At 59.3% G+C, this 104163-nt stretch carries 90 protein-coding genes, 1 pseudogene and 3 riboswitches (1 of these 94 cut by a window edge); of the genes and pseudogenes, 30 read left to right on the top strand and 61 right to left on the bottom strand.

The annotated features are described in order from the left end of the window. Positions 1 to 242 precede the first annotated feature (242 nt). Genes UM93_RS18095 through UM93_RS16885 form a run of 7 tightly spaced genes read right to left on the bottom strand, consistent with a single transcriptional unit; the run spans position 243 to position 7378 of the window. On the bottom strand, positions 243 to 728 hold the full coding sequence (locus UM93_RS18095) for a hypothetical protein (RefSeq protein ID WP_324606753.1): 486 nt from the start codon (positions 726 to 728) through the stop codon (positions 243 to 245). Positions 729 to 742: 14 nt separating this feature from the next. After that, positions 743 to 1156 (bottom strand): hypothetical protein, encoded by a 414-nt coding sequence (locus UM93_RS18015; RefSeq protein WP_234399341.1) that lies wholly within the window; start codon positions 1154 to 1156, stop codon positions 743 to 745. After that, on the bottom strand, positions 1156 to 2346 hold the full coding sequence (gene drmB / locus UM93_RS18010) for a DrmB family protein (protein ID WP_082057216.1): 1191 nt from the start codon (positions 2344 to 2346) through the stop codon (positions 1156 to 1158). The genes UM93_RS18015 and drmB overlap by 1 nt, the downstream gene beginning before the upstream one ends. Further along, positions 2343 to 2705 (bottom strand): hypothetical protein, encoded by a 363-nt coding sequence (locus UM93_RS18005; RefSeq protein ID WP_234399340.1) that lies wholly within the window; start codon positions 2703 to 2705, stop codon positions 2343 to 2345. Before UM93_RS18005 ends, drmB begins: the two co-directional genes overlap by 4 nt. A gap of 38 nt (positions 2706 to 2743) precedes the next feature. Beyond that, on the bottom strand, positions 2744 to 3094 hold the full coding sequence (locus tag UM93_RS18000; protein ID WP_234399434.1) for a hypothetical protein: 351 nt from the start codon (positions 3092 to 3094) through the stop codon (positions 2744 to 2746). A 50-nt stretch (positions 3095 to 3144) separates the two neighbouring features. Next, positions 3145 to 6054, bottom strand: a complete 2910-nt coding sequence (gene drmA / locus UM93_RS16890) for a DISARM system helicase DrmA (protein ID WP_234399339.1) — start codon at positions 6052 to 6054, stop codon at positions 3145 to 3147. Between the two features lie 46 nt (positions 6055 to 6100). Next, complete coding sequence (locus UM93_RS16885) at positions 6101 to 7378, bottom strand: recombinase family protein (RefSeq protein WP_045072897.1); 1278 nt, start codon at positions 7376 to 7378, stop codon at positions 6101 to 6103. Between the two features lie 67 nt (positions 7379 to 7445). Here UM93_RS16885 and UM93_RS16880 point away from each other — a divergent pair, with 67 nt between their 5' ends. Beyond that, positions 7446 to 8699: a type IIL restriction-modification enzyme MmeI gene (locus tag UM93_RS16880; RefSeq protein WP_157874188.1), complete on the top strand. Its 1254-nt coding sequence runs from the start codon at positions 7446 to 7448 to the stop codon at positions 8697 to 8699. Between the two features lie 17 nt (positions 8700 to 8716). On the opposite strand, the gene UM93_RS16875 is transcribed toward UM93_RS16880, so the two are convergent. The 8 genes from UM93_RS16875 to glyA form a co-directional block, all read right to left on the bottom strand. Then, entirely contained in the window at positions 8717 to 12766 is a 4050-nt protein-coding gene (locus UM93_RS16875; protein ID WP_045076613.1) for a DNA methyltransferase, read from the bottom strand. Next, positions 12766 to 13830, bottom strand: coding sequence for a hypothetical protein (locus UM93_RS17995; protein ID WP_234399338.1), 1065 nt, complete (start codon positions 13828 to 13830; stop codon positions 12766 to 12768). The genes UM93_RS16875 and UM93_RS17995 overlap by 1 nt, the downstream gene beginning before the upstream one ends. Further along, positions 13827 to 15233: a helicase-related protein gene (locus UM93_RS17990; RefSeq protein WP_234399337.1), complete on the bottom strand. Its 1407-nt coding sequence runs from the start codon at positions 15231 to 15233 to the stop codon at positions 13827 to 13829. Before UM93_RS17990 ends, UM93_RS17995 begins: the two co-directional genes overlap by 4 nt. Then, on the bottom strand, positions 15230 to 15928 hold the full coding sequence (locus UM93_RS17985) for an SNF2-related protein (protein WP_234399336.1): 699 nt from the start codon (positions 15926 to 15928) through the stop codon (positions 15230 to 15232). The genes UM93_RS17990 and UM93_RS17985 overlap by 4 nt, the downstream gene beginning before the upstream one ends. Before the next feature lie 233 nt (positions 15929 to 16161). Then, positions 16162 to 16830 (bottom strand): response regulator transcription factor, encoded by a 669-nt coding sequence (locus UM93_RS16865; protein WP_045072890.1) that lies wholly within the window; start codon positions 16828 to 16830, stop codon positions 16162 to 16164. Positions 16831 to 16845: 15 nt separating this feature from the next. Next, positions 16846 to 17952 carry a sensor histidine kinase gene (locus UM93_RS16860; RefSeq protein ID WP_045072889.1) on the bottom strand — a complete coding sequence of 369 codons (1107 nt, stop codon included), beginning with the start codon at positions 17950 to 17952 and terminating at the stop codon, positions 16846 to 16848. 110 nt (positions 17953 to 18062) lie between these two features. After that, positions 18063 to 18950, bottom strand: coding sequence for a bifunctional methylenetetrahydrofolate dehydrogenase/methenyltetrahydrofolate cyclohydrolase (locus tag UM93_RS16855; protein ID WP_045072887.1), 888 nt, complete (start codon positions 18948 to 18950; stop codon positions 18063 to 18065). A 1-nt stretch (position 18951) separates the two neighbouring features. Further along, positions 18952 to 20229, bottom strand: a complete 1278-nt coding sequence (gene glyA, locus UM93_RS16850) for a serine hydroxymethyltransferase (RefSeq protein ID WP_045076612.1) — start codon at positions 20227 to 20229, stop codon at positions 18952 to 18954. A gap of 75 nt (positions 20230 to 20304) precedes the next feature. After that, a riboswitch (ZMP/ZTP riboswitch) is annotated at positions 20305 to 20405 on the bottom strand. Between the two features lie 67 nt (positions 20406 to 20472). Between glyA and UM93_RS16845 the strand changes: the two genes are divergently transcribed. Beyond that, positions 20473 to 20802 (top strand): putative quinol monooxygenase, encoded by a 330-nt coding sequence (locus UM93_RS16845; RefSeq protein WP_324606737.1) that lies wholly within the window; start codon positions 20473 to 20475, stop codon positions 20800 to 20802. 73 nt (positions 20803 to 20875) lie between these two features. Here the strand turns inward: UM93_RS16845 and UM93_RS16840 are convergent, their stop codons facing one another. Then, the gene (locus tag UM93_RS16840) at positions 20876 to 21622 is read right to left on the bottom strand and encodes a S1 family peptidase (protein WP_052663871.1); all 747 of its coding nucleotides are present in this window, start codon (positions 21620 to 21622) and stop codon (positions 20876 to 20878) included. 172 nt (positions 21623 to 21794) lie between these two features. On the opposite strand from UM93_RS16840, the gene UM93_RS16835 reads away from it, so the two are divergent. The 8 genes from UM93_RS16835 to UM93_RS16800 all read left to right on the top strand — a co-directional run bounded on the left by UM93_RS16835 (position 21795) and on the right by UM93_RS16800 (position 31135). After that, positions 21795 to 22949: an FAD-dependent oxidoreductase gene (locus UM93_RS16835; protein WP_045076611.1), complete on the top strand. Its 1155-nt coding sequence runs from the start codon at positions 21795 to 21797 to the stop codon at positions 22947 to 22949. 9 nt (positions 22950 to 22958) lie between these two features. Continuing rightward, positions 22959 to 23822 (top strand): formyltetrahydrofolate deformylase, encoded by an 864-nt coding sequence (gene purU / locus UM93_RS16830; protein ID WP_045076610.1) that lies wholly within the window; start codon positions 22959 to 22961, stop codon positions 23820 to 23822. A 98-nt stretch (positions 23823 to 23920) separates the two neighbouring features. Continuing rightward, positions 23921 to 24439: a gamma carbonic anhydrase family protein gene (locus tag UM93_RS16825; RefSeq protein ID WP_045076609.1), complete on the top strand. Its 519-nt coding sequence runs from the start codon at positions 23921 to 23923 to the stop codon at positions 24437 to 24439. Between the two features lie 5 nt (positions 24440 to 24444). Further along, positions 24445 to 25563 carry a PQQ-dependent sugar dehydrogenase gene (locus tag UM93_RS16820; protein WP_045076608.1) on the top strand — a complete coding sequence of 373 codons (1119 nt, stop codon included), beginning with the start codon at positions 24445 to 24447 and terminating at the stop codon, positions 25561 to 25563. A 213-nt stretch (positions 25564 to 25776) separates the two neighbouring features. Continuing rightward, positions 25777 to 26973 carry an ROK family transcriptional regulator gene (locus tag UM93_RS16815; protein ID WP_045077699.1) on the top strand — a complete coding sequence of 399 codons (1197 nt, stop codon included), beginning with the start codon at positions 25777 to 25779 and terminating at the stop codon, positions 26971 to 26973. Positions 26974 to 27135: 162 nt separating this feature from the next. After that, the gene (mmsA, locus tag UM93_RS16810) at positions 27136 to 28692 is read left to right on the top strand and encodes a multiple monosaccharide ABC transporter ATP-binding protein (protein ID WP_045076607.1); all 1557 of its coding nucleotides are present in this window, start codon (positions 27136 to 27138) and stop codon (positions 28690 to 28692) included. Between the two features lie 27 nt (positions 28693 to 28719). Continuing rightward, positions 28720 to 30000 carry a multiple monosaccharide ABC transporter permease gene (gene mmsB / locus UM93_RS16805; protein ID WP_045076606.1) on the top strand — a complete coding sequence of 427 codons (1281 nt, stop codon included), beginning with the start codon at positions 28720 to 28722 and terminating at the stop codon, positions 29998 to 30000. 37 nt (positions 30001 to 30037) lie between these two features. Then, on the top strand, positions 30038 to 31135 hold the full coding sequence (locus UM93_RS16800) for a substrate-binding domain-containing protein (RefSeq protein ID WP_082057215.1): 1098 nt from the start codon (positions 30038 to 30040) through the stop codon (positions 31133 to 31135). A 109-nt stretch (positions 31136 to 31244) separates the two neighbouring features. Here UM93_RS16800 and UM93_RS16795 read toward each other — a convergent pair whose 3' ends face one another. Further along, positions 31245 to 32426, bottom strand: a complete 1182-nt coding sequence (locus tag UM93_RS16795) for an AI-2E family transporter (protein WP_082057214.1) — start codon at positions 32424 to 32426, stop codon at positions 31245 to 31247. Positions 32427 to 32502: 76 nt separating this feature from the next. Between UM93_RS16795 and UM93_RS16790 the strand changes: the two genes are divergently transcribed. Then, complete coding sequence (locus UM93_RS16790) at positions 32503 to 33609, top strand: Gfo/Idh/MocA family protein (RefSeq protein ID WP_082057213.1); 1107 nt, start codon at positions 32503 to 32505, stop codon at positions 33607 to 33609. 85 nt (positions 33610 to 33694) lie between these two features. Here the strand turns inward: UM93_RS16790 and UM93_RS16785 are convergent, their stop codons facing one another. From UM93_RS16785 to purH, 9 genes are all read right to left on the bottom strand, one after another. Beyond that, positions 33695 to 34408, bottom strand: a complete 714-nt coding sequence (locus UM93_RS16785; RefSeq protein WP_045076604.1) for an ABC transporter ATP-binding protein — start codon at positions 34406 to 34408, stop codon at positions 33695 to 33697. Continuing rightward, positions 34395 to 35273 carry an ABC transporter ATP-binding protein gene (locus tag UM93_RS16780; RefSeq protein WP_045076603.1) on the bottom strand — a complete coding sequence of 293 codons (879 nt, stop codon included), beginning with the start codon at positions 35271 to 35273 and terminating at the stop codon, positions 34395 to 34397. The genes UM93_RS16785 and UM93_RS16780 overlap by 14 nt, the downstream gene beginning before the upstream one ends. After that, on the bottom strand, positions 35270 to 36385 hold the full coding sequence (locus UM93_RS16775) for a branched-chain amino acid ABC transporter permease (protein ID WP_045076602.1): 1116 nt from the start codon (positions 36383 to 36385) through the stop codon (positions 35270 to 35272). Before UM93_RS16775 ends, UM93_RS16780 begins: the two co-directional genes overlap by 4 nt. Beyond that, entirely contained in the window at positions 36382 to 37401 is a 1020-nt protein-coding gene (locus tag UM93_RS16770) for a branched-chain amino acid ABC transporter permease (protein WP_045076601.1), read from the bottom strand. Before UM93_RS16770 ends, UM93_RS16775 begins: the two co-directional genes overlap by 4 nt. 86 nt (positions 37402 to 37487) lie before the next feature. Further along, complete coding sequence (locus UM93_RS16765; RefSeq protein ID WP_045076600.1) at positions 37488 to 38720, bottom strand: branched-chain amino acid ABC transporter substrate-binding protein; 1233 nt, start codon at positions 38718 to 38720, stop codon at positions 37488 to 37490. Positions 38721 to 39053: 333 nt separating this feature from the next. Next, the gene (locus tag UM93_RS16760; protein ID WP_082057212.1) at positions 39054 to 40283 is read right to left on the bottom strand and encodes an NADP-dependent isocitrate dehydrogenase; all 1230 of its coding nucleotides are present in this window, start codon (positions 40281 to 40283) and stop codon (positions 39054 to 39056) included. A gap of 202 nt (positions 40284 to 40485) precedes the next feature. Further along, positions 40486 to 41100: a hypothetical protein gene (locus tag UM93_RS16755; RefSeq protein ID WP_157874187.1), complete on the bottom strand. Its 615-nt coding sequence runs from the start codon at positions 41098 to 41100 to the stop codon at positions 40486 to 40488. Positions 41101 to 41274: 174 nt separating this feature from the next. Continuing rightward, entirely contained in the window at positions 41275 to 41976 is a 702-nt protein-coding gene (locus tag UM93_RS16750) for an alpha/beta fold hydrolase (protein ID WP_045076598.1), read from the bottom strand. A 132-nt stretch (positions 41977 to 42108) separates the two neighbouring features. Next, complete coding sequence (gene purH / locus UM93_RS16745) at positions 42109 to 43734, bottom strand: bifunctional phosphoribosylaminoimidazolecarboxamide formyltransferase/IMP cyclohydrolase (RefSeq protein ID WP_045076597.1); 1626 nt, start codon at positions 43732 to 43734, stop codon at positions 42109 to 42111. A gap of 153 nt (positions 43735 to 43887) precedes the next feature. On the opposite strand from purH, the gene UM93_RS16740 reads away from it, so the two are divergent. Then, positions 43888 to 45408: a glycoside hydrolase family 3 protein gene (locus tag UM93_RS16740; protein WP_045076596.1), complete on the top strand. Its 1521-nt coding sequence runs from the start codon at positions 43888 to 43890 to the stop codon at positions 45406 to 45408. Here the strand turns inward: UM93_RS16740 and UM93_RS16735 are convergent. After that, positions 45371 to 46231, bottom strand: a complete 861-nt coding sequence (locus tag UM93_RS16735; protein WP_045076595.1) for a MurR/RpiR family transcriptional regulator — start codon at positions 46229 to 46231, stop codon at positions 45371 to 45373. The genes UM93_RS16740 and UM93_RS16735 overlap by 38 nt on opposite strands. Before the next feature lie 75 nt (positions 46232 to 46306). On the opposite strand from UM93_RS16735, the gene murQ reads away from it, so the two are divergent. Then, positions 46307 to 47239, top strand: a complete 933-nt coding sequence (gene murQ / locus UM93_RS16730; protein ID WP_045076594.1) for an N-acetylmuramic acid 6-phosphate etherase — start codon at positions 46307 to 46309, stop codon at positions 47237 to 47239. Here the strand turns inward: murQ and UM93_RS17360 are convergent. Continuing rightward, positions 47214 to 48677, bottom strand: a complete 1464-nt coding sequence (locus UM93_RS17360) for a serine hydrolase domain-containing protein (RefSeq protein WP_052663869.1) — start codon at positions 48675 to 48677, stop codon at positions 47214 to 47216. The two genes, murQ and UM93_RS17360, sit on opposite strands and share 26 nt — an antisense overlap. Beyond that, entirely contained in the window at positions 48670 to 49983 is a 1314-nt protein-coding gene (locus UM93_RS16720) for a M20/M25/M40 family metallo-hydrolase (RefSeq protein WP_045076593.1), read from the bottom strand. The genes UM93_RS17360 and UM93_RS16720 overlap by 8 nt, the downstream gene beginning before the upstream one ends. Positions 49984 to 50133: 150 nt before the next feature. Between UM93_RS16720 and UM93_RS16715 the strand changes: the two genes are divergently transcribed. From UM93_RS16715 to UM93_RS16685, 7 genes are read left to right on the top strand one after another with little or no spacing between them, the layout of a single operon-like run. Continuing rightward, complete coding sequence (locus UM93_RS16715) at positions 50134 to 51933, top strand: ABC transporter substrate-binding protein (protein WP_045076592.1); 1800 nt, start codon at positions 50134 to 50136, stop codon at positions 51931 to 51933. A gap of 3 nt (positions 51934 to 51936) precedes the next feature. Continuing rightward, a complete protein-coding gene (locus tag UM93_RS16710) occupies positions 51937 to 52977 on the top strand; it encodes an ABC transporter permease (RefSeq protein ID WP_199921782.1) in 1041 nt (346 codons plus the stop codon). After that, the gene (locus UM93_RS16705; protein WP_045076591.1) at positions 52974 to 53870 is read left to right on the top strand and encodes an ABC transporter permease; all 897 of its coding nucleotides are present in this window, start codon (positions 52974 to 52976) and stop codon (positions 53868 to 53870) included. Before UM93_RS16710 ends, UM93_RS16705 begins: the two co-directional genes overlap by 4 nt. Next, complete coding sequence (locus UM93_RS16700; RefSeq protein ID WP_045076590.1) at positions 53870 to 55519, top strand: dipeptide ABC transporter ATP-binding protein; 1650 nt, start codon at positions 53870 to 53872, stop codon at positions 55517 to 55519. Before UM93_RS16705 ends, UM93_RS16700 begins: the two co-directional genes overlap by 1 nt. Beyond that, positions 55516 to 56424: a S66 peptidase family protein gene (locus tag UM93_RS16695; protein ID WP_045076589.1), complete on the top strand. Its 909-nt coding sequence runs from the start codon at positions 55516 to 55518 to the stop codon at positions 56422 to 56424. Before UM93_RS16700 ends, UM93_RS16695 begins: the two co-directional genes overlap by 4 nt. Next, positions 56424 to 57578, top strand: coding sequence for a serine hydrolase domain-containing protein (locus UM93_RS16690; RefSeq protein WP_052663866.1), 1155 nt, complete (start codon positions 56424 to 56426; stop codon positions 57576 to 57578). The genes UM93_RS16695 and UM93_RS16690 overlap by 1 nt, the downstream gene beginning before the upstream one ends. Next, entirely contained in the window at positions 57562 to 58368 is an 807-nt protein-coding gene (locus UM93_RS16685; protein ID WP_045076588.1) for a serine hydrolase, read from the top strand. The genes UM93_RS16690 and UM93_RS16685 overlap by 17 nt, the downstream gene beginning before the upstream one ends. Here UM93_RS16685 and UM93_RS16680 read toward each other — a convergent pair. Together UM93_RS16680 and UM93_RS16675 are read right to left on the bottom strand one after the other, a co-directional pair. Further along, positions 58345 to 59382 (bottom strand): mandelate racemase/muconate lactonizing enzyme family protein, encoded by a 1038-nt coding sequence (locus tag UM93_RS16680; protein ID WP_267884347.1) that lies wholly within the window; start codon positions 59380 to 59382, stop codon positions 58345 to 58347. The genes UM93_RS16685 and UM93_RS16680 overlap by 24 nt on opposite strands. 53 nt (positions 59383 to 59435) lie before the next feature. After that, positions 59436 to 60062 carry a C39 family peptidase gene (locus tag UM93_RS16675; RefSeq protein WP_045076586.1) on the bottom strand — a complete coding sequence of 209 codons (627 nt, stop codon included), beginning with the start codon at positions 60060 to 60062 and terminating at the stop codon, positions 59436 to 59438. Between the two features lie 243 nt (positions 60063 to 60305). Here UM93_RS16675 and UM93_RS16670 point away from each other — a divergent pair, with 243 nt between their 5' ends. Together UM93_RS16670 and UM93_RS16665 are read left to right on the top strand one after the other, a co-directional pair. Then, positions 60306 to 61181, top strand: coding sequence for a MurR/RpiR family transcriptional regulator (locus tag UM93_RS16670; protein ID WP_045076585.1), 876 nt, complete (start codon positions 60306 to 60308; stop codon positions 61179 to 61181). 164 nt (positions 61182 to 61345) lie between these two features. Next, positions 61346 to 62083 carry a lysozyme gene (locus UM93_RS16665; protein WP_045076584.1) on the top strand — a complete coding sequence of 246 codons (738 nt, stop codon included), beginning with the start codon at positions 61346 to 61348 and terminating at the stop codon, positions 62081 to 62083. A 130-nt stretch (positions 62084 to 62213) separates the two neighbouring features. Here the strand turns inward: UM93_RS16665 and purN are convergent, their stop codons facing one another. Then, positions 62214 to 62771, bottom strand: a complete 558-nt coding sequence (gene purN, locus UM93_RS16660) for a phosphoribosylglycinamide formyltransferase (protein ID WP_045076583.1) — start codon at positions 62769 to 62771, stop codon at positions 62214 to 62216. Positions 62772 to 62777: 6 nt separating this feature from the next. Continuing rightward, positions 62778 to 64106, bottom strand: a complete 1329-nt coding sequence (locus tag UM93_RS16655) for a cell division protein PerM (protein WP_045076582.1) — start codon at positions 64104 to 64106, stop codon at positions 62778 to 62780. Positions 64107 to 64252: 146 nt separating this feature from the next. Here UM93_RS16655 and UM93_RS16650 point away from each other — a divergent pair, with 146 nt between their 5' ends. After that, positions 64253 to 64678 carry a hypothetical protein gene (locus tag UM93_RS16650; RefSeq protein WP_045076581.1) on the top strand — a complete coding sequence of 142 codons (426 nt, stop codon included), beginning with the start codon at positions 64253 to 64255 and terminating at the stop codon, positions 64676 to 64678. A 127-nt stretch (positions 64679 to 64805) separates the two neighbouring features. Here the strand turns inward: UM93_RS16650 and UM93_RS16645 are convergent, their stop codons facing one another. From UM93_RS16645 to UM93_RS16615, 7 genes are all read right to left on the bottom strand, one after another. Continuing rightward, positions 64806 to 65075, bottom strand: coding sequence for a GlsB/YeaQ/YmgE family stress response membrane protein (locus tag UM93_RS16645; protein ID WP_045076580.1), 270 nt, complete (start codon positions 65073 to 65075; stop codon positions 64806 to 64808). Positions 65076 to 65200: 125 nt separating this feature from the next. Then, positions 65201 to 65809, bottom strand: a complete 609-nt coding sequence (locus UM93_RS16640; protein WP_045076579.1) for an FMN reductase — start codon at positions 65807 to 65809, stop codon at positions 65201 to 65203. A gap of 125 nt (positions 65810 to 65934) precedes the next feature. Then, positions 65935 to 67803, bottom strand: coding sequence for a DUF5107 domain-containing protein (locus tag UM93_RS16635; protein ID WP_052663863.1), 1869 nt, complete (start codon positions 67801 to 67803; stop codon positions 65935 to 65937). 80 nt (positions 67804 to 67883) lie between these two features. Then, positions 67884 to 69569 (bottom strand): thiamine pyrophosphate-binding protein, encoded by a 1686-nt coding sequence (locus tag UM93_RS16630; protein ID WP_045076578.1) that lies wholly within the window; start codon positions 69567 to 69569, stop codon positions 67884 to 67886. Beyond that, positions 69566 to 70591, bottom strand: coding sequence for an agmatinase (speB, locus tag UM93_RS16625; protein ID WP_045076577.1), 1026 nt, complete (start codon positions 70589 to 70591; stop codon positions 69566 to 69568). The genes UM93_RS16630 and speB overlap by 4 nt, the downstream gene beginning before the upstream one ends. A gap of 155 nt (positions 70592 to 70746) precedes the next feature. Then, complete coding sequence (gene mgtA / locus UM93_RS16620; RefSeq protein WP_082057209.1) at positions 70747 to 73476, bottom strand: magnesium-translocating P-type ATPase; 2730 nt, start codon at positions 73474 to 73476, stop codon at positions 70747 to 70749. A 271-nt stretch (positions 73477 to 73747) separates the two neighbouring features. Continuing rightward, positions 73748 to 73917, bottom strand: a riboswitch (M-box (ykoK) riboswitch). 93 nt (positions 73918 to 74010) lie between these two features. Beyond that, entirely contained in the window at positions 74011 to 74589 is a 579-nt protein-coding gene (locus UM93_RS16615; RefSeq protein WP_045076576.1) for a cupin domain-containing protein, read from the bottom strand. Positions 74590 to 74760: 171 nt separating this feature from the next. Between UM93_RS16615 and UM93_RS16610 the strand changes: the two genes are divergently transcribed. The 3 genes from UM93_RS16610 (at position 74761) to UM93_RS16600 (ending at position 78040) form a co-directional block, all read left to right on the top strand. Further along, entirely contained in the window at positions 74761 to 76245 is a 1485-nt protein-coding gene (locus UM93_RS16610) for a sodium:solute symporter family protein (protein ID WP_082057307.1), read from the top strand. A 42-nt stretch (positions 76246 to 76287) separates the two neighbouring features. Next, a riboswitch (SAM riboswitch) is annotated at positions 76288 to 76420 on the top strand. Positions 76421 to 76437: 17 nt separating this feature from the next. Further along, positions 76438 to 76755, top strand: coding sequence for a hypothetical protein (locus UM93_RS17785; protein WP_045076574.1), 318 nt, complete (start codon positions 76438 to 76440; stop codon positions 76753 to 76755). Between the two features lie 172 nt (positions 76756 to 76927). After that, a complete protein-coding gene (locus UM93_RS16600; RefSeq protein ID WP_045076573.1) occupies positions 76928 to 78040 on the top strand; it encodes a VIT1/CCC1 transporter family protein in 1113 nt (370 codons plus the stop codon). Positions 78041 to 78056: 16 nt separating this feature from the next. Here the strand turns inward: UM93_RS16600 and UM93_RS16595 are convergent, their stop codons facing one another. The 7 genes and pseudogenes from UM93_RS16595 to UM93_RS16565 all read right to left on the bottom strand — a co-directional run bounded on the left by UM93_RS16595 (position 78057) and on the right by UM93_RS16565 (position 84640). Further along, positions 78057 to 79154 carry an LOG family protein gene (locus tag UM93_RS16595; RefSeq protein WP_045076572.1) on the bottom strand — a complete coding sequence of 366 codons (1098 nt, stop codon included), beginning with the start codon at positions 79152 to 79154 and terminating at the stop codon, positions 78057 to 78059. Next, positions 79151 to 79612 carry an SRPBCC family protein gene (locus tag UM93_RS16590; RefSeq protein WP_045076571.1) on the bottom strand — a complete coding sequence of 154 codons (462 nt, stop codon included), beginning with the start codon at positions 79610 to 79612 and terminating at the stop codon, positions 79151 to 79153. Before UM93_RS16590 ends, UM93_RS16595 begins: the two co-directional genes overlap by 4 nt. A gap of 45 nt (positions 79613 to 79657) precedes the next feature. After that, positions 79658 to 81226 (bottom strand): annotated as a pseudogene (locus UM93_RS16585) (MDR family MFS transporter); the annotation flags it as partial. Between the two features lie 31 nt (positions 81227 to 81257). After that, the gene (locus UM93_RS16580; protein WP_045076569.1) at positions 81258 to 81695 is read right to left on the bottom strand and encodes a MarR family winged helix-turn-helix transcriptional regulator; all 438 of its coding nucleotides are present in this window, start codon (positions 81693 to 81695) and stop codon (positions 81258 to 81260) included. A gap of 160 nt (positions 81696 to 81855) precedes the next feature. Next, entirely contained in the window at positions 81856 to 82671 is an 816-nt protein-coding gene (locus UM93_RS16575) for an ATP-binding cassette domain-containing protein (RefSeq protein ID WP_045076568.1), read from the bottom strand. Further along, on the bottom strand, positions 82671 to 83708 hold the full coding sequence (locus UM93_RS16570; RefSeq protein WP_045076567.1) for an ABC transporter permease: 1038 nt from the start codon (positions 83706 to 83708) through the stop codon (positions 82671 to 82673). Before UM93_RS16570 ends, UM93_RS16575 begins: the two co-directional genes overlap by 1 nt. Beyond that, the gene (locus UM93_RS16565) at positions 83705 to 84640 is read right to left on the bottom strand and encodes a substrate-binding domain-containing protein (protein WP_045077682.1); all 936 of its coding nucleotides are present in this window, start codon (positions 84638 to 84640) and stop codon (positions 83705 to 83707) included. The genes UM93_RS16570 and UM93_RS16565 overlap by 4 nt, the downstream gene beginning before the upstream one ends. A 190-nt stretch (positions 84641 to 84830) precedes the next feature. Between UM93_RS16565 and UM93_RS16560 the strand changes: the two genes are divergently transcribed. From UM93_RS16560 to iolB, 3 genes are all read left to right on the top strand, one after another. After that, positions 84831 to 85832, top strand: a complete 1002-nt coding sequence (locus UM93_RS16560) for a Gfo/Idh/MocA family protein (RefSeq protein WP_045076566.1) — start codon at positions 84831 to 84833, stop codon at positions 85830 to 85832. 47 nt (positions 85833 to 85879) lie between these two features. Beyond that, positions 85880 to 86620 (top strand): GntR family transcriptional regulator, encoded by a 741-nt coding sequence (locus tag UM93_RS16555; protein ID WP_045076565.1) that lies wholly within the window; start codon positions 85880 to 85882, stop codon positions 86618 to 86620. Positions 86621 to 86696: 76 nt separating this feature from the next. Then, the gene (iolB, locus tag UM93_RS16550) at positions 86697 to 87596 is read left to right on the top strand and encodes a 5-deoxy-glucuronate isomerase (protein WP_045076564.1); all 900 of its coding nucleotides are present in this window, start codon (positions 86697 to 86699) and stop codon (positions 87594 to 87596) included. A 43-nt stretch (positions 87597 to 87639) separates the two neighbouring features. Here iolB and UM93_RS16545 read toward each other — a convergent pair whose 3' ends face one another. The 8 genes from UM93_RS16545 to iolC form a co-directional block, all read right to left on the bottom strand. Beyond that, positions 87640 to 88662 (bottom strand): Abi family protein, encoded by a 1023-nt coding sequence (locus UM93_RS16545; protein ID WP_052664003.1) that lies wholly within the window; start codon positions 88660 to 88662, stop codon positions 87640 to 87642. 94 nt (positions 88663 to 88756) lie between these two features. Continuing rightward, positions 88757 to 89260 (bottom strand): DinB family protein, encoded by a 504-nt coding sequence (locus UM93_RS16540; protein WP_045076562.1) that lies wholly within the window; start codon positions 89258 to 89260, stop codon positions 88757 to 88759. A gap of 123 nt (positions 89261 to 89383) precedes the next feature. Then, a complete protein-coding gene (locus tag UM93_RS16535) occupies positions 89384 to 89656 on the bottom strand; it encodes a WXG100 family type VII secretion target (RefSeq protein WP_045073117.1) in 273 nt (90 codons plus the stop codon). 177 nt (positions 89657 to 89833) lie between these two features. After that, the gene (locus UM93_RS16530) at positions 89834 to 90829 is read right to left on the bottom strand and encodes a Gfo/Idh/MocA family protein (protein ID WP_045076561.1); all 996 of its coding nucleotides are present in this window, start codon (positions 90827 to 90829) and stop codon (positions 89834 to 89836) included. A gap of 28 nt (positions 90830 to 90857) precedes the next feature. Beyond that, positions 90858 to 91769, bottom strand: a complete 912-nt coding sequence (locus tag UM93_RS16525; RefSeq protein WP_045076560.1) for a sugar phosphate isomerase/epimerase family protein — start codon at positions 91767 to 91769, stop codon at positions 90858 to 90860. Beyond that, positions 91762 to 93732 (bottom strand): 3D-(3,5/4)-trihydroxycyclohexane-1,2-dione acylhydrolase (decyclizing), encoded by a 1971-nt coding sequence (gene iolD, locus UM93_RS16520; RefSeq protein WP_045076559.1) that lies wholly within the window; start codon positions 93730 to 93732, stop codon positions 91762 to 91764. The genes UM93_RS16525 and iolD overlap by 8 nt, the downstream gene beginning before the upstream one ends. Positions 93733 to 93734: 2 nt before the next feature. Next, a complete protein-coding gene (locus UM93_RS16515) occupies positions 93735 to 94652 on the bottom strand; it encodes a Cgl0159 family (beta/alpha)8-fold protein (protein WP_045076558.1) in 918 nt (305 codons plus the stop codon). Next, on the bottom strand, positions 94645 to 95634 hold the full coding sequence (gene iolC, locus UM93_RS16510; RefSeq protein WP_045076557.1) for a 5-dehydro-2-deoxygluconokinase: 990 nt from the start codon (positions 95632 to 95634) through the stop codon (positions 94645 to 94647). The genes UM93_RS16515 and iolC overlap by 8 nt, the downstream gene beginning before the upstream one ends. Positions 95635 to 95794: 160 nt before the next feature. Between iolC and UM93_RS16505 the strand changes: the two genes are divergently transcribed. Next, positions 95795 to 96694: a hypothetical protein gene (locus tag UM93_RS16505; protein WP_045076556.1), complete on the top strand. Its 900-nt coding sequence runs from the start codon at positions 95795 to 95797 to the stop codon at positions 96692 to 96694. A 115-nt stretch (positions 96695 to 96809) separates the two neighbouring features. On the opposite strand, the gene UM93_RS16500 is transcribed toward UM93_RS16505, so the two are convergent. The 6 genes from UM93_RS16500 to pcrA all read right to left on the bottom strand — a co-directional run. Next, entirely contained in the window at positions 96810 to 98873 is a 2064-nt protein-coding gene (locus UM93_RS16500; protein ID WP_045076555.1) for an ABC transporter ATP-binding protein, read from the bottom strand. Beyond that, entirely contained in the window at positions 98870 to 100603 is a 1734-nt protein-coding gene (locus tag UM93_RS16495) for an ABC transporter ATP-binding protein (protein WP_045076554.1), read from the bottom strand. Before UM93_RS16495 ends, UM93_RS16500 begins: the two co-directional genes overlap by 4 nt. A 236-nt stretch (positions 100604 to 100839) precedes the next feature. Continuing rightward, positions 100840 to 101757 (bottom strand): succinate--CoA ligase subunit alpha, encoded by a 918-nt coding sequence (sucD, locus tag UM93_RS16490; protein WP_045076553.1) that lies wholly within the window; start codon positions 101755 to 101757, stop codon positions 100840 to 100842. Positions 101758 to 101769: 12 nt separating this feature from the next. Beyond that, positions 101770 to 102954, bottom strand: coding sequence for an ADP-forming succinate--CoA ligase subunit beta (sucC, locus tag UM93_RS16485; RefSeq protein WP_045076552.1), 1185 nt, complete (start codon positions 102952 to 102954; stop codon positions 101770 to 101772). A 180-nt stretch (positions 102955 to 103134) separates the two neighbouring features. After that, a complete protein-coding gene (locus UM93_RS16480) occupies positions 103135 to 103818 on the bottom strand; it encodes a hypothetical protein (protein ID WP_045077681.1) in 684 nt (227 codons plus the stop codon). 85 nt (positions 103819 to 103903) lie between these two features. Next, positions 103904 to 104163: the 3' end of a DNA helicase PcrA gene (gene pcrA, locus UM93_RS16475; RefSeq protein ID WP_045076551.1), read on the bottom strand. 2110 nt of this gene lie beyond the right edge of the window; the window shows 260 of its 2370 coding nt (coding positions 2111-2370); its start codon lies off the right edge, out of view — the gene reads right to left on this strand; the stop codon is at positions 103904 to 103906.

Genomic DNA, 104163 nt, shown 5'->3' with positions numbered 1-104163 from the left:
GGCGTGCTTCTCCGACGATCCGATGAAACTCTGCGGTGAGTCGACCCGTGTTCGCCTCGTGGCCGGGCATCGTCCATACGGGAGTCACGTCTCGGAGCACGGACTTCGCTCCAGCAACGCGCGCAGCACACTGACGGCCCGCCCACAATCCCGAGGTGTGAGACCCGCTGCTATTAGTAGCAACTTTGCCTGCTCGCGACGAGCACTCGCTATCTCACGTATGGCGACACTGAGTGGCGCGCCTATCTCGAACTGCAGGGCAAGGCGTGCCGCCTCGGTCGCGCGTTTAGGAAGCTGCCGAGTTCAACAAACGGATCGGAGTCAGTGGCCATAGATGCTTCCGAAGAACCCGGGCGCAGTGAAACGGTTCTGGGCCGGAAGGTCGAGGATAAAGCGGCGGTCGAGGAACCGATTAGCCTTCTCACACGAAGTCTCTGAGACGAAGCAGCAAGTGTGGCACGCCGCACCGGGAGGAAATCCTCCGGGTCCGACGGCGTGCGTTGTGCGCACATCGGGTCTGAGGAACATCTTGCGGCTCTGCGTAACGCGGCGCGGACGATACCTTGAAGCTTATCCGGCTCGGAGAGCGCAACGAGACCGCCGAGCGTTCCATCGCTATCCGATGCAGTCGTGCAGATCAGCAGGCCAGCAGCTGCCTCGCGTTCCGGAGTAGCCTTCCAGGCGTAAATACGTTCGGTCAGACTGGCGGCACCATAGCCCGAGCGCATCGCCATCTCTCGAATCAGGATGTGCGAAAAGGTATGAAGCAGCCAATACCGCGGATCAGGCAGCCGGTCATCGGCTCTATCTCGGCGGCGGTCTCGGAGAAGCGGCGCGCAAAGTTGCGGCGATGCGCTTCTTTATGCGCTGTCCAGAGCGATATGGGCTGATCGTCGATTCTGCGTTCCCATTCGTCGACGGCGTCGAGGTCGAGTTGCCAGAAAAATGCCCTCGCCTCGGTCTTCCGTGGCCGGCACCCAGGTTGGCCTGTTACTGCGGGTAAGAGGTACGACGCGCGAGGGAGATCGCTAATGCGGTCCATCTCGTCGAGGCGAGTGAAGCCGAGAACAGCATTGGCCTTCTTCATCTTATTCACGCCGACGACGCGGTTAATCAGGGGATTCAATTCCCTTCCGCGTGGCATCTCTGTGACCATCAATCCTGCGCTGTCCTGCTGCTCGGGAAATGAAATGGGCTGCTGGAGATATAACCACTCAGGACCAGCAACTCGATCGGGTCCCGGCCCGCATGGCTATCTTCCGAGGCTTCTTCGGCAGTTGGAGGGACGAGGGCCTTCGCAACAATCGTCGCAATATCCTCGTCGTCAAGCTCGGTGACGTCGATGTTGCGTGCTCCGGCGAGCGCACGGATAACCGGGATCTGATCACCAAACGTCCTTAGGTCATCGACATTGAGTTCGACACGTAGTCGGTCGGCAAGCACTTCCTTCTGCTCCGCATCCGATCTCGGCATGACGATAATGCTCTGGGTTACCGGAAACCAAAGGTTTGAGGCACCCATCATGATCAGCGCAGGTTTCGCTTCGCACCCTGGAAGAACTCGCCCAGATGCGGATGACGCCCGCGACAGACTTGCGGGATCTTTTTCTCGTCCGGCTGCTCCCATCGCCTCCGCCATGCCGCGGCGAGCATCACAGGCTTGGCATTTGATGCTGGACCCAACGCTTTTGCCGACGTTGGCATCAAACATCTTCAAGTCCGGTTCGCGCTCAGTATTTGGGCATTTCTTCCCACGGTGCACCCACAGCGTGTAAGGGAATTCGTCAAGGTGCCCATTGGTGCAGGTGAGCAAGTGCTGAGCCGGCACTGCTGGCCAGCCGCCCCTTTTACCGCTGGCCGCACACTTGTGGGTGAACTGCGCGAGGTCGGGTCGAAACGGATGGGTGTTCTTGTAATCGAAGCGCGACAATGGGCCAAGGTAATGGCAGTGGGTACAGCGCAGCCACTGCGGAAACACTCGCGCAGGGACCCCGAGGTCGGATCCTTCCGTCGATGTCGGGCCTTTCTTCGGCTGCCAAGGGAAAGGTCGTAACTCTCTGACTTGATTACCGCGATATTTACGAACGACGTTCAGCAGTCGTGGTTCGAATATCCGATCGATTTCTTCACGGCGTTTCCAGATCGACTCCCAATCATCGAGCCCAGCTGGCATCACTGAAAAGCTCGGCAAGTCCATAATCGAACCAGGGCCGTAGGTATACAACAATGAAGACGGCCGAGCCGATCCGACCTTGGCACGATTCTTCGATTTGCCTTTCTCGACATCGCCAAGTGGGTCAAGAGAATCCGTTGCGCTCGGTAACACCCCGGTGACTTGGTCGGTCATTCTTCGTCCTCCCCAAGGGGTAGTGCCCAGCCTTCGATGTCCGCCCTCGGGCTCGCATAAAGCCTCTCCTCGATCGGCGACACCAGAATGTTGATTTCCGGCTGTACCTCCCGCATTGAGTTCGCGATCCTGAACGGAGCCTCTACCGGGCTACCGGCTTGTGCTTGGTAATTTTCTGGGCTGACGATCAACGGTAAATATCTCTTATCATCCCGGGTACGCTCATAGACCAATATTTTCTGCAGTCCAGCGGCTTGTTTGACGCGGCGACACCACTTATCCACTCGATTTTTGAAATTGTCACGGGCCTCCTTGGCTCGACTCTCATCCGGTGATGCGGCGAGAATGCGCGCATTCAACCGCTCCACCAACGCGGTGACGGCCGAGTACTCTGCCTCTATCTTCCCTGCCTGCTTCTCGGCGAAAGACTGTCCGTTCTCGCCGCTTGGACAACACGAACCGCGCTAACGAGCAATCCGTCGATGCCACGTTCCAATGAAGTCGGCGAGAACGGCGTGACAGACAAAGCCTCGACTTGTTTGTAAAACGTCTCATGGTAGTGCCGGAACTGTTCATAGTGGGCAAGGTCACGCGGACGGGCCCAATTGCCTAGAGAGACGACTAGCCCGGGTCGGTTCCTATCGCGGCCGACGCGAGAGGATGCCTGGATGTACTCGGCGGTGTTCTTCGGTTGTCCCACCACAAGCATCAATCCAAGTCGCTGCACATCGACACCAACCTGGAGCATCGAAGTCGCGAGCACCACGTCGAACGGCTCGTCTCCGTCACGCTTCGGCACTACCTCCTTAGCCTTGGCAGCAGCCCCCGGGCATTGATCGCCGTGGTGACATCGAAGTCAGGGTCAAACTCAATCCCGAGCTTGTCGAGGGTCCTGCCAATATCAGCACCTGAAATACGAGAAGTCAGTTCAGCAACGTTGAGACCGAAGTTGGTGCCGAACCTTCTCGGAAATCCGGACTTCGGACGGGGGCTGCGTACTCGGCTGGTTACGTCGTCATCTACGTAGCGGCGCATACCTGCCAATTCACGGGTGGCATTGAAATAGCCGACAAGTGTCATATAAGGGTCGGCCTCGATACCGGTGCGGTCGAACAGCAGTTGCCCCGCTAGCAGCAGGATCTCGGTGAGGCGAATCTCGGCGCTAGACAAACGCACACCGGGCGCGCTCACCCCGAGGTAGCGACGGCCAGGATTCTGTTGAGAAACCTCGACCTCGCGGGAGAAGAAGGTATCTGCCACGTCGAGCACCTGTGGCGGGAAGACCTCGACTTTGCGACCGTACAGCTGCCGCACCTGATCCACGGCGTTCCGCACGGTCGCAGTGGAGGCGACAATTAGCGGCTTGATCGCCTCACCCGCTGGAGTTTCCCATGAACACAGCGTTTCGAGGGCGACCTCAAACAGTCCGACGGCGGTACCCAGTGCGCCAGTGATCAGGTGCAGCTCATCTTGAATGATCAGATCCGGTGGACGCAGTCGGTCAACCGGCACCACGGTGGCCGCTGGGTGCCCACCGTTCGCAGGATGCGCCTGGACATCGCAGTTCGTGTAGTCGGGATGGATGTAGCCGTGCCGACCGCACCGCTTACTAACGTAGCCGAACAGCGACGCGGCCTCGCCTTCGCGCGCGAGCCGAGCGAACTTATCAACGGTCGCGATAACGAATGCCGGGGCGAGCCGATAGATCTCTTCATCGACAGTGAGCACCGGGAGCCCTTCGGGTACACCGCCACCTTTAGAGAACGGGCAGCGACCCAATTCGTCACCACAGTGCACCAACACGCGGCGACTCGTGACGTCGCCCTTAACGTTCGCCGGACTAATCTCGGTACCACACCATGGGCAACGCTGAATCTGAAGCACGGTAAGTCGGTGCGAAGCTCCATCGTTGACTTTCTTGAGCTGTTCATCCGCCTCTTCGAATCGCTTCGGGCTGACATCGGTACCGACCCACAGACCAATCCGGAAAGGTTCCACACCCCACGTTGCCTCGTCTTCAAGGCGCGCCAGTTCAGCGGCGCACACGAGTGTGGTGGCGCGCTGGAACTGCTGCGCGGTGAGTAGCCGCAGCGTATAGCGCATCAGCACCGAGACGCCATCGCCACCGTTCAACGCGCCGTCTTGGGATTGCACGACAGCCTGACGCCGACGAATCGCGAAGGTGTATGCGGCAAGGCCGAGGTATGCCTCAGTCTTGCCACCGCCAGTCGGGAAGAAAAGCAGCTCTACGCCAGCCTTGAGGTCCGCGCTTCGCAATGGATCTGTCGGGTTGGTGAGCGCGCGGAGCTGCATAAGGATGAAAGCTAACTGGAATGGCCGCCAAGATGCGACCGGTTCTCCGTCCAGCTCGGCGGCCTCAAGGTCCTTCCACGCCTGGATAATCGACAACGATGAGTCAGACTTGCGCACCTCGGCGACTTGGGAAGCGAGACGCTGATCGCGCATCACGCGGTTCATGAACTGGAAGCACTGCAGAGCGGTCGCATCCGTCGCCACGAACTCTAGACCGTCGACCAGCCGTTGATACGCCCGCTGTGCCTCCCACAACGCATCATCGGCGGTCTCACGTAGGTGTGCGGGGAGCTCCGCTGCATTGCCTCGCTGTCGTTCGAGCCACGCACCATAACCGGAGATCAGTGGCGTGAGACCATCCCGCAGCTCCTCGGCGGAGGCTGATGCGAGCTCCTTCATCGATAAAGTCGCGCCCTCCACGACGCCAGCCCGGGTCTGAGGCGTCTCCGCATATGGCAGCCAGCTCGTGGATACCGAGGTTGCCCGACGCGATCCTTTCCGCACAACCCAATCAGCAGAGCAGGTACGACCGATGGCAAATTCCAGCCGATCTTTGTACTGCAGATCGAGCCGGCGAACCTCGTCATCATGCTCAGCCCAGTCTTGCTCCAGGACATCGCGCACCGGGAGGAACACCTCGTCGCCACCCGAGTCAATCAGCAGCTTCGTCTGAAACATCCACATACTGGTCGGGATCGGCAGTGGCGTCTCGCGGTCATTACAAAGTGCGATCTCCACGAGGACGCGCCCGTATTCGTGGTCGTCGTAGCGGTCAATCCGCAGACAAATGGCATCGCGCAGCACGATTGTCTCGGTGTGCCCCGGTTTCAGCGACGCTATCGCTATGGTTCGGGTCTCCTCCACCGGAGTGCGCCGATATTTCCGTTCCGGCCGGCCATTCGGTTTCATTTCGCCTGTTTCAACCGTCTCGTAGCTGCCCCACGACGCCGTGACTTCGAACGACGGAAGATCCTCTGACACCTGGAAGCGCAGGCCCATCGACGCTGGGATCATCAGCCCCTGCTTGGGCGCGCGATCCTCACCATCGTCTTCCTCGGCATCAGCTTCGCTCTCGTCTGCGGCAACCGCGGGAACGCCGCGGCCCTCGGCGACGCCATCCTCGTCGAGGCGAACCTCATCCAAGTCGCCCGCCTCATCCTGATCGAGCGTGGATGATTTTGTGTCAGTAAGTTTCACCGGCGCAATCAAGCCGACGAGATACAGCTGCTTCGGGCTGATTGATAGTAACTCGTTCTCCCCATAGATCGGTCCGAGAAGTTCACGCTCCAGAATGTCGGCTAGGTTCTCGCGCACACTGAAAGAGGTGCCATCCAGTGGGAAATCGAGTGGATATCCCGGCTCCGCTGGCGCTGCCGCGTCCATCTTCTCTGACATAGCCACTATTCTGCCGCACAACACCTTGATTGACGGTTAGGGTACGTCAAAAGCGCTCTGACGGTGACCAGGTCAGCAGCACTCGCTCCTCGTCAAAGTAGCGTCCGACAATGCCACGACGAATAACGAGCGCGCCAAGCTGGGAGAGCAGCACTGCCCGGCGCGCCTTATCGTCATGACCGGCACGCAACCAGGCTTCCGCGACGGTAAGTTCGCCTACTTTCTCTTCGGTACGTTCCGCAAGAAGTCGATCAATGAGATAGGCGTCGAGCGCGGTGCGCCCAATCGTCTGGCGGCATTTCGGGCAGTAGAGCATTGGGCGTTTCTGATTTGTTCCGCGGCAGAGGTATACCGAGCACTCGTGGCACCGGGCCACGCGAGACAGGAAGGGGCTTGTCGCCTGCCGTTCGCCCAGCTTTCGAGCCTGCGGCACAGCACGAGCGTCGAGGAGTCGTTGCAGCTCCGTGAACTCTTCGACGCCGACGATAGCAAGACTCTCATTGATGACCGGATCGCCGTTCTCGTCCCGAAGAACTGCAAAGGGGTCGGCACGTTTTGCGCTCTTTGCGCGTCCAGGGTTTCGTGGTGTCATTCCGGCTATCACGGGGTTGCGCAATAGACCGTCCACTGTCTGTCGGTTCCAGTTTGTGCTGCCGGAGGTCCGTTCAATCCGACGTATTGGGAGCGGTGCTCCTGTCTCAGTGAGCCATCTGGCGATTGCGTTTACTGTCTGACCGCGAGCGGCCCTAGCGACGATCTCCTTGAGCCATTCGATCCGTTCTTCCTCCTGCACAAGAACCCTACCCGGGCCCCTTACATTCGATATTGACCTATATCCGTAGGGGATTCCGCCTCCCGGCCAACGACCATCTTTGAGAATCTGAGCCCGTGCTGCTCTGACCCGAGCGCGGATCGCCTCAGCCTCCATCTCACCGAACACCGCAAGCATCACCGCGAACGCACGACCTTGGGGGCTGGTCATATCGATGGGATCCTCAACAGCGACAAGACCAGCTCCTCGTTGCTGTAGCGTCTCGTCGGCGTGGAGGAAGTCAAGAACCCGCCGGGCAAGGCGATCTACTTTCCAAATGATGACGGCATCGAAATCCCGCGCTTCAATTAGCGACCTCCAACCACGACGTTCCTCGGGACGGTTTGCGGTGGCAGAAACACCGTCGTCGATGAATTCACCGACAACTTCCCAGCCCCTCGCCTCGGCGTATCTGCGGCAAGACTGAAGCTGCCGCGCGATGGAAACTGACTCTTCTTTGGTAACACTGAGGCGGGCGTAAAGGACACATTGACGTACTTGTTTAGGATTCATCGTTATAGTTCAGCGGTTTTTTAGCTTGCGTGCGACCTCACTTTTGCAGGCAAAGGGGACGCTTGGGTTGATTGCGACGAATACGGTCGCTCAGGGTGATTCTCGTGAGGTTGGTTTGGATTCGATGGTGTCTGACGGGTTCACGATTACGAGGGCTGTTCAGTCGCGTTCGTGGCCGGCGTCAAGTGCGAATTTAGAGTATGCCGCAGTCTGGGGCACTCGCGAGGTTGTCGAGGAAGATGTTCCGCGTATTGCCGACGATATTGCGGTCAGACGGATCAGCACACTGCTCGAGCCAGCCGGTCGAGTCGATGGAATGCCTGCCCGACTGGCCGAGAACTCTGGTTTGGCTTTCATTGGATGTTACGTCCTGGGGATGGGTTTCGTACTGGAGCCGGAAGAGGCGCAAGAGTGGATTGCCTCTGATACCCGCAACGCTGAGGTACTGTTTCCATACCTCAACGGCGAGGATCTAAATCAGCGTCCCGACAGCTCGGCATCGAGGTGGGTCATCGACTTCAACGACCGAACCGAGGAACAGGCTGCTACCTACAAATTGCCTTACCACCGCTTGGTCGAACGGGTGAAGCCTGAAAGGCAGCGTCGGAAGTCGAACGGTGAATACGCTCTCCGAAAGCCTTTACCTGAGCGGTGGTGGCAGTACGGCGAAAAACGCCCAGCTATGCGTAAAGCGATCGCAGACTTGTCGGAGGTGTTGGTCATCGCTCTTGTCAGTAAGAGCGTCATGCCGCTAAGGGTGTCAACGAACCAGGTCTTCAGCCATCGGTTAGGCGTTTACGCCACGGATTCGTTTGCGGATCAGGCCGTCCTCTCGTCGTCGCTGCACTGGCTCTGGGCAATCACTTACAGTTCGACGCTCGAAACTCGGGTGAACTACTCACCGTCCGATGCGTTCCTAACGTTTCCTTTGCCCCAGCGGACAGAGCGTCTTGAGGCTGCCGGTCGTGCGTTGGAAAACGGACAGCGAGAGTTGATGGCGCGTCGTGGCATCGGCTTGACCGACGTCTACAACCTCGTTGCTGATCCTGCAGTCACGGGTGCGGAGGACGTGGGTCACCTTAGAAACCTCCACGTTGAAGTCGACGCGGCGGTACTCGAAGCATTTGGCTGGCGAGGCATAGAACTCGACCACAGCTTTTACACCGTGCGAAAAATGCAACGCTGGACAGTCGGTGCTTCCAACCGAGTTGAGCTGCTGGATTTACTTCTTGAAGAGAACCATCGACGCATGCAAAATCAACTGGCGCCCGCCAGCACGCTCAGCGGGACAGCCGATGCTGAAGCAATGCCACTTGGCTGATCAATCTTCTCGATCGCTCATCCAAACAATGTGGCTTCGGCGAACTCGTAAATAGATTCTATGTGTCCAGTCACTGGCGAAGACTCTGCTCTCGTACGATTCTCCTCGAGGAGTTTGTCGAGCAAATCAACGCGACTTGCGGCATCGAAACTCCACCGCAGAACTCGTCTGTAGGTGTGGAAACCATAGCGAGGGTGGATATCCCATCCATATGCCTCGATTAGCGCTTCGTCGATCTCAACGTGAAGATCGCGGACTCGGGATACATCTACGTCGCTGCCCGCTTCGGGCGTATTGACAAGGTTGTAGAGCTTGGTAAGCCCGAGACTTCGGCGAGCCATGATTTCGCGACGTTCCCTATCAAGCGCAGAGCCTGCTTGGAGCAATCGCTTGGTCATTTTGGGCCGTGGGAACGTGAGAAACACGTCAGATGGGGAGTAGCTCAGATCATTCTTCATCGCCCCCGAATACTTGCGAGCCCAGAAATAATGAAGGGATGATGACAACACCGCCATCAATCCACGGTTGTCCGATGCGAACACTACGATCTTGTGGCTCGGCACAATTCCTTTCGGAATGAACATGGGTTGTGCAGTATTGCTGACTTGAGCGAGGACCAAAACCTCCGACAAGTCTGAGATCGCTTTTCTCATCCCGGCCGCTCGTTCGGCGAACTGCCACCAGTAATCGCGTCGAGGCTTACGTCTGTTGTGCATCCGCTCGGGCCTCACGAGTTCGGACACTCGCTCGAACGGCCGTGGGTACTTGCGCGCCTGTTCCTCGGTTCGGTCGTTGAAGTCGATGACCCACCTCGATGCCGAGCTGTCGGGACGCTGATTTAGATCCTCGCCGTTGAGGTATGGAAACAGTACCTCAGCGTTGCGGGTATCAGCGGCAATCCACTCTTGCGCCTCTTCCGGCTCCAGTACGAAACCCATCCCCAAAACGATGCAGCCTTGGAAAGCGATGCCCGCATTCTCTGCCAGCCGAAACGGGTTTCCCGCTGTACGTCCTTGTGCTTCGAGCAGTGTGCTGATCCGTCTGACCGCAATATCGTCGGCAATACGCGGAACATCTTCCTCGACAACCTCGCGAGTGCCCCAGACTGCGGCATACTCTAAATTCGCACTTGACGCCGGCCACGAACGCGACTGAACAGCCCTCGTAATCGTGAACCCGTCAGACACCATCGAATCCAAACCAACCTCACGAGAATCACCCTGAGCGACCGTATTCGTCGCAATCAACCCAAGCGTCCCCTTTGCCTGCAAAAGTGAGGTCGCACGCAAGAAGAAGTAGGCGACAAGGTCCGCGCTGCCGCGTCGACCATCCGCAAGCACATTCACGAACCAATCGCGCATATTGGTTCCCATTGCACCGGTGAGCTTTTGCCCCCCAAGGAATGGCGGATTGCCGATGATCGCGTCGAAACCACCGTGATCCGCCATCACGTCGGCCGCCTCGATGATCCAATGAAGCGGCTGCCACTGCACGTAGTCTGTGTCGACCGTCGGTGTGAGCCCCAGGCTGATCTTCGAGTCAAGCCAAGCCGAGTCGGCTACATCGTCATGCGCACCCGGAAACGCCTTGCGAGCCGCCTCCCGCAGGTCTTCATAGGCGGCATCGAGGGCACGGCCGGGTTTGCCGCCAAGCGAAAGCCCGGTGGCGATAATTCCGTCGGCAAGCTTGCGAAGATCCGCGGTGACATTGTGAAGCTGCGCGAGCTGTCGCCGCTTGGCCGCAGCCGAGCGCGCTGGGCTATCGTCCGACTCGACCGGGGAGGCGAGGCTCTCCCGCAGCTCGACAGCACGTTTGATGATCGAATCAACGTCGACCTCGAAGACATCGAGCATGCCCTGCTGCCGACTTTCCTTGGTCGGGTCGATGTGCATGGCGCGTAGCTGCTTGATGTCGGTGAGCCCGAGGAGCGAATTGCCGACAAAGACCTTGTCATCGACAAAGGAAAACGGCAGGTCACGGTCGAGGGAAACGAGCCAGAGTGAGAGCTTGCACATCTCGATCGCCATCTCATTGATATCTGCGCCGTACAGGCAGGTAGCGACGACCTCACGCATGGCGAGCGTGTGCAAGTCCTTACGGCCGCCCCACGCCGGGTTGTCGGTGACCCATGCCTCGACGAGTCGGTCTGCGAGGAAGCGCGCAGCAGCAACCAGGAATGCACCCGAACCGCAAGCTATGTCGGCGACCTTGAGGTTGAGGATGTCGGCCGGCGACTTGAGTTTCCACTCATCACGGTTCGCGGTCTGATGTGGTCCGGGTGCGTAGACGAGGGGTTCGAGAGCGTGCTTCACCACGTCTTCGGCAAGCGACTTCGGCGTGTAGTGCGCCCCCGAGTTCTTGCGGGAAGGAGTTTCCTTGACTAGCAACGCACCTTCGAGCACGACGAAGGGTCGGTTACGCAGGTCGAGTCGCACCAGACCAAGCCAGGGCTTTACACGCTCAGCAAGTTCGAGGTCGCCGCCAACGGCCTGGACGAGGGCGCTCACCACGCTGGGCGCGACGTTTACACCGACAGCCTTAGCTATAGCGGCCTCAGAGGACGGCTTCGCTGAAGGCTGATCGGTCTCGATCCAAGCACGGATCGCCCTGGCCAACTGCTTGCTGTCACTGTGAGTCGCAGCGAGTTCCTCCAGCTTAGCGAGCGGAATCTCAGGCTCATCACCGCGGGTACCGGTAATGCCGAGGACCATCTCGGGCGCGACCGTCGCGGTGTAACCGAGAAGCCCCTCGTACATGTAGCCGATTTGTTCGACGTCGATGTCACGGAACGAGATGCGGCGCGCCTCGCCTTTGATCTCAGCGACTTGCACGGCGCGGAGCACATGCAACATGACCCGATCAGAGACGGTCAAACCAAGGACGCCTAGTTCGTTCGTGGCCGTGAGGAATGGAAACCGTGCCGGATCGAAGAGAGAGCCACCATAGGCGGGAATCCGAAGATTCTCGAATGTCGCACCCCGGTACAACGCATTGCTGGTTGCCAGCAGGCGGTGCCAGCTAAGCGAGGTAGCGTCGAGGGCTTCTTCGCTCTCCGCAGACTCGCGGGCGGTCAGCTGATCGAGTTCGCCGGCGATCCCGTATCCCTGGTCGAACAGTCCGCCCTGCGGCATCAGTCCACGCTCTTCGGCAAATAGCAGGAACACGGCGCGCATCATCACGGTGACTGCGGCCTCGTAACTGTCATGCGAACGAGTCGGGAGCGGGACGGCTAGGCTTCGGCGCTTCGCCTCGGCAGCGGACTCGGAGAATGATTGGATGAGCAGCTCGACCGCGCGGCGCACCTGGGCACCCAGCGCCTCAGTAATCTCTTCGGCGGCGGCGACCGAGTCCTCGAATAACACCGGAAGGCGCTCGGCTGGGTCGCCTCCGATCAGGTATTGCCTCCCAATCAGGGCGAGAAAGGCATCACGAGTGCGATGTTCTTCAGTCCAAGTGAGGGCATCGACGATGCCGGAGGCGGCCATCACTCCGTCACGTGCGTGTACTACCCCCCACCAACGACCGTCCGTGACGATGCCGATCGGTACCTTACTCTCGCGCAGCATCGCCTCGACGCGGTCGACAGGAGTAGCGGCCCACAGGTCACCCGGCACCTCGCGCAGTGAGTCGACCGGGTCGATGACATGCACGATCGCGCCGATCTCATCGTCTCGGCTGACGGTGGCCTGTGCTTGGACTGTGACCGCTCGATTCGGCGACTGGGCTGCGACTCCAGAGACCTCTCCCCAGCTAAGTGATTCGGCCCAGCCTGCGACGTCCCGCAGAACGGTCTCTACCCACTTATCACGTGCCGTTCGGTAGCTGTCAAGGACGGATTCAGAGTCAGAACCTCGGTCATAGTGCTCCCAGGCAGGCTCAAAGTCTTTGCGCGCATCGGCGAGGATGGCCTTACGAGCGTCAGCAAGCCGAGGCATGCCCTCCGGCCAGACGCGTTTGAGCGGCGGGATGGCCAGAAACGGCCCCTCAGTATCGACGAGTTCGAGCCAGGCACGGTGCAACTCGGCGGCGCTCCGTGCTGGGCGATTGCGGGCAGGTCGGCGCGCCATCAGTCGCGCCACCCATCTGCGTCGGAACGGGTGAGTGCAAAGACCACGGCAGCGGCGGTTGTGTGGGGTTTCACGTCGGCGTACCTATCTTTGATGGCGGAGATCTCGCGTGCTTCTTCATCGTCGAGTTCATCGAGTCGGCGTTGCATGGCCTCGCGGTCACGCCGCTGCTGGCGTTCCTGATCTGGGTCAGTGAAGAGCTGTCCCTGAGCTTCGGCTTCCTGAGCACGGAGGCTGGTTAGGGAATCACGGAGGTTCGTGCGGAACGCAGCGAAGATCTCTTGTGCTCGCTGAACATCGGCGGCCTCGCGACGATGGAGCTGGTCTGTCACTTGAGTCTGCTTGCGCCCTGCCCGATCGCGCATCGCAGTTTCGAGGCTCTGGCGAAGCGGGGCATCGGGGACGTTCCAGATATTGGCGAGCTGATCGCGCACCCGCACATCAGCGAGAACGAGTTTCTCACCATCGAGGGCAATGTCGAGCGCTTCCTCGGCGCGTTCCTCCGCCATCGCTCGGCGGCCACGCAGGCGCACTCCGACAAGAAACACTTCCTCGTGCAGGCGGACACCGCCACGACCGACGAGGACCATCCGGGTGACAGCAGCAACAAACGACTCTTCGAGATCTTCCACTACGACGGCGCTCACCCGTCGTAGCGTCGAGTCCACGCTCCACAACGATCGGCGCAGCAGCCGCTGCGCCTTTTGCACGATCGGGTGCCCGAGGTGCACATAGACGAGATCAGCACGCCCATCTGCCGCATCCGGATCGAACGTGATTGGACGTAACTCACCCGGGTTCAGGCGGGTGTCGAGGCCACGCAGCGTGTCCCGCCAACCTGCGGTCAAAGTCGGAACCTCAAACACTTCGGCTTCGGTATCCTGCGCAAAATCGTAGTTTGGCGCAAGCGGAGACTGGTGGTTAATACGTAGCGCAGTATCGACGACACGACGCAAGTTTGCCGCTTCGAGATGCAATTCAGCCCGGGAGGCGTCGTACCCCTGCTCCAACTGCGTAAGTCGGGCGTTGAGTTCAATGCCACCTGCGAGCGCCTGGTTGATCACCGCATTGGTGTCGACTCCCGCCGACTTACGCGTGGCACTGGCGCTCTTGCCGAAGTGCCTTTGGATTTCCTCCCCACCACTTGATTGGCCGATCCGAGGTCATATTCCACCTGGGAAATCTTGCGGGCGATGATCTCCATGAACCGCAAATCTGAGCCATAGGTAGAGGAGTCACGATCGGGTACGAAATGATAGACCTGAGGCTCCTCGGTCTGCCCGTACCGGTCGATCCGACCAATGCGTTGCTCCAGACGCGACGGGTTGAACGGAATGTCGAAGTTCACTAAGCGGTGACAGTAGGTCTGAAGGTCAATGCCCTCGCCCGCCGCATCGGTGGCGAGCAGAACTCGCACCGGCTCCTTCGATGGGTCAGCAGTAAATTGCGATCGGATGAATTCGCGATCCTCTGGCGTGGTAGAGCCCTGGATTACCGCAAGACGATCATCGGTATAGCCCTTCTGCCTCAGCACACGAGCGAGCCATTCGACGGTGTCCGCGTACTCGGTGAAGACTACGACACGCTCATTCAACCAGTTCTTACGGTCGGGGCGACATATCGCATCAAGAAAGCCAATGAGCTTTTCAACCCGAGAGTCGGCGCGGCCCTCGTATTCGAGGCCCCAGCTCGCCAGCTTTTCCAGCTGACCAGGGTCGGCACCGACGAGGGGGTCGGAGCTCTTCGACTCACGCAGCCGCTCTGACTCCACTTGCTCCCAAAGGCCCTCTTCTTCGTCTGCTTGGCCCTCGCCGAAGATGTCGTCGTATTCGTCATCTGATAGGCCGCGTCCCGCCTTGGACGACAAGTAGTTGCGCAACGTCACACCGAACGCGTACGGGCTGGACAGGAAGCGCTTCTTCAGCAACAGCGTGACGATGTCACCTGAGGGCTTCGTACCGTTGAGCTTCGCGCTTTTGGTGACGATTGCGTCAAGCAGGCCAAACATCTGCTGTTCGTCGCTCGACGGATCGAACAAGATCGTGTTCACCTTGCGTCGCTTGAAGCCCTTGTTCGTCAAGTCTGTCTTCAGGCGACGGACGGTCACGTCCTTCAACGCAGTGGAGTCGAGCTGCGCGCCTCGAGCGAAGCGCCGCGGGTCGATCATCTCCAGCAACGCGGTGAACGATTCGGGGTGCCCGTTGTGCGGAGTCGCGCTCAGGAAGAGCCGATGCTCACACTTCTCAGCAAGCTGACGCACCGCGATGGTTCGCTGCGTATCAACAGCATAGCCACGACCGCCCGCCAGGGTCGACGGGCTAGACGGTGCAACGTGATGTGCTTCGTCGACTACCAGGATGTCAAAAGCATACCGGCTACCCGTTTTTGGGTTACTCGCCTGTGAATATACGTCACGCAGCAGACGCTGGGCACGCATCTGCGGTAACCACGCCATACTGACGATCACGCGGGGAAGATCTGGAAGGGATTTGCCTGGAGTCCGTGCGTGCGGCGGACCTCAGCCATCAGCTCGGAGTTCACTATGGTGAACTCCAGGCCGAACTTCTCCCGCATCTCGTCCCGCCACTTCAGCGACAGGCTCGGTGGGCAGACGACTACGGCGGTCCTGGCGCGATGACGAAGTAACAACTCCTGAATGACCAGCCCGGCCTCGATCGTCTTACCTAGGCCGACATCATCAGCAAGTAACAGATTGGCACGTGGCGCACCGAGAGCCCGGCGGAGCGGCTCCAGCTGGTACGCCTCGACGTTCACACCCGACCAGAACGGGGCTTGATAACGATTAGGATCGGCACTCGTTACCGCGCCCCACCGCATTGCGTCGATGAACCCGGCCAATGTCTCCGGCTCGTCGAAGCTATCCGCGTGAATCAAATCGGGGAGCCCCTGCGCTGGGGTGACAGTCTGTCCGACTTCAAGTTCCCACACCACGCTGAGTTGAGCACCGAGGCTACCCTCATCGAGCGACTGAAGGTCGACAACATGGCTGAGCTGTGCGACCGATTCGTCAGCGGGACTGCGCGGGAGACCCTGGACCTGGACGTTGGACACTGCCCAAGTTGAACCGCGGACCTCGACGACCTGCCCAGCCTCGGGCATTATCGGCGCAACTTCTCTACCGTTCAGTGTTATTCCGGCCATATGCTACATTCTTGCGCAGAATGCCACATTCTGGGCAAATTTGCTTCATGTCGCAGGATGAAGCGTCACGTGATTCTTTGACTCGCACCGACATACAAATGTTCCTCAACAACGTGGATCGATCTAGATCGCTGGAGCTCGTCATTTTCGAGCAAAATTAAGCGGAGTCACCTTAACCTGACTGGATACTCCGGCGGAGGTATCGCAGCAGTCGGCTCGCGAGGCTCAAACAACTACCCCTCGGCTCGCCCCGGTTTCACCAAGCCTGATTCGTAGCCGAGCACCACCAACTGAGCGCGATCGCGAGCGGAGAGCTTTGTCATGATCCGCGAGACATGAGTCTTCGCGGTGAGCGGGGCAATGAAGAGGCGTTCGGCGATCTCGGCATTGTTCAGTCCCTCGGCCACTGCAGCGAGCACTTCCAGCTCTCGCTCGGTCAGGTCGCTGAAACCTTGGGGTTCGCGCAGTGGGTGTGCCTGCAGCGCAAATTGTGCCAGCATCTTTTTCGTCACCGAGGGCGAGAGCAGGGCATCGCCCTCGGCAACCACCCGGATAGCGCGGAGCAGTTCGGTTGGCTCGGTGTCTTTCACCAGGAATCCGGCTGCCCCGGCGCGCACCGCCTCGGAGATATATTCGTCGAGTTCAAAAGTGGTCAGGATGATCACCTTGCTCTGCGCGAGCGCTGGCTCTGCGGTGATCTTCGCGGTCGCCGTCAGCCCGTCACCGTCAGGCATCCGAATATCCATCAAAATAATCTCGGGTCGGTGTACTTTGGCCAGCCGGAGCGCTTCCGCACCGGTCCCGCACTCCGCAATCACGCGCATATCGTTCTCGGCGTTGATTAGCGCACCAAAGCCAGCACGAATCAACTTCTGATCGTCGGCCAGCAGAATCTCAATCATTAGCTTCCTCTTGGCTCATCGGGCGCTCTGAAGCGGAATCCGAGCACGCACCGAAAGCCCGGGGTGCCTCTCGACGAATTCCAGCTCCCCCGCCAGCGACGCCACCCTTTCGCGCATTCCTGCTATCCCATTACCCGGAATGCTGTCGACTAGGCCGATGCCGTCGTCGTCAATCTGCACGCTGAGTTCAGCTTCCGCGCTGCTCACCGTGATGCGCGCGCGGCTGGCCGCGGCGTGCCGAACGACATTAGTCAAGGCCTCCTGAACCAGCCGATAAACCACTGCCTCCTGTTCGGCGGCCAACGGATGCGCCAGGTTAAGGTGCTGCTCAACTCGCAAGCCGCTGGCCTGCGCCTCTTCGATCAATTTGGGTAGCCGCGAAAGCGGACTCACCGGGCTCAGCGGGGTATCCTGCCGGAGCACCCCGAGCAGCTCGCGCACCTCGGTCAGCGCCTCCTTGCTACTGCTCTTGATTGCTTGCAGAGCAGCTTGCATCTGAGCCGGGTCCTTTTCGGCTAGGTGCAGCGCCACCGATGCCCGCACATTGATGCTGGAGAGTGAGTGCGCCACCACATCGTGAATATCCCTGGCCAGAGCCAGCCGTTCTGCGCTTCGGGCGGCCTCGGCCTGCTCTTGGCGCCGGTGGCGAAGCAGGGTAGTTCGCTCAATTCTGGCCTTGATACCGGTCCCCACCAGTCCGAGGATGAGCAGCCAGGCACTCAGCGCTGCTGTTTTGATCGGCCAGGTATCGCCGCCCATCAGGGCGTTGTAAAGCACCACGCCGAGCACGCTGAGCCCAATACATAGCCAAGTGACTACCTGCTGCCCGGCAATCAGCGCAAAAATAATCGCGACGGCAAAAGAAAGTGGTTGTGGACCGGCCGGATAGCCGGCGAATAAGTACCAGCCGCTGAAACCCATTGAGAGCACCACCATCACCGCCGGAAAGCGGTGGCGCAAAAATAGCGTCAGCGGGCCGGCAATGAGACAGATATAGGCCCAGGTGTCGAGCGGTGTACTGGTGACCTGGAATCTGCTGGCGAACCTAGTGCCTACCAGGCCGAGGAGCAACAGCACCACGACAATTGCCGCTGTGCGCAAATAGGGCCGCCTGGTTCTCACCTTTCGAGCCTAGTCCCGGCAAGCCACCGCCGTCAGCCTCCGTCAGCAGCAATGCTCCTGCTACCGGATACTCCGAGGGGAGTACCCGGTAGCAGATTTCTTGACTGTTATCAGCGCGGAGGGTTTTGCCGCTCAGCGGCGGCCACTACATTGCTCATCAGCATCGCCCGCGTCATCGGGCCTACCCCACCGGGGTTTGGCGAGATCCACGAAGCAACCTCGGCGGCGGCCGGGTCAATATCGCCGAGCAGCTTCGGCTTACCTGTCTCCTCGTTGATTTCGCGGGAGACGCCGACATCGAGCACCACGGCCCCGGGTTTCAGGTCAGCGGCTTTCACCAAATGCGGCACTCCAACCGCGGAGATCACCACATCGGCTTGACGCAAGTGGCTCGGCAGGTCAACGGTTCCGGTGTGGGTCAAGGTGACGGTAGCGTTGATAGCCCGACGAGTCAGCAACAGCCCGAGCGCCCGGCCGACGGTGATGCCACGGCCCAGCACCACGACGTGCTTACCCTTTAGGTCGATATCGTTGCGCAGCATCAACTCGATGGCGCCGACCGGGGTGCACGGCAGCGGGGTGTCAATCGGGCCATTGACGTTCAGTACCAGGCGGCCCAGATTCACCGGATGCAGCCCATCGGCGTCCTTGGCCGGGTCGATCCGCTCCAGCACGGCCTGCTCATCCAAATGCTTGGGCAACGGAATCTGCACCAAAATGCCGTGCACCTCTGGATTGGCATTGAGCTCGTCAATCACCGCGTCCAGTTCTTCCTGGCTGGTTTCTGCTGGTAGCTGCCGCTCGACTGAAGCCAGGCCGAGGGCAGCGGCGTCGCGGTGCTTCATCCGAACATAAGCGTGGCTGGGCGGATCTTCGCCAACTAGAACGGTTGCCAGTCCAGGCGTGATGCCGCGCCGCTTCAGCGCCGCGATACGTTCTACCAGCTCAGATTTGACCTCTGTGGCGGCCTTTTCGCCGTCTAAAATTTGCGCCGTCATGCTAGCCCTCAATTCCTGGGTAGAGCGGGAAATCTTCGGCAAGCTTATGCACCCGGGCTTTAAGCGCCTCCGCGTCGACAGCGGCCCCTGCCTTCAGCGCGGTGGCGATGATCTCGGCCACCTCGGTGAATTCGGCCGCGCCGAACCCTCTGGTGGCCAGCGCTGGGGTGCCGATCCGCAACCCCGAGGTGACCATCGGTGGCCGCGGATCGAAAGGCACCGCGTTTCGGTTGACCGTAATCCCAACGCTATGCAGCAGGTCCTCGGCTTGTTGGCCGTCGAGGTCCGAGTTTCGCAGATCGACCAGCACCAGATGGACGTCAGTACCGCCGGTGAGCACCGAGACACCGGCTGCAGCGACGTCGGGCTGATTGAGCCGATCGGCCAAAATCCGGGCACCTTCCAGCACCCGCTCCTGACGTTCCTTGAACTCGTCCGAGCCAGCGACCTTGAAGGCTACCGCTTTCGCTGCGATCACATGCATCAGCGGGCCGCCTTGTTGGCCCGGGAAAACCGCCGAGTTGAGCTTCTTAGCCCACTCCTGCTTAGCCAGGATCACTCCCGAGCGCGGACCAGCCAGCGTTTTGTGCACGGTGGAAGTGACGACGTCGGAATGTGGCACCGGCGAGGGGTGCAAACCGGCCGCGACCAATCCAGCGAAGTGCGCCATATCGGTCCAGAGCAAGGCTCCGACCTCGTCGGCGATGGAGCGGAAGGCGGCAAAGTCAAGGTGTCGAGGGTAAGCAGACCAGCCGGCGATAATGACCTGCGGCTTTTCCGCCTTAGCCTGCTCCCGCAGCTTATCCATATCGATCCGGAAGGTATCTTCCTCAACTTGGTAAGCAGCTACCTCGTAGAGCTTGCCGGAGAAATTCAACTTCATGCCGTGGGTTAGGTGGCCGCCGTGCGCCAACGAGAGGCCGAGGATCTTATCGCCCGGGTTGATCATCGCGGCAAGCGCCGCAGCGTTCGCCTGTGCACCTGAGTGCGGTTGCACATTGGCGTATTCGGCGCCAAAGAGCGTCTTGACCCGATCAATGGCCAGGTTTTCGGCGATATCAACGTATTCGCAACCGCCATAGTAGCGCCGTCCGGGGTAGCCTTCGGCGTATTTATTGGTCAGCACCGAACCTTGAGCTTCCAGCACCGCGCGGGGGGCGAAGTTTTCGGAAGCGATCATTTCCAGGGTGTTGCGTTGTCGCCCCAGTTCGTCTTGCAGGACTTGGGCGATTTCCGGGTCTAGCTCGGCCAAAGAAGTATTCGAGGGATCGTTCGACATGGTGACTCCTGAGCGGAAGAAGGTTCTATGGGTCGTAGCTACCAGTACTTATTAGTGACTGTACCGGCAGATATGACCTCGGTCCCAGGCGTTCGATCCATGGTCTGCGTATGAGTCGCTGTTGACTCGGCCGCTCCCCGGTGGTGAACCACCTTACGCCAGTTGCGACTTGGCCAGTTTAGCTCACGCTCAGCGCGGAGTCAGCATCGGCATTTTGTCTTTCCTCGGTCTTACGCTCGGAGCATGACCTTCGCATACTTTGGCAAGTTAGGCACTCAACCCGGGCGACGCGATGAAGTGGTAGCAATCCTGGTTCGCTCCGACACTGGTGATCCGCTGCCGGGTTGCCTGTTGTATGAGGTGGGAATCAATCCGGACTTCCCGGACCAGGTATTCGTCTCTGAACTCTGGGAATCGGAGGAAGCTCATCAGGCTTCCTCACAGTTGCCCTCTGTTCAGGTCACGATCAAAGGCGATGCCCCTGCTCTCCGGCGAGATGAGTGGGGAACGATTCGAGGTGATCGGCTCCCCATTGCGGGATTGAGAGGCCAGCGAGAAGACCAAAATCGGTGAGATCCCCGCTGGAAAGGCCGAGATCTCACCGATTTTAGCTACCTTTAGCTGCTGCTAACCGCTTTGCGGCCGCTTAGCTCACCGAGACACCCGAGACACTGGTGATCCAGTCGGCCGAGGCCGGTACCGAGGCGTATTCCACTTCGTCGGGCGCATTGTAGTCATTGGTTCCGGAGCAGACGCCGACAACCTTGCCGTTAGCCACCAGGGGGCCACCGGAGTCGCCCTTATAGGCCTGTCCGTCAACAGTCTTTTCCACGATTGACGGGCCGGACCAGCCCTGGTCATCGGTGCCCACAATGCTGACCTTCGCGGTCTTCAGCTTCGACGAGGCCGGCGCGCCAACAGCGGTCCGTCCCCAACCATAGATATTCGCCGCAGTGCCTTCGCTCGGGGTACTACCGCCCAGGGACGCGTAACTTCCCTGGTACGCGGTGCTCAGCTCGGCGAGGGCAACATCGCCCTCCGACCATTCGACCACCCGCTTGACCTTGACCGTAGTACCACCGTTCAAATCAGCGCTGCCAAGCTTGAAGGTGATTGAGCTGGCACTATGTCCTTCGGTGCAGTGCTTCGCGGTGAGCACCCAAGTCGCTGAGATGATCGAGGCTGAGCAGTTGAAGCTGCCGTTGACGAACTCGCGGGCGGCAAAGGGAGCCTTGGAGAAGTCAGCGATGCTGCCGTCGATAATCCGGGGCGCGACAACTGATGCCTTAGCCACCGGAGCGGACTCCAGGGTGCTCGCGCTCGCGGCCGAAATACCGGTGACCGAAAGCACGGCTGCCGCTCCGATTGCGGTAACGATGGGAGCTAATTTCATGATGAACCTTTCTTCAAAGGAATGTTTTGAACCGCGTTAGCCTGGCTGGCTAATCCGGTTAAGGTCTTTCCAGGCAAACAAATGAAACTGGAAACATCCTCCAGATAGGCTCCTAAAAGGCTCCACTATAGAGCCGGGGAATTGGAGGCTCGGTGACGGCGTTGAGCCTGTCATGTATCAAGTTGTGGTGATCGGCGCAGGCCAGGCTGGCCTCGCGGCGGCCTATCACCTAAAGCGAAGGGGCCTGATTCCAGGGCAGGATTTCCTGGTTTTGGATGCTAATCCGGGCCCCGGTGGGGCCTGGCGACATCGCTGGCCCAGCCTCACCTTAGGCGCCGCACACGGCATTCACGACCTGCCAGATTTCCCGCTGGGCGAGCCGGACCCCAGCCGCCCGGCCGCCGAAATAGTTGCGGACTATTACGGACGATTCGAAGCGCATCACGAGCTTCAAGTGCTTCGACCCGCCCGAGTCACCTCGGTCAGTGATAGCCCGGAACACACCGACACTTCGCTGAGCCCATCGCCAGACGAACCCGTTAGACGACCGCTCACTGTGCAGTTCGAGCTGCCAAACCAGGAAACTCGCTCGATCCAGACTCGCTTGCTAATCAGCGGCACCGGGACGTGGGACAAGCCCTACTGGCCGTACTATCCGGGAGCTTCCGAGTTCTCTGGTCGGCAGCTGCATACCCATGACTTTCGCAGCGCTGAGGATTTCGCCAGCCAGCGAGTGCTGGTGGTGGGCGGCGGCACCTCGGCTGCCCAATTCCTCTTGCAACTCGACGAGGCCGGTGCGGAAACCCTGTGGTCCACCCGTCGTCCACCCGAGTTCCGCTCTCTGGAGAAGAACCCAGACTGGGGACGGGACGTGGAGAGAGCGGTCAACGAGCGGACCCGGGCTGGGCTGCCGCCGATCAGTGTGGTGGGCGTGACCGGTTTGCCCATGACGCCGATGTATCAGGCTGGGATTGACGCCGGGGTATTGAGGTCCCGTGGAGCAATTGACTCCTTCGGGCCGCATTCGGTGACCTTCCGCGACGGCAGCGTCGAAGAGATCGACACCATTCTCTGGGCTACCGGTTTTCGCGCCTCATTGGACCATCTGGCGCCTTTGAAGCTGCGTGAACCGGGTGGCGGCATCGTGATGGACGGCGTTCGAGTAGCCAAAGAACCTCGGCTCTTCCTGGTCGGCTACGGCGCTTCGGCTTCCACACTCGGCGCAACCAGGGCAGGCCGCGCCGCCGCTTTGGCAGCGCTCAAACGCCTCGAAACACTTGCCGAACCCGGCGAAACTTTTGCACTGAGCGGAGTTAGGCTCGATTAGATTGGAGCCATGAACCCAATTGACGAGGTTAGTTTCGCCTTGACTCTTTCCTGCCCGGATCGACCCGGTATTGTGCATGCGGTCAGCGGAGCGCTGGTGCAGGCTGGCGGAAATATCACCGAGTCTCAGCAGTACGGCAGCCCCAGAACAGCAGGAAACGCAGGCAGCTTCTTCATGCGGGTCGAGGTCTTAACTACAGCGGGGTTCGACGCGCTGCGGCGGGCTCTTGAGCCGGTGGCCGAGACATTTTCGATGGAATGGGAACTGCACCCGGTTGATTCAGCGGTGCGTACCTTGGTGATGGTCTCCAAGGAAGCCCACTGCCTCAATGAATTGCTATTCCAGCAACGCTCCGGAACACTGCCGATCGTCGTGCCAGCAATCGTCTCAAACCATCCCGAGCTCGCAGAACTGGCCGCCTTTTACGGCGTGCCCTTCTATCACGTACCGGTCAGCGACAAGGTACAGGCGGAGGCTCGATTACGCGAGATCATCGCCGAGCAAAACATTGATCTGGTGGTGCTAGCCCGTTATATGCAGATCCTCTCGGATCAGCTGTGCCGCGAGCTGAGCGGTCGCGCCATCAACATCCACCACTCTTTCCTGCCTTCCTTCAAAGGTGCCAGGCCCTATGCGCAAGCCCACGCCCGCGGCGTTAAGCTGATCGGCGCTACCGCTCATTACGTCACCGGGGAGCTGGACGAAGGACCCATCATTGAGCAGGAAGTGATCCGAGTAGACCACGCGCACAGTGCCGAACGACTGGCCCAAATGGGGCGCGCCGTCGAGGCCCGAACGCTGAGCCAGGCGGTGCGCTGGCACGCAGAGCACCGGGTGTTAATGGACGGTCACCGCACCGTCGTTTTTGACTAGCCGCAGGGCTAAACCGCCCACGATCGTACTAGACCCTACCGGCCACCAGGCATAACTCGGGACTACTGAGCAGCGGCCCCCTCGGGTACGGTAACTCTATGAGCCCTATCTACGACTTTGCTGGCGAGACGCCTCTGATCGCCGCCGACGCTTTTATTGCAGCCAACGCCACAGTGATCGGCAAGGTTGTCATAGGGAATGCTTCAAGCGCCTTCTACGGCGCGGTATTGCGAGGCGATACCGCCCAAATCACGGTGGGCGAGCACAGTAATTTACAGGACAATGTGGTGCTGCACGCTGATCCTGGCTTCCCGACCACGATTGGCGACCGGGTCAGCGTTGGACACGGAGCGGTGGTTCACGGCTGCACGGTCGAGGATGACTGTCTGATCGGGATGGGCGCTACCGTGATGAACGGTGCAGTGATCGGCGCAGGTTCGCTGGTGGCCGGAGGAGCCGTGGTCCTTGAGGGCACCGTCATTCCACCACGATCCCTGGTGGCCGGCGTGCCAGCCAAGGTGCGCCGCGAAATCAGCGATCAAGAATTTGCTGGCATCCAGCACAATGCAGAACATTATCGCGTGCTGGCACAGAGTCATCGAGCTCTGCAGGAGTAGGCGATATGGCCAGCAGCGAGGAGTTGAGAAAGCGCGGGAAGACCTGGTTCACGCTCATTGCGCTGGCAATCGTCTCGCTGCTACTTGGTGCTTGCGTGCCGTCAGTACCGATTGACCCGCAGCCATCGGCTGAGGTCTCCGGCAGCACTTCGGTGACGCCCCTTACCCAGATTTCCGGCTTGAGTGCTCCTTGGAGCATGGTCGAAGTCCCCGGCACAGTAATTTTAGTGAGCGAGCGCGACAGCGGTCGGATTATGGAAGTGCTACAGAGCGGCGGCCTTCGCGTGGTGGGCACAGTCTCAGGCGTCTCGGCCGCCGGTGAAGGCGGCTTACTGGGCCTGGCCTACCGCCCGGCCGATCAATCGCTCTACGCCTACTTCAGCGCAGAGTCCGACAATCGGATCGTCAAGTTCCCCTTGCACGGCGCGGCAAGCGATTTTAGCCTCGGACCGCCGACACCGGTGCTCAGCGGACTGGCCAAGGCCAATAACCACAATGGCGGCAGAATCGCGTTCGGACCGGATGGCAAACTGTATGTCGGCACCGGCGATGCGGGCGCAACCGCCCATGCCCAGGATCCAGCGTCACTGAATGGCAAGATCCTTAGACTCAATCCGGATGGCAGCGTGCCCGCCGATAATCCGACAGCGGGCAGCCTGGTGTACAGCTCAGGGCATCGCAATGTGCAAGGCCTAGCCTGGGACGCCAAGGGCCGACTGTGGGCTTCAGAATTTGGCCAGAACACTTGGGATGAACTCAATCTGATCAAGGCCGGTGGCAACTACGGTTGGCCGGAGGTGGAGGGTGAGGGCGCGGATAGCCGCTTTATTAACCCGGCGCTGCAGTGGAAAACTTCGGAAGCCAGTCCGAGCGGCCTGACAGCGAGCGGCCTGACCCTGTATATGGCCGCGCTCAAGGGCGAGCGGCTGTGGCGGATTGACCTCGCGGCGGACGGCAACTCTGCCAGCTCAACACCGCTCTATCAGGGCCAATACGGTCGCTTGCGGGATGCCCTGATCAGTCAAGGAAATCTGTTGCTGCTGACCAACAATACCGACGGTCGTGGCAGCCCGAGGTCCCAAGATGATCGTATTCTGCGCGTGCCACTCACCGCGCTCCGCTAATCCTCCACCTCTCTTCCCGCTGAGTTCGCTGAAAACTCTCGGTTTCGCTAGGAATTACTGGCGAACCCGAGAAAAACCCGCGAACTCAGCGATGAGGATGAGGTGGGATGGGCATGCAAAGAGTTTCATTAATTAAGTTTTCTAAAAATGCATCAAGTAGCTTTATTGCGTTTACTTCTTGACGACAAGCATAAAGTGATGCAGGCTACCTATATGTCGGTCGAACCGCGCTCTTTACACAGAGCCCCGCGCAACCCTGGGTCACAGTCGGCGCTCCGGCAGCGCAATCAGCAGCGCATTATGGAGTCACTGCTCAATGCCGGCTCACTCACTCAGGCCGAACTCTCCAGACAGACCGGACTCTCCACCGCGACCGTCTCCAATATCGTCAAGATCATGGCCGATGACGGCCTGGTTTCTACCGCTCCCACCACCAGCTCAGGCCGCCGGGCAGTCTCGGTGAGCCTCAATTCGGATGGCGCAGTCGCGGTCGGCATCGATGTCGGACGTACTCACGTTCGGGTAATTATTGCCAGCTTCGATTATCGGATTCTGGCCGAGCGATCGGTGCCGCTACCACTCGGACATCTCGCTCTTGAGGGCGTCCAAGCTGCCGCCAAACTGCTCGAGGAACTACTCCAGGAGACCGGCCTGTCACACAGTGCCGTGGTCGGCGCAGGCGTCGGCATACCTGGGCCAATCGATAGCCGAACCAATACCGTGCTGCAAGGTGCAATCCTGCCGGAATGGGTGGGCATTAATATTCTCGAGCTGCTGGAGAGTGCGCTCAAGGTGCCGGTTTACATCGATAACGATGCTAACTTGGGCGCGTTGGCGCAAGTCACCTGGGGGCCGCACAGCTCAATCAACGATCTGATTTTCATTAAGATCGGCAGCGGCATCGGGGCTGGCCTAATCCTCGGTGGTAGCTCACATTACGGACACATCGGGGTGACCGGCGAGATCGGCCACGCCACCATCTCTGAACAGGGGTTGATCTGCCGCTGCGGCAATCGCGGCTGCCTGGAAACTGTGGCTTCCACGGCCATCATGATCGAGCTGCTCTCCCGCGGCGCGGCCAAACCGGTGACCACTGAAGACATTGTCCGGCTGGCCATCGGCGGGGATTCAGCCACCCTGCGCGTCCTCGACGACGCCGGCCAAGCAGTTGGCCGGGCGATGGCGAACGTCGCCAATCTGCTCAATCCGGAAGTGATCGTGGTTGGCGGACCGCTTGCCGAACTCGGCGACATCCTGCTCGAACCGATTAGGCGAGGCCTGATCCGTCATTCGGTGCCGCTGATTGGTGAATCAACGCAATTGGCGATGTCTTCGATGGGCAATCGCGCTGAAGCCCTGGGCGGCACGGCGTTGGTCTTTCAGCAACAAGGCATCCACGCCACAACCTAAAGCAACACCTCGGCAAATAGCTCAAATAGCCATTGCCAAAACAAACCGTTACACGCTCGTTGTGTTCAAGACTTGACGACAAGCACTGTGACCTAGTTTACTTTCAGACAGACGTAGACACGGGGAGAGCATCGCTGCTTATCCCACTGGGAGGAATGTTTCATGTCAGCCAGCACTTCTGCTGCTTCTCCAGTGATTCTGGAGATGCGCTCAATCACCAAGGAATTCCCCGGGGTCAAAGCGCTCTCCGATGTCTCACTGACCGTGCGAGCCGGTGAAATCCATGCCATCTGCGGCGAAAACGGAGCCGGGAAATCCACTCTGATGAAGGTGCTCTCCGGGGTCTACCCCTATGGCAGCTATCAGGGCGACATTATTTTTCAGTCCGAAGAGTGCCGCTTCAAGGACATTCGGGCTTCCGAGGCCGCTGGCATCGTGATTATTCACCAGGAACTCGCCCTGATCCCCGAACTGTCGATTACCGAGAACATCTTCCTGGGCAATGAGCCCACTCGTTTTGGGGTGATCAACTGGGGCGAAGCTCGTCGGCGAGCTATCGACCTGCTGGCCCGGGTAGGCCTCAACGACGATCCAGATACCCCGATCAAGGAAATCGGTGTCGGCAAGCAGCAATTGGTGGAAATCGCCAAGGCTCTGAACAAATCGGTGAAGCTTCTCATCCTGGATGAGCCAACCGCGGCCCTAAACGAATCTGACTCACAGCATTTGCTTGATCTGATCCGTGGCCTCAAGGGTAAGGGCATCGCCTCAATCATGATCAGCCACAAACTCAATGAGATTGAGGCCATCGCCGATTCGATCACCATTATTCGTGACGGCAAATCGATTGAGACACTCAATGTCAAAGCCGACGGCGTGGACGAGGACCGGATTATCCGTGGCATGGTGGGACGCACCTTGGAATCTCGCTTCCCTGACCACACTCCAAATATCGGCGAGGTGTTCTTCGAGGTGAAGAACTGGACGGTGGCTCATCCGCAGATCTCCGACCGGCTGGTTTGCAAGAACGAATCATTCACGGTGCGCCGTGGCGAGATCGTGGGCTTTGCGGGCCTGATGGGTGCCGGCCGCACCGAATTGGCGCGTTCCATCTTCGGTCGCTCCTATGGCCGTTTCCTCTCCGGCAGCATCATCAAGGACGGCAAGGAAATTACGCTGCACAACGTCAGCCAGGCGATCAACCATGGTCTGGGCTACGTGACCGAAGACCGCAAGAGCCTCGGTTTGAATCTGCTCGATGACATTAAGACCACCACGGTGGCAGCAGCGCTGAAGAAGATTACCCACAATATGGTGGTCAACGACGACGAAGAATATTCGGTCGCCGAAGATTATCGTCAGCAGTTGCGCACCAAGACGCCGAGCGTCGAGGAAGGTGTCTCGAAGCTCTCCGGCGGTAACCAGCAAAAGGTAGTGCTGGCCAAATGGATGTTCACCGATCCCGATTTGCTAATCCTTGACGAGCCAACCCGTGGCATCGATGTTGGTGCCAAGTACGAAATCTACGGCATCATCCAGAAGCTCGCCGATCAGGGCAAGGGAGTGATCGTGATCTCCTCTGAATTGCCCGAGTTACTCGGCCTCTCGGACCGGATTTACACCATTTTCGAGGGCGCCATTACCGGCGTGCTCGACAAGGACGATGCTAGTCAGGAAAGCCTGATGAAGCTGATGACCGCCGCTAAGAAGACCGCCTAAGCGAAGCCCCAGGAAACGGACTCAACGATGAACGACTTCAAGAAGATCTTCGGCGGCAATCTCCGCCAATTCGGCATGATCGGCGCGCTGATCGTGCTGTTGCTGCTATTCCAGATCATGACTGGAGGGCTGATTGGCGGCAAGGTGTTTACCGCCTTCAATCTGCAGAATCTAATCAACGGCAACTCCTACGTGCTGATCCTGGCCATCGGCATGGTACTGGTGATCATCGCCGGCCACATCGACCTCTCAGTGGGCTCGGTAGCGGCCTTCGTCGGCATCGCGGTAGCACTGAGTATTCAGGACTGGGGCTTCCCCTGGTGGGCGGGGGTGATCTTCGGGCTGCTGCTCGGCGCAGCAATTGGTGCTTGGCAAGGCTTCTGGGTGGCCATTGTCGGCATCCCGGCATTCATCGTGACGCTGGCTGGCATGTTACTGTTCCGCGGGCTCAACCAGTGGGTCGGGCACTCGAACTCTATTCCGGTACCCGCCGAGATCCAGTACCTTGGCGGTGGCTTCCTGCCGGAGTGGGGCCCTAACACTCTTTTCAATAACTCAACTTTGCTTCTTGGCCTGCTCGGACTGGCAGCCGTGATCTTTGGTGAGTTGCGCTCTCGGAGCAAGTCAATCCAGATCGGTGCCGAGGTGCCGCCTGCCTGGGTCACCGTCGTCCGTATCCTGTTGATGAGCGCCGCGATCATTCTGGCGACAATTGGTTTTGGCACCGGACGACCGGGAACCTCTTTCCCGGTGTCAGGCGTCATCCTGGGCATCCTGGTGCTGATTTACGGCTTCATCTCCTCGAAGACCATTCTCGGTCGTCACGTTTATGCCGTTGGTGGCAACCGTAACGCGGCAGAACTTTCCGGTGTGAAGAGTCGTAAGGTCAACTTCCTGGTGATGATGAACATGTCGCTGCTCGCGGCGGTCGCCGCTATTGTCTTCATTGGCCGATCCTCGGCCTCTGGACCGTTCGACGGTACCGGCTGGGAGCTCGATGCTATTGCCGCGGTCTTCATCGGCGGTGCCGCTGTCAGCGGCGGCGTAGGCACAGTGATGGGTTCAATGATCGGCGGCTTGGTGATGGCGGTGCTGAACAATGGCCTGCAATTACTCAGCGTCGGCGCCGATATGACTCAGATCATTAAGGGTCTGGTGCTGTTGCTGGCAGTAGCCATTGATGTCTACAACAAGTCCCAGGGCCGTGCCTCGTTGATCGGCCTCATGATGAAGAACTTCGGCCGCAAGGAGCAAATCGGCCTACAGTCCTCCAACGAGCAAGTCCCGTTGGAAACCTCCGCTAAATAATCCCCGCAGTTCCCCTAATGAGAAGAAAGCGAAAATCATGGCGAAACTAACAAAGACGCTAATGTCGGTTGCGGCTCTCGCGACGATTTCAGCCCTGGCCCTGACCGGCTGTGGCGGTCGAGGAGATTCCGGCAATGGCAGTAGCTCAGGCGCAGCCGCCGGCTTCGACAAGAACGCCACCATTGGCGTCGCGCTGCCACAGAAGACCTCGGAAAACTGGGTGCTCGCCGAAGGCCTGTTCAATACCGGCTTGAAGGATGCTGGCTTCAAGCCTGAGGTGCAGTTCGCCAATGGTGGCGTGACCGAGCAGCAGAATCAGATCAGTTCGATGATCACCAATGGCGCCAAGGTCATCATTGTCGGTGCGATTGACGGCTCGCAGTTGAGCACTCAGGTCAAGCAAGCTAAGGATGCCGGGGCGACCATCATCGCTTACGACCGCAATCTGAAGAACACCAGCGACGTCGACTACTACGTGGCCTACGACAATTTCAAGGTCGGCGAACTGCAAGGCCAGGCTTTGCTCGATGGTATGAAAGCAAAGAAGCCGAACGGACCCTACAATATCGAGGTCTTTGCCGGCTCCAATGACGATGCCAATTCTAAGCCATTCTTCGATGGAGCAATGAGCGTACTCAAGCCGAAGATCGACGACGGCACGGTGAAGATCGTTTCCGGCCAGAACACTCAGAACCAGGCCGCTACCGCGGGCTGGAAGGCTGAGAATGCGCAGAAGCGGATGGATACCCTGCTCTCCGGCTCCTACAGCAGCGCCACGCTCGACGGCGTGCTCTCCCCGAACGACACTCTGGCCCGCGCCATCATTAACTCGGTGAAGCAGGCTGGCAAGCCGATCCCGGTGGTCACCGGCCAGGACTCCGAAGTTGAGTCGGTCAAGTCCATTATGGCTGGCGAGCAGTACTCCACCATTAATAAGGACACCAGTAACCTGGTCGCCGCCGCTATCGATATGGTGAAGGCCCTGCAGGAAGGCAAGACTCCGGAGACCACGTCAAAGGACAATAACGGAACCAAGGACGTTCCGACCAAGTACCTCGACCCGGTCATCGTCACCAAGGCCAATGCTGCCGAGGCTTATAAGAACAACCCGACGCTGGAAGCACTGACTAAGTAATCTCACTTCCGCGCCAGCTCAGTTGAAGGCGGTCTCCCCTCGGGGAGGCCGCCTTCAACGTTCTCAATGACAGCTTGGGCGAAATTCTGCCTACCCGGCCCACTAACTCTTACTGGGCCGAAGTAACTGGATTCTCCGCCTCGGGAGTTTTAGCGTCGTGGGTGTCTTCCTCAGGCTCCTTCGCGTGCAGCGCCGGGTCATGCTCCCAACCGCGCGCGGCAATGTATCTGATCGCCGAATTCGCCACCGCGAGGGTCGGCACTGCGAACAGCGCCCCCGGGATACCAGCCAGGAAGGATCCAGCCGCGACCGCCAGGATCACCGCCACCGGGTGCAGCGAAACCGCCTTACCCATTACCAGTGGTTGCAGCACATGGCTCTCCAATTGCTGTACCGCCAGCACCACGATCAGCATGATCAGTGCATTCACCGGACCGTTCGCCACCAGCGCCAGCAACACCGCAATAGCACCGGTGACCAGCGCACCAACGATCGGGATAAACGAACCGAGGAAAACTAGCACGCCCAGCGGTAAAGCGAGCGGTACTTGCAAAATCGCGGCCCCCACGCCAATGCCAACGGCATCGACAAAAGCCACAAAGACCTGGACCCTGACATAGCTCACCATTGAGGCCCAGCCCTTGCGACCCGCACCATTGGTGGCGGCCCTGGCTCGCCGAGGCATCAGGCCGACCAGGAAAAGCCAGATCCGCTCACCTTCCAGCAAAAAGAAAATCAGGATGAAAAGCGCCAGAATCAGCCCGGTACCGAAATGACCGGCTGTGCTGCCGAAAGAGAGTGCGCCACTTACTATGCTGTCGCTATTGCCCTCCAGCGCTTTCGCAGCTTGCTGCAGATAGCCGTCAATCTGGGTTGCTGAAAGATGTAAGGGCCCGGTGGAGAGCCAGTCCTGCACGCGTTGCACACCGACAAGAGCCTCAGACCAGAGGTCATGGAACCCCACAACCAATTGCCGCCCCACCAAGGTGAGTGCACCCGCGACCACCGCAATCATGCCGAGTTCGGTAATCGCTACCGCCAGACCCCTAGGCACTTTGTGACGCACCAGCCACCTGACCACCGGCATTAGCAGGCCAGCCAGCAGCGCTGCGACCAGAACCGGAATGATCAAGAAGCTGACAAAACGCAGCAACCAAATCAGGCCTGCTGCCACTACTAGGATCGCCCCTAACCTCCAGGCCCATTCAGAGCCAATGCGTAGCGCAAAGGGAATCGCCGGGGCGTCTTTGGCTTCGGCCGACGTAGTGGCCGGTGTTTCATGATCGGTCATGGCTCAATACTTGCCCATCAGGCGGATAAAAGGAAAGCTAGCGAACGTTTTTCCTTCAGAGTGAAAGAATGGACGCATGAACGCAGACGACGCGGCTACTCCAACCTACATTGCCCGCCCCGACTGGTACGATGACGGTACCCCTGATCCGCTGGCGGCTACCGGTCCTGCATTACGCTGGGGCATCGTTTCCACCGGTTCCATTGCCAACACGGTAACCAGTGATATCGCTTTACTCGATGATGCTGTTATCCAGGCTGCCTCCTCGCGCAGCCAGCGAAGCGCTGAGGACTTCGCAGCGAAATTCGGTGCGACGAACAGCTACTTCGACGAGCGGGGCCTCACCGGTTACCAGCAGATGTTCGACGACCCGCAGGTGGATGTAGTCTACGTCGCTACCCCGCACGGCCAGCACTACGAGGTAGCCAAGGCCGCACTGGAAGCGGGTAAGCACGTGCTGTGCGAGAAGGCTCTAACCATCAATGCCCGCGAGGCCGAGGAATTAATCGAATTGGCCGGGTCCAAGGGTTTGTTCCTGATGGAGGCAATGTGGGCTCGCTTTACCCCAGGCGTGCAGCGCGCACTGGAATTGGTCGGTAGCGGGGTGTTCGGCGAGATTCACTGGGTCCGCGCCGACGTTGGCTTCCCGGCCCCGCAAGATCCGAACTCGCGGATCTGGGCTCCGGAGGCTGGCGGCGGTGCACTACTGGACCTGACCGTCTACCCTTTACTTTGGGCTTGGGCGGTTTTTGGCGCTCCAGATGCGGTGCAAGCCAGCGGTACCTTGACCGATTTCGGCGTTGACGCACAGAACGCAATCACCCTTGACTACCGAGGCGGCGGTCAGGCTCAGCTGATGAGCTCCTTGCTCTCGCAGGGACCTAGGCAAGCTGACCTTGGTGGCACCGACGGTGTCTTGAGCACTGTTGGCTCAATTCATAATCCAGAGGGACTGGCCGTCCGCTACGGCTGGAATGGCTCTGGCTGGGAGCAGGAACGGATTGAGACTTTTAGTCCGGTCGGCCGCGGTTATACCTATCAGCTGCGTGAGGTGACCCGCTGCATTCAGCAGGGTTTGCAACAAAGCCCGACCATGCCCTGGGCAGACTCACTCGCAATTATGCGGCTCTTCGACGGCGTGCGGGCCCAGCTCGGCGTGAGCTACCCCAACGATCGTCGCTAAACAGCCCATCGAGTTCGGAGATCTGCACGCTAAACGCGATGTTTAGTGTGCAGATCTCCGAACTCGGCGGCTTGCCCGGAAACGGCTAGGCGACGCCCAGGTACGCTTCCTTAATCGCTGGGTTCGCGAGCAGCTCTTTACCAGTGCCGCTCTGGGTGATCTCACCGGTCTCTAAGACGAAAGCCCGGTGCGCTCTCGCCAAAGCCTGGTTGGCATTTTGCTCAACCAGCAAGATCGTGGTGCCCTGCTTATTGATCTCCGTGATGATGTTGAAGATCTGCCGAATAAACTGCGGAGCAAGCCCCATTGACGGCTCGTCAAGCAGCAGCAGCTTTGGGCTGGACATTAGCGCTCTGCCAATCGCCAGCATCTGCTGCTCACCACCTGACATAGTGCCGCCAAACTGCTTCTGCCGCTCTTTGAGTCGCGGAAACAGGTCGAAGACTCGCTCCAGATCGGCGGCCAGACCGCTCTTATCCGAGCGGCCGAAGGCACCCATATCGAGATTCTCCATCACCGTCATACCGGGGAAGATGCCACGCCCTTCGGGAGCCTGCGAAATTCCGCGAATCACCCTACTGTGGGCTTTGACCTTGGTGATCTCCTCGCCCTGGAAGGTGATCGAGCCGGAGCCAGGATTCAGTAGACCGGAGATGGTCCTCATTGTGGTGGTTTTGCCGGCGCCGTTCGCGCCGATCAGCGAAACTATTTCGCCTTCCTCCACGCTGAAGGACATATCCCTGATCGCTTGAATGCGACCGTAGAATACATTGACGTTTTTGAGCTCAAGCAATGTCATCTTCAGGCACCCCCAAGTAGGCAGCAATAACTGCGGGATCTTCCCGGATCTCGTGCGGCAAGCCATCGGCAATCTTCTTACCGAACTCCAGCACCACGATCCGGTCGGTCACCCCCATCACCAGTTTCATATCGTGCTCAATCAGCAGCACCGTGTAGCCGTCATCGCGAATGGTGCGAATCAGGGCCATTAGTTCCTCTTTTTCTGCAGGGTTGAATCCCGCAGCTGGTTCGTCGAGGCAGAGCACCTTAGGGTCGGTGGCCAACGCTCGGGCAATTTCCAGCCGACGCTGATAACCGTAAGGTAGGTTCTTCGCCAGCGTCTCACCGTGATCAGCAATGCCCACGAACTCCAGCAGCGCAATGCCGCGTTCAATCGAAGACTTCTCTTCCCGGATATGCCGTGGTGAACGAACCAACGCTCCCAGCACGCTGGTGCGATGCCGCGCATCCAGCCCCACCACAACATTCTCCAGTGCCGTCATCTCGCGGAACAGCCGAATGTTTTGGAAGGTTCTAGCCAGGCCGATCTGGGTGATCTTGTGACGACGCATGCCGCCAATTGAGCCACCCTCCAGCAGCACCTTGCCACTGCTGGGTTTATAGACCCCGGTCATCGCGTTGAAGCAGGTGGTCTTACCGGCACCGTTGGGGCCAATCAGGCCGAGAATCTCGCCTCGCTTAATATCGAAAGAGACATTATCGAGTGCGGTCAAGCCGCCGAACTTCACGGTCAGGTTCTGGACCTGAATCAACGGATCGCCAACCTGAACTTTGTAGTCCCGATCCGGCGCAGCCTTTTCAGCAACTTCCAAATCAACACCCTGCTCAGCCAGAGCTGCCTCATCAACAGAGTCGGTGCTCATGCCGTTGCCCCCTTATTCTCAGTTCCGCCGAGTTCAGTTGGCACCGGTCCGTCGACCGGCTTCTTGCGCAGCCGAGCGTAGGCCGCTCGACCGTAAGCTAGTAGCCGTTGACGAGCGGCTAACAAGCCGTGGGTGCGGAAAATCATCAGCAGAACCAGTGCCAGGCCGAAGATCAGGTATTTGTACGGAGCGATCTCGGTGAAACGCAGTGGAATATAAGCCACCACTGCGCCACCGATGATGGCGCCGACCTTATTACCCGCTCCGCCCAATACCACGGCTGCGAGGAACAAAACGGAGGTAGCGACGTCGAACTTTTGATTGTTCACGAAGCCGATCTGGCCGGCAAACAATGCCCCGGCCAGGCCACCCACTGCGGCACCGAGCGCGAAGGCCCAGACCTTGTATTTGAAGACCGGAACGCCCATGATTTCGGCTGCGTCCTCGTCCTCGCGAATCGCGATCCAGGACCGTCCGACTCGACTGCGCTCCAGGTTACCCACCAGCAGCAGCACGATGATGATCACCACCAGGGTCAGCCAGTACCAGGGCAGACCATTGGAGTTGGCAAAAAGCGGTGATCCGTCCTCAGCCACACCGGGCGGACGGCCCACGTCTTGGAAGCCAACCTGACCCCGCATCGCGGGGATGATCGTGGCCAGCACCCGGATGATCTCGCCGAAACCCAGGGTCACGATGGCCAGATAGTCTCCGCGTAAGCGCAGCGTCGGGACGCCGAGAATGACGCCGAAGAACATCGTCACCGCCATCGCCACCGGAACCGTCCACAGGAAGGGGATCTTCAGGAACGGCGAATCCGGGCTAGTCAGCATGGCTGCCACATAGGAGCCGACTGCGAAGAAGGCAACGTAGCCCAGATCGAGCAGACCAGCGTAGCCGACCACGATGTTCAAGCCCACTGCGACCAAGGCGTAGACCGCCATTTGCGCACAGGTAATGGCGAAGTTAGTGCCAGGTTCGGTGGTGATAAACGGCGGGTTGATCACCGGAAGCAGGAAGGCCAGCACCACAATAATGGCCAGGAAAGCCCACTGTTGCGGACGAGGCAGGCTGTTCCATTTGTCGCTCAAGTTACTAAAGAAATTTTTCACGCTTTACTCCTCGCCAGCGACGTACCCAAGATGCCTTCCGGCCGGACTAGGAGAACCAGCACCAGTACCACGAAGGCGACCACGTCGGTCCACTGAGAGTTACCGAGCAGAATCTGCCCGTAGTTACCGATCAAACCGAGCAGCAGACCGCCGAGCAATGCGCCACGCACGTTTCCGATGCCACCCAGCACAGCGGCTGCGAATGCCTTGATGCCGAGCACGAAGCCGCCGTTGTACTGCACGCCGGAGGGGATCTTCATCACGTAGAACAGCGCGGCCGCACCGGCCAGAATGCCACCGATCACGAAGGTGGTCACGATGATTCGTTCCTTGTTGACCCCCATCAAGGTGGCGGTATCCGGATCCTGAGCCACCGCTCGAATGCCACGACCGGTACGCGAGCGCCGGATGAACTGGTCCACCACGATCATCATGATTACCGCGGCGATCACGATCACCAACTGCTGCGAGTCAATGATGGTGCCAAAGACATCGAAAATGGGCGTCGGTTTGAACATAATCACGGCGGGCTCCGGATTCGGTGTCCGCCAGAGATAGAACAGGTACTGAATGACGAAAGATGCACCGATTGCGGTGATCAGAAAGACCAGTCTGGGCGCGTTTTTCTTGCGCAATGGTCGATAGGCCAATCTCTCCAGTAAGAACGCCGTCAACGCTGACGCCGCCATACCGACCAGCATGGCCAAAAGAAGGTTGAGCACAATGGACCAAATGTCCAGATTGGGCGCCGAGGGACCGAAGCCCAAGGCGGTGAGGGTAAAAATCACACCGTAACAGCCGACGATAAAGACCTCGGAGTGAGCGAAGTTAATGAGATTGAGCACGCCGTACACCAGGGTGTAGCCCAGCGCGACGAGTGCGTAGATGGCACCGAAAGTGAGGCCATCAAAGGTGGCGCTCCAAAAGTTTTGTCCCAGTGAGACGACATCGAAGCTAATCCACTCACCATCAGCTGGTACCAGCTGCGGCAAAGTATGAACTAAGGATGCGAGCATATTGTTTCCTGGCTCTCGATAAAAGGCTGGCAAAAAATATGCTGTGGGGTCCGGGCTGCGGACCCCACAGCATATGAAATGAGTGGTTACTTGCCGATCGCGCCAATCGGCACAATCTTGCCGTTTTCTACCTTGTAGCCGTAGACGGTCGGGGCCTGCAGCTCGCCCTTATCGTCCCACTTGTAGTGCTTGCTCAGGCCGTCCTTATCGTAGCTCTTGACCCAGCTGAGCAGATCCGCACGGTTCTGCTTGCCCGCATCAATGCCTGCCAGCAAGACAGTGGCCGCGTCATAGCCTTCAATCGAGTAGGTACCCGGCTCAGCATTTGTCAGCTTCTTGTATTCCGACTGGAAGCTGGGAATCAGCTCACCCGGGATGCAGGGGCAGGTGAAGTAGGCGATCGATGAAGCATCGCCAGCCGCCTTGATGAACTGATCATCCTTCACACCGTCGGGACCAACGAAGGTTCCGGTGAAGCCCTTGCTGACCAACTGCTGGTCGAAGGGCGCACCTTCGGCGTAGTAGCCAGCGTAGAACACCGCATCTGCCTTAGCGTTCATGATCTTAGAGATCACCGCAGAGAAGTCCTTCTGCCCGGTGGTCACTTTCTCGGTGCCAGCCAACACGCCACCAGTGAGTGCCCCCGAGGTGGAGGTGCCCAGACCGATGCCGTAATCGGAGTCGTCCTGCACCACGTAGATCTTCTTGGCCTGCAGCTTATCGGTCAGGAATTTAGCGGCTGCCGGGCCCTGTACAGCATCATTGCCCAGACCACGGAAGAAGGTCTTCCAGCCCTTGGTGGTCAACTCCGGGTTGGTTGCGGAAGGAGTAATATGCACCAAGCCCTTGTCGTCAAAGATGGTGCCGGTGGCCTTCGATTCGCCTGAGAAGGCCAAGCCCACCACGCCGAGGATATTCTGATCGGAAACCATCTGGGTGACCGGGCCGGTCGCCTTATTCGGGTCGCCCTCGGTGTCGAACTTCTTGAACTGCACCTGGCAGCCAGGGTTCGCCTCGTTGTGCTGATTAACGGCTAGTTGCACACCGTTGTAGATGTTAATACCCAATTGAGCATTTGCGCCGGTCTCGGCCCCGCCGAAGGCAATCGTCGTCGTTGACGGGCAGGTAGCCTTGCCGTCGCCCTTCGGCAACACCGCATCCTTCGGCACATCAACCGAGGTGATTGCGGGGATATTAACGCCGCTGCCGCCCCCAGCGGAGCTGCTTCCACCGCTACTGGCCTGATTGGCGCAGGAGGTCATCAGCAAGCCAGCGGTAGCAGCAACAGCCAAGCCAGCAAGCATTTTCTTGCGATTCATAGAGATCCCTTCCAACGGTGGTCAGCGCCGGGCGTGCGAGTTGGCCTGGCGGCTGACCGGATACATTTTCTGACACTACAGCCAATTTTGTGTTTTTGGACACATTTTGCGGCAAAGATCAGATAACAACTGTGAGTCAGCTTTGTTACCGACTGTGAGCCGGGTCACAGTATAGTCGGCCAGCCAAGGGAAACAGCAACCTAGCGGTTTTCGGACGTTAGTAATTCACTAAAAAGAGCGATGGCGCCCCTTCCGAAGAAGGGACGCCATCGCTCAATATTGGAAGCTCAGCCGGCGCGCTCGTCGCCGAGCCAGGCAATTAGTTCAGTAGCTTTAGCCAGCCAAACGTGCCGAAAGATTCTCATCCAGCGCAGCCAGGAAATCCTCGGTGGTCAAGAAAGCCTGATCTGGGCTAACCAGCAGCGCCAAGTCCTTTGTCATCTTGCCGGATTCAACCGTCTTGATGACAACATCTTCCAGGGTCTCGGCGAACTGCACGACCTCGGGGGTGTTATCGATCTTGCCGCGGTGCATCAGGCCACGGGTCCAAGCGAAGATCGAGGCAATCGGGTTGGTCGAGGTGGGCTTGCCCTGCTGGTGCTGACGGTAGTGACGGGTCACCGTGCCGTGTGCCGCTTCAGCCTCAACGGTCTTACCGTCCGGGGTCATCAGCACCGAAGTCATCAAGCCGAGCGAGCCGAAGCCCTGCGCCACGGTATCGGACTGCACGTCACCGTCATAGTTCTTGCAAGCCCAGACGTAGCCGCCTTCCCACTTCATCGCGGAGGCGACCATATCGTCGATCAGCCGGTGCTCGTAGGTCAGGCCAGCGGCGTCGAACTGCTCCTTGAACTCATTGTCGAAGACCTCTTGGAAGAGATCCTTGAACTGGCCGTCATAGGCCTTCAGGATGGTGTTCTTGGTGGAGAGATAAACCGGGTAATTGCGCTGCAAACCGTAGGCAAAGCTAGCCCGGGCGAAGTCCTTGATGGACTCGTTGAAGTTGTACATACCCATCGCCACGCCACCCTCTTCGGGATAGGTGACGACCTGCTGCTTGATCTCTTCGCCGCCGTCAGCCGGGGTGAAGGTCAGGGTCAGCGTGCCGGGGCCGGGAACTTTGAAGTTGGTGGCGCGGTACTGGTCGCCGAAAGCGTGACGGCCAATGATGATCGGCTTGTTCCAGCCGGGCACCAGGCGGGGAATATTGGAGATGATGATCGGCTCGCGGAAGACCACACCGCCGAGAATGTTACGGATGGTGCCGTTCGGGGAGACCCACATCTTCTTCAGGCCGAACTCTTCAACCCGGGCTTCGTCCGGAGTGATGGTGGCGCACTTGACGCCAACATGGTGTTCCTTGATCGCATTAGCGGCGTCAACGGTCACCTGATCATCGGTGGCGTCACGGTTCTGGATCGACAGATCGTAGTAGCGCAGGTCGATGTCCAAATAGGGGTGGATCAGACGGTCTTTAATGAACTGCCAGATGATTCGGGTCATCTCGTCGCCGTCGAGCTCGACGACGGGTCCTACTACTTTGATTTTTGCTGCTTCAGCCACTACAAATCTCCTTGAAAGGCCTCGGTATTTTTCTTCAAATCCTCGTTCTAACTATGCCACGGCAGCCGTACTCCAGCTAAATCCTGCGGGTTTGGCAGCGCCGCGAACCGGGAACCGAAAAACCGCCGCATCGCGCCCCGAACTGATTTTCGAGCGTTGGCGCAATGCGGCGGTTTCGTGACTGGCGTTGCTCAGCTGGTTACTAAGCGGTGGGGTCGGTCGGCTGTTGGTACTGATTGGGCTGTGCCGGCTGTCCGGGCTGAACCGGCTGATTGGGCTGAACCGGCTGTGCCGGCTGATTGGGCTGAACCGGCTGTGCCGGATAGGGCTGCGCTTGATAGGGCTGAGCGGTGGCTGGCTGCCCGTACCCCGTTTGGCTCGGCTCAGTTGGCTGGCCAGGCTGCGCCGGGTATTGCTGCCCATACGGTGCCTGAGCGGCCGACTGCTGATTCTGCCCCTGGTAGGGCTGCTGTCCCTGCGGCGGGTAGTAACCCGCCGGGCCGTGGTTTTGCACCTCGACGGTTTTATTGCCCTTCACCGAAGCGGAGATATTAGTGATCAGCATTACTACCGGAACAATGAACAGGTAGATGCCAACGTAGACGCTGCGTGTTGACGGCAGCGATACGTAGATTCCATAGCCGATGAAGAGGATCCCGAAAATAATTCCGGTGACTCGCTGCCCGGTCTTCAACCTGGGCAGGAAGGCCGTGGCCAGCATCAAAATTCCGGCGATGATCAGGCCCCAAGTCATTAAGCTGGCTCCGGTTTCATCAATGGTGCCCCGCATGGGCAAAGAGCCTAGAGCTGCAAGCATGGAAAGTCCCCTTGAGTGATTAAGTGATACAGCAGAACATTAGCGAGATTTCCGCACCAACACCATGGGGACTTCTTTCCATGACGCAGAACCTCTGCCCTGTCGTGTCAGCGCAGTCAGATCAGCGCAGTCACAGCAGTACTGCCACATCGGCTCGGCCCCGTCTGCGCCGGTTTATCGACGCTCCACCAGCTGCAATAACAACTCACCCAGTTCCTTGGGCCGGGTCAACTGCGGCCAATGCCCAGTGGGTAAATCGAGCAGTTCCAGATCGGTCATCTTGGCGAGTTCCGCCATCATTGGCTCGCCTCCGTCCATCCAGCGCTGGGCATCCGCCGCGCTGAATTCGCAGCAGATCACCGAGCTAGGCACCTGATAACGCCGCTCATCGTGCAACACTTGTTTGTCCTGGGCCACTCCCACGGGCTCCGGAATCGAGACTTGGCGGAAGTGCGCCTTGAGTTCATCATTCAGATCACGCAAATCCGGTTCCTCAAAAACACTCCAGTCAGGCAGCGGAATCTCGCCATTGACTACCGGCAGCTCATCGTTGATCGAGCCGCCAGCTCCGAGCGGACCGCTATCCACATAAATGCCGCGAATCACCTTCTCCGGCCGGGCATCGGCGACCGCGTGAATGACCGCCCCTCCCCCGCTATGCCCAACCAGGACGGCTCCGGCTGGCAAGGAATCAAGCAGGCGCAGCACGGCGTCAACGTGGTCGCGCAGTCCGATGCCTGCCCTCTTCGCCTCAATGGATTCCAGACCGGGCGGCGTCACCGGATGCACGGTATGTCCGGCGTCAATGAGTGCGGGCGTTGTGTTGTCCCAGGAGCTGCCTTGCAACCAAAAACCGGGAACCAAAATAATGTCCATAACTTCATCCTGTGCTGCAACCGAGCAGAAGACCAGAGTAAAAATGGGGTTTGCGGACAGTTACTGTCCGCAAACCCCATTGCTCACTTGATGGACTCGACGCCGCCTTTTGACGACCCGAATCGAAGATCTCTAGTGGAAGAAGTGTCGCGCTCCGGTCAGATACATGGTGACGCCGGCCGCCTGCGCTGCAGCTATCACTTCTTCGTCCCGCTTGGAGCCGCCGGGCTGGACTACTGCCCGAACCCCCGCGTCGAGCAGAATCTGCAAGCCGTCGGCGAAGGGGAAGAAAGCATCAGAGGCCGCCACCGCACCGCGAGCGCGTTCGATCGGGTTGCCATCGTCATCCAGTGCCAGTGAGTTAGCTCGTTCCACCGCAAGTTTGCAGGAGTCAACTCGATTAACCTGTCCCATCCCGACACCCACTGCGGCGCCGTCATGCGCGAGCAGGATTGCGTTGGATTTGACCGCCCGAATGGCTCGCCAGGCAAAGACCAAATCCGCCAGCGTCTTTTCATCTGCGGCCTCGCCTGCCACCAACTGCCATTTACTCGGATCATCACCCTCGGCGGCAATGGTGTCCCCCATCTGCACCAACACACCGCCGGAGACCTGCCGGTATTCGGCCGGATCGCGACGATAGCCCTCGGGCAGGGTCAGCAACCGGATATCTTGACGCAACTGCAATCGCTCCAAAGCATCGGGTTCGAAGGACGGCGCAATAATGACTTCGGTAAGCACGCCCTTGAGGTTCGCGGCCAGCCCGGCGGTGACCGGGCGATTCACCGCGATCACCCCGCCGTAGGCGCTCATCGGGTCACAGGCATGCGCTCGGGCATGCGCCTCAGCAACCGGGTCGGCAGCGTCCGGCGAGGCGACCGCAATACCGCAGGGGTTAGCGTGCTTAATGATGGCCACGGCGGGCTCATCAAAGTCGAAAGCAGCGCGCAACGCGGCGTCAGCATCGACGAAATTGTTATAGCTCATAGCCTTGCCGTGCAGCTGGTCGGCCTGGGCGATGCCGGGGGTGGCCGCCTTATCGACATAGAGCGCGGCTGCCTGATGCGGGTTCTCGCCGTAACGCAGCACCTCGGAACGCTCCAGTGAAAGACCAGCGTAAGGCGGCCAGTTATTCTCCGGATCACTGCCATCACCAAATTGCGCAGCCGTCCAAGAAGCCACTGAATTGTCATAACTAGCGGTGTGGGCGAACGCTGCGGCAGCCAGTTGCTGCCGTTCCGCCAGCAAGAAACCACCCTGCTGGGCCGCCCGCACCACTTCGGGATACCGAGCCGGGTCCACTACCACCGAAACCGAAGCGTGGTTTTTAGCAGCGGCGCGCACCATCGAAGGACCACCGATATCGATCTGCTCGACCACCGCGTCCTGATCGGCACCGGAGCGGACGGTGTCCACAAAGGGGTAAAGATTGACTACCACCAAATCAAAGGTTTCAATCTCGTGGTCAGAGAGCTGCTGCACGTGATCGTCCAGCCGACGATCCGCCAAGATGCCGGCGTGAATCCGTGGATGCAGGGTTTTCACCCGACCGTCAAGCATCTCCGGCGAACCGGTTACTTCCTCCACCGAAGTCACCGGAACCCCCGAGCTCTTGATCCGAGCGGCGGTGGAGCCGGTGGAAACAATTGTCACACCGGCGGCGTGCAGACCGGCGGCCAATTCCTCCACTCCGGTTTTGTCATAGACGGAGATCAGCGCGCGGCGGATCGGGACACGGTCAAATTCAGCTGAGGTCACCCGACAAGTTTAGCCGCTCCGAATATCCATCAGCACCCCGTCGAGTGTCGAGATCTGGGGGTTAAAAAGGTGTTTTAAGCCCCAAATCTCGACACTCGACATTGGGAGGGTGTGGGAGGGTGTGGGCTTGCAGAGGGCTTTAGGCTTGAAGCCATGGTTGATACACAGCTCGCGACGACAGGATCGGCGACTCCGGAAGAACTCAAGCGATTAGTCAACTCGGTGATTTGGCCCGGGTTCAATGGTCGTACACTGCCTGACTGGCTCCGCACTGCGCTGCAGGAGGGCCTAGCCGGGGTGGTTTACTTCCGGCAGAATGTCGACCCGGATGATCCGCAGCAACTCAGCGCGCTCTCCGCCGAGATTCGCGCCGCCAACCCGCGAGCTATTATCGGCGTGGACGAAGAAGGCGGCAGCGTTAGCCGGCTGGAAGCCAAAAACGGTTCCTCATTACCCGGTGCTGCGGTCCTCGGCCAACTCAACGACTTGGCACTCACTGAAGCCGCCGGTCGCCATCTCGGCCAGCTCTGCCTGGACGCCGGGATCAATCTCAATCTGGCGCCGGTGGCTGATGTCAATACCAATCCGGCGAATCCGGTGATCGGCATCCGTTCTTTCGGCTCAGACACCGACTTGGTCAGCAGGCACAGCAGCGCGATGCTGCGCGGCATCCAATCACTCGGCGTGGGTGCTTGCGCCAAGCATTTTCCCGGCCATGGCGACACGGTGACCGACTCGCATCTTGCCCTGCCGCGCCTTGAGATGAGCTTCGAAGAACTCAGCTCTCAGCACCTCCCGCCGATGCGAGCCACGGTCGAGAGCGGGGTCCGGGCAGTGATGACAGCGCACATCGTGGTGCCTGGCCTCGGCGACGAGGAGGCTGAGACACCCGCCACGCTCAACCCGGCCGCCGGTGAGCTGCTACGCAGCTTCGGTTTTGACGGCTTACAGATCACCGACGCCCTCGATATGGCCGCCATCAAGGCTACCGTCGGCAGCGGCCGGGGCGCGGTCCTCGCCATGCTCGCGGGCGCCGATCTGCTCTGCCTTGGCAATCCTGCCAATCCGGGCAGCCGATCCGATAAGCAGGAGTATCAGGAAGTTTTCCAGTCACTATTGCTTGCGCTGGCTGAGGGCGAACTACCGATTGAGTTGTTTTATCGCGCCCAGCGGAGGATTAGCGAGTTTCTCGACTGGAGTGAAGGGCAACAAGCCAAACGGCCGACCGTTGAGCAGTCGGCTTCGGGCTTGATCGACTGGCCGAGCCGGGTCAGCACTGCGCTGCGGAGCAATCGCGATCAGACTCCTCGACTCCTTGCTGGCGAGGTTCAGTTCTGCGATCTGCGTGGCGGACATAATCTTGCCACCGGCAAACTGGGGAATTTTTTCTCTGCTGCACTGAGCGAGTTTCGTCCGGTGCGGCTGCGCAGCCTCGAAGAATTGAAAGCACTGAAGCAACCCAATGCCGAGCAAGCGGTGGTGGTGCTGGTGGATTCGTTGATTGCAGGGGGTAGCCAGCTGAGCCTGCTCAACGAGCTGGCTGCTGAGCTTCCAGAGTTAGTGTGCATCAACGCGGGCCTGGCACCTTCGGAAGACCCGGTGCCCACCACCCTGAGTTGCTTCGATTCATCGCGAGTCACCGCGCGAGCTGTTGCTCAATTGCTTGTCGGGTGAGTTCCAGCGCGGTCACCGTCGGCTGGTAGCTTCGTTGTGCCACTGCGACGAAGAGGCAGTCGACAATAGCCAGTTGAGCAATTCTGGAGGCCATCGCACCCGCCCGGAACTCGGTCTCGCGCACCATGGTGAGCAGGCAGTGGTCGGCTTCTTTCGCAAGCGCCGACTGCCGCACATTGCTCACCGCAATGGTTTTCACTCCGCGTTGTTTCACGGCTCGGAGAAACTGCATGATCTCCGGGGTTTGGCCGGAGTGCGAAAACAGCACCGCGACGTCGCCCGGGCGAGCTAGCGCCGCCGCCATCAGTGCCCCGTGTAAATCTGCGAAGCGCTGGGCAATCCGTCCAATTCGGGACAATTTATAGGCGAAGTCCTCGGCCACCACGGCCCCGGCACCCACCCCATAGAGCAACACCCGACTGGATCCGTCGATTCGTTCGGCTGCGGTATTGAGCTGCTCGAGGTCTAGAGCCTTAAGGGTTTCCTCAATCGCCATCACCTCGGTGAATCGCAACTTTTCCACCGAGTCACCGAGCGAATCGGCCGGGCTGATATCTTCACCGAATTGAGGCGCGTTCGGCTCCGCAGCAATCTCACGTCCGATCTCGGTGGCGAGCGCCAGTCGTAACTGGACGTAACCGGTGAAGCCGAGGGTTCGACAGAACCGGACGACCGAGGGGTCCGAGGTCTGGCAGCGCTTTGCCAACTCGGAGATCGTACTCTGCAGCACCACAGCAGGTTCGGCGACTATCAGTTCGCCAATCCGGCGAGCCGCTGGCGGCAAGCTGGGCAGTAGCGAATAAATAGTGGACTGAATGCTCATGTTTGTAAATTTACAACGTATTTAAAAGCCGTGTAGATTATTTACATTCTCTCGGCAATAACTTCAAGGACCGGCATGGACAAATACACCGCCCTTCGCGACGAGTTGGCTACTCTCACCACAGAATCCTCCAATCCGGCCTGGGAGGACCTTGCCAGCCTCTCCACCATCGATTTGGTGACGGCAATGAACCATGAGGACACTCAGGTTCCGCTCGCGATTGCCAAAGCATTGCCGGTCATTACCGAGATCATTGACCAGGTGGCGGTCCGAATGCGGCGTGGCGGTCGGCTAATTTATATCGGCGCGGGCACCCCCGGCCGACTAGGTGTTTTGGACGCCAGTGAGTGCCCACCCACCTTCGGTACCGACCCGGGCCAGGTGGTTGGAGTGATCGCCGGCGGCGACTCCGCGATTAAGAGCGCCGCCGAAAATATCGAAGACAGCGCCTCGGCAGGGCAGACGGACATTCAAGCGCTCAGCTTGACGGCCGACGATACCGTGATCGGCATTTCCGCCTCCGGTCGCACTCCTTATGTGCTGAGCGCTCTCGAGACGGCAAAGGCGGTGGGCGCGCTCACCGTAGGCTTCGCCTGCAACCAAGGCTCACCCATTGGCGCTACCGCAGCTATCGCTTTGGAAATTGAAGTTGGCCCTGAATTCCTGACCGGCTCCACCCGACTCAAGGCCGGCACCTGCCAGAAGCTGGTGCTGAACATGATCAGCACCCTGACCATGGTGCGGCTCGGCAAGACCTACCGCAATCTGATGGTTGACCTGCGCGCCAATAATGAGAAGCTCCGGGCACGCAGCGAACGCACCGTGATGCGCGCTACCGGGGTTTCGGCCATTGAAGCAGCCGCCGCCCTGGAGTCCGTGGACGGCTCAGTCAAGGCGGCGATCCTGGTACTGCTCACCGGCCTGCCCGCGGAGCAGGCAATCGACACACTGGCGCGCCGGGACGGTTTCCTGCAGGCAGCGATTACCGAGACTCAGGAAGCGCGCTGAGTTCGAGTTCTTGAACCAGTGGCTCAGCCAGCGGGCTGAGCGAAATCTTGCAGCACAGCTCGCCGCGTTCCGTCGGCATGCTCCAGGCTAGTTGCGCAGCGGTGATCACGGTAGGGCCCGAAGCCGGCTTGTGCTGTAGCGGTCCGACGAGGTCAAGTAGGCTGCCGAGTTCGGCCCGGCGCTCCGGGAAGCTCTTATCTAGCTCCACATTCTCAGCGAAAATGCTGCGCGCCAGATTATCGTCCCAGTTCCACAGCAGCGCCTCCACAGCCGCCTTGGCTTTCAAAGCCTCCGGCCACGGCTCGGCTTGCTGGCGGGGAGTGCCTTCGAGTATTTCGGCCAGCAAGGCAGTTAGCAGTTCACCAACCTTGGCATAGCTGGCATTCTCAAAGCCGATCAGCACGCTTGAGCTCTCCGGATGCCAGACCATCTGAGAGCTGAAACCGGGATAGCCCCCGGAGTGCGAGACCGTTTTGCCACGCTCCGGATGTTGCTGCACAAACAGTCCGAAGCCGTATCCGGTCGCTAATCCGCCGTCGTCGCTGCCGATCAAGGTATGGATTTGCTGCATTTCGCGGCGTGCCGCCCGGCTCAGCACGGCATCGTCGGAGGCTTGCTGTGTAGGTGTAGGTCCTTCCGTGAAGGCGTCACTCAACCAGCTGGCCCAACGAGCCAGGTCACGCAGGGTGCTAAACAGGCCACCAATGGCAGAAAACTGGCCGGGCGAGCTGAAGGGTTGGGGCTGCCAAAACGACCTCGAGGCAAGCTCACCCTCGCCGGCACTGCTCGGTTCTCCAACCCTCGACCTAAACCCGACTGCCAGCCCGCCAGAGGCAGGGACCGTTTGGTCAAAACCCGTGGAATTCATCCCCAAAGGTGCGAGGAACTCGGTTTCAATGAACCGTCGGTATTCAACCCCGGACACCCGCTCAATCAGCTGACCAAGTAAGGCATAGCTCAAATTTGAATACTCATAGCCCTCGTCGGGAAGTCGGACCAGCCTGATACCGCCAAGCATTAGCTTCCGCATACCGTCCTGATCGAGTGATTCTTGCCGGTCAGCCCAGGGGTTGTCGGTGGGCAGGCCAGCGCTCATGCTGAGCAGCATCCGCACGGTAGGCATACCCGTCCCGACGATCCGCAGCTCCGGCAGCAGTTCTGCCAGCCCAAGGTCGAGGTTCAGCTGGCCGCGTTCTCTGAGTAGCAGTACGGCCGCGGCGGTAAAGGACTTGGTGCAGGAGGCAATCCGGTAAGCGGTATCCAGCTGAGGTTCACTGCCCTGGCCGTCGGCATCACCGAGCAACCAACTCGCTCGCAGTTCCCCCCGCTGCCAGAAGGCCGCCGCGAGCGAGGGCGAGACCGCCCTCGCCACCCTCGTCTCGACGATCTGTTGCATGACCTGCTGCAGGTTCTTCGATTCAGGGTTCGATTCAGACATTGCTCAAGAAATCCTGTAGCACCAATTGGCCGCTTCGCACGCTGGCCACCGGGATGCGCTCGTCGACGCCGTGCACACCTTGGTAGCGTCGCCCCTCCGGATCGGCGCCAAGCGGTGAGAAGCCATAGCAGTGAATACTCAGGGAGCTGAATGCCTTGGCGTCAGTGCCACCACCCATGCAATACGGCACCACCACCGCCTCCGCGTCGTAGCGCAGCACGCTCGCTTTCATCGCTTCAAACCATTGAGAGTCGATGGGCGAGCTGGTCGGCGACTCGTGGGCAATAAAGCTCCTACTCAGCAGCGGACCGAGTAGTTCATCGAGAGTCTCCAGGGTGCTCTGTTCGGCTCCTGGTACGCAACGAACGTCAATATCGGCCTCGGCCACCCCGGGAATGACATTGACCTTGTAGCCGGCTCGCAATACCGTCGGGGTTGCTGAACAACGTACCGTCACCGCCGCGACTTCACCGGCCTCCCCCATCGCCTCGATGGCCGCTTTCACGCCTTCTTCGCTACTCAAATCAGCGTTGAACCCTAGTGCTGCTGTGGTCTGTTCCAGATACTGGGTCACCACCGGAGTGAGCTGCAGTGGCCAACGATAGTGCGCCACTCGTTGTAAGCCGTCGAGCAGATTGCTCACCGCATTGACCTGGACAGGCCGCGAGCCATGCCCCGAAACGCCTTCGGCACGCACTCGCAAATGCAAAGTACCGCGCTCCGCGGTGGCAATCGGATAGAGCCGAACCGTGGAACCGTCGGCGGCAGGCAACAGATTCGCGGCCGCACCGGACTCCCCGATGGCAGCCTCAACGCCGTCGAAAAGTTCAGGGTGCTCAGCGACCAGCCAGGCCGCACCGTATTCACCCTTATCCTCCTCATCGGCCACGAAAATCACCAGGATGTCGCGTTCCGGCCGTTCCCCAGTAGCGCCCCAGTTCAGCAGGGTGGCGAGGGTCATCGCCACCATATCTTTCATATCGCAGGCACCTCGACCGTAGATGTAGCCGTCCTGAATCAAACCACTGAACGGGTCGTAGCTCCATTGTTCAGCTTCGGCGGGCACCACATCGAGGTGCGCCTGCACTAATAAAGCGGGGAGTTCTCGATTACGACCTGGCACCCTGAGCACCACCGAAAGCCTTTCCGGCTGCGGGCCCAATAGCATAGGCTGAAAACCGACTGATTGTAATTTTTCTGCGATGAACTCGGCGAGTCGACGCTCACCATGGCTCTTGCCTTCGCCAAAATTACTGGTGTCAAAACGGATGAGTTCGGCACAGAGCTGCGCTGCGTCCACGGTCACAATTGCCTCCGGGGGTTCTTTTCCACTCCTTGAGACTATATGGTGCTTGTAAGTGATTTGCATCACCGTTAACATCTTTGTAATTTATTTACATTAGGCTCGTTTTACCTCGCATCACAGTCAAACTAAGGGATCCAAGGGGTTCAGCGCATGAAGAAGATCACCACACGGCGCCTCACTGCGGGGGTGCTGGCGACAGCATTAGCCCTCGTTCCGGCGGCCGTCATTGCACCAGCGGCTACCGCCGAAGACAGCTCGGGAAGCACACTCAAGCTCGCTCTGATCGGCGATATCGACTCGCTCAACCCCTTTATCTCCATCACTGCACAGGGCACTAATATTCTGGTGCTGCAGTACCAGAACCTGGTCTCCTGGGGTACCAATAATGAACCGGTCCCAGGACTCGCAGATAAGTGGACCACCTCCTCCGACGGTAAAGAGTGGACCTTCCACATGCCCGCCGATCGGAAGTGGTCCGATGGCGAGCCAATCACCGCCAATGATGCGGTCTGGACCTTCAACGCGATCAAGGGCAACGAAAAGCTCAAGCAAGCCAATGGCGCCCTGGTGGAAAACGTGAAGAGCATCGTGGCCAAGGATCCGGAGAACCTGGTGCTGACCCTGAACACAGTGCAGGCTCCGAACCCCGGCGGCGATCTGCCGATCATGCCCGAGCACATCTGGTCCAAGCAGGCGGATCCGACCACCTACGCCAACGACAAAGACACAGTTGGTTCCGGCCCGTTCATCATCTCCAGCTACGATAAGGCCGCTGGCGTGACTATGAAGGCCAACCCGAATTACTGGAAGGGCAAGGCCAAGGTCGATCGCATTATCTGGGCCCCCTACCAGAACAGTGACGCTGCCGTGCAGGCACTTAAAAACGGTGAGATCGACATTGCCGGCGGTTTGACTCCGGCCCAGTTCCAATCCCTCAAAGGGCAGCCGAATATCACCACCAACGCTGGTCAGGGCCGCCGCTATACAGCGCTGGGCATTAACCCGGGCACCAAGTCGAAAACCGGGAAAGTACTCGGCGACGGCAACCCTGCCTTGCAGGATGTCAATCTGCGTAAGGCCATCGTGATGGCGATCGACAATAAGACCCTGCTAGAGAAAGTACTGCAGGGCCTCGGCGATGAGGCTACCGGCGAAATCCCCGCCGCCTACCCGCTCTATCACTGGGACTCCAAAGACCTGCCGCTCAAATTCAATCCGGAGGCAGCAAATAAGCTGCTCGATGAAAGTGGCTACACCAAGGGTGCGGACGGCATTCGCCTCGACAAGAGCGGCAAGCCACTGAATTTGCGCCTACTAGGACGTAACACCGATCCAACCCACCAGCAGATGGCCGATTACCTTAAGCCCTGGTTGAAGAACATCGGCATCAATGTCACCACCACGATGAAGTCAAGTGGTCAGGTCAATGAGGATTCTTCAAAGGGCAACTTCGACCTGTACTTCACCGGTTGGGGCATCGGACCGGACCCCGACTACCAGCTCTCGATCAACCAGTGCTCCTCACTGCCGGACGACAACGGCACCGGCAACACCACTGAGAACGCGCTCTGCGATCCGAAGTTCGATGCACTCTACAAGCAGCAGCACGCCGAGCTGGATCAGGCTAAGCGCAGCGAGTTAGTCAAGCAGGCTCAGGAGATCATTTACAACAGCGCAGTCAATGACGTGATCTGGTACGCCAATGCGCTGGAAGCCTACCGCTCGGATCGTTTCCAGCCGTTCACCACTCAGCCAGAGAAGGGCGGTGTGATCACCGGTCAGAACGGCCCCTGGGGCTACTACAGTGCCACTCCGATCGGCGCCAGTTCAACTACTGACGGCGGCTTCAACTGGGCTTGGGTGGTCATTCCGGTAATCGTCGTGGTGCTCGCCGCACTGGCGTTCTTCCTGCTGCGCCGCCGTTCTGCTAGCGCCGATAACCGGGAGTAATTAGTGGCGTTACCGCTCATCGAGGAACTCTCCAACGAGGAGTCCAGGAAGGACACCGACGAACCACGTCGGGGTTCTTCCTGGCTCCGCTACCTCGGGCTAAAAGCTGGCGGCACCGCGATCTCCTTGGTGCTGGTGGTCATCCTGGGATTCTTCGCCTTCCGCATTCTGGGTGACCCGATCAAGAGTCTGACCGAGGGCCGTAACGTGTCCCTGGAGCAACGGCAGATCCTGATTAAGCAGTATGGCCTGGACCAGCCATTGCTGGGGCAATTCTGGCGCTATCTGACCGATCTGGCGCAAGGCAAGCTCGGCGATTCCTATTACTACTCGAAGCCAGTTTCCGCGCTGATCTGGGAAGGCCTCGGGCCGACCCTGCTACTTACTGGAACCGCCGCGGCACTCTCCATCGTGCTCGGGCTCTGGCTCGGCCAACGTGCAGCCTGGAAACGCAATAGCGCCTTCGATAAAACACAGACCGGTCTGGCGCTGATCTTCTGGTCGGTGCCCACCTTCTGGCTGGGCTTGCTGCTCCTGCTGCTGTTCTCCGGTGGCCTGCACTGGTTCCCCTCGGGCGGCATGGTCACTGCCGGCAGCAATCTAACCGGTTTCGCCTACATCTGGGATGTCCTGCGGCATATGGTGTTGCCGGTGCTGACCATGGTGGCAGTGGTCTATGCGCAGTACCTCATGGTGATGCGCGCCTCGCTGCTTGAGGAGATGACGGCTGACTACCTCGTCACCGCGCGGGCAAAGGGACTCCGCGAAGACCTGGTTCGCCGTCGGCACGCGGTGCCGAACGCGCTACTTCCGACCGTCACGCTGATCTTCCTCACCATGGGCGGTCTGGCGGCCGGAGCAGTCACCGTGGAAACCGTGTTTTCCTGGCCTGGTCTTGGCCTGATGACCTTCAAGGGCCTCTCCACCCCTGACCTACCGCTGCTGCAAGGAACCTTCGTGGTGTTTTCTTCGATAGTTATTTTGATGAACTTTATTGCCGACATTGTCTACCGGCTCCTCGATCCACGGCTGCGTGCCGGATGAGCGCCAGCAAGACCGTCAATGTGGCGGCCGCACGACGGCTGCAGCGGGCCAAAGAGGTCTGGAAAGAGTTCGCGGCCACCCGCAGCGGACTGATCGGCTTGATCTTCCTGATCCTCGTCGTGGTAATAGCGCTGCTCGCACCGGTGCTGGCTCCGGCCGAGACCTTGGACGTCACCCTGATCAGCGCGCCACAGAATCAGCCACCCAGCTGGGCTTATCCGCTGGGTACTGATCCGGCCGGGCGCTCGGTGCTGGCAATGCTGATCTGGGGTGCTCGGATCTCACTCCTGGTTGGCTTTTGCGCCACCGTGGTCTCGATGGTGATTGGCACCCTGATGGGAATGGCCGCGGGCCACTTCTCCGGCGGTGTGCAGGCGGTCTTCATGCGGGTAATTGACTTCTTCCTGGTGTTACCGGGATTGATCCTGGCCATTGTGCTCTCCATGGTGTTGGGCCAGGGCGCACTGACCATCATTATCGCGATTGGGGTCACCTCCTGGGCGAGCACCGCCCGGCTGGTCCGCTCGCAAACCCTCACCGTAGAAGCCCGGCCCTATATTGAACGCAGCTGGGCGCTCGGCGCCTCAAACTGGCACATTATCGGCAAGCACGTGCTACCCGCCGTGATGCCCCTGGTGCTCGCGAACACCACGCTGACGGTCGGTTCTGCGATCATTGCCGAATCCACCTTGTCCTTCCTGGGCTTGGGTGATCCGGGCAGCATCTCTTGGGGCTCGATGCTGAAATCCGGTTTGGACACTGGCGCGGCTACCGCGGGCTTCTGGTGGTTCATCATGCCTCCGGGTATCGCTATTGTGCTGGTGGTGTTGTGTTTCACCCTGGTTGGCCGGGCGCTGGAGTCAGTCATTAATCCCACCCTGCGAGGTCGCTAATGCTCGGTCTAAGCTTCACCGATTACTCAGTCAACTACCGAACCCAAACCGAAGACGGTCCAGGCAACATCACCGCCGTCGATGGCGTGACGCTGGACATCGCGCCCGGTTCCACGGTCGGGTTGGCTGGCGAGTCTGGCTGCGGTAAGTCCACCTTGGCAATGTCGGTGCTGCGCCTGCTACCCGGCAACGCCAAGATCACCGGCACCGTGAAGCTGGGTGAGGACGAAATCGGTGCGATGAGTTGGGGCAAACTGCGTGCCGTGCGTTGGACTGAGGCGTCAATCGTTTTCCAAGGGGCCATGCACTCGCTCAATCCGGTCCGTAAAGTAGCTGATCAGATTGCCGAGCCGCTGCTGATTCACGCCAAAGAAGTGGGCAGCAAATATCGCGAGGAACCGGCCCGGAAGGCCCGGGTGAAGGAGTTGCTGGAACTCGTCGATCTGCCAGCGGTGAAGGGGGCCAGCTATCCGCATGAGCTTTCGGGCGGTCAAAAGCAGCGCGTCATGATCGCGATGGCACTGGCCTGCGATCCGGAATTGATTATCGCCGATGAACCGACCACCGCGCTCGACGTCGTGGTGCAGGCCCAAGTTCTCAACGTGCTCAAAGACCTTGTCGCGTCAAGGAATCTCTCCTTGGTGATGATTAGCCACGATCTTTCAGTGCTGGCGGCCACCTGCGAACGAATTGTGGTGATGCAACACGGCAAGATCGTGGAAGATGGTCCCTCTGCGCAAGTGATGAAGGATCCGCAGCATCCACACACCAAGGCGTTGGCTTCGGCCTTCCCACTGATCGGCGATCCGGCATCTCGGCAGCAGTTACCCACCTACACCGCCCCGCGCGAAGCCATCGACCCGGCCACCGAGCGGGCTACCGTCTTAGAGGCCCGCGATCTCTCGGTGAACTTCGGCGGCCGAGAAGGTCTGGTCAGAGCGGTACGGAACGTCAATCTGAGCTGCAAGCAAGGCGAGATTGTCGCCTTGGTTGGGCAGTCCGGTTCCGGTAAGACCACACTGGCCCGGACCATGCTGGGATTGCAAAAACCAAGCAGCGGCGAAATCCTCTTCCGTGGACAGCCCCTCGATCAGCATCGCAAAGCGCTCAAGGCCTATCGAAAATCGGTGCAGTTCGTACTGCAAGATCCCAGCGCAGCCCTCAACCCGAAGCATTCGGTCTACGAGGCAGTAGCTGAGGGACCACGTCTACACGGATTGCCCGGCGACGAACGAGAAATTGTCGCCGAGGCGCTGCGCAAGGCCGAACTTTCACCCCCGGAGCGTTTCCTGACCGCGATCCCGCAAGAACTTTCTGGCGGGCAGCGGCAACGAGTAGTTATTGCCGGCGCGCTGGCGCTCGACCCTGAATTTCTGGTTGCCGATGAGCCGGTAGCCAGCCTAGACGCTTCGGTGCGCGCCGAGATCCTGGCATTGCTGCTGCGATTGCGCTGCGAACTGGGCCTCGGTGCTTTGGTGATCACCCATGATCTCGGCTTGGCCTGGAACATTGCCGACCGGGTAGTGGTGATGTACCAAGGCGAGATCGTCGAGGAAGGCGCGGTTGAGGATGTACTGCTGAACCCGCAGCACGACTACACCCGCAAGCTGCTCAGCGTGGTGCCGACCAATAATACGGTGCAGCGTTGAATCCTCTGGGGCCGCTCTCACCCGGAGATCGGGTTGCGCTGATTTCGGCTTCTGGACCGCCCACTCAGGACAGTTATACCCGGGGGCTGGCGCTGATTGAATCCTGGGGTCTCAGACCGGTGGTGGGCGAACATTTACATAGTCCGCATCCCCGTGCTAGCTACTTGGCTGGCCCTGACCAAGGTCGTGCCGAGGATTTACAAAAGTCTTGGCAGGACCCCGAAATCGCCGGTATTTTCATGGTTCGTGGCGGCTACGGTGCCGTCAGGGTCCTTGATTTACTTGACGTTCCGGCGTTAAAAGCTGCCGCCCCCAAACCACTTTACGGCTCCTCCGATGTGACAGCTATCCATGAATTCTGGGAGCATCAGCTGGGTATCCCGAGCTGGTTCACGCCGATGGTGGCGACCGCCGATTTACTCGACGACCCGGCCGCTGTCGAAAGCCTTCGGCAAGCCGTGTTCGTCCCCGCTACCGGTCGGGTTTTCAGTTCACCACGCGCCGAATCATTGCTTCCAGGTACCGCCCGAGGCACCCTGACCGGCGGTAATCTCAGCCTGCTCTGTATGACAATGGGTGCGCACGGTCAGCAAAAACCCTCGAACCAGGGGAAAATTGCCCTGCTAGAAGACGTCACCGAGGAAAGCTACAAAATTGATGGCTACCTGCAAAACCTGCTCCGCGCCGGCTGGTTCGATGACATCAGCGGCATTGCCCTGGGCTCCTGGAAAAACTGTTCGGAACTAAGCGACATCAAAGCGCTCTGCCAGGAATTACTCGGGCCGCTGGGTGTGCCGATAATCTGGGAGTTGGGCTTCGGTCACGGCCTGGCCGCGCAAAGTATTCCGCTCGGCGTTCCCGCGGAATTGATCGCCGACGACAACCCCCGATTGGTGCTCTGCTGATGAATCCACTGCGCTCAACAATAGAAACGCTCCTGCAAGCAGCAGTCGCTGACGGCGTCACCCCCTCCGCGGTTTGTGCGGTGGCCCTCGATAACGAGGTGCTGGTACCCGTTGTGGTCGGTGATGCGGTGCGGTACGGTGCGGACGGCACCGAATTGCCGGTTGAGTCTCGCATCAAAGCAACTGTCGAGACGCAGTACGACCTTGCTTCGGTGACTAAAATTTTTACTACTCTGACCGCGCTCAGTCTGGTAGACGAAGGCTTATTGCAACTCAGCGAACCCCTCGGCCGCCATCTCCCGCAATATCGCAGCGCCGCTAAGGGCAGAGTCACGCTGCGACATTTACTGACGCATACCTCGGGCCTGCCCGCGCTCTGGGAAGGCTGGCGGGAGGCCTTAGAAACTGGGCGGGGCTTTGACCGCGAGGCGTTGATCGGCGACCTGCTAGAGCTCGAACTGCTGCACGAACCGGGCAAGCATTTCGAGTATTCCTGCGCCGGCTTCAACACAGTGATGGCGCTCTGCGAATTGATCACCGGTAAAGCCTGGGCAGAACTGGTTCAAGAGCGGGTACTGGACCAGCTGAGTGCAGCTCAGCTCAGCGGCGCCCCGGTTTTGGAACAATGCGCGGCAACCGAGTACCAGCCGGAACTGGGCCGTGGCATGATCCGCGGGATTGTGCACGACGAAGCGGCTTGGGCGCTGAGCGGCGGCACCGCGAGCAGCTTGAGCGGCAACGCCGGAATGTTCGGCGACGCCAGTTCACTGCTGAGCCTCGGCGAGGCGCTTCGTACCGGTTTGGCCAGCATCCTCTCCCCCGAGCTAGCCGAGGAAATGTGGCGACCCCAGGTGTCAACGGAGGTGATTTCAAGTAGCGGCATTGATTTTGGCCATGGCTTAGGTCTGCGGATCGCGCAGCGCAGCTGGGTCGGAGATCATCCACAGGCCCGTGGTCACAACGGCTTCACCGGCACCTCCCTCCTAGTGGATAAAAGCATCGGACTCAGCGTGGTGCTACTGACTAACCGGGTTCACCCGCGCCGCGAACTCAGCGATGTACAAGCCCTTCGCCGCGCAATTTCGGACGCCTGTTACCAGCACTCGGCACGCTCGAACACAATCAGCGAGGAAGCTTATGGCACTCAGCTCTGACTACAGCGACGGCGTTCCCCGACTCGCCTATTGCCTAACTACTCTCGACGGTGAGGTGCTCGCCGAGCGGAACGCGACAACAAAGTTTTACTCGGCAAGCACTATCAAACTGGCGGTATTGGTAGCCGCCATTACCGCGGTAGAAGCCGGTGAATTGAGCCTGGATCAAGGGTTGGTTTCCCGTCACACCTTCAGCAGTCAAGTGGGCGGCAGTTTTTCCTTTGAGCCGGAAGAATACGACGCTGGGATGGCTGCGGAAGGCCTGAGCATGAGCCTGGCTGAGGTGCTCGGCCGGATGATTTCGGTCTCCTCCAATGAGGCGACCAATATGGTGGTCGAACTGCTCGGTTTTCCTGCCGTAATGGCGGCTTTGCGGCGTTGCGGCGCTGAAGACTCCAAGATGGAACGCCTAATCGGTGATATCGCGGCGCTCGAACAGGGGCTGAGCCATGAAGTCACCGCCCGGGATTTGTGCAAGATCTTGCAAGCCATCGTGACCGGGAAAGTAGCCAATGCCACACACACCGAGCTCATGCTGGGCTGGCTTCGAGCCCAGCAGTTTCCGCTGATCGGCCGCGAGCTAGCGGCGCTAGACAGCGACGCAGATTGGGGCTCCAAATCCGGTTGGGTGACTGGCATTCAGCATGATGTGGCTTTTGTGCTGCCCGCAGCAGCCGCCCCCGGCGAAGGATATCTGCTGGCTGTCTGCACCCGGGCCTACGCCGAAGCGGATGCCACCGAAACCATTCAGACGCTCAGCAGGGCGTTACTCGCCGAGCGGATTAGTTAGTCCGCGCACTCCAGAAATACCGAGCCCGGGAGCGTCTGATAACAGGATCTGTGATCCCCGATACTCAGCACCACCGAGAATCGGAGACTCCCGCAGCCACAAACCGCCATCGAGGTCTTGATCGTCTTCCGGCAGCAAAGCGGCCAGCGTGGCTGCGGCGGAAATACCGACGTGACTCTCCAGCATGCAGCCGATCACCACCCGAAGGCCCTCAGCCCGGGCATAGTTCAGCATCTCCACCGCCTGGCTCAAGCCACCGGTCTTGGCCAGCTTGATATTGACCATCGGTGCCGCGCGAAGCCGCAAAAGCTCGAGCAGATCGGACATTGTCCAGATGCTCTCATCAGCCATCACCGGGGTCTCAACCGCCCGGCTGACCTCGGCGAGCCCTGGCAGATCAGCCGCCACCACCGGCTGCTCTACCAGGCTCAAGTTAACCTCGCTGTCCTCCAACTCGCGGATCACCCTGATCGCCTCCGCGACTTCGAAAGCCTGGTTGGCATCCGCCCTGAGCACCGGCCGCGGCCCAACCGCCCGGCGCACTTCACGCAGAGCTGTCACAGCATCGTGCTGAGCGTCGATCTTAATCTTCAGGCAACCGAAGCCCTGTTCGATAAGAGCCACCGCTTTCGGCACCAATTCGCTCGCCTCAGCCACAGAAAGCGTCATATCGGTGCGCACCCTTAAGCTCTGTGCACCGAGCTGCCGGGCTAGAGGTTCCCCCGCTTGCTGCGCTCGGAGGTCGTGCAGGGCACAGTCCACCGCCGACCTGATGGCAGCCGGCTGCTCGCTAAGCTGCAGCGCAACCAGCGCTTCGTCAAGGCTGGGCGCGGCCTGCAGCAGCTCGCGGAGTGGGCCTTCAATACCCCGGATACTGGCCTCAGCTGAAACTCCGGTCACTTTGCTGACCGGAGTTTCCCCCCAAGCGCTGCGGCCTTCCGCATCCATTAGCCGAACTAGCACGGTTTCCAGTTCGGTCGCGGAGCGTACCGCGGTGGTAAAAGGGTTCGCCAGAGGAACCCTGAGCCGGTGAGCGCTGAGGGAAAGCTGCGCGGAAGCTGATGAAACTATGCCGAGTACCCCTTCGGTGGGATCAGGCTGGCGAGCTGATCGAAACTCAGCCAGTAGTGATTATTACCGCCGAAATTAGCCGGATCGGCAATGTAAACCTGCCAGGTATCGGGGTTGTAACCGATGATCGTGAAGTAGTGGTAGATCGTCTGGTTGGACGGGTAGCCGGGGGGCTGGTTTCCGGGAGGGGCCACGATGTTTGCGACAATCGGGTAATTATTGTTGATATCCAGCACGATATCGTTCCAGAGCAGGGTCTTTTGAGCCTGGGTGGGCGGATCGTTCGGCATGTTCTTGGTCTCGTACCAGCCGGTACCCAGATAGTTGTTCAGCACCCCGGTCACCTGACCAATATAGTCGGTGCCGTTCACCGTGGTGCCGAGGGCATTGGCCAGGGTCTGCTGACTCGGTGGCGCTATTCTGGCGGAGAGCGCAATCCGGGTGGCTGCCGGTCCGCACCAATAGCCGGTGGCCTGGGCCTGGTACTCGTGGTTAAGTACTTTCCAGTTGGCAGCCTGTGCCGGCGCCGCGGCAGCAACCGCCGCAGCCGATCCGGCGGCTACCGCAAGAGCGGACCCAACGCCGGTCTTGAGCAGCGTTCGTCGATCGAGATTGATGGTCATCTTATTCCTCGTCTACTAGATCTTCAGGTGATCCCAAACAGCGGAGTGTTGCCAATCTACCTTTTTCTTACAAGATTGGTCAATGATTTTCATAGACGGCTGAAAACAGGGCAACGTCTAGTCACGCTGAAGCCGCACCGAGGAACTCTTAGCCCCGAGCAATATTAAAACCCGTCCCGGCCAGGTACATTTAGGGGGAACCGTGGCAGCTTTTCGTCACGAAAATTCGCTGGAAGGAAGCACTTGAGTATCCAATCGACGATTTTGGCAGCGAAGAGTTCATTCTCCCCGTCGATGACCCGAGTGGCCGATGCGGTGCTGACCAATCCGCGGCTCGTGCTAGAGAAAACCATTACCGAGCTTGCCCAATATTGTGACACCTCGGAAACCACCGTGGTGCGTTTTTGCCGTGGCATCGGCCTTGCCGGATACGTGCAACTGCGCTTCGAGCTAGCCACCGAGATTGGCCGGGAAGCCGCCCAGTTCAGCGCCGGAGTAGGACATGGCGCCGATCTGAATTCCGGCAATACCTTGGTTGACACGGTGGCCCGCATCGCCTTCGCCGAGGTGATGAGCATCGAGGAAACCGTTGGCACCCTCGATATGGACTCGCTGACCAAAGTGATCGACAGCGTAGATAACGCTCGGTCAACCCTGCTCTTCGGCATTGGCGCCAGCAATCTTGGCGCACAGGATCTGCGTCGGAAACTACAACGCATCGGCCGCGTCGCCCTGGAATTTTCGGACGCCCATGATGCGGTCTCCTCGGCTTCCTTAATGACCGCAGACGATGTCGCCATCGGTTTCTCGCATAGTGGGAACAGCTACGAAACCGTTGAGTTCCTCAAATTGGCGAAGGCAACCGGCGCACTTACGGTCGGAATCACCAATGTTGGCAGTTCTAAGCTCGCCAAGGTGGCCGACCAGTTGCTGCTCACTTCAGCGCGTGAAACTACCTTCCGAGCCGGTGCAATGGCCAGCCGAATCGCGCAATTGGCAATGGTCGACTTTATCTTCGCCGGAGTCGCCGAACGAAGTTACGATTCCTCGGTGGCGGCCCTCAAAGCGACCTTCGACTCAGTGGCCCCGCTCAAGAAGAACCGCCGCACAAGCTCCTGATCAGCAGCAGTCGCTCCCGAAGCTTAATGGTTCTTAGCAACATATTTTGAATTTTTTGGTAAATTTTTTCCAAAATAGCTGGCGCTCAGCAAGTTCACAGGGTGTACTGGTGTGGACGGTTTCACTGCATCTGTCCAAGAACCGTCAGAAAGGCGTTCGAAGATATGTTGAAACTTTCACGATTCAGAGCTCTAACGCTGATCGCCCCGTTGGCGTTGAGCGTGGGCTTGGTGGCAGCAACCTCGCTGCCCGCCCAGGCAGCCCCCACCGGACCGGCAGGTATCGATGTCGCCAGCCATCAAGGAAATGTGGACTGGAACGCGGTCAAGGCCGCCGGCGTCCAGTGGGCCTATGTCAAGGCGACCGAAGGCAATTACTACCAGAACCCGTACTTCGCGCAGCAATACAACGGCGCCTATAACGCCGGCCTGATCCGTGGTGCCTATACCTTTGCCACCCCGAATGACTCGTCGGGAGCGAACCAGGCGAATTATCTAGTGGATCATGGCGGTGGTTGGTCGGCAGATAATAAGACTTTGCCGCCAATGCTAGATATCGAGGCTAATCCCTATGGCGCTATGTGCTATGGACTCAGCCAGTCTCAGATGGTGGCTTGGCTGCACGACTTCAATAACACCATCCATGCTCGCACCGGGCGCTACCCCACCATTTACACGGCAACCAGCTGGTGGACCCAATGCACCGGCAATAGCAATGAGTTCAGCGAAAGCGCCCTCTTCATCGCCAGCTGGGCAAGCACGCCGGGGACGCTCCCCGCGAGCTGGAGCTACACCACCTTCTGGCAATACGCCGACAGCGGCCCCTTGCCGCCAGGTGGCGATCAAGATCTCTTCAACGGCACCTCGGCTGGCCTGCTAGCCTACGCCAACGGCCATCCCTAAGCACTAAGCACTTCACTACCCGTCGAGTGTCGAGATCTGGGGCCTAAAATCAGGTTTTAGGCCCCAGATCTCGACACTCGACGGCGTTAATAGGGTGCAAGGTGAGGTATTGAGGGTTGAGCGAAAGCGCTCAGCTTAGCTCTCGGAGCACCTGGATGAGCAACTCTCGCTCGGCGACCTTAATGCGCTCGTGCAGGCTCTCCTCGGTATCGTCTGCCAGCACCTCGACGGCACGCTGCGCGATAATGGGCCCGGTGTCCACCCCGGCGTCGGCGTACATCACAGTGCATCCGGTGATCTTGACGCCATAGGCCAACGCATCACGGACGCCATGCGCACCCGGGAATGACGGCAATAAGGCCGGATGAGTGTTGAGATAGCGCCGCGGGAACGCCTCGATGAACTGTGGCCCGACGATTCTCATAAACCCCGAAGAAATCACATAGTCCGGCCGATAAGAACTCACCTTATCGAGCAACGCGGCATCCCAGTCGGCCCGCTCGGCATAGGCTTTGAAATCCACCACAAAGGTATCCAGGCCAGCCGCCGCAGACCGCTCAACGCCATAGCTACCGTGCCGGTCAGCGCCAACCGCCGCGATCGAAAGATCAAGCGAACCCGCCGCAATAGCATCAATCACCGCCTGCAGATTAGAACCTGTTCCGGAGACTAAAACAACAATGCGCATCCGCCATCACTCCGCTTCTTCAAAGGGTTCAAAGTCTTCAGCTAACCCGGCCCGCTGCCGTGCACCCTCTAACCAGGGAGCCACCAGAGAGCCAATAAGCACACCCAAAGCGACCTCGCACGCCACCCAGAACGCAGTGTTTAACGGTTGCGGGCCAACCTCGGAGAGCCTACCAATGCCCGCCGAACCTCCGGAGAGCCATGCCAATACGGCGGCCAAAATTCCGGCACCGAGCCCTACCAGTAGAGCCAAGGAAATCGTCGAAAGGCTCGCACTCAACCAACGCTGAGGCACTTTGATGGAGAGCCACTCGTCGAAGTGATTCTCGCCTTCACGAAGAAACCACCAACCGGCGAGTAAACCAGCCAGCACCGGCACCGCTAAGGCAAGCACACCCCAGCTGAGCTGCCCCACCGGTAGCGCCCCCAGCAAGGGGATGGCGGGTAGTGGCGCCACCGAAGTGCCGAGCGGGCCAACGCTTGAGCCAATCCCTACGGCGAAACCGGAGCCAGAGCTCCAGGCCATCGTCCAGACCGCAAGGTTGGGAAAGTAACCGAGCTGGGCAATGGTGAGCGCAGCACCGCCCACCGGGCCGGTCTTCAATCCCTGATAGACAGCAACCACATCGGCCCAATGCAGGGCCAGATTGACGGCAAAGATCAATGCTGAGATACCCATCAGAACGATAACCGCCAGGAATCCGGCCTTGACCACTGACCAAAGATAAGAACCCGCCCAGCGTGAGCGCTGGCTGAAGCGAGCCATCCGCTCAACCGTGTCAACGCCGATCAGTCGACCCCAAGAACCTGCCTCCCGGCGGGCACCAATCACCAATCCCAGGGCGACCGGAATCAACGGCACCAGAGTCGCCATCAACAGGGACGCAGAGACGTTGTGGTCGCTGCAAATGTAACCGGTGGCAAAGCCCAGCGCGGCATAGATAAGCAAAGCCCCGCAAAGCGCCTGCCAGAGCTGATCGGTGTAGGACGCCCGCGCAAGTCGGCGGCCAGCCCGCCAAGCGAAGAAGAAAGGGATCAAGGTAAGACCGAAAGGAATCAGACTTAGCAGGCCGCTGTGCAATTCGGCCGAGGATGCCCCGGTCGCAACGCTGATCTGCAGCGGCACGCCATGCACTAGCAGCCAGGCTTGTCCGGCCAGCCGCGCCGCCGAGTCGAAGGGCTGGTTGCCAAAACCGTTTGAGAAGTAAACTGCACCGACCGGCACAATCATCAGCGCGGCCACAATAATGGCGAGTTGAGCCGATTCGAGGACCCCTTGCAGCCAGAGGGGCATCGGAATGCCGCGTTGACCGCTCTGGCCTCTTGTCAGTTTCATCAGAACTATGCTGCCATGTTTGACCGCGGTGCCGAATTGCCCTCGCCGCTGAAGCAGCGAATTCTTCGAATCCTCACACCGAGTGCACTTCCCATTCCTCGGCAGAGCAACTAGGTTCGACAGTACGAATACAGATAGGGAACATCATGGGAATCCGACTGAGTCACCTGGCGCTGCGACTAGCGAGCGGTGCTTTCATCCTCAATTCCGGCGTAAACAAGCTGAATCTCGATGCTGAACATGCCGGGCAATTACAGCAGACGGCGATCAACGCCTTCCCACAGTTGGCCGATCTCGAACCAGAGAAATTCGGCAAACTCCTCAGCTATGGCGAGCTTGGCCTTGGCGCGGCCCTGCTGGCACCTTTCCTGCCGAGCAGACTGGTCGGATTGGCTCTCACCGGTTTCGCCGGTTCGCTGGTTTATACCTATTTGAAGACCCCTGGGCTCACTCAAGCTGATGGTTTCCGACCAACCCCGCAGGGCACCGCTTTTGCTAAAGATTTCTGGCTGCTCGCGATTGGTTTGGCTCTACTGCTGGATCGCAAAAAACAGAAAAAGTCAGCTCAGTAGCTGAGCGGGCGGACCGGCTATTCCTTAGTCACCGACTGTCCGGCCGAGCAGCTTAAAGCAGTGGGCTGGGTCACCGATTTATCGGTGACCCAGCCCACTGCTTTAACCCGGAGGATTACCCTGGGTGCTAGCTATTAGCGCGCTTACGCCCGGTGATCATGTTGTAAACCAACAACACGATGATCGAGCCGACGATCGCTAGTAACCAGGTTGGCAAGGACCAGAACTCGGTGAGTGGCTGATTGAAGATCAGGCCTCCGAGCCATCCCCCAAGCATGGCCCCAATAACCCCCAGAATGAGGGTGGCAATCCAGCCGCCGCCCTGCTTGCCCGGCAAAATCAGCTTCGCAATGGCGCCGGCGATCAGCCCCAAAATCAAGAAACTAAAAAATCCCATCTCTGCCTACTCACTACCCGATAGGGTGTTGACCGTTGTTGTTCACAGTTATTGTCCACAGGCTTGTGGCCTGTCCATTAGTAAGTCGTTGCTCGCAAACAAAACGTCACGCGAAATAGAGACTTTTAATTCTGCTCGCCGATATTGGCCAGCAGTTGTTCGAAAGGCAGCGATTCCATGCTGCGGCTTGGACGCCGCGGCGGATTGCCGTGAAGCGCCTCAGCGAACTCAGCCGCAGCTTGGGAAACCCGCTGATTCAGCCCGGCATCGCCCCAGTCATCGGGAGCCGCATAAACCCCGGTCGGCACAATTGCGGCCCGCAGGTAACCAAAGAGCGGCCGCAGCGCGAAATCGATCACCATAGAATGCCGGGCGGTGCCCCCGGTGGCGGCCAGCACCACCGGGGTGCCCTGCAATGATTTCGGGTCTACCAAATCGAAAAAAGACTTGAACAAACCACTGAACGATGCCGAGAATACTGGCGTCACCACGATCAGCCCATCGGCGTCCTGCACCGCACCTATCACTTCCTGCAGCGCCGGCGGGGCATAACCGGTCACCAGGTTATTAGCTATATCGACGGCCAGGTCACGGAGTTCCACGAGCCGAATATTGCTCTGCTCACCCCGTTGGGCTAGCTCGGCGATGCTGGCAGTCTGCAGCTGATCAGCCAATAACCTGCTTGATGAGGGCGATCCCAGACCCGCTGAGATGACCACGATATTGCGTTCCACCGCATCCCCTTAGTCCATACGTTTGCATACATATCCACAAACTGCGATAGCCCCGAAGTTATTCCACAGCAGCTTCTAGGACGATGCAGTTATCGACCAGGCTCCGCCTCAGATCGCGCTACAGCTTAGGCCGACATAGTGAATTGATAGCTAGCCGGAATTGGCTGTCCCGGCAGCACCTGGCGCCACAACTCGGCTAGTGAGTTTTCACCCTCCCGAATGTCTGCCACCAGCAAATCGCTCTTGAGTAGTTCAGCGGCTTCTTCGGGCCGCCCCAGTGCGGCCAATATTTGCGCGGCAAGGAAGGCCAATCGCCCCTTTGCCGCCAGCTCAGCAGGGAGCAGAGCAGAGCGTTCCAAAAGCTGCCAGGCTACCGTCGGCTGGGATTTTTGCAGCAGAGCTGTCAAGGCCTCAATCAGCAACGCCCGATTATCCGGCTGCACCGCGCAGGCCGACAGATAGTGCCCAGGATTCTGCTCGGCGATCGCCAAACCGCGCCAGCCGAGGGCAAGCGGCTTCACTGCCAGAGCTTGCCGATAATGCTCGGCGGCCGCCTGCTGATCACCCACTCCTTGACTAATGATCCCGCGATGCAGCGCAATTTCCGCGGGCTCGCCCGTTGCCGCAGCCAGCAACCGGTCCCAGGCGCCACCCGCCACATAACTATCCGCACCGGCAAAAATTCCTTCGCTGAGCAGACGGAGCCAAGGCCGCTGAGCAGCCGAGATGGTTTCCGCGGCGAAAGGCGTACCGTCCGCCTGCCAGCTGGCTCCCTGTTGGCTTCGCAATTCAGCCTCCAGGGCTCCCCAGCCCGAGCCATTGAGAATGTGCCGCTGCGGTTCAAGCTCCGCCCAAGCCAGCCACCGTTGGTAGCTTTCGGACAACTCAGTTTCGGGCAGAGCCTCGGCGAGACGCCGCTGGGCATGCGGCACGGCAATCGACCAGTCAGCATGCGCCGGCCCAGGTTCAAGATCGGCATTGCCATAACATTCCAGCCAAGACCAGCTTTCTCCGGCGGGCAGTTCCAGGTTCTCAAACTGAGTCTGGGCCAGCCCGGCCTGGATCTCGGCATAGTTCCCACCATCCGGGCTGAGCCACCGCTGCCAGCGTTGGCCGCCCTGACTTTCACCCCAGACGAAGAGTTTGCGGCCGCGCAGTCGCTCGCTGGAGAGCATTGCCAGCCCGTCTCCTTCGGCGTCACTGGCAACAATCCAACGACGCTGCGCGGGTTCAAGATCAAAGAAATAGTCAGCAGCGACGCTATTGCGTGACGGCCAACTGGCATCGACGCCGTCTAGGTCCTGCGGGCTACGCCGTTTTATGCCGTGCTGATAGTCGCTGGCGAAAGCGCTTTGCGCCGGAGCAATCACTCGGGTTTCCGCGGTCTGTGGCACCGCAGCATTGCTCCACCAGTAGATCGGCACAGAATGCGGATTAGGGTTGTTGATCCGCACCGCGAGATGCAGGAAAGCCGAGTCCTCCGGCAACCAGGCGTCGATCTGAAAAATGACTTCACGGAGCCGGTCGAACTCCCACATCCTGAGCACTTCCTGACCTTCGGGGGTGGTCAGTATTGCCGTGTGCAGCGGCGAGCAGGTACTTGGCGAATGCCCGCGGGTGCCGATATTCCACTCAATGCCGCCAGCAAACCAGGCATTGCGCAATGCCAGATTCCCAAGCTGAATCTGCGCGGGCGTGTGCAGCAGATTCTTGCCGGTGGCTTTGTCCGTCAGCTCCCAGAGCCTGCCGCCGAGTTCGGGCAAGAACTTAGCTTGCAACCGTGCATTTTCAAGCGTCACCACGGTTTGCTCAACACTTTGCAAAACCCGCGAGTACTGGTCCTGAAGTTGATAAGGATGCAGCGTCGCCGGATGTCCGTAGCGTGAGTTTTCAATAATCTCGGCCGGCACCTCACCAGTGATCTGATAAGGGTTCTCCAAGGGCTTGCCGAGGTTCGGTAGAGGGTTGAGCGGGCCGACCGGGGCAAGGCTCATCGGAAGCTTCTCTATGCGCATATTTGATTGTATTACGTCAAATAAGATCACAAAAGAGCATATGGCGAAGAGTTGCCGGACTAATCCAGGTGCGTCGGGGCAAACATCTGCAATAAGGTTTCCACCACCACGACATTGGGGCCATCAGCGGCAAAGCTCTCCTTGAGCGCCTGTCCCACTTGGGCAGCCTCAACCCGGCGGGCTGGCACACCGAAGGACTCCGCGAGGGCCACGAAATCCGGCCTGGCCAGCTCGGTGTGGGTTGCCTTACCGAAGGCCCCCACCATGTACTCGCGCAAGATGCCATAGCCGCCGTCGTCGACGATCAACCAGGTGACCGGCACATTATGCTGCTTAGCTGTGGCCAGCTCAGCGATTGAGTACATTGAGGAGCCGTCGCCGGAAACAGCCAGCACCCGGGCCGGCTTGCCGTGCGCGGCCAAGCCGACTGAGCCGCCGATAGCGGCCGGGAAGCCATAGCCCAGACCTCCAGCACCCTGGGCCGAGTGAAACTCGCCGCCGCGAGCGTCCCAGCAACTCCAACCCCAGTAAGCGGCAATAGTCATATCCCAGAAGGTCTGCATATCATCCGGGACAGCGGCACGGATATCGGCCATGAACTGGCGCTCCTTGGCCAGGTCCTGACTATCCAGTCGGGCCATCACTTTGCTGAGCGTCTGGGCAACTAGCTCTTCGGGGCTTTCACCGTGCCATTGCGATTTTTGCTCGGCGAGCGCCGCAGTGCTGAGTGCCTGGTCAATCGCCTCAAGGGCTTGGCCAGCATCGGCCCGAATACCCAGTCCCGGCCGGTTAGACTCAAGGACCCGAGGTTCGGCGTCAATTTGAATGATCCGGCCCCGCGGCTCAAGGGTGAAGTAATTGCTGGTCACCTCACCCAGCGAAGAGCCGACGACCACTAGAACATCTGCATCCTCCAACACCTCGGTGACGTAACGGTCCTCTACCCAGGACTGCAGCGACAGCGGGTGCAGCCACGGGAAGGCCCCATTGCCGCCAGGGGACGAGACCACTGGCGCCTTGAGTTTCTCCGCAATGGAGAGCAAAGCTGCCTCAGCGTGCCCACGCCGGGCGCCGCCACCGGCGACGATGGCGGGGCGGTCGGCCTGAGCCAGCCACTTCACCGCCTCCCTCACCAGCTCAACCCGAGGTGGATTGTCGAAGGGTTCAGCGAGCGCATCTTCCACCCGCGGCACCACAATGGGATCCAGCAGTACGTTCTGCGGAATCTCAATCCAGACCGGCCCTTGCGGGGAGGAGACAGCCTCCGTCCAAGCATCCTGAATGGCGCTGGGAATGCCTGAGGCATGCTGAATCAGTCGCTGGCTCTTAGTCACATTCGCCGCCGAGGCTTTTTGATCGTCGAGTTGATGCAACATCCCTTTGCGGCGCGCACCCAGACCGTCAAGTGGAATCTGGCTGGCGATCACCACCATTGGCACCCCGGTGGCATAGGCTTCCTGCAAGCCAGCTAAGGAGGTCAGTGCGCCGGGCCCGGTGGAGAGGAAAAGCACGCCGACTTCACTACTGGCCCGGGCGTAACCATCAGCGGCAAAGGCGGAGTTGTTCTCCACTCGCGAGGACACAAAGTGCAGATCGGAGCGGCTCAGCGCGTCGAAAAGACCGAGAGCATGCTGCCCCGGGATGCCGAATACCGTTTTGGCACCTAAGGCCTGCAGGGTTTCGACGACCAGGTCACCGCCGTTGCGCACATCGCGCTCAACGTTCTCGGCTCGGGCGTCACTCATTGGCTATCTCCTGCGCTCGGGGTGTGCAGATCCTGTTCGCGGCTCACGCCGTCGGCCAGCAAAGTTACCAAATCATAGGCAACGTGGGAGGCGGCGACCCCAGTGATCTCCGCGTGGTCGTAGGCCGGAGCGACCTCGACGACGTCGGCACCGACTAGGTTCATCCCCCGCATGCCGCGCAGGATTTCCAGCAACTCGCGGCTGGTGATGCCGCCCGCTTCCGGGGTGCCTGTGCCGGGAGCATGCGCCGGGTCAAGCACGTCGATGTCAATCGAGATGTAGAGCGGCCGACTACCTATCCGGTCGCGCAGCTTAGCGACCACCTCGTCAACGCCTTGCCGGAAGACGTCTGCCGAGGTGACAATACCGAAGCCAAAGCGACGGTCGTCTTCCAGGTCTTTTTTGCCATAGAGCGGCCCGCGAGTGCCGACGTGGCTAATCGCCTCGGTGTCTAGAATGCCTTCCTCCACCGCGCGGCGGAAGGGCGTGCCGTGCGTGTATTCGGCACCGAAGTAGGTGTCCCAGGTATCCAGATGAGCATCGAAGTGCAGCATCGCCACCGGCTCACCGGCGCGTTGCGCAGCGGCGCGCAGCAGCGGTAGCGCGATGGTGTGATCGCCGCCCAGGGTGAGCAGTTTTGCGCCGCGTCCATTGGCATCCGGAGCGGTCAGATCTAGTGCGTTCTGTTGGATCTCCTCAATCGCTTCATTGATATTGAAGGGATTCACCGCCATATCGCCGGCGTCGGCGACCTGAGCGAGTTCGAAAGGTGAGAGCTGCTGGGCGGGGTTGTAGGGCCTCAGCAAGCGCGAGGCCTCGCGAACGTGGTTGGCGCCGAACCGCGCACCGGGCCGGTAGGAAACCCCGCTATCAAAGGGCACGCCAACTACTGCGATATCAGCCTGGGAGACCTGGTCTAGGCGTGGTAGCCGAGCAAAGGTTGCCGCTCCGGCATAACGAGGAATTCGGGAAGAGTCGATCGGGCCGATCTTGCCGTCGACTTCAATGCGCTGCTCATTCATGTGACCCATGCTACAACCTCAAGTTGCTCAGTGTGAATCAAATGTTTCTCAACAAGCACCTAAGACTTTAACGCAAGGGTTCACGTGTCAACAGTATCGGCGAAATAACGATACTGCCGGTGGCAGCCAGGCCCTGGTACCACCGGCAAGATCCGTTATAACCAGCGACCGTAACGTCGCACGAAGAGCACCTTGATCCCCTGGGTGAGCAGGCAATAGGCAGCCAGGGTGCCAATCAGCCAGGGGAAATAGGTCCACGGAAGGCTGACCAGTCCGAGCGAATGACCGAAATTACTGAACGGCAGCAGCAGCGCAAACAAGCAGACTGCCCCGGTCAAAAGCAGCACCGGCCAGGAGGCTCGGGACTGCAGGAACGGTACCCGACCGGTCCGGATCATGTGCACGATGAGTGTCTGTGAAATCAGCGATTCGACAAACCAGCCGGACTGGAACAAGGCAGCTTGATCGACCGAGTTTGCGGCAAAGACAAACCACATCAACGCAAAAGTGCTGAGGTCGAAGACCGAGGAGATCGGCCCAATGGTGACCATGAACCGGGCCAAGCCCTTGGTCTCCCACTTCTGCGGCTTGTCAAGGTACTCCTTATCCACTTTGTCCCATGGCAGCGAGAGCATCGAGAGGTCGTAGACCAAGTTCTGTAGCAGCACCACCACCGGGATCATCGGAATGAACGGCAGCAAGGCACTTGCCACCAGCACCGAAAACATATTGCCGAAGTTCGAGCTAGCCGTCATCTTGATGTACTTAATGATGTTGCCAAAGGTACGCCGTCCCTCCTGAATGCCCGCCTCCAGCACCATCAGATCCTTGCGCAGCAAAATGATATCGGCCGATTCGCGGGCAATATCGACGGCGGTGTCCACCGAGATCCCGACGTCGGAGGCACGTAGTGCGGCCGCATCATTAATGCCGTCGCCCATGAACCCGACGGTATGTCCATTGGTTTGTAATTGCTCAACTATCCGCGCTTTCTGCAGCGGGTTGACCTTGGCGAAGATAGTTGTCCGCTCCACCGCTTCGGCGAAAGCCGCAGCGTCACCGTCAAGTAGTTCGAGTTCAGCTCCGGAGAGTAATTCAGCGGAGCCCTCCGCGGCAATACCAACCTGTTGGCAGACCGTCCTGGCAACTAACTCATTGTCACCGGTGATCACCTTGACCGCTGTGCCGTGTCGATGCAGCGCAGCAATCGCCGCCGCGGCAGATTCCTTCGGCGGGTCGAGGAAGGAGAGGAATCCCACCAGGGTCATCTCCTTTTCATCGGCCACCGAATAATCTTCGCGACGGCTTGCGGTCGCGGTGGCGAGCGCCAGCACACGCAGCCCCTCGGCGTTCTGGCTGTCCACCAGTTCGCTGAGTTCCGCCCGATGGGCCGCGGTCAACGGATGGGAATGTCCTTTCACCAGCACGCTGCCACACACTTCGAGCACTTCCTCTACGGCACCCTTGGTGATCATCAAGGGAGCGCTACCACCCTCGAGCACCACCGTCATCCGGCGGCGAGAGAAGTCAAAAGGTACCTCGTCAATCAGCGTGTAAGCAGTTTCCAATTCGGTCAGCAGCTCTGGTCCCGCGGCATCGAGCACGGCGCGATCCAAGAGATTCCGCAGCCCGGTTTGGAACCGCGAATTCGCAGCCGCCATCCGCAGCACCCGAAGGCTCGAGCTGCCGTGCACATCGAGATGACGCTCCAACACAATGCGATCCTCGGTCAGCGTTCCGGTCTTATCAGTGCACAGCACATCCATTGCGCCCAGGTTCTGGATGGCATTTAGCCTCTTCACGATCACCTGATGCTTTGACATCTTGACCGCGCCCCGGGCCAGATTCGCGGTCACAATCATCGGCAGCATCTCAGGCGTCAGCCCCACCGCGGTGACTAGGCCGAAGAGGAAGGCGGTGGTCCAGTCCTTGGTCAGGCCATTGACCACAAAGACCAAAGGAACCATCACCAGCATGAACTTGATCAGCAGCATGCTGACCTTCTTGACTCCGTGATCGAAGCTGGTTTCCGGCCGCTTTCCGGTCAGCTGCGCACTCATCGCGCCGAAGTAAGTCTGCGCGCCGGTGTGAATAACCAGCGCGGTGCCGCTCCCCGAGGTCACCGAGGTACCTTTGAAACCGAGGCTATCGGCCTCCAACAGGTTGTGCTGGTTCAAGTCCATCGCGGTCACCGGGGTTTTTTCGGTCGGCAGAGACTCCCCGGTCAGCATTCCCTCATTGATCTGCAAATCCTTAGTCCGCAGAAAACGCACGTCCGCGGGAATCATGTCCCCGGCCGCGAGCTCCACGATGTCGCCGGGTACTACCTGCTCGATCGGAAGCTCCGCTGTCAGCGGTTCACCGTACTCATTCTGACGGGTCACCGCGGTGGTGGTCTGCACCATTGACTGCAGCGACTGAGCAGCCTTTCCGGAGCGATATTCCTGCCAGAAACGCATCCCGACCGAGACCAACACCATCACGCCCAAAGTTGCCACCCCTTTATAGGAGGGCCCTTCTTCCGGATCGGCCAGAATCACGTCGGTAAAGAGCATCACCACCGCGAGCACACAGAGGATCCACACAAAGGGGTTGTTAAAAGCAGCAAGGAACTGGAGCCAGGCCGGTGCTGGCTTATCGTGATTGACCTGATTAGGCCCGAACCGTTCCGCGGCGTCCGTAACCCGGATGGGCGAAAGCCCACGCTGACTGCTGTGGAATTGCGCAAGCAGTTGCTCCGGTGGCGTTACCGCGGCGACAGCTAGTGCTTGGTTCTGTTCTGCCAAGCGATCGGCAAGCAGTTGGTTGCGGCGGCGGCTGAGTCCTCTTTTGAAGGTTGAAATGCGGCCCGGTGGAGTGACCGGACGAGGGGTTGTGATCTGCATGATGTTGCTCCTTTTCGGCAGCACAAGATGAGCGCTCTCCGGATCCTGAACAGATCACGGCACGCCAAAAGTGTCGGTTGTGGTGGCCCCAGCGGGGCGGTATTGGCCCTAAAGGGCGGGAATCTCCCGGGCGGCTTTAGCCGACGAGCGGCGTTAGCCGAGCGGGAGAGGGTTTATCGCCAGAACTCATGGTTCGCTCCCCTCCTCCAGCAGGATGCTCTGCCAATCACGAAGCTACGTGATGGATGAGAGGTACGGCAGCTCGCCGTGATTTGCCCCTCCTCGTCAGACCTTTGGCACTTCGCGTCGTAACCCGGGGTATCGGGAGCCAATCGGGATCACCCCTTAGGCCGGGGTGGTCTGTCCTGATCCGGGGCGTCTCTCGACGTTTGGGATCGCTGGCTTGTGTCCGCGAAGGAGCCTCAGCTATCGAGTGGCACCTTGCCTTTTCACTATACCTCAGCGCTGGCGGTTAGTTGACCGTGCAGGCTTCCGCAATGGCGACCTGCTAGCTAGCCAGCCGCTCGCCAGCGCTCAACTTCGGGAGGCCGCTGGCACCAGGATCCACAACGCCTCGACCGGCTCTGCGCTGCGATTGACCCAGCTATGCGGTTCGCGTCCGGGGAAGGAAAGCGTGTCCCCCGCGGCCAGATCATAACTCTCATTAGTCAGTATCACTGTGAGTTGTCCCTTGACGATGTGCAGCACATCAACATCGCAATCCACCGCATACAACTCACTTTCCCCTCGACCATGGGGCTCGATATAGGCGCTGAGCAGTTGTAAGCGACGCTCGGAACGCGCGGTGAGCAAGCGCTCCACAATCCCTTCACCACCGAGCGATATCCGTGGCGCCTCATCATGTCGTTGCAGATGGATCTCCGGCGCCGAGAAGAGATCTCCCATTGAGATGGAGAGCACCTGGCAGAGCGTCACCAGGGAGGCAACACTTGGCGAAGTCAGATCGCGCTCAACCCGACTCAAGAATCCCTTGGTCAACCCGGTCACCTCGGCCACCTGATCGATGGTGAGACGCTGCGCTTGACGGGCCGCCCGAATGCGTGAGCCAATGGCGACCGGAGCCATACTCGGTTCGACCGGAAGAGCTTTCACAGGGACCCTTTCTTGGAGCAGACCTTGCCCGGCTCAATAATAGCTTCCCGGGAAAGCTTGACTGTTAGCTACATCACCTCTTAGCCTAGCAAGCAACATCTGTTGCCTGGAAGGCAATTTAGGAGCATCGTGGTCATCAACATCATCATCGTTATCGCTTATCTCGCCGCCATGCTGCTTTTTGGCTTCTGGGGCAAGAGCCGCACTAAGAATAATGCGGACTTTCTGGTAGCCGGGCGACGCCTCGGCCCCTTCCTATACACCGGTACGATGGCGGCCGTGGTGCTCGGCGGCGCTTCAACTGTGGGCGGCGTGGGTCTGGGCTATAAGTTCGGCATCTCGGGGATGTGGCTAGTGGTGGCGATCGGCGCTGGCGTGCTGCTGCTCAGCCTGGCTTTCGCTGGGACTATCCAGAAACTCAAAATTTACACCGTCTCGCAAATGCTTAGCCTGCGCTACGGGCACCGCGCCACCCAGACCTCTTCAATTGTGATGCTGGCTTACACGCTGATGCTCTGTGCCACTTCGACCAGCGCCTACGCCACCATCTTCGTGGTGCTCTTTGGCTGGGAAAAATGGTTGGCGATTGCTCTTGGCGGCGTGATTGTGCTGGTCTACTCCACGATCGGCGGGATGTGGTCGATCACGCTGGCTGATATGGCCCAGTTCGTGATCAAAACCATTGGCGTTTTCGCACTCATGCTGCCCTTCACCCTCGGCGCTGCCGGCGGCTGGGAAGGCATTCGGGCCCGGGTCGACGCGAGCTTCTTTCAACTCGACGGCATTGGCGTGCAAACCATTGTCACCTACTTCGTGGTCTACACTCTGGGGCTGCTGATCGGCCAGGACATCTGGCAACGGGTGTTCACCGCTAAATCGCCTCGGGTCGCCCGCTGGGGTGGCGCCACGGCCGGCATCTACTGCATCCTCTACGGTGTCGCGGGAGCCGTGATCGGCATGGCCGCATCGGTTGCGCTGCCTGCCATTGATGTCGCCAAAGAAGGTAAGGATGTGGTTTACGCTGAGGTGGCGTCGAACCTGCTTCCGATCGGGATAGGCGGTTTGGTGCTGGCTGCTGCGGTCGCCGCAATGATGTCCACCGCTTCCGGCGCGCTGATTGCTGCTGCCACCGTCGCCCGCGCCGATGTGGTGCCTTTCGTTGCCAGCTGGTTCGGTCGGGGTAAGCAAAGGGTCGATAGCGAAAATCCCGAGCATGATGTGAAGGCCAATCGGCTATGGGTGCTGGGACTCGGCATTGTCGCTATTCTGCTCGCCATCGTGGTGCCCGATGTGGTCGCTGCGCTCACCATTGCTTACGACATTCTGGTCGGCGGACTGTTGGTGGCCATCTTGGGTGGGCTGATCTGGAAACGCGGCACCGGCATTGCCGCCGCCGCGTCAATGGCGGTAGGCACCCTGGTAACCCTGACGCTGCTGACCTTATACGCCACCGGTGTTATCCCCAGCGCCGACGGTATTTACGCCAATGAGCCCATCTACTGGGGCCTGGGCTGCTCCCTGCTGGTTTACCTGATTGTCTCGCTGCTGTCGAAGCGGACTCCGAGCAGCGTCCGTGAAGCCTGGCAGCAAAGACTGGCTGGCGCAACCGCGAAGGAACGCAAGGTTTCAGAACCGCAGCTTTCTGAATCTGCGTAATATTTCGCCGGACCGGGCGGCTGTGGGTTTAGAGTGAAGTTGCTTCATGAGTTGTGGTCGCCTGCCAATAGGCAAAGCTCCGACTGACCACACGCCAACCCCAAGTTCACGGGTGGCTCGGATGACGAAGCGACTCGGCGGGCCGCGAGACAAACCCGCAGGGTAAGAGCTCTCGTCCTGGAGGCGGTCGCCTTGTCCGGATCCGATTCCGTGCTCCCAGTGGTTGATACCGTGCTGGGCACTGTGAATTTTAGCGTCCGAGGTGAGTGGTACAGCTTCTGGAGCAGGGAACCCGCCGCCCTCGTTGCTGCGCTAAGCAACTCGGTCGGCCGCTGTTGCTGGCAGCCAGCAGCCAATTTGCTGGTGGTCCCGGTCGCCAAGACCGGTCGCCGGGCCGGCGAACAACTAAGCTTTCGGTTGTTACCGCATTCAGCGGAGAACGCCGATCAGCTGGCGCGTCAGGGTCATCACGGCTCGCCCTCCTCGCCGACCGGCTCTCCTTCGCGATAGCCCGAAAGTAGCTGAAGGAGCGAGCGCTTAGAGCCGCAATTCGGCGGCTAAAGTTGAGCTGTAGCTGAGCTGGCTATTGAGGCAAACGTTCTCCGGTTATTGAGGCGAGCCGAACTTTTTCGCGGAGGGAAACCGGCCGAAAAACCGCTAGATTTAGGGCTAAAGTGGAGATGTGACCACGTTATCCCCAAGCCCAGAGCAGGCCAGCAAGGCCCAAATAAAGCGTTGGCGAACCCACCTGGCTGATGAGCGAGCCGAGGCTGCGGTGTACCGCGCCCTGGCCACCAAGCGGCAGGGTGAAGAACGCGATATTCTGCTCGCCCTCGCCGAGGCGGAAAAACGGCACGAGCATCATTGGCTCAACCTGCTCGGCGAGCACGCCGCCGCACCTCGCCGAGCCTCGCTGAACAACCGACTGTTGGGCTTCCTGGCCCGTCACTTCGGCTCGGTCTTCGTGCTCGCCCTGGCGCAGCGAGCCGAGTCCCGCTCCCCTTACGCCACCGATGCGGATGCCACCCCGGCGATGGCGGCCGATGAGGCCATTCACGAAGAGGTGGTGCGCGGCCTGGCCACCCGAGGCCGCAATCGACTTTCCGGTACCTTCCGCGCCGCGGTCTTCGGTGCCAACGACGGCTTGGTCAGCAACCTCTCCCTGGTGATGGGCATGGCCGGCGCTGGCTTGGCACCGCATCTGGTGCTGCTGGCCGGCATTGCGGGCTTGCTGGCCGGCGCACTTTCGATGGGCGCGGGCGAATACGTTTCGGTACGTTCGCAACGAGAGCTACTCAGCGCTTCCAAACCCACTCAAATCACTCTCTCAGCAGCCAAGGCTCTTGATATTAACGCGAATGAGTTGGTGCTTGTCTATCGGGCGCGCGGCATGACGCCTGAGGAGGCGGAGCACCGAGCGGCGGAACGGATGGGTACCTTCAGTTGCGACTGCAATCCCAGTTTGTCTTTGCGGCCCGAGACTGAGAGCGAAAAGGGCACCGACGAGCATGAAACCATCGGCACAGCGCTGGGGGCCGCGGTTTCCAGCTTCTGCTTCTTCGCTTCGGGCGCTATTATTCCGGTGCTGCCCTACCTTTTCGGGCTGAGCGGCTTTGTCGCCATCATCGTAGCGGCCGTGCTGGTTGGAATTGCTCTGCTGGCCACCGGCGCCGTAGTCGGCCTGCTCTCCGGGGCGCCACCGCTGGCTCGCGGTATCCGCCAGCTGCTGATCGGCTTCGGTGCTGCGATTGTCACTTACCTGCTCGGCCTATTATTCGGCACCACCACGGCCTAGGCTCGGCCACTTCACCTCAGCTGAGGAACTGCACTGCTTCAGCGACGGAGTCGGCGAGCAGGATCTTTGCGGCCATAGCACGCCCCTCGGCTAGGGTATTCAGCAGCGGCCACACCGGCAGTTGCTCGGTCCAGTACTGGCGTCCTAGGAGCACCATCGGCGCCGACGACGCCGCCGAGGCCGCCGAGGCGTAGTAGTTTTCGCAGCCGTCTTGGAAGATCTCCTGCACTGTCCCGGCGGCACCGGGCAGGAAGACAATACCCCCGGTACAACGCTCCAGTAGCACCGCTTCACGGACAGCATTAGCGAAGTATTTAGCGATCTGGCTGGCGAAGACATTCGGCGGTTCATGTCCGTAAAACCAGGTTGGAATGCCAAGGTTTTGCACACCGTCCGGGAAGCGGTCGAGAACTTGTTGAGCGACCAGCACCCAATCGCTCACCGAAGGTTTGAAATCGGGCACTTCGGCAAGTTTCGCCAGCGCCCAGTCCAGTTCGGCGGTACTCCGCCTGCTCAGCCAAGCACCGAGATTGGCCGCTTCCATCGCCCCCGGACCTCCACCGGTTGCCAGCAGATATCCCGCCCGCGCTATCCCAGCAGCCAACTCGGCAGCTTGGGCGTAAGCCCCACTGCCGCGGCTGATCGCGTGACCACCCATCACCCCGACGACTCCGCGGCTGGCAAGTTCGCCGTTGAGGAAGTCGTCCAGCGCATCGCCGATTGAATGATCATGCATGGCCGTCGCGAGGGTGCCGTCAAGGTTGCGCGGCGCGGTCAGCGTCCACTGGTAAATACGACCGTCCGTCGTGGCCTCATAGCCATCGCCGATCCCCTGGTAAAGTTCGCCGCCGGTATACAGTTTGGCCCGATAAGAATCGAAAGGAACACCCGGCAGTACCGGGAAAAGCAGAGCTCCGCGGGCGCGCAAGCTGGCTTCCACTCCGGCGTCAAAAAGGCAGCCGAGAAAGACTGCCGATTCAACACTCAGACCAGAAAAATCAACGCCCCGCAGGTCCAAGGATTGCAGATGCCAGCCGCTGAGCGAACTCTCGCCCGCTGCCAGCAGCGCCTGGAACTGGGTAAGATCTTCCACCTCGAGATTGCGTGCGCTCATTGCTCAGCCCGACCGCCCGCACGAAAATGCGCCTCTAGCTTCTCCAGAGTTCTTTCAATGCCGCGCACATTCCGCCTGGTGAACCCGCTCAACCGAAGCAGCCAGCGGCGCCGCACCTCACGCGCATCCCATTGCTCGGTAAGCTGCGTGCCACCCTCCACGGGCTCCAGCAGATAGCGCCAAATATGCCCATAGAAGTGCCGCCAGGCAATACGTCGCCCCTCCTCAAACTCGATCACATAGTTCATCACCTTGTAGGGCGCGCCGATTCGCATTTCCATCGCGAACTTCGCGCCTTCCGAAAGTCTTTCCGGACCATTCGGCAGGGCATCACGCACCGAGTTCGAGCCATCTATCACCGCGTGCATCGCCGGGGTGGCGAGCAGTTCAAAGATCTGCTCAGCACTGGCCGGAATGAATCGTTCCCGGGAAATGAAGTAGGGACTTGGGGCACTCATGGCCTCAGCCTACTTCGCGGTAGCCGCCTCTGGGGTATCAGCACCCTGCTGCGCCGGCTCTAAATCAATTGTCTTCCGCAGTGCCCGTTCCTTAATGAAGAGTACCGATAGCAGGGCGACCACACCGATGACCGCTGAAATAGCGAAAATCATCGCGGTAGCGTCGCCATAAGCGGCGCGAATGATATTCCGAATCGGCTCCGGCATGTCCACCAAGTCCAAGCTGCCGGAGCTGGCTGAGCCGCCCGCCGGCACACCGAGCTTCGCTAGCCCGCTAGAGGACAGCTCGCTCACCCGGTTCGCCAAGACGGCACCGAGCACCGAAACGCCGACCGCGCCACCAAAGGAGCGGAAGAAAGCCACCGAGGAACTGGCCGAACCAATGTCCTGCGCCTTCACGGTGTTCTGCACGGCGAGCACCAGGTTTTGCATCAGCATGCCAAGGCCAAGACCGAGAATGGCGATGTAAATACCGACTAAGGTCAGGTCGGTGGCGTGGTCAATGGTGGCGGCCAGTCCAAGCCCGCCAATCATCAGCACCGAACCGGCGACCAGGAAGATCTTCCAACGGCCAAACCGCGAGATCAGCTGACCGGAAACCACCGAACCGATCAGGTTCCCCGCAATCAGCGGCAACATCAGCAGACCCGCTTGGGTCGGTGTGGCACCGCGAGAAATCTGGAAATACTGGCCCAAGAAGCTGGAGGAACCAAACATCGCGACTCCGGTGGCCACCGAGGCTAGAATCGCCAGCGCGGTGGTGCGCTGAGTGATGATCTTGAGCGGGATGATGGGCTGGCTGACTCGCGATTCAACGAACACCATGGCGACCAGAAGCAATAGGCCGCCACCGACCATCAGGGCACTCTGCCAGGACCACCAGTCGTAGTAATCAGCCTTGCCCGCGAAGGAAACCCAGATCAGAATCAATGAAACACCGGCGGTGAGCAGCGTTGCCCCGGCCCAGTCAATTTTCGCGGGACGGCGCACGTGCTTGATCTTCAGCGTCTTTTGCAGCAGCACCAGAGCGATCACGGCGAGCGGCACGCAGACGTAGAAGGTCCAACGCCAGCCCAGCGGGCTATCGACAATCAAGCCGCCCAGCAAAGGGCCACCCGCGGTTCCCACCGCCATCACGGCGCCCATATAGCCGGAGTATCGACCGCGCTGCCGCGGTGGAATCATGGTGCCGATAATCGCTTGCGCGAGCGCCGTCAGGCCACCCATCGCGATGCCTTGAATCACCCGGGCGGTGAGCAGCAGCGGCATATTGTCTGACAAGCCTGCCATCACCGAGCCGATCACAAAGATCACAATGCTCAATTGCACCAGCAGTTTTTTGCTGAACAGATCAGCAAGTTTGCCCCAGATTGGCGTGGTTGCAGCGTTGGCTAGCAGTGCTGCGGTGATCACCCAAGCAAAGTCCGTCTGGGTGCCCTTGAGATCGGAGATGATCGTCGGCAGCGCATTCGCCACGATGGTACTACTCAAAATCGCGGTGAAGAAGGCGGCGAGCAAGCCGGTCAGCGCCTCAAGGATCTGGCGGTGCGTCATCACCACGGCATCGACCGACTCCGCGGTCTCCGGGGCTTTACTCGCTACGTGGTTGGCCATAACGGCTCCGATCTGTGTTGCTTTGGTCCACTCAGTGGAATTCGGCAAGCTTTGAGGAAAGTCTTTCAATCAGGCCGATAGCCTGCTTGGCCTCGGCTTCATCCCAATCGGCTAGGGCTTCCGCCAATCGTTCGGAATTACGTTGCTCAACGGCCGCTAGTTCCGCCCGCCCCTGCTCCGAAAGACTGAGCTGAGTCGCCCGCCGATCCAGCGGGTCGGCGCTCCTGAGCACCAGGCCGCGATTGACCAGTTCAGCGAGTTGTCGACTCAATACCGACTCCCCAATACACAATTGGCTTGCCAACTCGGCCGCCCGGAGTGGGCCCTGTGAATCCAAGGCCCGCAGCAGCGCCCGGTAGGCAACTCGACCGGCAATTCCGGCGTCGGGCATCGAAACGTGCCGAAGTGCTTGGTGAAATTCCGCAATCTGCTCCACCAAGCACTTCGCCGTCGAAAATTCCAGAGTCATTAACTCTCCCGCATTGCTTGCTCTAAGCAACTATATTCATAATAGTTGCCTACGTCAAACAAGTTGTTTACACAGCTTCGGAATCATCGAAAGCCGTGTGAGCCACACCCATCACCAGCACGCCCTGGAACAACGAGGCGAGCGGGCATTCCGGCTGAAACTAGGAGAGGTTGAGCTGCTCTAATTCATGCGCCAGCTCGGTCAGCTCCGCACCACCAGCCATTTGGGTGGTGAGCTCTTGCAGGGTGACGTCTTTCTTCTCATAGTAGCCAATCGACCTGCCGCGCTTGAGCAGCAGGAATCGGTCGCCCACCGGAAAGGCATGGTGCGGATTATGGGTGATGAAAATGACGCCTAGGCCACGGTCCCGCGCCTGCAGGATGTAGCGTAAAACCACGCCGGATTGCTTCACGCCAAGCGCCGCCGTGGGTTCGTCCAGAATCAGCACCTTGGCACCGAAATGCACTGCCCGCGCTATCGCTACGCATTGCCGTTCACCACCGGAGAGCTGACCGATCGGCTGCTCGACGTTACGCAGGTCAATGCCCATCTCAGCTAACTCGCGCTTAGTGATCTCTTTCATTGCTTGTACGTCTAGGCGGCGAAACGGCCCGGCCCCTTTGGTCAGTTCGGAGCCGAGAAAGAAATTCCGCCAGACCGGCATGAGCGGCACCACCGCAAGGTCTTGATAAACCGCAGCAATTCCGAGGTCGAGTGCCTCACGCGGCGAAGAGAGCGTGCGTTCCGCGCCCATCACCCTCAGAGTGCCCTCGTCGTGCTGATGCAAACCTGCCAGAATCTTGATCAGCGTTGATTTTCCAGCTCCGTTATCCCCCAAGACGCAGGTCACCCGGCCATTATCGACGGCCATCGTAATATCTCGGAGCGCCAAAATATTGCCGTAGCTCTTGCCGATCCCCTCTAGCGAGATCAGGTGTGCATCAGCATCGGTCAGCGGGTCCAGCGATTCAGTCATTATTTCCTCTCCGCACGGCGCTTCACCACGAGATTCACTAGGGTGGCTAATAGCAGCATCAAACCCAGGAAGAACTTGAACCAATCAGGGTTCCACTGCGCATAGACAATGCCTTTATTCGCCATCCCAAAGATAAAGGCACCAATAGCGCCGCCAATAGCTGAGCCATAGCCACCGGTCAACAGGCAGCCACCAATTACCGCGGCAATGATGTAAAGGAACTCATTGCCCACACCCTCCCCCGACTGCACTGCGTCAAAGGCGAAAAGGTTGTGCATGCCCAGTAGCCAAGCACAGAAGCCCACGCCCATAAATAAACCTATTTTTGTCTTAGCCACCGGAACGCCCACCGCGCGCGCCGCTTCCGCATCGCCGCCCACCGCGAAGATCCAGTTCCCTATCTTGGTGCGCAGCAGGATCCAGGAAGCCACCGCTACCAGCACGATCCAGAACAGCACGGTGATTTGGATATCCACACCGCCAATTTTGAAAGTGGCGGCGAAAATCGCCTTGGCCACGCTGAAGCCGTCCATATCGGAGATCGTGGGTGAGGCCACCGCGCCACCTACCAGCCGGGTCAAGCCCAGGTTGAGCCCGGTCAGCATGAGAAAAGTGGCTAGCGTGACAATGAAGCTCGGCAGCTTGGTTTTGGTGAGAATCCAGCCGTTGAGAAAGCCGATCCCGAGCGAGACCAACAAGGCGAGGCCCACCCCCACCCAGACGTTGAGCACGAAATACCAACTAAACAAGGAAGCGGTGAGGGCCGAGGAAATCACCGCGACGCCGGTTGACAGGTCGAACTCACCACCGATCATCAGCAGCGAAACCCCAACGGCCATAATGCCGATGGTGGACGCACCGTAGAGCACGGTGGCGAAGGAAGCGGGTTGCAAAATTACCGGTGCGACGATCACGAAAAATACCAGGACCACGACGGCGCCCACCAACGAACCAACTTCCGGTCGGCTGAGCAGCCTTTGCAGCGGGCTCCGGCTGCGCATTCGCTCGTCGATGATGGCCGGGTTCGCCACGCTCATCTAATGCCATCCTTGGCGAACTTCAGGACCGCGTCGACATTGTCCTTATCCACAATGGCCGGCCCGGTGAGCACTGGCTGGCCACCGCCCAAGCTAAATCCGCCACGTAACTGCTGCCAGAAGTACTCGACGGCCATATAGCCCTGCAGCCACGGTTGCTGATCAACGGTGAAGATGATCTTGCCGTCCTTGATCTGCTGAGCGAGTTCCGAGTTCAAATCGAAGGAGGCGACTTTTGCTTTCGAGCCGGTCGCCTCCACTGCTTTCAGTGCGGTCAGTGTAAACGGCGCACCAAGCCCGATCACCACGTCCGCGGTCGGGGTGGCTTGCAGTTTTGAGGTAATTGTCGAAGAAACTTGGGTCATATCCTTGCCCGGCACATACAGCACCTCGGTCGCCGGAACCTTGGCTTTCACGCCGGCACAACGATCCTCCAGGCCCACATTGCCCTGCTCATGGATAACGCAAATAGGGTGACTGTAGCCCTCGGCCAGCAGCTTGTCCCCTACTGCATTGCCAGCGACCTTATCGTCGGCTCCGAAGTAGGCCTGAGCACCAAGACTTTTCGCTACTGACTCACCGGAGTTAATCACCACCACCGGGATGTTTGCCGCCTTAGCGTTGGCCAGCACGCTTTTCAAAGCGTCTGGTTTGGCCAGCGTGACAGCGATACCAGATACCTTCTGATCGATCGCCTGCTGGATGAGCTGCGCCTGCCGCGGTCCATCATCATCAGCGGTGTAGAGCAAATTCACATTGTCCTTAGCCGCGGCCTCCTCGGCGCCGCGACGGACGATATCCCAAAAGGTGTCCCCGGCTCCGGAATGCGAAACTAGCGCAATGGTGATCCTTGGGGTGTTAACAGCTGGCCCGGCGGCGCCATTAGCATTTGGCTGCGGCCGGCCGCCGGTCGAAGAACATCCAGCTACCATCACCGCACTCAGCGCCAAAGCCGCAGTCAGCGCTATCAGTCTTGGTCTTTGGCGTGCTCGCCTACTGCCTCCGAATGGGGACACCGTGAACTCCTTTGGTCTGGGCAATACTCACATCATGAGTGACAAAAGTCACAACTGTCAATAGAATGTCCTGACATACTGACATTATTACTTTTAGGAGGATTCTATGCGGCTTGGCTTAGTAGGGGTCGGTCGGATCGGGATGATGCACGCCCGAAATCTATTGGCTTTACAGCCGCAGCCCGAGCTCTTACTAGCCGATGCCCGGCCCGGTACCGCCGAACAAGCCGCCGGTGAACTAGCGGCTGGCTCGCCCCGGACGGTTGATCAGCTTTTGCAGAGCCGACCGGACGCCATCGTCATTGCCGCCGCCACCCCGGCTCATCGGCCTCTGGTAGAACGGGCGGTCTTGGCGGACATCCCCGTCTTTTGCGAAAAACCGGTCGCTCCGACAACCGAAGAGGCTCTGGCCCTCAGCTCCTTTATTAGCGATCATGAGGGCGTGGTACAGATCGGCCACCAGCGACGTTTCGACCCGGGATATCTGCGCGCCCGCAGCGCATTCAACTCCGGCGAACTAGGCTGGCTGCATTCGCTACGCGCCATTACCGCGGATGCCAGGCCACCGGCAATTGAGTTCCTCGCCAGCTCCGGTGGTCTTTTTCGCGATTGCAGCGTGCATGATTTCGACATCATCCGCTGGATTACCGGCCGCGAAATCGTCCAGGTCTACGCTCAAGGGTCGAATAAGGGAGATCCGGCGATTGCCGAGGTCGGCGATGTGGACACCGCAGCCGCGCTACTGACCCTTGACGACGGCACCTTGGCCACTGTACTCGCCAGCCGCTACAACGGTGCGGGGCACGACGTTCGCCTGGAATTGCAGGGCAGCGAAGGTTCGCTGATGGTCGGACTTGACTCGCACAGCGCATTTCGCTCGGCCGAACCAGCAGGCGATTTCCCGCGGGGAACTGCCCACTCTAACTTCGCCGAACGCTTCGCCGAAGCCTACCGCGCTCAGCTCGATGCCTTTATGGCTCTGGTCCGAGGAGAGATTGAGAACCCATGCACAGCTCACGACTCGGCGGCAGCTTCAGCCATCGCCGACGCCGCGCAGGCTTCACTGGAATCCGGGGAAGCGGTGCGGCTGCCAGCCCCAGGAAAGTAGTATTGTCCTGACAAAGATTCCACTTCCAAGGATGCGAGGGCGAGCTAATGGTTAGCGGCTTGAATATACCGATCGACCGCACCTCTCCGGTACCGCTGTACTACCAGGTGGTCCAAGGCATCGAGGCCGCCATCCATAGCGGAGTATTGGAGCCCGGCAGCAAGCTCGACAATGAGATTGAGCTTGCCGCACAGTTGAAACTGTCAAGACCCACCATGCGCAAAGCGATGGATGATCTAGTTCGCTCCGGCCTACTTGTTCGCAAGCGCGGCGTTGGAACGCAAGTCGTCTCCCGCCAGGTGCGGCGACCTTTGGAGCTTTCCAGCTTGTTCGACGATCTAGTGCGCGACGGCAGCAAACCTCATACCGAGGTGCTCAACTTTGCGCATATTGAGGCTCCTCAGGCCGTTGCCGAGCAACTCGGCTTAGCCAGTGGCGCGATGGTTTATCACTTTGGCAGGCTCCGCACGGCTGGCCGGAAGCCGCTGGCATTAATGGAGAACTGGGTCCGCGACGACCTCACCGAGCTGACTCAGAGCGAACTCGAAAAGCATGGTTTATACCAGTTGCTGCGCTCGGCCGGAGTGAACTTCTCCCTAGCACATCAGCGGATCGGCGCCACCATAGCGAACGGTTACCAGGCCGAACAACTGGAAACCGAGCCCGGCTCAGCCCTGGTCACCATGGAACGCACCGCGGTGGATGACCTGGGGCGTTCAATTGAGACCGGACGACACGTCTACCGAGCCGATTCCTATAGTTTCGAGCTCACCCTGGTGCAGCGCTAAGCGCTCTGTGCCGACCACTAGCACTGATCTACCCGACTGATTTAGCAGCACCATCTAGCAGTGAGCGAGGTTCAGCATGACAGAGTGGGTCTACCCGCGCGGCAGTGCGCAACAGGGCGAGTGGGATGTCTCCTTAGGCGGCTTCGATTCCAGCACTGAGGTGCCTGGCTGGCGGCACACCGGGCTCAAAGTCGCTACCCTGGAGGCCGGTGACGCAGTGCAGATTCCTGGCGCGGCCGAGGAACGGCTGGTGATTCCACTCAGCGGCTCGTTCCAGGTCCAAGTGGCCGGGGATGCCGGCGTTGAATATTTTGAGCTGGCCGGCCGTAACTCTGTTTTTGCCGGGCCCACTGATGTCGCCTACGCCGGGATCTGGTGCACCCTAACGGTGAGCAGCGAGGCGGGCGGACGGGTAGCCATCGCCACTGCCGCCGCCACTGAGCCTTTTCCTGCCCTCCGACTGGCCTCGGAGAATGTGCCAGTCGAGCTAAGGGGCGCCGGGAACTGTTCCCGCCAAGTTCATAATTTCGGCACCCCGGGAACCTTAGCGGCTGATCGTTTCATCGTCTGCGAGGTGCTCACCCCCGCCGGAAATTGGTCTTCCTACCCGCCGCATAAACACGACGTCGAGCAGGACGGTGAAAGCTCGCTGGAGGAAATCTATTACTTTGAGACCATTGCGGTGGACAGTGCTGCCGCCGACTCCGACCCGATCGGATATCAGCGCGTCTATGCCTCTGACGACCGCCCGATTGATATCGCCGCCGAGGTACGCAGCGGCGACGTGGTGCTAGTGCCCTATGGCTGGCACGGCCCGGCGATGGCCGCTCCCGGCTACCATCTCTACTACCTCAATGTGATGGCCGGGCCGGGCGAGCTGCGGCAATGGCTGATTAATGATGACCCGCATCACGGCTGGGTGCGGGAAAGTTGGGAAGATCAGCAGGTTGATCCCCGACTACCGTTCGGACCGTAGGGACTAAGGGCACCACAAACGCGGTCGAACCCACTTCTTCACTTTAAACCGATGAGTCATCAGAAACTGTCCAAAGCTGTTCCTGCAACCAGTTGTCCGGAAACCCCATCGATCGCTTTGATAACTGGGCAGACTCAGGGAAATCAGCAACTAGTGTCGCCACACGCTTAGGCCAGGCGCTTCCCGGCTCTATCGTTCTCAATAGATATGCAATAACTGCGAAGGCCGAATATACACCAAACTCCTTGGGCATCTCTCCTGACCTCAGGTGCGCCAGTAAAGGGATTTGATTGTTCGGCGGACGACTCGGTGGGTACACAAGTTTTCGATTGAATAATCGAGCATGGTGAGCAGCTACATTGCGAACATAGTTTAGCGAGGCTACCCAACTGCTCATCCACTGTTTTCTTGGCACCTCAAACGCCTCCGCAATCGCAGTGGCCAGGTCATTTTGAAGTGCTCGGTAAAGCTTTCCCAGCTGCCCTAACTCCATAATTTCGGTTAGTACCCAGATGGGCAAATTACCATCATATTTATTAGTAAAATGTTTAACGAATTCCTCTTTGGAACTATCCTGACTGTGCCTGAGGTGAGCTTTCCATTGATCGAACTTACTTGTGGTGTGACCTGAACCCTCTTCTTCTGACTCATCCTCAATGAGGATCTGCTCAGTGAATCCAGCAATAAACGTAGACTCTGCTAGGTGCGCATAAGGCGATCTTTGTCCGAGTATGTATCCAATCTGCATTCTCAGTGAAACTTCGACCCGCTCAATTCCGTCGAGGATTAGAAGGCGAAGCTTACGATCAAAATCAATGAGTTTCTGGACCTGGGTAACCGAAGTACCTGGTTGATAGTCGCTGAGGATGGTTCTGACTTCTTTGCCATTCCCATCGGTCCAAACCATCGATTTTCGGAAAGGATAAAGATATCCCGTGAGACGATAATACCCAGTGGCAAGCAGCAGCCGTTTACACGCTGCTGAGTCAGTCACTTCAACGCCTCGGCTGCGAAGTTTATTGACCTGCTCTTCGATCGAGAGCCACTCTTTGGTGTACTCAACCACGGTAACCTCAGATACTAAAAGAAAATCAGCCCGAGCCATGAGGCGAGCGGGCTGATCGTGATATGAATATCATAACACGATCCGCCGACCGCATTCATTGTGCGGTGCCCTGCCGGTGATCGCCGGTGCGGCCGTCAATGAGTTCGCGGATAATGTCGAGATGCCCGGCGTGCCGGGCGACTTCCTCCACCATGTGCACCAGCACCCAGCGCATGGTCACCGTCGCGCCGTGCCAGGCAGTACCAGTGTCTTCCACCTGGTATTTAGCGATGGCTGAGTCCGCTGCGGCTCGAGCGCGCTCGTAGTAGCCGAAGATCTGCTCAGTACTCTCATCCGGAGCTACCCGCAGATCCGCTTCCGGATCGTCGGTATCGAACCAGGGCTCTTCCTCCGCCTCGCCGAAGGTGCCGCAGAACCAGCCATATTCCACGTAGCCGAGGTGCTTCAGCAGACCGAGCGGGCTGGTGCCGCTGGGCGTTACTCGCTGGCGCAGTTGCTCATCGCCCAGCCCCTCGAGTTTCCACAGCACCGCGTCTCGGTGCCTGTCCAGACTGGCCTTGAGTGTCGTCTTTTCGTCCGCGTCATAAGGTACTCGCATGGCCAAACAATAACAACGGGCACCCACACCGGCAATCGTCACCGGGCCTTAAACCAGCTCGGGGCCGTCATCCGAAGATGACGACCCCGAGGTACTGAGCGGATTGACCGCCTGAGTACTTGACTAGTGACCGGAAGTGTCGATCTGCTGCTGACGCTGCTTCTGCACCGTCTGACCAACCTGATGCAAATCATCAGCAACCTTATTCAGGTTCTGCTTATGCTGCGGCCACTCAGTGTGCTTGAAGTTATTAGCATCCGGACCATTCCACTGCACCGAAGTAGCCTTGGAATCCAAACCATTAACAGCCTGATGAATCTGATCAACAGCCTGATTGATCTTCGTGATCAAATCCTGCATATCTTCCGGATTGCTACCGAGGAATGCTTCACCCATGAGACGCACCTTTCGTATAAGAGCCCCGGAAGATCCGGCAAACTCTGAACCCAACCGGCCCATCCGGCTGAGCTATTAGTAAAACCTTATAAAGCAATCAAAGTAACTGTCGATGGGGAGAACTCCCCAGAGAGGGCTACCCATCCCGGCGCACGAAGGACCGAGACTGACTTGTGCTCAACGATAGAGTTCTGGTTTGTCGGCAAGTTCTACCCGAACCGGCCCGGAGCTGTGCTGCGCCGCGACTCCGGCTTCGCAACAGGCGGCGGTGGCATAACCGTCCCAGGCGCTCGGTCCACCGATCTCGCCCCGCCGAGCGGCATCCACCCAGCGCTGCACCTCAACGTCGTAAGCATCGCCAAAGCGCTCAATGAAGCTCGGCGTGACTTCGCCCAGGCCGATGTTCACGGTGCCGTTTTCGAAGACGGCCTGAGTCGCCACCTCGTAGCCGTAGCGCGCATTAACGAAGATTTCGACATCCGCCAGCAGTCCAGATTCAGTTTCAATCAGCACCTGCTGCGGATCATCGATACCTTCCGGAGCGAGACTTGTGCCACGCCCGCGCCGCACCTGAACCGAAGCGATCTCCTCGTCGCTCAAGAAGCGGATCGCATCAAACTCATGAACCACTGAATCGGTGATCAACATCGATTCAGTAAAATCAGGCAGGGTGTCTGGGTTGCGATGCGCGCAGTGCAGCATCAGCAGCTGCCCCTTCTCGCCCTCGGCGATGATGCGCTTGAGCTTTTGATAACCGGCATCGAATTGCCGCATGAAACCCACCTGGATGCGTTTCCGACCCAGCGCCACTTCGGCCTGCACCACTCGCCAGGCCGAGGCCGCGTCCGGGGTCAGCGGCTTCTCACAAAGGATCGGTAGGTCATGCGCCAAAGCCTCCAGCAGTGCTTCCTCATGCAGAAACCCAGGGGTGGCAATCAGCACCGCATTCACTTCGGGCAACGCTAAGGCCTCCCCCAACGTGGCCAGCGCACGAGCGCCCACGCTCTCGGCTGCCGCACTGGCCCGGGCTAAGTCAATATCCACCACGGCCGCCACCGAAGCTCCGGTGATTTTGTGCTCTAAGCGGGAAATATGGTCGGCACCCATCCGCCCCGCGCCGATCACCGCGACTTTCAATTGACTGGTTTCCGGTTGGCTGGTTTCGTTGCTCATGGCTGATTCCTCTCAGACAATTCGGATCTCAAGCTAGCCGGGTTCGCGAACCGCAGGAGAGTAGATAGTCCTTGGTTCGTTTGGCGATCGGCATTGGCTTGGCAAAGTCGCAGGGGTACATATCCTGTTCCACAATGCCGAAAATGGGACGGTTCAGCGCTTCGACAGCGTCAATCACCTCACGAAGATCAGGTAAACCGGATGGCGGCTCGGTCATCACACCGGCGAGATTGGCCGCTGCCCAGGTCAAGTTCTGCGCCCTCACGGTGGCCAGAATATTGGGATCGACTTGCTTGAGGTGCAGGTAACCGATCCGCTCTGGATATTTGCGAATCAGCTCCACGCTGGAGGCTCCGCCGTATTCTGCGTGACCGGTGTCCAGGCACAGCGTGACCGTCTCGGGGTCAGTATCCTTCAGGAATCGTTCGATCTCCGGTTGAGCGCAAACATGTGAGTCAGCGTGGGAGTGAAATTGCTGTTGTAGGCCGAACTCTTGCTGCAGCACGGTGCCTAGTTTGTTGTGACCGTCAACCAGGCTTTGCCAGGCTGCCGCGTCCAGAGTGCCACTTTCCACTGCTTGGCCGGTGACATCATCGCGCCACATCGCTGGGATCACCACGATGTGCTGGCCCCCCAAAGCCGCGGTCAGTTCAGCCACTCTGCGGGCAGGCTCCCAGGCAGCTTGCCACTGTTCTGCACCGCGGTGAAAAGCGGTAAACACCGTGCCCGCACTAATCTTCAGATTCCGTTGCGCCAACTCCTCAGCTAATTCGGCCGGTTCAGCGGGCAAGTAGCCGTAGGGGCCGAGTTCGATCCAGCGATAACCTGACTCAGCCACCTCGTCGAGAAAGCGCCGCCAGGGAGTTTGCTGCGGGTCATCGGCAAACCAAACTCCCCAGGAATCCGGAGCGGTGCCAATAATGAGCTTGTTCTCAGTCATCACGTTGCTTTCTGTCGTCAAGCTGGCCTGTTCTCTCTTCGGAAGCAGCGCCCAGCAAGGGCCGCTGCATGCTCTTTTGCTCCTCGTAGCGTTGATAGGCGGCCCTGGTGCTGGCCAGTTCCGAGGTTTGGGAAACCGGCACGTCCCACCAAGACTCGGAGGATGGCGCATCAATCAGTGGGTCCGATTCAATGTGGATCAGGATTGGTCCGCTGCCCTCGGGTAGCGCCTTAGCCTCGGTCAGCGCCGCACCCAATTGCGCGGTGTCGTTAACCCGCAGCACCTTAACGCCCAAGGATTCGGCGTTAAGGGCCAGGTCGATGGGCAATTTGGCCCCCTCGTCAAAACTGTGCCGCCCAGCGTCGAGTTCGCGGTACTTCGTACCGAATCGCTGCGAGCCAAGCGATTCCGAAAGCGCCCCGATTGAGGCATAGCCGTGGTTTTGGATCAGCACCACAATGAGTTTCAAGCGCTCCGCTACCGCTGTGACCAACTCGGTGTGCATCATCAGATAGGAGCCATCCCCCACCATCACCACTACGTCACGAGAAGCCGCACCGCGTGCGACTTCGTCGAGCACTGCCCGTTTGAGGCCGAGACCGCCGGGAATCTCATAGCCCATACAGGAGTAGGCATATTCAACGTGATAGCCGAAAGGATCCCGCACTCGCCACATTTTGTGCAGGTCACCGGGCAGCGAACCGGCGGCGCAAACCACCACGTCGCGCGCGTCCATGGCGTTATTGACCGCGCCGATAATGGCGTTCTGGCTGGCCAGCTGAGTACCCCGCTCGGCGAAGGCCTGATCCACTATCTGATCCCAGCGTTGTTTCTGCGCACCAATACCACCGCGCAGTTCCTCGGAGACTCGATAGCCAGCGAGTGCCTCACGGAGTGCTAACAGGGCTTTTCGAGCATCAGCCACCACCGGAAGTGTCGCGCCGAGCTTATAGGCGTCGAAGGCGGCAATGTTGATATTCACGAAGCGTAACTCCGGGTTCTGAAAAGCAGTCCGTGAGGCGGTGGTGAAATCCTCATAACGGGTACCGATGCCAATCACCAGATCTGCCTCGGCGGCCAGCACATTGGCTGCTGTGCTGCCGGTGGAGCCGATGGCTCCCAATGATTGCGGATGATCCCAGGCCAGCACTCCGACGCCAGCTTGGGTATTGGCCACCGGGATCCCGGTTTCTTCCGCCAATGCCTGCAGTTGATCATCAGCGAAAGCGTAGAGCACACCGCCGCCGGCAATAATCAGCGGTCGTTTAGCTGCCCTGATCAGTCTGGCGGCTTCGGCAACGTCTTCGCGCTCCGGTTCGGGACGGCGGATCCGCCAGTCGCGCTCCTGCAGGAATTCCTCGGGCACCTCGAGAGTCTCGGCTTGCACATCCTGTGGCAGGCTGAGCGTGACCGCCCCGGTCTCCGCTGGATCGGTGAGCACCCGCATCGCGGCAAGTAACGCCGAGTAGAGCTGCTCCGGTCGGGAAATCCGGTCAAAGTACTTCGAAACCGGGCGGAAGACATCGTTGACCGAGGTATCACCGGAATCGAACCGTTCAAGTTGTTGTAGTACCGGATCGGCCACCCGGGTGGCGAAGATATCCGAAGGCAGCAGTAGTGCGGGCAGCCGGTTAGTGGTGGCCAAGGCGGCACCGGTGACCAAGTTGGTTGATCCCGGGCCGATCGAGGTGCTCACAGCAAAAGTTGCCCGACGCCGGGTGTGCCGGGCATAGCCGACCGCTTGGTGGACTTGAGCTTGCTCATTTCGACCCTGGTAGTAAGGCATCAGAGCGGGATCTTTCAACTGGGATTGTTTGAGCGCCTGCCCCACCCCGGCCACATTACCGTGACCGAAAATGCCGAAAATGCCCGGAATGGTGCGTTCCCGGTAAGCCTGCTCCGCGATTCGATCAACCGTGTACTGCTTGGCTAGGAAAGTCACCAGGGCTTGAGCCACCGTCATTTTCATAGCGTTCCTCCGCGCTGGGTCACTGTGTCATCACGTAGTAGGGAGGCCGCGTTCTCTACCGCTGCCGCCACATCACCGTCCGCCGGGTAGAGCAAACTGCGGCCCACGGTAAGGCCCTGCACGCCGGGCAGGCAGAGCGCTTGCCGCCAACGCTCAAAGGTTGCCTCAACGGCTTGCTGACTAGCCGTTGGCGGATCGCCGCCCAATAAGACAATCGGCAGCGTGGTCGCCGCCACTACGCGCTCCATCTGCTCCACCACCGGGATTTTCAACCAAGAGTAGGCACTGCTCGCTCCCAACCCGGAGGCGATCGCCATTGAGGTAATCACCGCCTCCGGGCTGAGGTCGTTGCCGATCTTGCCAGCAGAATCTCGAACCGAAATAAAGGGCTCGATCATCGCAATCAGGCGGTTCTCGGCCAGCGCGGTGACCGCCTGCGCTGAGGCTTCAAGCGCATTCGCGGTGGCGGGGTCTTGATAGCAGATCCTGGTCAGCATCTTGCCGCCATCCGCGCCGAGGCTTTTGAGCGCCGCAGCGCTATGTCCGGTGAATCGGTCATCGATTTCATTGACCAAACCAGCCAAGCCGCCCCGGTTCATCGAGCCAAAAACCAGTTTTCCTTCGAGGGCACCCAACAGCAGTAAATCGTCGAGCACGTCCGGGGATGCCAAGACCCCATCGACGCGCGGATTCGCCAACGCAATTTGCAGGCGGTCCAGCAAGACCGAGCGGTCCGCCATCGCGGTTGGATCTTCACCCACCGAGAGCGCGCCACGGGCCGGGTGATCTGCCGCCACAATGAAGTTCTGCCGGGCAGCACTAACCCCCGGATGCCGCCGTCGAGCTTGCGCTGCCCTGGCTACTGCCGACGGGTCCTCAAGCCTTATTTTGCTCAGTTCACGGTAGTCACTCATCACCTTCGGCCCACCTTCCACGTTCGGTCAGCAGTGCAATTACTTCACTCGATACTGGCATCGCATCGGCGCAGGAGAGCCTAGAAGCGACGATTGCGCCAGCCGCATTGGCGAAGTCAAGAACCTTGGCGAGCGGCCAGCCAGCGAGCAAGCCGTGGCAGAAAGCGCCGCCGAAAGAGTCGCCGGCACCCAGGCCATTGAGTGTTTGCACCGGCACCGGCGCGGAGATCACCCGTTCCTCAGCAGTCTTTGCTAGCACCCCCTGCGGGCCAAGCTTCACCACAGCGACTTTGACGCCGGCGGCCAGCAATCGGTCCGCTTGCTGATCGGGAGTTCCGGGACCGACGGCGACGGCGCATTCCTGCTCATTGCCGATCGCCACGGTGATCTCTGGGAGTACTTGAGCAATCGCCTCGGCAGCCTCCGTTTCCGAGGACCAGAACATCGGCCGATAGTCCAGATCGAGAGCGGTGAATTGTCCCTCGGCTAAGTTCCGGCGGGGTCGGGCTGTCAAAGCAGCCAAGTGCGCCGCTCGACTCGGCTGCTGGCATAGCCCGGTCACGGTGAACCAGAAGATCCGGGCAGCGGTAACCGCCTCACCGGTCTCGGTGTCCGTAATATCCGCTGCCTGGACCTGCAGGTCCGGCGCTGTTGGCGTTCGGTAAAAGTACAGCGGGAAATCTTCGGGCGGCTTGATGGCGCAGAAGGTCACCGGCGTCGGCCACACCGGCACCGCAGAGACAAATTTGTCGCTGACGCCGAACTTTTTCAGCTCACGATGCAGGTAACTTCCGAAAGGGTCGTCACCGGTGCGAGTGATCACCGCGGTGTCCCGCCCATGTCGGGCGGCCGCTACCGCGACATTGCTCGGTGAACCCCCTAGGTACTTGCCGAAGCTGGTCACGTCTTCCAGATCGACACCAATGTCATTGGGGTAGATATCTACGCTAATTCGACCCATGGTCAGCACATCGTGAGGCACATCACTACTGTGCCGCAGATCGATGGCTCTGTCAAAGTTTGTCAGGACATATTTACATGAAACATGAGGATGTTGGAGCGTGAGTCCGCGGGACACCGCTTATCCTGTCGGATCGGCAGGATAAGCTGTTAGCTGTCGCAATTGCCTGGGGAGGGCTCCAATGGTCTGGTTCACAAAGAAGAAAAACCAACTCTGGGACTCCGTTGCACTTATTAGCCGGCCGAAAGATCTGCCTGAGGATGCGAAGAAGCTAAGACCCGAGCCGGAGGTAGGTATTACCTTCACACGAGGTCGGCAGGTAGAGACCCTGTTTCCTCGTGACCCTGACTTCTCGAAGAATCTGATCGACTGGGTCGACAACTACCAGGATCGGCTGCCAGCAGAACTCCATAAGGACTTCAAAGTCACCTTTCAGCGAGTACTGATTAGTCTTGAGGGCTTCCCAGAAATCACCTCAAAAGCAATCAAGCTCTACGGCTCGTGGCCAGACGACATCAAGAATTTTCGGGGAAATCTGATACTGGCCATTACGCTCAGCGGCACTGATGAAAATTATCAGGAAATTCTCGAATTGGCACAACAGGATACCGCCTGGACCGCGACCGATATTCTCATCGGGGAATACCTCTGCCGCTATCGGACCGAGGAGGTCCGAAGACTCATTGTCGAGGCGATGAAGCATGCCCCACATCGGCACTACACTGCTAGGACCGCGGCCCAGTGGGGCCTGACTGAAACCATTCCCTCGGTTTCGGCAGCCTTAGAGCTGACACCGGCAAATAATTTCGTGGAGAAAGAGACCTTGCAGCGGGCCCTGCACACCTTGCGCAAGAAGGATTATCTGAATCGAATGAAATCAGCGAAGTCACCCGCTGAGAGCTTCGACATTGCTCTCGCTGACCTCGATAAAGAAGAGCTCGCCCCCTATGCCGCTTACCATCTCGGTCGGCTCAAAGATCGGCGGGCTCTGACGGCGCTCAAACTGGCCTCGAACAGTAAGCAGACAAAGTTACGCCAAGAGGCCAAGGCAGCGGTAAAGAAACTCGAAAAGCTGCCTTAGCTTCCGCTCAAAAACACGTCCTCAGCCGCCAGCTTGAGAAACGAGATCCCGCACTTAAACGGCTGTGCCGCACCAGCAATTGCTGGTGCGGCACAGCCGTTATCTCAACTGACTGCTACGAGCGTTGCTCGGCCAGCTCCTCTTCTTCACCGGCGTCTTCCCCGGCGAATTGGGACATGTAGAGCCGGTAGTAGGCACCCTGCGCGTCGATCAGCTGCTGATGGTTCCCCTGCTCGACAATGCGTCCAGCTTCCATCACCAAGATGGTGTCCGCGTCGCGGATGGTGGAGAGTCGGTGTGCGATCACGAAACTGGTGCGGTCGGCGCGTAACGCAGCCATGGCCTTCTGCACCAGTACCTCGGTGCGAGTATCGACCGAGCTGGTCGCCTCGTCCAGGATCAACAGCGACGGGTTGGCCACGAAGGCTCGGGCAATGGTGATCAGCTGTTTTTCACCGGCGCTCACGTTATCGCCCTGATCATCCAGCACGGTCTGGTAGCCATCCGGCAGCGCCCGCACGAAGCGGTCAACGTAGGTGGCCTTCGCCGCCTCCATGATCTGCTCCTCAGTAGCATCCAGATTGCCGTACTGAATATTTTCGTAAATGGTGCCCTCGAACAACCAGGCGTCCTGCAGCACCATACCCACCTTGGAGCGCAGCTCAGCACGGCTCAGCTCGGTGATATCAACGTTGTCAACGGTGATCTGCCCGGAGTTGAGCTCGTAGAAGCGCATTACCAAATTCACCAGAGTGGTCTTACCAGCACCGGTTGGTCCAACAATGGCAACTGTCGAACCAGGCCTGGCCGAGAAGGAGAGATTCTCGATCAGCGGCTTGTCCTCGGTGTAGCTGAACGAAACGTCCTTGAACTCGACGTGACCATCGGTCTTGGCCGGCAAGTGCTGGCGAGCATTCTCCGGTTCCTGCTCCTCGGAATCCAGGAACTCGAAAACTCGCTCAGCCGAGGCAACACCCGATTGCAGCATATTCGCCATCCCAGCCATCTGAGTCAGCGGCTGGTTGAACTCACGTGAGTACTGGATGAAGGCAGTGGCATCACCCAAGGTCATCTGACCCGAAGCAACCCGCAGACCACCGATCACCGCGATACCCACGTAGCTCAGGTAATTGATGAACTGCATAATCGGCATCATCAGGCCGGAGGCGAACTGCGCGCCGAAGCTGGCCTTGAAAAGGCTTTCGTTCCGCTCATCAAAGCGCTCCAGCATGTCCTGTTCGCGGCCGAACAAGGTGACCAGGGTGTGCCCCGAGAAGGATTCCTCGATCTGGCCGTTGAGTGCACCGGTGTTCTTCCACTGCGCGGCAAAGAGCTTCTGCGAACGGCTACCGATGATGCCGACCACCACGCCAGAGAGCGGAATGGCGATCAAGGCGATCAAGGCCAGCTGCCAAGACACCAGGAACATCATCACGGTGAAGCCGAGCAGCAACAGCACTGAGCTGACCAATTGCGAGAACGCCTGCTGCAAACCCTGCTGCACGTTATCGACGTCATTCGTTACTCGGGAGAGCACATCACCGCGCTGGCCGGAATCAAAGTGATTGAGCGGCAAGCGGTTGAGCTTAGCCTCCACATCGCTGCGCAGCTTGCGGATCGCCCGCATCACGATCACATTCAACACATAGCCCTGGAACCAGTTGAACAGCGAAGCCACGAAGTAGATCGAGAGCACCACCAGGATCAGGAAGGAGAGCTGATTGAAGTCAATGCCGTGACCGGGCACCACATTGGAGGTGGCCAGCATCTGCGCGAAGTCATTATTGCCCTGCGCCTTCGCCCCAGCGATGACCTGATCTTTTGTCAGATTCCCCGGCAAGCTCATGCCAATCACGCCATCGAAGATGACGTCCATTGCCTTACCCAGAATCTTCGGCCCGATCACGGTGAGTACCACCGAGGCCAGCACCGCGATGAAGATCGCGGTGAGTGCCAGCCACTCGTTCTTCAGCAGGCCGATCAGCCGTTTCGCGGACGGCCAGAAAGCCTTGGCTTTCTTCGCCGGCATATCACCGAACATGCCACCATCGGCCTCGGTGGGCTTGTATTCCTCTTCTTCGAAGTCATCGTCGTGCTCAGCAGTGGCTACCGCCCCCTGAGCCTCTAACGTCTGCTCGGCCTCAAGTGCTGCGGCGTCTGCGTCTTTTTTCCGGCTCATGCCACTTCCTCCGCACTAATCTGGGATGCCACAATTTCCTGGTAAACCTCAGAATTCGCCAGCAATTCTTCGTGCGTGCCCCGACTGACAATTTCGCCGTCATCGAGCACTAGGATCAGATCGGCGTCGACAATGGTGGCGACACGCTGAGCCACGATGATCACTGTTGCCTCGGCGGTCTTTGCTTTCAGCGCCTTCCGGAGCCGCGCATCGGTGGCCACATCCAATGCTGAGAAAGAGTCATCAAAGAGGTAGACCTTGGGCTGAGTGACCAGGGACCGTGCGATGCACAACCGCTGACGCTGACCACCGGAGACATTGCCACCGCCCTGAGCGACCCTAGCGCTCAAACCTTTGCTCTTCTCCCGAACGAAGTCGGCACCCTGAGCTACGGTTAGCGCCTCCCACAACTCGTCCTCGCCCGCGTTGGGCTTGCCGAATCGTAGATTAGATTCAATCGTGCCAGCAAAGAGATATGGCTTCTGCGGCACCATTGAAACTCGGGAGGTGATGGCCTCACGACTGAGCTGGGTGACCGGCACGCCGTCGAGCAGAATCTCTCCCGAGGCGGTGTCGAACAATCTCGGCAGCAGCGAAAGTAAAGTGGTTTTACCGCCGCCGGTGGCACCGATAATGGCCACCGTCTGGCCCGGGCTAGCGGTGAAGGAAATGTTTTTCAGCACCGGAGCTTCCGCGCCCGGGTAGCTAAAGCTGACATTGCGATACTCCACCTCGCCACGCTTCTGTGCGGGCTCGGTCGTCTGCTCGGGCATCAATAAGGTGCTTTCGGTATCCAGCACTTCAGCGATCCGCTCGGCACACACCACGGCGCGCGGAATCATCATTGCCATGAAGGTACCCATCATCACCGCGGTCAGGATTTGCAGTAGGTACTGAAGGAAGGCGGTCAATGAACCGACCTGCATTTGACCGGCGTCCACCCGCTGGCCGCCGAACCACAGCACCGCCGAAGTAGCAATGTGCAGAATCATGGTGATCAGCGGGAACATCAGCACGAAAATTGCGCCAACCTTGAGCGAGACCTTCGTGATGTTGTCGTTCGCGGCATCGAAACGCTTGGTTTCAAAGGGTTCCCGGCCGAAGGCACGAACCACCCTGATACCAACGATCTGCTCGCGCAACACACCATTGATCTTGTCGATAAAACCCTGCATCGATTTGAACAGCGGCATCAGGCGCCAGACCAGGAAACCAACGACCACCAACAGCAACGGCACTGACACCCAAACCAGCCAGGACAGGCTGAGGTCTTCGCGGAGCGCCATGATGATGCCACCGATGCACATGATCGGCGCGGACACCATGAAGTTCAGGCCCATCAGCAACACCATTTGGACCTGCTGAATATCGTTGGTACCGCGGGTGATCAGGGTCGGGGCGCCGAAAGTGCCAAGTTCCTGAGCAGAGAAATTGGAGACCTTACGGAAGACTCCGCGGCGCAGATCGCGACCCACCGCCATCGAAGCCTTTGAACCGTAATACATTCCGGCCACCGCAGCGGCGACCTGGACCAGCGCCACCAGCAGCATCACGCCACCGACTCGCCAAATGTAATCGGTATCGGCCTTCGCCACGCCCTGATCAATGATTTGAGCGTTCAGGCTCGGCAGGTACAACGCGGCAATGGTTGCCACCAGTTGAAAGACTAGGACGGCAATCAAGTATGGAATATACGGCTTCGAGTACTGTCTCAAAAGCTTAATAAGCATGTAGCAACCCCGGGTTCATTAAGATTTTTGTCTAGAAAGAGACTAAACGAGCTTACCGACAGTTTGAGGTTTTTACTAGTGAGTGATATACGCCTTGAGGATGAATCTTCAAGTTTGAATATACGCCCTACGGTGCGCAGCCGATAGCCGGTGCCGGAAGTCACCTAGGGCCTTAATCAAGAAAAGCGGCTGGCCGCCTTCCGAGGAAGGCGGCCAGCCGCTGCAAATGCTTGAGCTTAGAGAGCTGCGTAAACCTCGCGCAGCAACTGAGCGGTCTCGGAAGGCGTCTTGCCAACCTTCACACCAGCAGCTTCGAGAGCTTCTTTCTTAGCCTGCGCGGTACCGGCCGAACCGGAGACGATGGCGCCAGCGTGGCCCATTGTCTTGCCTTCCGGGGCGGTGAAGCCAGCGACGTAGCCGACGACCGGCTTGGTCACGTTCGCCTTAATGAACTCGGCGGCACGCTCTTCGGCGTCACCACCGATTTCGCCGATCATCACGATCGCCTTGGTCTCCGGGTCAGCTTCAAAAGCGGCCAGCGCGTCGATGTGAGTGGTACCGATCACCGGGTCACCACCAATACCAATAGCTGTGGAGAAGCCCAAATCGCGCAGCTCGTACATCATCTGGTAGGTCAAGGTGCCGGACTTGGAGACCAAGCCAACGCCACCCTTGCCGGTGATGTTGTTCGGCGTGATGCCGACCAGGGACTCACCGGGGGTGATGATGCCGGGGCAGTTCGGGCCGATGATTCGGGTGATCTGCTTGCCCTCGGCGTCGACCTTGGACTGTGCCAGCGCCCAGAACTCGGCCGAGTCCTGGACCGGGACACCTTCGGTGATGATGACGACGAGCGGCACTTCGGCCTCGATCGCTTCAACTACGGCGTCCTTGGTGAAGGCCGGCGGCACGAAGATGATGGAGACATCCGCACCAGTCTTTTCGACAGCTTCGGTGACGGTACCGAAGACCGGCAGTTCGACGGCGTTGCCTTCCTTGCCCTGATGGCTCACCGTGGTGCCGGCTTTGCGAGCATTAACGCCGCCGACGACCTGCGTGCCGGCCTTGAGCATCAGTGCGGTGTGCTTGGTGCCTTCGCCGCCGGTGATGCCCTGGACGATGACTTTGGAGTCCTTGTTGAGGTAAATAGACATTTTCTCTCGTCCTTACTTCGCAGCGTGAGCTAGTTCGGCGGCCTTAGCGGCGCCTTCGTCCATGGTGGCTGCCTGAGTCACCAGCGGGTGATTGGCATCGGTCAGAATGCGGCGGCCTTCTTCCACGTTGTTGCCGTCGAGGCGAACCACGAGCGGCTTATTAGCCGAGTCGCCGAGAATCTCCAGGGCTTTCACAATACCGTTGGCGACAGCGTCACACGCGGTGATACCACCGAAGACATTCACGAACACGCTCTTGACCTGCTCGTCGTTCAAGATAACGTCCAGACCTGCAGCCATTACCTCGGCTGAGGCGCCACCACCGATGTCGAGGAAGTTAGCGGGCTTGACGTTGCCGTGCTTCTCGCCAGCGTAGGCGACCACATCGAGAGTGGACATCACCAGGCCAGCGCCGTTACCAATAATGCCAACTTCGCCGTCGAGCTTGACGTAGTTGAGGTCGTTTTCCTTGGCCTTGGCTTCCAGCGGATCGGCAGCGGCCTTGTCTTCCAGCGCCACGTGGTCCGGGTGACGGAAGTCAGCATTGGCATCCAGAGTGACCTTGCCATCGAGAGCCAGGATCTTGCCGTCGCCGGTCTTCACCAGCGGGTTGACCTCAACCAGGGTGGCGTCCTCCTGCTTGAAGACCTCCCACAGCTTCTTAATGGTCTCGATCACACCATCGCGCACCTCGGCCGCGAAGCCTGCGGTGTCGACGATTTCTTCGGCTTTCGCTTGGTCGATGCCGACCGCCGGGTCAACCGCGACGCGGGCCAGCGCCTCGGGGCGCTCGACCGCAAGAACCTCAATTTCCATACCGCCCTCTACCGAGCACATTGCCAGGTAGTTGCGGTTCGCCCGGTCCAGCAGGACCGAGAAGTAAAATTCTTCGGCAATATCGGCACCCTGGGCGATCATCACCTGGTGCACTGTGTGCCCCTTGATGTCCATGCCGAGGATTTCGGAGGCGTATTGGAAAGCCTCATCGGCGGTCTTCGCGACCTTCACGCCACCGGCTTTGCCGCGGCCACCGACCTTTACCTGTGCTTTAACAACAGTCACCGGGTTACCGGAGTCAAGCGCGATTTTTTCGGCTGCCGCTTTAGCTTCTTCTGGGGTGTGTGCCACGATGCCAGCGAGCACGGGAACTCCGTGTGCCTCAAACATGTCACGCGCCTGGTATTCATACAGGTCCACGGGCTCAAGTCCTTCTACGTCGAAGTAGTTTTTCTCTAGTGCTTTATTAGTGCTTTATTAGTGCCTTATTACTGCTAGGCGTTCTTTACGACACGATAGTGCAGTAGCGCAGCGCACCGCCTCCAGAGTACCCGTTTAGTGAGTAACCCCACACTTCGGGCCCTCGCCGGGCAGTATTCGTTACTTGCTGAACAGTTGATAAGAATCTTTGGAAACAAAGAAACCGACGCCATTAGACAGGTTTGCGCAGGCCACCCCATCGTCCAGCGGAGCGCACCGATACCCTTGCGCGTCCAGCGCCGTGCCGGCGGCCAAAGTGGGTAGTTGGGCTATCACTTTTTTGCTACTGGAGGCATCATTGCTAGACGCCTCCATACCGGTCTGACCAATGCGACAAGCACCGTACTGGGTTGCACCTGGGGCCAGCAGCACCACCCCGCCCAGGTAACCAATGCCGGTACCGCCGCAGTTGTCACGAACGTCTTTCGGTTGCGGCGCTGGGTAGCCAGCGAGTTCACATTGCACCACCGGAATGACCGGGAATCGTTGATTCTTCGAATTATCGAAGTCATTCGGCTCCAGCGGGGTATTCACATGCCCGCCCCGCGCTGAGGTGATAATGCAGGCGATATCGTGACCAGGGTTGAGGAATCCCTGCTGCCCTTCCGAAATGGTTTTCGCAGCGGTGGCGGATGGTTCAACGGTCTGCGTCGCCTTGAGCCGTTGCAAGTAGCTGGGTGCCGGCCCGCTGGGAGTGCTGGCGTTCGGGTCGGGACTATTAATGGTGAAACAGCCGGTACAGAGCAACACAACCGCGATGGCGCTAATAAAAGCCGAGATGGCTCGGTTGCGGTTGCTGATCATGCCCACTAGCTTGCCGTAAAAATAGGGTGCACACCAGTTTCTACAGCGCGTGAGGCTGTTAAGGAATTCGACACCGGGACCGCGGCTACGCTTTACTCAACGGCGCGTAACGCAGTAGCAATCGTTTTTCCTCGCTGGCGAAGCGAACTTTCGCCACTGTTTTATCGCCGGAGCCCTCCACCGCGATCACGGTACCCAGGCCGAAGCTGGTGTGCTGCACCTTATCGCCTACCGCCACCGAAATAACTTCCTTCTGTGGCTGCACCCGGGCCTTATTCGCGGAAAGGCTGGCCGGCAGCTTGCCGCCCTCGCCCAGCGAGCTGCCCGCGCCCCAATAGGAACCGG

It is taken from the genome of Psychromicrobium lacuslunae, from assembly GCF_000950575.1.
Lineage (GTDB): Bacteria > Actinomycetota > Actinomycetes > Actinomycetales > Micrococcaceae > Renibacterium > Renibacterium lacuslunae.
The sequence above is the reverse complement of the archived record's forward strand: the minus strand, read 5'-3'. Positions and strand labels throughout refer to the sequence as shown.

What these genes read in the sequence shown, in the direction of transcription:
- speB (WP_045076577.1), bottom strand. Translation starts at nt 70,591, where the DNA reads ATGAATGAGCAGCGCATTGAAGTCGACGGCAAGATCGGCCCGATCGAC.
- UM93_RS16655 (WP_045076582.1), bottom strand. Translation starts at nt 64,106, where the DNA reads ATGAAACTGACAAGAGGCCAGAGCGGTCAACGCGGCATTCCGATGCCC.
- UM93_RS16835 (WP_045076611.1), top strand. Translation starts at nt 21,795, where the DNA reads ATGTATCAAGTTGTGGTGATCGGCGCAGGCCAGGCTGGCCTCGCGGCG.
- mmsA (WP_045076607.1), top strand. Translation starts at nt 27,136, where the DNA reads ATGTCAGCCAGCACTTCTGCTGCTTCTCCAGTGATTCTGGAGATGCGC.
- UM93_RS16525 (WP_045076560.1), bottom strand. Translation starts at nt 91,769, where the DNA reads ATGACTGAGAACAAGCTCATTATTGGCACCGCTCCGGATTCCTGGGGA.
- UM93_RS16705 (WP_045076591.1), top strand. Translation starts at nt 52,974, where the DNA reads ATGAGCGCCAGCAAGACCGTCAATGTGGCGGCCGCACGACGGCTGCAG.
- UM93_RS16515 (WP_045076558.1), bottom strand. Translation starts at nt 94,652, where the DNA reads ATGAGTGACTACCGTGAACTGAGCAAAATAAGGCTTGAGGACCCGTCG.
- UM93_RS16770 (WP_045076601.1), bottom strand. Translation starts at nt 37,401, where the DNA reads ATGCTCGCATCCTTAGTTCATACTTTGCCGCAGCTGGTACCAGCTGAT.
- UM93_RS16595 (WP_045076572.1), bottom strand. Translation starts at nt 79,154, where the DNA reads ATGAGCGCACGCAATCTCGAGGTGGAAGATCTTACCCAGTTCCAGGCG.
- UM93_RS16875 (WP_045076613.1), bottom strand. Translation starts at nt 12,766, where the DNA reads ATGGCGCGCCGACCTGCCCGCAATCGCCCAGCACGGAGCGCCGCCGAG.
- UM93_RS16840 (WP_052663871.1), bottom strand. Translation starts at nt 21,622, where the DNA reads ATGAAATTAGCTCCCATCGTTACCGCAATCGGAGCGGCAGCCGTGCTT.
- UM93_RS16740 (WP_045076596.1), top strand. Translation starts at nt 43,888, where the DNA reads ATGGTTGATACACAGCTCGCGACGACAGGATCGGCGACTCCGGAAGAA.
- UM93_RS16790 (WP_082057213.1), top strand. Translation starts at nt 32,503, where the DNA reads ATGAACGCAGACGACGCGGCTACTCCAACCTACATTGCCCGCCCCGAC.
- UM93_RS16635 (WP_052663863.1), bottom strand. Translation starts at nt 67,803, where the DNA reads ATGAGCCTTGCCCCGGTCGGCCCGCTCAACCCTCTACCGAACCTCGGC.
- UM93_RS16690 (WP_052663866.1), top strand. Translation starts at nt 56,424, where the DNA reads ATGAATCCACTGCGCTCAACAATAGAAACGCTCCTGCAAGCAGCAGTC.
- UM93_RS16685 (WP_045076588.1), top strand. Translation starts at nt 57,562, where the DNA reads ATGGCACTCAGCTCTGACTACAGCGACGGCGTTCCCCGACTCGCCTAT.
- UM93_RS16610 (WP_082057307.1), top strand. Translation starts at nt 74,761, where the DNA reads ATGCTGCTTTTTGGCTTCTGGGGCAAGAGCCGCACTAAGAATAATGCG.
- UM93_RS16765 (WP_045076600.1), bottom strand. Translation starts at nt 38,720, where the DNA reads ATGAATCGCAAGAAAATGCTTGCTGGCTTGGCTGTTGCTGCTACCGCT.
- UM93_RS16590 (WP_045076571.1), bottom strand. Translation starts at nt 79,612, where the DNA reads ATGAGTGCCCCAAGTCCCTACTTCATTTCCCGGGAACGATTCATTCCG.
- UM93_RS18015 (WP_234399341.1), bottom strand. Translation starts at nt 1,156, where the DNA reads ATGGTCACAGAGATGCCACGCGGAAGGGAATTGAATCCCCTGATTAAC.
- UM93_RS16845 (WP_324606737.1), top strand. Translation starts at nt 20,473, where the DNA reads ATGACCTTCGCATACTTTGGCAAGTTAGGCACTCAACCCGGGCGACGC.
- drmA (WP_234399339.1), bottom strand. Translation starts at nt 6,054, where the DNA reads ATGTCAGAGAAGATGGACGCGGCAGCGCCAGCGGAGCCGGGATATCCA.
- iolB (WP_045076564.1), top strand. Translation starts at nt 86,697, where the DNA reads ATGACAGAGTGGGTCTACCCGCGCGGCAGTGCGCAACAGGGCGAGTGG.
- UM93_RS16495 (WP_045076554.1), bottom strand. Translation starts at nt 100,603, where the DNA reads ATGCTTATTAAGCTTTTGAGACAGTACTCGAAGCCGTATATTCCATAC.
- UM93_RS16735 (WP_045076595.1), bottom strand. Translation starts at nt 46,231, where the DNA reads ATGAGCATTCAGTCCACTATTTATTCGCTACTGCCCAGCTTGCCGCCA.
- UM93_RS16480 (WP_045077681.1), bottom strand. Translation starts at nt 103,818, where the DNA reads ATGATCAGCAACCGCAACCGAGCCATCTCGGCTTTTATTAGCGCCATC.
- UM93_RS16575 (WP_045076568.1), bottom strand. Translation starts at nt 82,671, where the DNA reads ATGACTGAATCGCTGGACCCGCTGACCGATGCTGATGCACACCTGATC.
- UM93_RS16795 (WP_082057214.1), bottom strand. Translation starts at nt 32,426, where the DNA reads ATGACCGATCATGAAACACCGGCCACTACGTCGGCCGAAGCCAAAGAC.
- murQ (WP_045076594.1), top strand. Translation starts at nt 46,307, where the DNA reads ATGGACAAATACACCGCCCTTCGCGACGAGTTGGCTACTCTCACCACA.
- mmsB (WP_045076606.1), top strand. Translation starts at nt 28,720, where the DNA reads ATGAACGACTTCAAGAAGATCTTCGGCGGCAATCTCCGCCAATTCGGC.
- UM93_RS17985 (WP_234399336.1), bottom strand. Translation starts at nt 15,928, where the DNA reads ATGGCCGGAATAACACTGAACGGTAGAGAAGTTGCGCCGATAATGCCC.
- UM93_RS16560 (WP_045076566.1), top strand. Translation starts at nt 84,831, where the DNA reads ATGCGGCTTGGCTTAGTAGGGGTCGGTCGGATCGGGATGATGCACGCC.
- UM93_RS17360 (WP_052663869.1), bottom strand. Translation starts at nt 48,677, where the DNA reads ATGTCTGAATCGAACCCTGAATCGAAGAACCTGCAGCAGGTCATGCAA.
- UM93_RS16755 (WP_157874187.1), bottom strand. Translation starts at nt 41,100, where the DNA reads ATGCTTGCAGCTCTAGGCTCTTTGCCCATGCGGGGCACCATTGATGAA.
- UM93_RS16580 (WP_045076569.1), bottom strand. Translation starts at nt 81,695, where the DNA reads ATGACTCTGGAATTTTCGACGGCGAAGTGCTTGGTGGAGCAGATTGCG.
- UM93_RS16555 (WP_045076565.1), top strand. Translation starts at nt 85,880, where the DNA reads ATGGTTAGCGGCTTGAATATACCGATCGACCGCACCTCTCCGGTACCG.
- UM93_RS16565 (WP_045077682.1), bottom strand. Translation starts at nt 84,640, where the DNA reads ATGGTAGCTGGATGTTCTTCGACCGGCGGCCGGCCGCAGCCAAATGCT.
- UM93_RS16500 (WP_045076555.1), bottom strand. Translation starts at nt 98,873, where the DNA reads ATGAGCCGGAAAAAAGACGCAGACGCCGCAGCACTTGAGGCCGAGCAG.
- glyA (WP_045076612.1), bottom strand. Translation starts at nt 20,229, where the DNA reads ATGTCGAACGATCCCTCGAATACTTCTTTGGCCGAGCTAGACCCGGAA.
- UM93_RS16750 (WP_045076598.1), bottom strand. Translation starts at nt 41,976, where the DNA reads ATGGACATTATTTTGGTTCCCGGTTTTTGGTTGCAAGGCAGCTCCTGG.
- UM93_RS16780 (WP_045076603.1), bottom strand. Translation starts at nt 35,273, where the DNA reads ATGAGCACCGACTCTGTTGATGAGGCAGCTCTGGCTGAGCAGGGTGTT.
- UM93_RS16825 (WP_045076609.1), top strand. Translation starts at nt 23,921, where the DNA reads ATGAGCCCTATCTACGACTTTGCTGGCGAGACGCCTCTGATCGCCGCC.
- UM93_RS16540 (WP_045076562.1), bottom strand. Translation starts at nt 89,260, where the DNA reads ATGCGAGTACCTTATGACGCGGACGAAAAGACGACACTCAAGGCCAGT.
- UM93_RS16820 (WP_045076608.1), top strand. Translation starts at nt 24,445, where the DNA reads ATGGCCAGCAGCGAGGAGTTGAGAAAGCGCGGGAAGACCTGGTTCACG.
- UM93_RS18095 (WP_324606753.1), bottom strand. Translation starts at nt 728, where the DNA reads ATGCGCTCGGGCTATGGTGCCGCCAGTCTGACCGAACGTATTTACGCC.
- sucD (WP_045076553.1), bottom strand. Translation starts at nt 101,757, where the DNA reads ATGTCTATTTACCTCAACAAGGACTCCAAAGTCATCGTCCAGGGCATC.
- UM93_RS16570 (WP_045076567.1), bottom strand. Translation starts at nt 83,708, where the DNA reads ATGAGCGTGGCGAACCCGGCCATCATCGACGAGCGAATGCGCAGCCGG.
- UM93_RS16815 (WP_045077699.1), top strand. Translation starts at nt 25,777, where the DNA reads ATGTCGGTCGAACCGCGCTCTTTACACAGAGCCCCGCGCAACCCTGGG.
- UM93_RS16505 (WP_045076556.1), top strand. Translation starts at nt 95,795, where the DNA reads ATGGTCTGGTTCACAAAGAAGAAAAACCAACTCTGGGACTCCGTTGCA.
- UM93_RS16530 (WP_045076561.1), bottom strand. Translation starts at nt 90,829, where the DNA reads ATGAGCAACGAAACCAGCCAACCGGAAACCAGTCAATTGAAAGTCGCG.
- UM93_RS16855 (WP_045072887.1), bottom strand. Translation starts at nt 18,950, where the DNA reads ATGACGGCGCAAATTTTAGACGGCGAAAAGGCCGCCACAGAGGTCAAA.
- iolD (WP_045076559.1), bottom strand. Translation starts at nt 93,732, where the DNA reads ATGACGGTGGCTCAAGCCCTGGTGACTTTCCTAGCCAAGCAGTACACG.
- UM93_RS16865 (WP_045072890.1), bottom strand. Translation starts at nt 16,830, where the DNA reads ATGATTGAGATTCTGCTGGCCGACGATCAGAAGTTGATTCGTGCTGGC.
- UM93_RS16785 (WP_045076604.1), bottom strand. Translation starts at nt 34,408, where the DNA reads ATGACATTGCTTGAGCTCAAAAACGTCAATGTATTCTACGGTCGCATT.
- UM93_RS16650 (WP_045076581.1), top strand. Translation starts at nt 64,253, where the DNA reads ATGGGAATCCGACTGAGTCACCTGGCGCTGCGACTAGCGAGCGGTGCT.
- UM93_RS16700 (WP_045076590.1), top strand. Translation starts at nt 53,870, where the DNA reads ATGCTCGGTCTAAGCTTCACCGATTACTCAGTCAACTACCGAACCCAA.
- UM93_RS16675 (WP_045076586.1), bottom strand. Translation starts at nt 60,062, where the DNA reads ATGACCATCAATCTCGATCGACGAACGCTGCTCAAGACCGGCGTTGGG.
- UM93_RS16645 (WP_045076580.1), bottom strand. Translation starts at nt 65,075, where the DNA reads ATGGGATTTTTTAGTTTCTTGATTTTGGGGCTGATCGCCGGCGCCATT.
- UM93_RS16715 (WP_045076592.1), top strand. Translation starts at nt 50,134, where the DNA reads ATGAAGAAGATCACCACACGGCGCCTCACTGCGGGGGTGCTGGCGACA.
- UM93_RS16535 (WP_045073117.1), bottom strand. Translation starts at nt 89,656, where the DNA reads ATGGGTGAAGCATTCCTCGGTAGCAATCCGGAAGATATGCAGGATTTG.
- purN (WP_045076583.1), bottom strand. Translation starts at nt 62,771, where the DNA reads ATGCGCATTGTTGTTTTAGTCTCCGGAACAGGTTCTAATCTGCAGGCG.
- UM93_RS18000 (WP_234399434.1), bottom strand. Translation starts at nt 3,094, where the DNA reads ATGCTCCAGGTTGGTGTCGATGTGCAGCGACTTGGATTGATGCTTGTG.
- UM93_RS16665 (WP_045076584.1), top strand. Translation starts at nt 61,346, where the DNA reads ATGTTGAAACTTTCACGATTCAGAGCTCTAACGCTGATCGCCCCGTTG.
- UM93_RS16800 (WP_082057215.1), top strand. Translation starts at nt 30,038, where the DNA reads ATGGCGAAACTAACAAAGACGCTAATGTCGGTTGCGGCTCTCGCGACG.
- mgtA (WP_082057209.1), bottom strand. Translation starts at nt 73,476, where the DNA reads ATGCAGATCACAACCCCTCGTCCGGTCACTCCACCGGGCCGCATTTCA.
- UM93_RS16885 (WP_045072897.1), bottom strand. Translation starts at nt 7,378, where the DNA reads ATGAATCCTAAACAAGTACGTCAATGTGTCCTTTACGCCCGCCTCAGT.
- purU (WP_045076610.1), top strand. Translation starts at nt 22,959, where the DNA reads ATGAACCCAATTGACGAGGTTAGTTTCGCCTTGACTCTTTCCTGCCCG.
- drmB (WP_082057216.1), bottom strand. Translation starts at nt 2,346, where the DNA reads ATGACCGACCAAGTCACCGGGGTGTTACCGAGCGCAACGGATTCTCTT.
- UM93_RS16630 (WP_045076578.1), bottom strand. Translation starts at nt 69,569, where the DNA reads ATGAGTGACGCCCGAGCCGAGAACGTTGAGCGCGATGTGCGCAACGGC.